The 113,860-nt window shown below is 53.7% G+C and carries 110 protein-coding genes, 1 tRNA gene and 1 riboswitch; of the genes, 50 read left to right on the plus strand and 61 right to left on the minus strand.

The window, feature by feature from the left end:
• The first annotated feature begins 2 nt into the window (after nt 1-2).
• The 4 genes from OGY07_RS22065 (at nt 3) to mntP (ending at nt 3,161) form a co-directional block, all read left to right on the plus strand.
• Nucleotides 3-803: a PTS mannose/fructose/sorbose transporter subunit IIC gene (locus OGY07_RS22065; protein WP_042287787.1), complete on the plus strand. Its 801-nt coding sequence runs from the start codon at nt 3-5 to the stop codon at nt 801-803.
• Between the two features lie 12 nt (nt 804-815).
• The gene (locus OGY07_RS22070; RefSeq protein WP_024132703.1) at nt 816-1,667 is read left to right on the plus strand and encodes a PTS mannose transporter subunit IID; all 852 of its coding nucleotides are present in this window, start codon (nt 816-818) and stop codon (nt 1,665-1,667) included.
• Nucleotides 1,668-1,724: 57 nt separating this feature from the next.
• A complete protein-coding gene (locus tag OGY07_RS22075; RefSeq protein WP_286603172.1) occupies nt 1,725-2,183 on the plus strand; it encodes a DUF986 family protein in 459 nt (152 codons plus the stop codon).
• A 195-nt stretch (nt 2,184-2,378) separates the two neighbouring features.
• Nucleotides 2,379-2,481: riboswitch (yybP-ykoY riboswitch) on the plus strand.
• Nucleotides 2,482-2,594: 113 nt separating this feature from the next.
• Nucleotides 2,595-3,161: a manganese efflux pump MntP gene (mntP, locus tag OGY07_RS22080; RefSeq protein ID WP_286603174.1), complete on the plus strand. Its 567-nt coding sequence runs from the start codon at nt 2,595-2,597 to the stop codon at nt 3,159-3,161.
• Here the strand turns inward: mntP and rlmA are convergent.
• From rlmA to mgrB, 6 genes are all read right to left on the minus strand, one after another.
• Nucleotides 3,158-3,967 (minus strand): 23S rRNA (guanine(745)-N(1))-methyltransferase, encoded by an 810-nt coding sequence (gene rlmA, locus OGY07_RS22085; protein ID WP_286603177.1) that lies wholly within the window; start codon nt 3,965-3,967, stop codon nt 3,158-3,160. The two genes, mntP and rlmA, sit on opposite strands and share 4 nt — an antisense overlap.
• A 63-nt stretch (nt 3,968-4,030) precedes the next feature.
• On the minus strand, nt 4,031-5,776 hold the full coding sequence (ftsI2, locus tag OGY07_RS22090; protein WP_286603179.1) for a peptidoglycan DD-transpeptidase FtsI2/PBP3(PARA): 1,746 nt from the start codon (nt 5,774-5,776) through the stop codon (nt 4,031-4,033).
• A gap of 219 nt (nt 5,777-5,995) precedes the next feature.
• Entirely contained in the window at nt 5,996-6,205 is a 210-nt protein-coding gene (cspE, locus tag OGY07_RS22095; RefSeq protein WP_001062678.1) for a transcription antiterminator/RNA stability regulator CspE, read from the minus strand.
• Nucleotides 6,206-6,244: 39 nt separating this feature from the next.
• Nucleotides 6,245-6,361: a DUF2627 domain-containing protein gene (locus OGY07_RS22100; RefSeq protein WP_042287799.1), complete on the minus strand. Its 117-nt coding sequence runs from the start codon at nt 6,359-6,361 to the stop codon at nt 6,245-6,247.
• A 655-nt stretch (nt 6,362-7,016) separates the two neighbouring features.
• A complete protein-coding gene (locus OGY07_RS22105) occupies nt 7,017-7,304 on the minus strand; it encodes a YebO family protein (protein WP_042287801.1) in 288 nt (95 codons plus the stop codon).
• Between the two features lie 74 nt (nt 7,305-7,378).
• Nucleotides 7,379-7,522 (minus strand): PhoP/PhoQ regulatory lipoprotein MgrB, encoded by a 144-nt coding sequence (gene mgrB, locus OGY07_RS22110; RefSeq protein WP_042287804.1) that lies wholly within the window; start codon nt 7,520-7,522, stop codon nt 7,379-7,381.
• A gap of 158 nt (nt 7,523-7,680) precedes the next feature.
• Between mgrB and OGY07_RS22115 the strand changes: the two genes are divergently transcribed.
• Nucleotides 7,681-7,920, plus strand: coding sequence for a YobH family protein (locus OGY07_RS22115; RefSeq protein ID WP_042287807.1), 240 nt, complete (start codon nt 7,681-7,683; stop codon nt 7,918-7,920).
• A 111-nt stretch (nt 7,921-8,031) separates the two neighbouring features.
• Here the strand turns inward: OGY07_RS22115 and kdgR are convergent, their stop codons facing one another.
• Entirely contained in the window at nt 8,032-8,823 is a 792-nt protein-coding gene (kdgR, locus tag OGY07_RS22120; RefSeq protein WP_042287810.1) for a DNA-binding transcriptional regulator KdgR, read from the minus strand.
• A 176-nt stretch (nt 8,824-8,999) separates the two neighbouring features.
• On the opposite strand from kdgR, the gene OGY07_RS22125 reads away from it, so the two are divergent.
• Nucleotides 9,000-10,373 (plus strand): MFS transporter, encoded by a 1,374-nt coding sequence (locus tag OGY07_RS22125; protein WP_042287812.1) that lies wholly within the window; start codon nt 9,000-9,002, stop codon nt 10,371-10,373.
• A 77-nt stretch (nt 10,374-10,450) separates the two neighbouring features.
• Here OGY07_RS22125 and htpX read toward each other — a convergent pair whose 3' ends face one another.
• The 4 genes from htpX to msrC all read right to left on the minus strand — a co-directional run bounded on the left by htpX (nt 10,451) and on the right by msrC (nt 14,874).
• On the minus strand, nt 10,451-11,332 hold the full coding sequence (gene htpX / locus OGY07_RS22130) for a protease HtpX (protein ID WP_042287815.1): 882 nt from the start codon (nt 11,330-11,332) through the stop codon (nt 10,451-10,453).
• A 192-nt stretch (nt 11,333-11,524) separates the two neighbouring features.
• Entirely contained in the window at nt 11,525-13,573 is a 2,049-nt protein-coding gene (prc, locus tag OGY07_RS22135) for a carboxy terminal-processing peptidase (protein WP_211934425.1), read from the minus strand.
• 19 nt (nt 13,574-13,592) lie between these two features.
• Nucleotides 13,593-14,279 carry an RNA chaperone ProQ gene (gene proQ / locus OGY07_RS22140; RefSeq protein WP_286603186.1) on the minus strand — a complete coding sequence of 229 codons (687 nt, stop codon included), beginning with the start codon at nt 14,277-14,279 and terminating at the stop codon, nt 13,593-13,595.
• A 97-nt stretch (nt 14,280-14,376) separates the two neighbouring features.
• The gene (gene msrC, locus OGY07_RS22145; RefSeq protein ID WP_042287822.1) at nt 14,377-14,874 is read right to left on the minus strand and encodes a free L-methionine (R)-S-oxide reductase MsrC; all 498 of its coding nucleotides are present in this window, start codon (nt 14,872-14,874) and stop codon (nt 14,377-14,379) included.
• 128 nt (nt 14,875-15,002) lie between these two features.
• On the opposite strand from msrC, the gene yebS reads away from it, so the two are divergent.
• From yebS to OGY07_RS22170, 5 genes are all read left to right on the plus strand, one after another.
• Nucleotides 15,003-16,286 carry a membrane integrity lipid transport subunit YebS gene (gene yebS, locus OGY07_RS22150; RefSeq protein WP_042287824.1) on the plus strand — a complete coding sequence of 428 codons (1,284 nt, stop codon included), beginning with the start codon at nt 15,003-15,005 and terminating at the stop codon, nt 16,284-16,286.
• Nucleotides 16,255-18,888, plus strand: coding sequence for a PqiB family protein (locus OGY07_RS22155; RefSeq protein ID WP_181821478.1), 2,634 nt, complete (start codon nt 16,255-16,257; stop codon nt 18,886-18,888). Before yebS ends, OGY07_RS22155 begins: the two co-directional genes overlap by 32 nt.
• Nucleotides 18,889-18,966: 78 nt before the next feature.
• Complete coding sequence (rsmF, locus tag OGY07_RS22160; protein WP_286603190.1) at nt 18,967-20,415, plus strand: 16S rRNA (cytosine(1407)-C(5))-methyltransferase RsmF; 1,449 nt, start codon at nt 18,967-18,969, stop codon at nt 20,413-20,415.
• Nucleotides 20,416-20,520: 105 nt separating this feature from the next.
• Entirely contained in the window at nt 20,521-20,757 is a 237-nt protein-coding gene (locus tag OGY07_RS22165; protein WP_167333858.1) for a YebV family protein, read from the plus strand.
• Between the two features lie 102 nt (nt 20,758-20,859).
• Nucleotides 20,860-21,051: a YdfD/YebW family protein gene (locus OGY07_RS22170; RefSeq protein ID WP_042287832.1), complete on the plus strand. Its 192-nt coding sequence runs from the start codon at nt 20,860-20,862 to the stop codon at nt 21,049-21,051.
• Between the two features lie 71 nt (nt 21,052-21,122).
• Here the strand turns inward: OGY07_RS22170 and OGY07_RS22175 are convergent, their stop codons facing one another.
• The 4 genes from OGY07_RS22175 to OGY07_RS22190 all read right to left on the minus strand — a co-directional run bounded on the left by OGY07_RS22175 (nt 21,123) and on the right by OGY07_RS22190 (nt 26,351).
• Nucleotides 21,123-22,391 carry a fimbrial protein gene (locus tag OGY07_RS22175; RefSeq protein ID WP_286603192.1) on the minus strand — a complete coding sequence of 423 codons (1,269 nt, stop codon included), beginning with the start codon at nt 22,389-22,391 and terminating at the stop codon, nt 21,123-21,125.
• A gap of 37 nt (nt 22,392-22,428) precedes the next feature.
• The gene (locus tag OGY07_RS22180; RefSeq protein WP_286603194.1) at nt 22,429-24,978 is read right to left on the minus strand and encodes a fimbria/pilus outer membrane usher protein; all 2,550 of its coding nucleotides are present in this window, start codon (nt 24,976-24,978) and stop codon (nt 22,429-22,431) included.
• A 42-nt stretch (nt 24,979-25,020) separates the two neighbouring features.
• Complete coding sequence (locus tag OGY07_RS22185; RefSeq protein ID WP_229264050.1) at nt 25,021-25,722, minus strand: fimbrial biogenesis chaperone; 702 nt, start codon at nt 25,720-25,722, stop codon at nt 25,021-25,023.
• Nucleotides 25,723-25,793: 71 nt separating this feature from the next.
• A complete protein-coding gene (locus tag OGY07_RS22190) occupies nt 25,794-26,351 on the minus strand; it encodes a fimbrial protein (protein WP_082636783.1) in 558 nt (185 codons plus the stop codon).
• 1,001 nt (nt 26,352-27,352) lie between these two features.
• On the opposite strand from OGY07_RS22190, the gene OGY07_RS22195 reads away from it, so the two are divergent.
• Nucleotides 27,353-28,006 carry a helix-turn-helix transcriptional regulator gene (locus OGY07_RS22195; protein ID WP_060569590.1) on the plus strand — a complete coding sequence of 218 codons (654 nt, stop codon included), beginning with the start codon at nt 27,353-27,355 and terminating at the stop codon, nt 28,004-28,006.
• A gap of 450 nt (nt 28,007-28,456) precedes the next feature.
• On the opposite strand, the gene OGY07_RS22200 is transcribed toward OGY07_RS22195, so the two are convergent.
• Genes OGY07_RS22200 through yobA form a run of 3 tightly spaced genes read right to left on the minus strand, consistent with a single transcriptional unit; the run spans nt 28,457 to nt 30,049 of the window.
• Entirely contained in the window at nt 28,457-28,795 is a 339-nt protein-coding gene (locus tag OGY07_RS22200; RefSeq protein ID WP_042287842.1) for a YebY family protein, read from the minus strand.
• A 16-nt stretch (nt 28,796-28,811) separates the two neighbouring features.
• Nucleotides 28,812-29,684 carry a copper homeostasis membrane protein CopD gene (copD, locus tag OGY07_RS22205; RefSeq protein WP_286603204.1) on the minus strand — a complete coding sequence of 291 codons (873 nt, stop codon included), beginning with the start codon at nt 29,682-29,684 and terminating at the stop codon, nt 28,812-28,814.
• 2 nt (nt 29,685-29,686) lie between these two features.
• The gene (gene yobA, locus OGY07_RS22210; protein WP_286603206.1) at nt 29,687-30,049 is read right to left on the minus strand and encodes a CopC domain-containing protein YobA; all 363 of its coding nucleotides are present in this window, start codon (nt 30,047-30,049) and stop codon (nt 29,687-29,689) included.
• 137 nt (nt 30,050-30,186) lie between these two features.
• Here yobA and OGY07_RS22215 point away from each other — a divergent pair, with 137 nt between their 5' ends.
• The 3 genes from OGY07_RS22215 to exoX all read left to right on the plus strand — a co-directional run bounded on the left by OGY07_RS22215 (nt 30,187) and on the right by exoX (nt 31,868).
• Entirely contained in the window at nt 30,187-30,417 is a 231-nt protein-coding gene (locus tag OGY07_RS22215) for a DNA polymerase III subunit theta (protein ID WP_042287849.1), read from the plus strand.
• A gap of 108 nt (nt 30,418-30,525) precedes the next feature.
• Nucleotides 30,526-31,182 (plus strand): carbon-nitrogen hydrolase family protein, encoded by a 657-nt coding sequence (locus OGY07_RS22220; RefSeq protein WP_042287851.1) that lies wholly within the window; start codon nt 30,526-30,528, stop codon nt 31,180-31,182.
• Nucleotides 31,183-31,205: 23 nt separating this feature from the next.
• Nucleotides 31,206-31,868 (plus strand): exodeoxyribonuclease X, encoded by a 663-nt coding sequence (gene exoX / locus OGY07_RS22225; protein WP_042287853.1) that lies wholly within the window; start codon nt 31,206-31,208, stop codon nt 31,866-31,868.
• Here exoX and ptrB read toward each other — a convergent pair.
• From ptrB to yebG, 4 genes are all read right to left on the minus strand, one after another.
• A complete protein-coding gene (gene ptrB / locus OGY07_RS22230; RefSeq protein WP_286603210.1) occupies nt 31,865-33,925 on the minus strand; it encodes an oligopeptidase B in 2,061 nt (686 codons plus the stop codon). The two genes, exoX and ptrB, sit on opposite strands and share 4 nt — an antisense overlap.
• An 83-nt stretch (nt 33,926-34,008) precedes the next feature.
• Nucleotides 34,009-34,674, minus strand: coding sequence for a tellurite resistance TerB family protein (locus OGY07_RS22235; RefSeq protein ID WP_042287858.1), 666 nt, complete (start codon nt 34,672-34,674; stop codon nt 34,009-34,011).
• Between the two features lie 95 nt (nt 34,675-34,769).
• On the minus strand, nt 34,770-35,120 hold the full coding sequence (yebF, locus tag OGY07_RS22240) for a protein YebF (RefSeq protein ID WP_181821529.1): 351 nt from the start codon (nt 35,118-35,120) through the stop codon (nt 34,770-34,772).
• 72 nt (nt 35,121-35,192) lie between these two features.
• Complete coding sequence (gene yebG / locus OGY07_RS22245) at nt 35,193-35,474, minus strand: DNA damage-inducible protein YebG (RefSeq protein ID WP_042287862.1); 282 nt, start codon at nt 35,472-35,474, stop codon at nt 35,193-35,195.
• Between the two features lie 131 nt (nt 35,475-35,605).
• Here yebG and purT point away from each other — a divergent pair, with 131 nt between their 5' ends.
• On the plus strand, nt 35,606-36,784 hold the full coding sequence (gene purT, locus OGY07_RS22250) for a formate-dependent phosphoribosylglycinamide formyltransferase (protein ID WP_286603217.1): 1,179 nt from the start codon (nt 35,606-35,608) through the stop codon (nt 36,782-36,784).
• 54 nt (nt 36,785-36,838) lie between these two features.
• Here the strand turns inward: purT and kdgA are convergent, their stop codons facing one another.
• The 3 genes from kdgA to zwf all read right to left on the minus strand — a co-directional run bounded on the left by kdgA (nt 36,839) and on the right by zwf (nt 41,037).
• Nucleotides 36,839-37,480, minus strand: a complete 642-nt coding sequence (kdgA, locus tag OGY07_RS22255) for a bifunctional 4-hydroxy-2-oxoglutarate aldolase/2-dehydro-3-deoxy-phosphogluconate aldolase (protein WP_042287867.1) — start codon at nt 37,478-37,480, stop codon at nt 36,839-36,841.
• A 35-nt stretch (nt 37,481-37,515) separates the two neighbouring features.
• Nucleotides 37,516-39,327, minus strand: coding sequence for a phosphogluconate dehydratase (gene edd / locus OGY07_RS22260; protein ID WP_042287869.1), 1,812 nt, complete (start codon nt 39,325-39,327; stop codon nt 37,516-37,518).
• Nucleotides 39,328-39,561: 234 nt separating this feature from the next.
• Entirely contained in the window at nt 39,562-41,037 is a 1,476-nt protein-coding gene (gene zwf / locus OGY07_RS22265; RefSeq protein ID WP_060569584.1) for a glucose-6-phosphate dehydrogenase, read from the minus strand.
• A 350-nt stretch (nt 41,038-41,387) separates the two neighbouring features.
• On the opposite strand from zwf, the gene OGY07_RS22270 reads away from it, so the two are divergent.
• Nucleotides 41,388-42,257: a MurR/RpiR family transcriptional regulator gene (locus tag OGY07_RS22270; RefSeq protein WP_042287873.1), complete on the plus strand. Its 870-nt coding sequence runs from the start codon at nt 41,388-41,390 to the stop codon at nt 42,255-42,257.
• A 124-nt stretch (nt 42,258-42,381) separates the two neighbouring features.
• On the plus strand, nt 42,382-43,824 hold the full coding sequence (gene pyk / locus OGY07_RS22275) for a pyruvate kinase (RefSeq protein WP_042287875.1): 1,443 nt from the start codon (nt 42,382-42,384) through the stop codon (nt 43,822-43,824).
• A 107-nt stretch (nt 43,825-43,931) separates the two neighbouring features.
• On the opposite strand, the gene lpxM is transcribed toward pyk, so the two are convergent.
• From lpxM to znuA, 3 genes are all read right to left on the minus strand, one after another.
• A complete protein-coding gene (gene lpxM / locus OGY07_RS22280) occupies nt 43,932-44,903 on the minus strand; it encodes a lauroyl-Kdo(2)-lipid IV(A) myristoyltransferase (protein WP_042287878.1) in 972 nt (323 codons plus the stop codon).
• Nucleotides 44,904-45,023: 120 nt separating this feature from the next.
• The gene (gene mepM, locus OGY07_RS22285) at nt 45,024-46,346 is read right to left on the minus strand and encodes a murein DD-endopeptidase MepM (protein ID WP_042287880.1); all 1,323 of its coding nucleotides are present in this window, start codon (nt 46,344-46,346) and stop codon (nt 45,024-45,026) included.
• Nucleotides 46,347-46,361: 15 nt separating this feature from the next.
• Nucleotides 46,362-47,306 carry a zinc ABC transporter substrate-binding protein ZnuA gene (gene znuA, locus OGY07_RS22290; protein WP_042288205.1) on the minus strand — a complete coding sequence of 315 codons (945 nt, stop codon included), beginning with the start codon at nt 47,304-47,306 and terminating at the stop codon, nt 46,362-46,364.
• Between the two features lie 78 nt (nt 47,307-47,384).
• Between znuA and znuC the strand changes: the two genes are divergently transcribed.
• Both znuC and znuB read left to right on the plus strand, forming a co-directional pair.
• Entirely contained in the window at nt 47,385-48,140 is a 756-nt protein-coding gene (gene znuC, locus OGY07_RS22295; RefSeq protein WP_042287883.1) for a zinc ABC transporter ATP-binding protein ZnuC, read from the plus strand.
• Entirely contained in the window at nt 48,137-48,922 is a 786-nt protein-coding gene (gene znuB, locus OGY07_RS22300) for a zinc ABC transporter permease subunit ZnuB (protein ID WP_042287886.1), read from the plus strand. The genes znuC and znuB overlap by 4 nt, the downstream gene beginning before the upstream one ends.
• 68 nt (nt 48,923-48,990) lie before the next feature.
• Here the strand turns inward: znuB and phoH are convergent, their stop codons facing one another.
• The 5 genes from phoH to putP all read right to left on the minus strand — a co-directional run bounded on the left by phoH (nt 48,991) and on the right by putP (nt 55,359).
• Nucleotides 48,991-49,779 (minus strand): phosphate starvation-inducible protein PhoH, encoded by a 789-nt coding sequence (gene phoH, locus OGY07_RS22305; RefSeq protein ID WP_042287889.1) that lies wholly within the window; start codon nt 49,777-49,779, stop codon nt 48,991-48,993.
• A 513-nt stretch (nt 49,780-50,292) separates the two neighbouring features.
• Nucleotides 50,293-51,576: an iron uptake transporter deferrochelatase/peroxidase subunit gene (gene efeB / locus OGY07_RS22310; RefSeq protein ID WP_286603223.1), complete on the minus strand. Its 1,284-nt coding sequence runs from the start codon at nt 51,574-51,576 to the stop codon at nt 50,293-50,295.
• Nucleotides 51,577-51,581: 5 nt separating this feature from the next.
• A complete protein-coding gene (gene efeO / locus OGY07_RS22315) occupies nt 51,582-52,709 on the minus strand; it encodes an iron uptake system protein EfeO (protein WP_286603225.1) in 1,128 nt (375 codons plus the stop codon).
• Nucleotides 52,710-52,762: 53 nt separating this feature from the next.
• A complete protein-coding gene (gene efeU / locus OGY07_RS22320) occupies nt 52,763-53,596 on the minus strand; it encodes an iron uptake transporter permease EfeU (protein WP_286603227.1) in 834 nt (277 codons plus the stop codon).
• A gap of 254 nt (nt 53,597-53,850) precedes the next feature.
• Nucleotides 53,851-55,359 (minus strand): sodium/proline symporter PutP, encoded by a 1,509-nt coding sequence (gene putP / locus OGY07_RS22325; protein WP_042287900.1) that lies wholly within the window; start codon nt 55,357-55,359, stop codon nt 53,851-53,853.
• A gap of 397 nt (nt 55,360-55,756) precedes the next feature.
• Between putP and putA the strand changes: the two genes are divergently transcribed.
• A complete protein-coding gene (gene putA / locus OGY07_RS22330; RefSeq protein ID WP_286603228.1) occupies nt 55,757-59,719 on the plus strand; it encodes a trifunctional transcriptional regulator/proline dehydrogenase/L-glutamate gamma-semialdehyde dehydrogenase in 3,963 nt (1,320 codons plus the stop codon).
• Nucleotides 59,720-59,820: 101 nt separating this feature from the next.
• Complete coding sequence (locus OGY07_RS22335; protein ID WP_286603230.1) at nt 59,821-60,216, plus strand: lysozyme inhibitor LprI family protein; 396 nt, start codon at nt 59,821-59,823, stop codon at nt 60,214-60,216.
• On the opposite strand, the gene rutR is transcribed toward OGY07_RS22335, so the two are convergent.
• Nucleotides 60,213-60,851 carry an HTH-type transcriptional regulator RutR gene (gene rutR, locus OGY07_RS22340; RefSeq protein ID WP_042287908.1) on the minus strand — a complete coding sequence of 213 codons (639 nt, stop codon included), beginning with the start codon at nt 60,849-60,851 and terminating at the stop codon, nt 60,213-60,215. The two genes, OGY07_RS22335 and rutR, sit on opposite strands and share 4 nt — an antisense overlap.
• Nucleotides 60,852-61,053: 202 nt before the next feature.
• Nucleotides 61,054-61,227, minus strand: a complete 174-nt coding sequence (locus tag OGY07_RS22345; RefSeq protein ID WP_042287910.1) for a con-10 family general stress protein — start codon at nt 61,225-61,227, stop codon at nt 61,054-61,056.
• 383 nt (nt 61,228-61,610) lie between these two features.
• Here OGY07_RS22345 and wrbA point away from each other — a divergent pair, with 383 nt between their 5' ends.
• Together wrbA and OGY07_RS22355 are read left to right on the plus strand one after the other, a co-directional pair.
• Nucleotides 61,611-62,207, plus strand: coding sequence for an NAD(P)H:quinone oxidoreductase (gene wrbA, locus OGY07_RS22350; RefSeq protein WP_042287913.1), 597 nt, complete (start codon nt 61,611-61,613; stop codon nt 62,205-62,207).
• 20 nt (nt 62,208-62,227) lie between these two features.
• Entirely contained in the window at nt 62,228-62,455 is a 228-nt protein-coding gene (locus OGY07_RS22355; protein ID WP_042287915.1) for a YccJ family protein, read from the plus strand.
• A 34-nt stretch (nt 62,456-62,489) separates the two neighbouring features.
• Here the strand turns inward: OGY07_RS22355 and agp are convergent, their stop codons facing one another.
• From agp to OGY07_RS22380, 5 genes are all read right to left on the minus strand, one after another.
• The gene (gene agp / locus OGY07_RS22360) at nt 62,490-63,731 is read right to left on the minus strand and encodes a bifunctional glucose-1-phosphatase/inositol phosphatase (RefSeq protein WP_286603237.1); all 1,242 of its coding nucleotides are present in this window, start codon (nt 63,729-63,731) and stop codon (nt 62,490-62,492) included.
• Nucleotides 63,732-64,057: 326 nt separating this feature from the next.
• Nucleotides 64,058-64,567, minus strand: coding sequence for a protein disulfide oxidoreductase (locus OGY07_RS22365; protein ID WP_286603239.1), 510 nt, complete (start codon nt 64,565-64,567; stop codon nt 64,058-64,060).
• Nucleotides 64,557-65,180 (minus strand): DsbA family protein, encoded by a 624-nt coding sequence (locus OGY07_RS22370; protein WP_286603241.1) that lies wholly within the window; start codon nt 65,178-65,180, stop codon nt 64,557-64,559. Before OGY07_RS22370 ends, OGY07_RS22365 begins: the two co-directional genes overlap by 11 nt.
• Entirely contained in the window at nt 65,177-67,057 is a 1,881-nt protein-coding gene (locus tag OGY07_RS22375) for a cytochrome c biogenesis protein CcdA (protein WP_286603243.1), read from the minus strand. The genes OGY07_RS22370 and OGY07_RS22375 overlap by 4 nt, the downstream gene beginning before the upstream one ends.
• 48 nt (nt 67,058-67,105) lie before the next feature.
• Nucleotides 67,106-67,471: a hypothetical protein gene (locus OGY07_RS22380; protein ID WP_042288212.1), complete on the minus strand. Its 366-nt coding sequence runs from the start codon at nt 67,469-67,471 to the stop codon at nt 67,106-67,108.
• 181 nt (nt 67,472-67,652) lie between these two features.
• Between OGY07_RS22380 and cbpA the strand changes: the two genes are divergently transcribed.
• The 3 genes from cbpA (at nt 67,653) to OGY07_RS22395 (ending at nt 70,075) form a co-directional block, all read left to right on the plus strand.
• The gene (cbpA, locus tag OGY07_RS22385; RefSeq protein ID WP_199956152.1) at nt 67,653-68,573 is read left to right on the plus strand and encodes a curved DNA-binding protein; all 921 of its coding nucleotides are present in this window, start codon (nt 67,653-67,655) and stop codon (nt 68,571-68,573) included.
• A complete protein-coding gene (gene cbpM, locus OGY07_RS22390) occupies nt 68,573-68,878 on the plus strand; it encodes a chaperone modulator CbpM (protein WP_042287937.1) in 306 nt (101 codons plus the stop codon). Before cbpA ends, cbpM begins: the two co-directional genes overlap by 1 nt.
• Before the next feature lie 117 nt (nt 68,879-68,995).
• On the plus strand, nt 68,996-70,075 hold the full coding sequence (locus OGY07_RS22395; protein ID WP_060569572.1) for a 4Fe-4S binding protein: 1,080 nt from the start codon (nt 68,996-68,998) through the stop codon (nt 70,073-70,075).
• Nucleotides 70,076-70,113: 38 nt separating this feature from the next.
• Here the strand turns inward: OGY07_RS22395 and OGY07_RS22400 are convergent, their stop codons facing one another.
• Nucleotides 70,114-71,229, minus strand: coding sequence for an AI-2E family transporter (locus OGY07_RS22400; protein WP_205611880.1), 1,116 nt, complete (start codon nt 71,227-71,229; stop codon nt 70,114-70,116).
• Between the two features lie 569 nt (nt 71,230-71,798).
• Here OGY07_RS22400 and iraM point away from each other — a divergent pair.
• Entirely contained in the window at nt 71,799-72,155 is a 357-nt protein-coding gene (gene iraM / locus OGY07_RS22405; RefSeq protein WP_042287946.1) for an anti-adapter protein IraM, read from the plus strand.
• Nucleotides 72,156-72,538: 383 nt separating this feature from the next.
• Here the strand turns inward: iraM and OGY07_RS22410 are convergent, their stop codons facing one another.
• The 3 genes from OGY07_RS22410 to OGY07_RS22420 all read right to left on the minus strand — a co-directional run bounded on the left by OGY07_RS22410 (nt 72,539) and on the right by OGY07_RS22420 (nt 74,674).
• Nucleotides 72,539-73,036, minus strand: a complete 498-nt coding sequence (locus OGY07_RS22410) for a GNAT family N-acetyltransferase (protein ID WP_199956157.1) — start codon at nt 73,034-73,036, stop codon at nt 72,539-72,541.
• 16 nt (nt 73,037-73,052) lie between these two features.
• Nucleotides 73,053-73,967, minus strand: coding sequence for a hypothetical protein (locus tag OGY07_RS22415; protein ID WP_286603251.1), 915 nt, complete (start codon nt 73,965-73,967; stop codon nt 73,053-73,055).
• A gap of 86 nt (nt 73,968-74,053) precedes the next feature.
• Entirely contained in the window at nt 74,054-74,674 is a 621-nt protein-coding gene (locus OGY07_RS22420) for a Crp/Fnr family transcriptional regulator (RefSeq protein WP_286603253.1), read from the minus strand.
• Between the two features lie 268 nt (nt 74,675-74,942).
• On the opposite strand from OGY07_RS22420, the gene OGY07_RS22425 reads away from it, so the two are divergent.
• Nucleotides 74,943-75,212, plus strand: a complete 270-nt coding sequence (locus OGY07_RS22425) for a site-specific integrase (protein WP_286603255.1) — start codon at nt 74,943-74,945, stop codon at nt 75,210-75,212.
• A gap of 105 nt (nt 75,213-75,317) precedes the next feature.
• Here the strand turns inward: OGY07_RS22425 and OGY07_RS22430 are convergent.
• A tRNA-Ser gene (locus OGY07_RS22430) sits at nt 75,318-75,405 on the minus strand.
• 13 nt (nt 75,406-75,418) lie between these two features.
• Nucleotides 75,419-75,649 carry a hypothetical protein gene (locus OGY07_RS22435; protein WP_205611876.1) on the minus strand — a complete coding sequence of 77 codons (231 nt, stop codon included), beginning with the start codon at nt 75,647-75,649 and terminating at the stop codon, nt 75,419-75,421.
• Nucleotides 75,650-75,681: 32 nt separating this feature from the next.
• Here OGY07_RS22435 and yccA point away from each other — a divergent pair, with 32 nt between their 5' ends.
• Nucleotides 75,682-76,341, plus strand: a complete 660-nt coding sequence (yccA, locus tag OGY07_RS22440) for an FtsH protease modulator YccA (protein WP_012905355.1) — start codon at nt 75,682-75,684, stop codon at nt 76,339-76,341.
• 49 nt (nt 76,342-76,390) lie between these two features.
• Here the strand turns inward: yccA and OGY07_RS22445 are convergent, their stop codons facing one another.
• A complete protein-coding gene (locus OGY07_RS22445) occupies nt 76,391-76,873 on the minus strand; it encodes a hypothetical protein (RefSeq protein ID WP_042287960.1) in 483 nt (160 codons plus the stop codon).
• 237 nt (nt 76,874-77,110) lie between these two features.
• Here OGY07_RS22445 and OGY07_RS22450 point away from each other — a divergent pair, with 237 nt between their 5' ends.
• Nucleotides 77,111-77,374, plus strand: a complete 264-nt coding sequence (locus tag OGY07_RS22450) for a helix-turn-helix domain-containing protein (protein WP_286603262.1) — start codon at nt 77,111-77,113, stop codon at nt 77,372-77,374.
• Between the two features lie 66 nt (nt 77,375-77,440).
• Nucleotides 77,441-77,770 carry a sulfurtransferase TusE gene (gene tusE, locus OGY07_RS22455; protein WP_042287980.1) on the plus strand — a complete coding sequence of 110 codons (330 nt, stop codon included), beginning with the start codon at nt 77,441-77,443 and terminating at the stop codon, nt 77,768-77,770.
• Here tusE and yccX read toward each other — a convergent pair.
• A complete protein-coding gene (yccX, locus tag OGY07_RS22460; RefSeq protein ID WP_181821551.1) occupies nt 77,767-78,048 on the minus strand; it encodes an acylphosphatase in 282 nt (93 codons plus the stop codon). The genes tusE and yccX overlap by 4 nt on opposite strands.
• A 94-nt stretch (nt 78,049-78,142) precedes the next feature.
• On the opposite strand from yccX, the gene rlmI reads away from it, so the two are divergent.
• Together rlmI and hspQ are read left to right on the plus strand one after the other, a co-directional pair.
• Nucleotides 78,143-79,333 carry a 23S rRNA (cytosine(1962)-C(5))-methyltransferase RlmI gene (gene rlmI, locus OGY07_RS22465; RefSeq protein WP_286603265.1) on the plus strand — a complete coding sequence of 397 codons (1,191 nt, stop codon included), beginning with the start codon at nt 78,143-78,145 and terminating at the stop codon, nt 79,331-79,333.
• Nucleotides 79,334-79,390: 57 nt separating this feature from the next.
• Nucleotides 79,391-79,708 (plus strand): heat shock protein HspQ, encoded by a 318-nt coding sequence (gene hspQ, locus OGY07_RS22470; RefSeq protein WP_042287987.1) that lies wholly within the window; start codon nt 79,391-79,393, stop codon nt 79,706-79,708.
• 40 nt (nt 79,709-79,748) lie between these two features.
• Here hspQ and OGY07_RS22475 read toward each other — a convergent pair whose 3' ends face one another.
• Nucleotides 79,749-80,168 carry a CoA-binding protein gene (locus OGY07_RS22475; protein ID WP_286603268.1) on the minus strand — a complete coding sequence of 140 codons (420 nt, stop codon included), beginning with the start codon at nt 80,166-80,168 and terminating at the stop codon, nt 79,749-79,751.
• A gap of 171 nt (nt 80,169-80,339) precedes the next feature.
• Between OGY07_RS22475 and csgI the strand changes: the two genes are divergently transcribed.
• Together csgI and mgsA are read left to right on the plus strand one after the other, a co-directional pair.
• Nucleotides 80,340-81,002: a curli synthesis inhibitor gene (gene csgI / locus OGY07_RS22480; RefSeq protein WP_286603270.1), complete on the plus strand. Its 663-nt coding sequence runs from the start codon at nt 80,340-80,342 to the stop codon at nt 81,000-81,002.
• Nucleotides 81,003-81,095: 93 nt separating this feature from the next.
• Nucleotides 81,096-81,554, plus strand: coding sequence for a methylglyoxal synthase (gene mgsA / locus OGY07_RS22485; protein ID WP_286603272.1), 459 nt, complete (start codon nt 81,096-81,098; stop codon nt 81,552-81,554).
• A gap of 30 nt (nt 81,555-81,584) precedes the next feature.
• On the opposite strand, the gene helD is transcribed toward mgsA, so the two are convergent.
• Nucleotides 81,585-83,639: a DNA helicase IV gene (gene helD, locus OGY07_RS22490; protein WP_286603275.1), complete on the minus strand. Its 2,055-nt coding sequence runs from the start codon at nt 83,637-83,639 to the stop codon at nt 81,585-81,587.
• A 123-nt stretch (nt 83,640-83,762) separates the two neighbouring features.
• Between helD and OGY07_RS22495 the strand changes: the two genes are divergently transcribed.
• Together OGY07_RS22495 and yccS are read left to right on the plus strand one after the other, a co-directional pair.
• A complete protein-coding gene (locus OGY07_RS22495; protein ID WP_042288001.1) occupies nt 83,763-84,209 on the plus strand; it encodes a YccF domain-containing protein in 447 nt (148 codons plus the stop codon).
• Between the two features lie 18 nt (nt 84,210-84,227).
• A complete protein-coding gene (gene yccS, locus OGY07_RS22500; protein ID WP_269677564.1) occupies nt 84,228-86,390 on the plus strand; it encodes a YccS family putative transporter in 2,163 nt (720 codons plus the stop codon).
• Here the strand turns inward: yccS and OGY07_RS22505 are convergent.
• Nucleotides 86,344-86,973, minus strand: coding sequence for a TfoX/Sxy family DNA transformation protein (locus OGY07_RS22505; RefSeq protein WP_042288007.1), 630 nt, complete (start codon nt 86,971-86,973; stop codon nt 86,344-86,346). The genes yccS and OGY07_RS22505 overlap by 47 nt on opposite strands.
• A gap of 217 nt (nt 86,974-87,190) precedes the next feature.
• On the opposite strand from OGY07_RS22505, the gene sulA reads away from it, so the two are divergent.
• Complete coding sequence (gene sulA, locus OGY07_RS22510) at nt 87,191-87,700, plus strand: SOS-induced cell division inhibitor SulA (RefSeq protein ID WP_042288011.1); 510 nt, start codon at nt 87,191-87,193, stop codon at nt 87,698-87,700.
• A 355-nt stretch (nt 87,701-88,055) separates the two neighbouring features.
• On the plus strand, nt 88,056-89,108 hold the full coding sequence (gene ompA / locus OGY07_RS22515; RefSeq protein ID WP_286603281.1) for a porin OmpA: 1,053 nt from the start codon (nt 88,056-88,058) through the stop codon (nt 89,106-89,108).
• 78 nt (nt 89,109-89,186) lie between these two features.
• On the opposite strand, the gene matP is transcribed toward ompA, so the two are convergent.
• Nucleotides 89,187-89,639, minus strand: a complete 453-nt coding sequence (matP, locus tag OGY07_RS22520) for a macrodomain Ter protein MatP (RefSeq protein ID WP_042288017.1) — start codon at nt 89,637-89,639, stop codon at nt 89,187-89,189.
• A gap of 186 nt (nt 89,640-89,825) precedes the next feature.
• Between matP and OGY07_RS22525 the strand changes: the two genes are divergently transcribed.
• Both OGY07_RS22525 and fabA read left to right on the plus strand, forming a co-directional pair.
• Nucleotides 89,826-91,586, plus strand: a complete 1,761-nt coding sequence (locus OGY07_RS22525) for an AAA family ATPase (protein ID WP_286603283.1) — start codon at nt 89,826-89,828, stop codon at nt 91,584-91,586.
• Nucleotides 91,587-91,654: 68 nt separating this feature from the next.
• Entirely contained in the window at nt 91,655-92,173 is a 519-nt protein-coding gene (fabA, locus tag OGY07_RS22530) for a bifunctional 3-hydroxydecanoyl-ACP dehydratase/trans-2-decenoyl-ACP isomerase (protein WP_000227926.1), read from the plus strand.
• A gap of 96 nt (nt 92,174-92,269) precedes the next feature.
• On the opposite strand, the gene rmf is transcribed toward fabA, so the two are convergent.
• The 6 genes from rmf to rlmKL all read right to left on the minus strand — a co-directional run bounded on the left by rmf (nt 92,270) and on the right by rlmKL (nt 100,189).
• A complete protein-coding gene (gene rmf, locus OGY07_RS22535) occupies nt 92,270-92,437 on the minus strand; it encodes a ribosome modulation factor (RefSeq protein WP_012905338.1) in 168 nt (55 codons plus the stop codon).
• Between the two features lie 256 nt (nt 92,438-92,693).
• On the minus strand, nt 92,694-93,257 hold the full coding sequence (pqiC, locus tag OGY07_RS22540) for a membrane integrity-associated transporter subunit PqiC (RefSeq protein ID WP_042288025.1): 564 nt from the start codon (nt 93,255-93,257) through the stop codon (nt 92,694-92,696).
• A complete protein-coding gene (gene pqiB, locus OGY07_RS22545) occupies nt 93,254-94,894 on the minus strand; it encodes an intermembrane transport protein PqiB (protein ID WP_060569555.1) in 1,641 nt (546 codons plus the stop codon). Before pqiB ends, pqiC begins: the two co-directional genes overlap by 4 nt.
• Nucleotides 94,884-96,146 carry a membrane integrity-associated transporter subunit PqiA gene (gene pqiA, locus OGY07_RS22550; protein ID WP_286603289.1) on the minus strand — a complete coding sequence of 421 codons (1,263 nt, stop codon included), beginning with the start codon at nt 96,144-96,146 and terminating at the stop codon, nt 94,884-94,886. Before pqiA ends, pqiB begins: the two co-directional genes overlap by 11 nt.
• Nucleotides 96,147-96,160: 14 nt before the next feature.
• Nucleotides 96,161-98,068 (minus strand): ABC transporter ATP-binding protein, encoded by a 1,908-nt coding sequence (locus OGY07_RS22555; RefSeq protein ID WP_286603291.1) that lies wholly within the window; start codon nt 98,066-98,068, stop codon nt 96,161-96,163.
• 12 nt (nt 98,069-98,080) lie between these two features.
• Nucleotides 98,081-100,189 carry a bifunctional 23S rRNA (guanine(2069)-N(7))-methyltransferase RlmK/23S rRNA (guanine(2445)-N(2))-methyltransferase RlmL gene (rlmKL, locus tag OGY07_RS22560; RefSeq protein WP_286603294.1) on the minus strand — a complete coding sequence of 703 codons (2,109 nt, stop codon included), beginning with the start codon at nt 100,187-100,189 and terminating at the stop codon, nt 98,081-98,083.
• 97 nt (nt 100,190-100,286) lie between these two features.
• On the opposite strand from rlmKL, the gene OGY07_RS22565 reads away from it, so the two are divergent.
• Nucleotides 100,287-101,396: a YcbX family protein gene (locus OGY07_RS22565; RefSeq protein WP_200035763.1), complete on the plus strand. Its 1,110-nt coding sequence runs from the start codon at nt 100,287-100,289 to the stop codon at nt 101,394-101,396.
• On the opposite strand, the gene zapC is transcribed toward OGY07_RS22565, so the two are convergent.
• Nucleotides 101,393-101,935: a cell division protein ZapC gene (zapC, locus tag OGY07_RS22570; protein WP_042288043.1), complete on the minus strand. Its 543-nt coding sequence runs from the start codon at nt 101,933-101,935 to the stop codon at nt 101,393-101,395. The genes OGY07_RS22565 and zapC overlap by 4 nt on opposite strands.
• A gap of 179 nt (nt 101,936-102,114) precedes the next feature.
• Nucleotides 102,115-103,125, minus strand: coding sequence for a quinone-dependent dihydroorotate dehydrogenase (gene pyrD, locus OGY07_RS22575; protein WP_060569551.1), 1,011 nt, complete (start codon nt 103,123-103,125; stop codon nt 102,115-102,117).
• 242 nt (nt 103,126-103,367) lie between these two features.
• Between pyrD and ssuE the strand changes: the two genes are divergently transcribed.
• From ssuE to ssuB, 5 genes are read left to right on the plus strand one after another with little or no spacing between them, the layout of a single operon-like run.
• Entirely contained in the window at nt 103,368-103,943 is a 576-nt protein-coding gene (gene ssuE / locus OGY07_RS22580; protein ID WP_042288049.1) for an NADPH-dependent FMN reductase, read from the plus strand.
• Nucleotides 103,936-104,904: a sulfonate ABC transporter substrate-binding protein gene (locus OGY07_RS22585; RefSeq protein ID WP_286603299.1), complete on the plus strand. Its 969-nt coding sequence runs from the start codon at nt 103,936-103,938 to the stop codon at nt 104,902-104,904. The genes ssuE and OGY07_RS22585 overlap by 8 nt, the downstream gene beginning before the upstream one ends.
• Nucleotides 104,901-106,046: an FMNH2-dependent alkanesulfonate monooxygenase gene (gene ssuD / locus OGY07_RS22590; RefSeq protein ID WP_200035761.1), complete on the plus strand. Its 1,146-nt coding sequence runs from the start codon at nt 104,901-104,903 to the stop codon at nt 106,044-106,046. The genes OGY07_RS22585 and ssuD overlap by 4 nt, the downstream gene beginning before the upstream one ends.
• An 11-nt stretch (nt 106,047-106,057) precedes the next feature.
• Nucleotides 106,058-106,849 carry an aliphatic sulfonate ABC transporter permease SsuC gene (gene ssuC, locus OGY07_RS22595; RefSeq protein WP_042288057.1) on the plus strand — a complete coding sequence of 264 codons (792 nt, stop codon included), beginning with the start codon at nt 106,058-106,060 and terminating at the stop codon, nt 106,847-106,849.
• Nucleotides 106,846-107,613 (plus strand): aliphatic sulfonates ABC transporter ATP-binding protein, encoded by a 768-nt coding sequence (ssuB, locus tag OGY07_RS22600; protein WP_286603303.1) that lies wholly within the window; start codon nt 106,846-106,848, stop codon nt 107,611-107,613. Before ssuC ends, ssuB begins: the two co-directional genes overlap by 4 nt.
• Before the next feature lie 98 nt (nt 107,614-107,711).
• On the opposite strand, the gene pepN is transcribed toward ssuB, so the two are convergent.
• Nucleotides 107,712-110,324 carry an aminopeptidase N gene (gene pepN, locus OGY07_RS22605; protein ID WP_286603305.1) on the minus strand — a complete coding sequence of 871 codons (2,613 nt, stop codon included), beginning with the start codon at nt 110,322-110,324 and terminating at the stop codon, nt 107,712-107,714.
• A 266-nt stretch (nt 110,325-110,590) separates the two neighbouring features.
• On the opposite strand from pepN, the gene pncB reads away from it, so the two are divergent.
• Together pncB and asnS are read left to right on the plus strand one after the other, a co-directional pair.
• Complete coding sequence (gene pncB, locus OGY07_RS22610) at nt 110,591-111,793, plus strand: nicotinate phosphoribosyltransferase (protein WP_042288068.1); 1,203 nt, start codon at nt 110,591-110,593, stop codon at nt 111,791-111,793.
• A 161-nt stretch (nt 111,794-111,954) separates the two neighbouring features.
• Complete coding sequence (gene asnS, locus OGY07_RS22615) at nt 111,955-113,355, plus strand: asparagine--tRNA ligase (protein ID WP_042288071.1); 1,401 nt, start codon at nt 111,955-111,957, stop codon at nt 113,353-113,355.
• Nucleotides 113,356-113,860 lie beyond the last annotated feature (505 nt).

A 113,860-nucleotide genomic window follows, 5' to 3' on the forward strand; every position in this document is an offset into this window, starting at 1 on the left:
CAATGGAGATTACCACTCTTCAGATTGTGCTGGTGTTCATCGTCGCATGTATCGCGGGTATGGAGTCGGTACTTGATGAATTTCAGTTCCACCGCCCACTGGTGGCCTGTACGCTCATTGGCGCCGTTCTCGGGGATATGAAAACCGGTATTATCATCGGTGGTACCCTGGAAATGATCGCGCTGGGCTGGATGAACATCGGTGCTGCGGTCGCACCGGATGCCGCACTGGCCTCTATTATTTCGACCGTTCTGGTTATCGCGGGTCATCAAAGCATTGGCGCCGGTATTGCGCTGGCGATCCCGCTGGCCGCGGCAGGCCAGGTGCTGACCATCATCGTTCGTACCATCACTGTCGCATTCCAGCACGCTGCGGATAAAGCCGCGGAAAGCGGCAACCTGACGGCGCTCTCCTGGCTACACGTTTCCTCCCTGTTCCTGCAGGCGATGCGTATCGCTATCCCGGCGGTGATCGTGGCGATCTCCGTAGGCACCAGCGAAGTTCAGGGCATGCTGAACGCGATTCCGGAAGTGGTGACAGGCGGTCTGAACATCGCCGGCGGCATGATTGTGGTCGTCGGTTACGCGATGGTCATCAATATGATGCGCGCAGGCTATTTGATGCCGTTCTTCTACCTCGGCTTCGTCACTGCGGCGTTTACTAACTTCAACCTGGTTGCTCTGGGTGTGATTGGCGCGGTCATGGCCATCCTCTACATTCAGTTGAGCCCGAAATATAACCGTGTCGCAGGTGCGCCAGTACAGGCCGCGGGTAACAACGATCTCGATAACGAACTGGACTAACAGGTGAACGAAATGGTTGATATGACTAAAACTACCACCGAGAAAAAACTCACTCAGAGTGACATTCGTGGCGTGTTCATCCGTTCTAACCTGTTTCAGGGTTCATGGAACTTCGAACGTATGCAGGCGCTGGGTTTCTGCTTCTCCATGGTACCGGCCATTCGCCGTCTGTATCCGGAGAACAACGATGCGCGTAAGCAGGCCATCAAACGTCACCTGGAATTCTTTAATACCCATCCGTACGTTGCCGCACCGGTTCTCGGCGTCACGCTGGCGATGGAAGAACAGCGCGCCAACGGCGCAGAGATTGACGATGGCGCGATCAACGGTATCAAAGTCGGTCTGATGGGACCGCTGGCGGGCGTCGGCGATCCGATTTTCTGGGGTACCGTACGTCCGGTATTCGCGGCATTAGGCGCCGGGATCGCGATGAGCGGTAGCCTGCTTGGTCCGCTGCTGTTCTTCATTCTGTTTAACCTGGTGCGCCTGGCGACCCGCTACTACGGCGTGGCCTACGGTTACCGTAAAGGCGTCGATATCGTTAAGGATATGGGCGGCGGCTTCCTGCAAAAACTGACTGAGGGGGCGTCAATCCTCGGCCTGTTTGTCATGGGGGCGTTGGTGAACAAGTGGACGCACGTCAATATTCCACTGGTGGTTTCCACGATCACCGGTCAGGACGGACAGACCCGCGTCACCACTGTTCAGACCATCCTCGACCAGTTGATGCCGGGCCTGGTGCCGCTGCTGCTGACCTTCGCCTGTATGTGGCTGCTGCGTAAGAAAGTTAACCCGCTGTGGATTATCGTTGGCTTCTTCGTCATCGGTATCGCAGGTTACGCCGTCGGCCTGCTGGGCCAGTAAGACTGTTGTACACTACCGGGGCCAAACGGCCCCGTTTTTATTTTCTCTGGAGGACAGATGTCGATCACGGACCTGGTGCTGGTTTTCTTTATCGCCGCGTTACTGGCATACGCGATTTACGATCAGTTCATCATGCCCCGCCGCAACGGCCCCACTCTGCTTGCTATCCCCCTGCTGCGTCGGGGACGCGTGGACAGCGTTATTTTCATCGGTTTACTCGCCATTCTGATCTACAACAACGTCACCAGCCATGGGGCAATTCTGACCACCTGGTTATTATGTGCGCTGGCGTTGATGGGCTTTTATATTTTCTGGATCCGTGCGCCCAGGATCATCTTCAAGCAGCAAGGCTTTTTCTTCGCCAATGTGTGGATAGAATATAACCGGATTAAAGAGATGAATTTATCGGAAGATGGCGTTCTGGTGATGCAATTAGAGCAACGGCGCTTACTCATTCGCGTTCGGAATATCGATGACCTCGAAAAAATATATAAACTTCTTGTTTATTCTCAGTGAGTTACAGTTATAGCCTGAGCAATGTTTTACTGTTTTTTCGGTAACCTAAACATAGCTCAGGCTATATATCCGCTTCGAAAATGTTATTTATTTTAACGTTTTTTCAATAATTAAAGCCAAATGAAAATCGTTTTCAATTAGAAGTCAAATAATATTTCCCCGCAGTTGTTTTATATTCTCAAAATATGTTAAGGTTGCGCCGTCATTGGGGAGTAGCCGATTTCCAGACTCCGGAAATGTACGTGTCAACATACTCGTTGCAAAACGTGGCGCGTACGGACTCATCATCAGTTGAGTCAGGCGAGACCATAGGCGCATCAACTGCTGTGCAGGCCACAGAACGTTGTTCCGGCATGCATGTTTACTGGGGGCAGTGGTGTGTTTTATGGAAACCCCGGTCAGGACGCTGTCATGAATATCACCGCCACAATTATTCTCGCTTTCGGTATGTCAATGGATGCATTTGCCGCATCCATTGGTAAAGGCGCCACGCTGCACAAACCTAAATTTTCTGAAGCCCTGCGCACGGGACTGATTTTCGGCGCGGTCGAAACCCTGACGCCGCTGATCGGCTGGGGGCTGGGGATGCTGGCAAGTAAGTTCGTGCTGGAGTGGAACCACTGGATCGCCTTTATCCTGCTGGTTTTTCTTGGCGGCAGGATGATGATTGAAGGCATTCGCGGCGGTAACGACGAGGATGAAGAACCCCTGCGCCGTCATGGTTTCTGGTTGCTGGTGACCACCGCCATCGCCACCAGCCTCGACGCGATGGCCGTTGGCGTAGGTCTGGCGTTCCTGCAGGTCAATATCATTGCCACCGCGCTGGCTATCGGCTGCGCAACCCTGATCATGTCAACGACGGGTATGATGGTCGGCCGTTTTATCGGTCCCCTGCTCGGTAAACGGACCGAAATACTTGGCGGGTTGGTCCTGATTGGCATTGGCGTCCAGATCCTCTGGACGCACTTTCACGGTTAAGCCGCGCGTTGCCAGATGTGCAGACTAAAGTCCGTCTGGCAATCAAAGGTCTCTCTGTCGGCCAGCGCCGTCCATACTTCCGCTTTCGCCCGCCAGGCGAATGGCGTCATCTGCAACAACGCCACCGCTGCCTGCCCACTCAGGGACATGGGGTAAGCGAGAGAAACCGACTCGACTAAAGTGAATCCTTCCAGCTGTTCCGCATGCGGCGCATGAAGGCGCACGTCATCATAGATCAGCCCTTTCAGCTCCATTAAATGACGCGGCCCTGGCGTGGCGGTGATCACCCATCCGCCAGGTTTAACCACCCGCGCCAGTTCGGCGGCCTTACACGGTGCGTAAATCCTGACAATGGCGTTCAGGCTGGCGTCGGCAAACGGCAGGCGATGGCTGGATGCCACACAAAACGTGACCTGCGGATAGCGTTTTGCGGCGGCTTTAATGGCCACCTTCGCGACGTCCAGTCCATAAAGGGTAGCCGCAGGGAGAGCGTCAGCAAAGGCATGGGTGTAGTACCCCTCCCCGCAGCCGATATCCAGAATCGATGGGGCCGGAACGTCCAGACGCCCACAGAGTTGCGCCACTACGGTGTCACGCAGCGGTTGATAATGCCCCGCGTCCAGAAAGGCGCGTCGCGCCTGCATCATTTCGGCACTGTCACCCGGATCGCGTGAACGTTTGTGTTGTACCGGCAGCAGATTCACATACCCCTCTTTCGCCACGTCAAACTGATGACGCTGTGGACAGAGATAGCTGTTCTTCACCTGTTTAAGCGGCAGGTGACATAGGGGGCAGGAAAACGACATAGTAACTCCGGCAGGCTGCTAAAGGGCGCAAGTGTAGCGCGATTTGCGCCCCGGGAGAATATGTCACCACGTGGTCTCAGGCGTCTGCGCGCCATGCATTACCAGCAGATGACTGGAATCGGCAGGCATGCCGTCCGGTTTTACATTTTCCAGACGCAGCACATCCCCCATTATCTGGCTGAAAACGGGCGCGGACACCGCACCGCCATAATACGAACCGTTTTGCGGATCGTTGATCACCACCACCAGCGCAAATTTCGGCGCGCTTGCTGGCGCGACACCGGCGGTATAGGCCACATATTTATCAACGTATTTCCCGTCAGCGCCAATCTTCTTGGCGGTACCGGTTTTCACCGCCACCCGGTAATCCCGCACGGCGGCCTTCGTCCCGCCGCCTCCCGGCAAGGCGACGCTTTCCATCATATGCTCTACCTGCTTAACCAGCGCTTGGGGCATTACCCGTTTTCCCATCACCGGCGGGTCTATGCGGGTAATAGAGAGTGGTCGGTAGATACCGAAACTGCCAATCGTGGCGTAAACGTGCGCCAGTTGTAACGGTGTGACCATCAGCCCGTAGCCAAAGGCAAACGTCGCCCGATCGAGATCGCTCCAGTAGCGGCGCTGCGGCATCAGCCCGCGACTTTCGCCGGTAAGTCCCAGCCCTGTCGGTTGACCGAAGCCAAAGTTTTTATAGGTATCGATCAGCCTCTGAACCGGCATCGCCAATGACAAATGCGACACGCCGGTATCACTCGACTTCTGTAAAATACCGGTCAGCGTAAGCTCCGGGTAAAATCCTACGTCGCGTATGCGATGTCCATCGAGGGTAAACGGATGGGTATCAATGACACTGTCCGGCTGCACTATGCCCTGCTGCAACGCCGTCATAATGACCAGCGGCTTCACCGTCGACCCCGGCTCAAAGGTGTCGCTGATGGCACGATTACGGAAATCATCCAGCACCGCGCCGTCACGATTGTTCGGGTTAAAGTCCGGGTAGTTCGCCATCGCCAGCACCTCGCCGGTGGCAATGCTCACTAAAATAGCGGCCCCCGACTCCGCTTTGTTCCAGGTGACGGCGTTATCCAGCGCGTCTTCCGTTACGGTTTGCAACCGCTCATCGATACTGAGCTGCAAATTGTGCGCAGGGACTGGACTGACTTCAGTAATGTTCTCAATCACATGACCAAACTTATCTTTTCGCACCAGGCGCGACCCCGGTTTGCCCATCAGCTGGGCGTTAAAACTTTTCTCCACGCCTTCGATGCCCTGGCCGTCGATATTGGTAAAGCCGATGAGATTCGCCGCGACGTGACCTGCGGGATAAAAACGACGGGATTCTTCGCGCAAATTGATCCCTGGCAGATTAAGCTTATCGATCCACTGCGCCTGCTGCGGCGAGACCTGACGGGCGAGATAAAGAAAGCGGCTGGACGGATCGCGATTAACCCGGGCCGCCAGCGTACTGAGCGAAAGATGCAGCGTTTTTGCCAGCGCCTGCCAGCGTTCGTTATATCCTACCCCACCCTTGCCGATCAGCATTTTCGGATCTGCCCAGACGGCGTTGACCGGAACGCTGACCGCCAGCGGACGACCTTCCCGGTCGGTTATCATCCCGCGCGGCGAAGCCGTGGTCACATGGCGTAACGAACGCATATCTTCTTGTTTTACCAGCGTGTCGGGCGTCACAATTTGTAGCCATGCCACCCGCCCCAGCAGCAGCCCAAGACTGAGCAATATGGCGAGACAGAGGAGCGCGAAGCGCGCTGGCGTGAAGTTTCTCGCCGCCCCTTCATTTTTCTTTTTCACCTGTACTCCGGCTTTCATTCTTTTCAGGTGATTGATTTAACGAGAAATCCGGCAGGAAAGCGGGGAGAACAATGCTAATAATGTCGCGGCTTTGCAACAAACCACTAACGGATGAGGGTTTTGAAATATTTTGAAGGATTATGAATTAAAAAGCCCCGCATTCGCGAGGCTTTAAATCTGAGTGTGATGCGCGTGAGCGCTTCAAATCAGTGGTGTCGATCAGATAGCGGTTACGTTAACAGCAGCCGGGCCTTTCTGGCCGTCCTGAATTTCGAACTCAACGTTCTGGCCTTCAGCCAGAGTTTTGAAGCCATTACCCTGGATAGCGGAGAAGTGTACAAACACATCTTTGCTGCCGTCTGCCGGAGTAATAAAGCCAAAACCTTTAGACTCGTTGAACCACTTAACTTGACCTTTAATCTTTGCCATTTGCAAAATTCCTTAGAGTGTTTTCTTTGCCCGCAGGCATTACCTAGATGAAACTGAGACATTACTGCATGAGGCACTAATATAAGGTTCGGCAGAGAAGCGGTATTCAACGACAACGTGTTTACTCAGGACTTCTTTACTGAAAATGCCACACATAAACAGAACTGTACCTCGTTTAACCCAAAACGTGTTATCACATACAACGTTAATTATGGCAAGCCATTTTTAAACGTGTCTCGATCCGTCGCACAAATCTCACGAGATGATAAGGTGTATCTGCACAGTTATGCGTCAACACGCGTATCGTTATATTCCCGCGGCGTTCCAGCACCTTCGCCGGATCGGTTGCGCTACAAGGACTTGTTAACCATAGACCAGGAGTTTCAGAACCGCCAGCTTATCCCCGATCATTTTGTTGGTTTACGGCGTTTTCACAAATTCTGCTTTGTTATGCATAAATTGTTTCAACGCAAAAATGTCGGGTTGCATAAATTCCAAAACATTTTACCCTGCCGGGTTTTCTTCTCTTCTTATGCACTAATTTAATGAAAGAATGATGACAATGCACAAAAAAAGGGAGAGAAACGTTTCGATAAAAATAAAAACGATCGTTATCACATAACGAAAACCAACGCGTTATTCCCGGTTAAGAAAATATAATACCGAGACAGCGCACGATAACAGTTTAATAGAACGAGGAAAAAGGGATATAACGAAGCGGTGGGGAATGCACAAATAAAGTGCGCCTGCAAAAGCGACATGCAGGAGTGACGCGATGGCAGGCAACGTCACTCCCGTTCTTACCGCTGGATTAACGCTCTGCAACAAGACGGATGATGCCATCATCCTCTTTTGCGTCGTTCACTGCTTTTGGCGCTTCCGTGGTTTTCTCCGGTTCGTTGGCTTCACAGAGGCGGCGCAGCAATGCATTTTGCCGCTTCTGTTGTTCCAGTAACGCTTCAAGCAGTTCTATCTGCTCGTTTGTTCGAGAACTGGCGCGGTTAACGAAGAACCACAGCACCAGACCGACAACCAGAACCCCCACCGATACAATCAATGACGCAAAATTGAGCACGCCAGAATTTACAACTTCGTTCATTTCACCACCTCACAATAGACGCGCTATTCTACCACCGCGCCAGAGGAAGGAAATCAACGGATGCGAAAATGGCATCACCAGGGGATAAATTTATTGATGGCGCAAATTCCATTGAAGAATTGAACATCCTGATCGCACATGAGGTTGAACACCTGAGCCCACAGCAGCAGGCACACGAGTACAACAACAACCAGAATGACCCATCGAAACTTTTTCACTCCACTCTCCGCTTCAACACCTTATGGCGCTAAATTACCATGCGCTACTTAAACCGGGGCTAACTGTAGCGACAATAGCATCTTTTAGGAATCATTCACTTGTTTCAATAGTTGTAGCCGTTAAGCTCAGTCTCACCAACAAAAGAAAAGAGGTCATAATGCGTTTGATTGTTCGCGCTATTGTTTTGCTTGCTCTGGTCTGGATTGGCCTGTTACTAAGTGGGTATGGTGTGCTGATCGGCAGCCAGGAGAACGCAGCCGGATTGGGCCTGCAGTGTAAATACTTAACGGCCCGCGGCACGGCGACTGCGCAGTATATTCATTCTGATAGCGGCATCATTGGTTTAACGAACTGCCCGCTGCTACGCAAAAGCGCAGTGGTGGTGGATAATAATTAATCTTCTGCCGAAGCGGAAGAGGAAGCAAATAAGAAATACAGGAACGATTTGCCCCTGTATTTCTTGTCACGCCTCGCGTTGCGTTAACGCGTCATCTCATTCCGTAGATTGTCAAAACGGATAGTCGTTATAGCCCATTTGTTCAGAGATTTTACGTGCGGCGGTATGCAGCATTTCAACATATTCGTGCAAGCGTTCTTCAGAGAAACGTAGGGTCGGGAAAGAAATGCTGAGACCGGCGATTACTACGCCAAAACGGTCGAATACCGGCACCCCGATGCAGCGCAATCCTTCTTCCTGTTCTTCATTGTCTTCGCCGTAGCCCTGCTCGCGCACCTTATCCAGCAGCGGCAGCAACGCTTCCGTGGTGGTGATGGTGCGTTCGGTGCTGCGTTTATACTCAACGCCGTCAAGAATTTGCTTCACTTCCTCACGGTCGCGCCAGGCCAGCAGGACTTTACCAATCGCGGTACTGTACAGCGGGTTACGGCGGCCAATTCGGGAGTACATGCGCAGGTTGTACATGGAGTCGATTTTATGGATGTAAACGATGCTGTCTTCATCCAGCGCCCCCAGGTGCACCGTCTCTTTGGTCAGACGGGAAAGTTCTCGCATCTGGATATCGGCGCTGCGGATAAGATCGACGTTTTGCAACGCACGCGCGCCCAGTTCAAACAGTTTGAGCGTCAGAGAATACTTCTCTGATTCGCCTTCCTGCGCCACATAGCCCAGGGTTTTCATGGTCTGCAAAAAGCGATAAACGGTGCTCTTTGACATCATGACGCGCTGAGACAGCTCGGTAATCCCTATTTCACGCTCTTCTCCCAGCGCCTGCAAAATGCCAAAAACCTTTAGCACGGAAGATACAGAATCGGGCTGTTTATCCAGATCTGCGTTAGCCATTTATCACCTCATTACGAGTGTTTTATAAAAATCAGAACGAGTTTTTATTATAATTTCAGCGCCAGGCGGCCGCAATCCATCTTTGCTTACTTCGTTACAAATCTGCGACATAAGGCCTGAATATCAGTGCTAAAATCGCTACCCTGATCATACTCCTCGCAAAAACTATCAACCATATGAATAAATCACAGGCCGACGGTCTGCCGCTTCCGCAGCGCTACGGTGCTATTTTCACCATCGTCATCGGGATCTCAATGGCCGTGCTTGATGGCGCGATCGCTAATGTGGCGTTGCCCACCATCGCCACCGATCTCCAGGCTTCTGCCGCCAGCTCTATCTGGGTGGTTAACGCTTACCAAATCGCGATTGTCGTTTCGTTACTGTCACTGTCTTTTCTTGGCGATATGTTTGGCTATCGCCGTATTTACAAATGCGGACTGGTGGTCTTTCTGCTGGCTTCGCTTTTCTGCGCGCTTTCCGACTCGTTACAGATGCTCACCGTGGCGCGTGTGGCGCAGGGTTTCGGTGGCGCGGCGTTAATGAGCGTCAATACGGCGCTCATCCGTCTGATCTACCCCCAGCGCCATCTGGGACGCGGAATGGGGATTAACTCGTTTATTGTCGCCGTCTCGTCTGCCGCTGGCCCCACCATTGCCGCCGCCATCCTCTCCATCTCATCATGGAAGTGGCTGTTTTTAATTAATGTCCCGCTGGGCATTATCGCCCTGCTGCTGGCAATCCGCTATCTGCCGCCCAACGCGCCGCGGGAGAATAAACCACGCTTCGATCTCCCGAGCGCGATCATGAATGCCTTGACGTTTGGTCTGTTAATCACGGCCCTCAGTGGTTTTGCGCAAGGACAATCGCTGACGTTAATTACCGCGGAGCTGGTGGCGCTGATGATAGTAGGTTACTTATTTATCCGCCGACAGTTGGCCCTTCCTGTGCCGCTGTTGCCGGTCGATCTGCTGCGTATTCCGCTTTTTTCCCTGTCGATTGGCACATCCATCTGCTCTTTCTGCGCTCAAATGCTGGCAATGGTCTCCCTGCCTTTTTATCTGCAAACGGTTCTGGGACGTAGTGAAGTGGAAACCGGCTTGCTGTTGACCCCCTGGCCGCTGGCCACAATGGTGATGGCCCCGCTGGCGGGGTATCTGATCGAGCGTGTTCACGCCGGATTACTTGGCGCGATGGGCATGGTGGTGATGGCATGCGGCCTGTTCGCGCTGGTGTTGCTGCCTTCTGCGCCGTCCGACTTTAATATCATCTGGCCGATGATTTTATGCGGGGCGGGTTTTGGACTGTTCCAGTCGCCAAACAATCACACCATTATCACGTCAGCCCCGCGCGAACGCAGCGGCGGCGCGAGCGGTATGCTGGGAACAGCACGTCTGCTGGGACAAAGTACGGGCGCGGCATTGGTTGCCCTTATGCTCAACCATTTCGGTGATAACGGCACGCACGTTTCCCTGCTGGCAGCCGGTATTCTGGCGTCGGTGGCGGCCGTGGTGAGTGGGTTACGCATCACTCAACCTCGTTCGCAGGCGTAAAAAATGCGCGTCAAAAGACGCGCATTCAGATCCAACCATGATGTCCGGGAAGCGTCAGCGCCACCGGACATCATGTCTTACTTCAGGTATGCGCCACTGCGCAGCGCTTCGATACGTTTATCCAGCGGCGGGTGCGTCATAAACAGTTCGCTCAGGGACTTGCCCTTACCGTTAATGCAAAACGCCATCATGCTGGATGCTTCCTGCGGTTCATAGCTGGTTTTCAGACGCTGTAATGCGGCAATCATTTTTTCACGCCCGACCAGCTTCGCAGAGCCCGCGTCGGCATGGAATTCACGGTGACGGGAGAACCACATGGTGATAATACTTGCCAGAATACCGAAGACCAGCTCCAGAACCATCGCCACCACGAAGTAGATCATCGGGTTGCCGTTGCTACCCTCACCCTCGTCGCGGTTGCCACCAAGAAAACCTGCGGCGATCTGCGCCAGAATACGCGAAATAAAGATAACAAAGGTGTTCACGACCCCCTGAATCAGGGTCATTGTCACCATGTCACCATTGGCGATATGGCTAATTTCGTGCGCAATGACCGCTTCGGCTTCGTCCGGACTCATGTTTTGCAGCAGGCCAGTACTGACCGCCACCAGCGACGCGTCACGGCGCGCACCGGTCGCAAAGGCGTTAATATCCGGCGCATGGTAAATAGCCACCTGCGGCATGGCGATACCCGCCTGACGCGCCTGCGTTTCGACGGTGTTTAACAGCCAGCGTTCTCTTTCATTGCGCGGTTGCTCAATCACTTCTCCGCCCACGGAACGCAACGCCATCCATTTGGACATCAGCAGAGAGATGAAGGAACCACCAAAACCGAACAGCAGCGCCATGATCATCAGGCCCTGTACGCTGCTCGACTGAATTCCTGTCAGACTTAACACCAGACCGAACACAACCATGACGGCCAGGTTCGTTAACAGGAAGAGCGCGATTCGCATCATAATTTTCTTTTAACCTCAACTTAACAAAACGCACTATGCGATTACCCACATCGTATGGGTCGTATGGTTATTTTCAAGCATCAGCGGGCGGTAAGTCACCAGAAAGACACAACTTTACATTTTGTTGCCGTTGGCTGACGTCCTGCTGCGAGTGTTAAAAAAACAGGCACAATTTCTTGTGCCTGTGTGGGGTTATTTGGCGGGAGCGGGCTGTTCTGCGGGCTTCTCTTTTTCGAGGCGCGCCAGATCCAGCGCGATTTTCACGGTTTCATCAAGATACGGATCCGGTTCCTGGTAATCTTTCGGCAGATCGTCCAGTTTCTTCAACACCGGTTTGCCTTCACGCGTAAACCGATCGTTGATCCGCGCCAGACGCAACGCATCATCTTCATTATTCTCTTTTTCACGCTGAGCATAATTGAGAGAAACGATATTGCGTTTATCCTTCATAGCATTGAAACGGGCAATGTCCTTCATGATGTACTGGAACTCAGGATCGCTGGCGATACGGGCATTGTGCGCTTTCAGCAACGCGGGTCCGAACGGTTTGAGATCGTCTGACTTTACATAAGTTGCCGCATCAATGCTATCCCACGGCAGTGCGTTATCTTCGAATTTCTCACCGGTTTCCGTCTCTTCATTACCTGTCGGCATGATGATATCCGGCGTTACCCCTTTGCGCTGGGTACTGCCGCCGTTCACGCGGTAGAATTTCTGGATCGTATACTGCACCGAGCCCAGCGCGGGCCATTCCGGACGCAGCATTTGATCGTAAATACGGTTCAGGGAACGATATTGCTGAACGGTACCTTTGCCGAAGGTCGGTTCGCCAACGATTAACGCACGACCGTAGTCCTGCATCGCCGCGGCGAAGATTTCCGACGCCGATGCGCTAAAGCGATCGACCATTACCACCAGCGGCCCTTTATAGTACACAACGCCATCGGTATCGCTGTCTTCACGGACTTTACCGTTATTGTCGCGCACCTGGACCACCGGACCTGAAGGGATAAACAGACCAGAGAGCGAAACCGCCTCGGTCAATGCCCCGCCGCCGTTGGTACGCAGATCGATAATGACGCTGCTGACGTTCTGTTTTTCCAGCTTCTGCAACTGGACTTTCACATCGTCAGTCAGACCGACGTAGAAGCCCGGAATGTCCAACACGCCGACCTTCTCTTTGCCGACGGTTTTAACGGTCATTTTAACCGCGCGATCTTCAAGACGAATACGTTCACGGGTCAGCGTCACAATGCGGGTTTTTGTCCCCTTACCGGCAGGCAAAATTTCCAGGCGAACCTTACTGCCCTTTGGACCTTTGATAAGCGCAACCACGTCATCAAGACGCCAGCCAATCACGTCCACCATGCTCTTGCCGGTCTGTCCTACGCCGACAATGCGATCGCCAACGCTAATCGCTTTACTTTTCGCCGCCGGACCGCCCGCGACCATGGAGTTAATAACCGTATAGTCGTCATCCATCTGCAACACCGCGCCAATGCCTTCCAGAGACAGGCTCATTTCAGTATTAAACTGCTCGGTGTTGCGCGGCGAGAGGTAGTTGGTATGGGGGTCGATTTCGCGGGCGAATGCCGTCATCGCCAGGGAAAAAACGTCTTCACTGTTGGTCTGAGTCAAACGGCGAATCGCTGATTTATAGCGGCGCGTCAGCGTTTCGCGAATTTCTTTGTCGGTTTTGCCGGTCAGCTTGAGGCTAAGCTCATCAAATTTCACTTTGCTGTCCCACAGCACATTCAGCTCAGCCTCATTTTTCGGCCAGGGCGCTTTGCTGCGGTCCAGGTTGAAATTATCGTTGCCGGTAAAATCCATCGGACGTTCCAGCACCGTTAACGCGTACTGATACCGTTCGAAGCGGCGCTTTTGCGCCAGATTGTAGAGATCGTAGAAAACGTCAAGCTTTCCCGAACGCAGCTCGTCACCTATTTGGCCTTTCTTCTTCGCGTACTGTTCTACGTCGCCAGCCAGCAATACGTTATGGCTATAGTCGAGAAGATTTAAATAACGGTCGAAAATTTTGGCGGAAAAAGCCTCGTCAAGATCGAACTGACGATAATGCGAACGCGTGAAGCGCGACGTAACGCGCTCACTGACGGTCGCATGTTGCGTTTCTTCCTTAAGGACGGGAATTTGATCGGCACGCGTAATGTCGTCTACAGCGAAGGTCTGGCCTGCTAGTGCAAGCAGGCCAGCTAACGCGGTAAGCCTAAAAAATCTGTTCATGCCAGGCCTGGCCTCCGTTTCAGAACACCAGGTGTTCTGCGCGTACAATCAAAGACATACCCGAATTCAGCTGTACACGGACACCATCTTTGGTGATTTCTAATACCGTGGCATCCATCGCATCGTTACCCGCTTTCACCTTCAGAGACTGGCCTACGCTCAGGACGGAAATATCCGAAACCGGAGTCAGTTTCTCTTCACGAGGGGCGCGCGGCGCTTTTGCAGCCGGTTTTTCTGCACGCGGTTTACGTTCGGTCGCGTCTTTACGGCGCGGAGCTGGACGCGGCTTGCGCTCGCGGCGTGGCGCGTCGGAGGTTTCCCCTGCGGCAGCGGCAGCTTCACGTTTTTTCGCTTGCTGTTCCGCACGCTGCGCCTGAACGCGTGCTTTCGCTTCTTCAAGCTGCTTACGCGCGTGTTCAACATGCTGCTCATCCAGCTCACCGCACGGGTTGCCGTCGAGATCAACACGCGTCGCACCCGGCTTCACGCCGTACAGGTAACGCCAGCTGGAAGTATAAAGACGTAAAGCGGAACGAAGTTGCGTTTTGCTGAGGTTCATTTCACCCTCAATACGCTCCACCAGATCCTGAAAAATACCAATTTTCAGCGGGCGCGCTTCGCCTTCCGCACTAAAGCACTGCGGAAAACGCTCGGCCAAAAACGCGATAACTTCTTTACTGCTATTCAACTTAGGTTGATTTTCCATGAAATTTCCTGATTACAACGGACGTAGCCAACAAGCCGCAGGCATGAACAGGCGTCATTATAATGACGCCATCAGTAATTGCTACGTTATCCGTTGATTATCCTGCGACGCTCGCAAAGAATTTTTTGTAATCCGACGTTGCAAGCACGGTCTGGAGCTGTTCTACCAGCTCACGAAGTCCGGCTTCGTCCTCTTCAGTGAAACGTCCGAACACCGTACTGTCGATATCCAGCACGCCGATTTGCTGCGCGTTTACCGTAACCGGCAGCACGATTTCCGCATTGCTCGCGGCATCGCAGGCTATGTGTCCATCAAACGCGTGAACGTCTTCAATACGCTGAACCTGATTTTGCGCGATGGCGGTACCGCATACGCCGCGCCCCACCGGGATCCGCACGCAGGCGATTTTGCCCTGAAACGGGCCCAGCACCAACGTGTCGTTTTCCAGCAGGTAAAAACCCGCCCAGTTCACGTCCGCCAGACGTTCGTACAGCAGCGCGCTGGTATTCGCCAGCGTTGCCAAAAAACTGGTCTCCCCTGCCATCAATGCCTGAAAATCGCGGTTCAGATCCGCATACAGCTCGGTCTTGTTCATTATTTAATCACTTGGTTGTCTTACGCTTACTGCCGGACTATTAAAATAAGCATTAAATGCGTTATTGCTCAAGATCATTCCCGTCATGAGTTAATATTACATTAATCTAACACTTTGAATCGCGATACATGGCTCTCAAGACTCAACACATTACGCCAACCAAAAAAATAGCGATCTGGTCCATCAGCGAAGCTCTTCCCCGTGCACACTATCAGCGCTGCCCTCAGTGCGACCTGCTGTTTAGTCTGCCGAAAATGCGTTCTCACCAGAGCGCCTATTGCCCCCGCTGTCAGGCGAAAATACGCGACGGTCGCGACTGGTCGTTAACCCGTCTCGCGGCGATGGCGGTTACCATGATGCTGCTGATGCCCTTTGCCTGGGGCGAGCCGCTGCTGCACATCTATCTGCTCGGTATCCGCATTGACGCCAACGTTATGCAGGGGATCTGGCAGATGACCAAACAGGGCGATCCTGTCACCGCCGCGATGGTGTTCTTTTGCGTCGCCGGCGCGCCGCTGATCCTTGTCACCGCAATAGCCTATCTGTGGTTTGGCAATATCCTCGGCATGAACCTGCGCCCAGTCCTGCTGATGCTGGAAAGACTGAAAGAGTGGGTGATGCTGGACATTTACCTGGTCGGCATTGGCGTCGCGTCAATTAAGGTTCAGGATTACGCCTTCCTACAGCCGGGCGTCGGCCTTTTCGCTTTCGTGGCGTTAGTCATCCTGAGCATCCTGACGCTCTCGCACCTCAACGTCGAGCAACTGTGGGAGCGTTTTTATCCGCAGCGGCCAGCAAATCGACCGGACGAAAAGCTCCGCGTCTGCCTCGGCTGCCATTTTACCGGCTACCCGGATCGCCGGGGACGCTGCCCGCGCTGTCACATTCCGCTGCGCGAACGTCGAAACCAGAGCATACAAAAATGTTGGGCGGCGCTGCTGGCGTCAATTGTCTTTCTGCTGCCCGCGAACCTGTTGCCTATCTCGGTGATCTACGTCAACGGCGGGCGTCAGGAAGACACCATCATGTCCGGTATTATGTCGCTCGCCAGCAGCAATATCGCCGTTGCCGCCGTGGTCTTTATCGCCAGTATTCTGGTGCCCTTTACCAAAGTGATCGTCATGTTTACCCTGCTGCTCAGCATTCATTTCAAATGTGAGCAGGGGCTGCGGACGCGCATCCAATTGCTGCGGATGGTGACCTGGATCGGCCGTTGGTCGATGCTGGATCTGTTTGTCATTTCGTTAACCATGTCGCTCATTAACCGCGACCAGATTCTTGCTTTTACTATGGGACCGGCTGCGTTTTATTTCGGCGCAGCGGTAATTTTGACTATTCTTGCTGTTGAATGGCTGGACAGCCGCTTACTTTGGGATGCACATGAGTCAGGAAACGCCCGCTTCGCAGACTGAAGCGCAAATTAAAACAAAACGCCGTATCTCGCCTTTCTGGCTATTGCCGCTCATTGCTTTAATGATTGCGGGCTGGCTGATATGGAACAGCTACGAGGATCGTGGAAACACCGTTACCATCGACTTTCAGTCGGCGGACGGTATTGTGCCGGGGCGAACGCCCGTCCGTTATCAGGGCGTCGAAGTCGGTACTGTCCAGGATATCAGCCTGAGTAAAGACCTGCGCAAAATTGAAGTGCGGGTCAGCATTAAATCAGACATGAAGGATGCCCTGCGCGAAGAAACCCAGTTCTGGCTGGTCACGCCTAAAGCCTCGCTTGCTGGCGTCTCCGGGCTTGACGCGCTGGTCGGCGGCAACTATATCGGCATGATGCCCGGCAAAGGCGCCGAGAAGGATCACTTTGTCGCTCTCGACACCCAGCCGAAATATCGTCTTGATAATGGCGATTTAATGATTCATCTGCATGCTCCGGATCTCGGTTCGCTGAACAGCGGCTCACTGGTCTATTTCCGTAAGATCCCGGTCGGCAAAGTGTATGACTACAGCATCAATCCTAATAAACAGGGCGTCACTATCGACGTGCTGATCGAACGCCGATTCACCAACCTGGTGAAAAAAGGCAGTCGCTTCTGGAACGTGTCGGGCATCGACGCAGACGTCAGCCTGAGCGGGGCGAAAGTGAAGCTCGAAAGCCTGGCCGCACTGGTTAACGGCGCTATCGCCTTTGACTCGCCGGAGTCGTCAAAACCGGCGGAGCAAGAAGATTCGTTCGGGCTGTATGAAGATCTGGCCCACAGCCAGCGTGGCGTTATTGTGAAGCTGCAACTGCCGAGCGGCGAAGGGCTGAAGGCGGACTCCACCCCGCTGATGTATCAGGGGCTTGAGGTTGGCGAACTCACCAAACTGGTATTACAACCGGGTGGTAAAGTCACCGGCGAAATGACCGTCGATCCCAGCGTGGTCACATTATTGCGTGAGAATACCCGCATTGAACTGCGCAGTCCTAAACTCTCGCTTAGCGACGCCAATATTAGCTCGCTGCTGACGGGCAAAACCTTTGAGCTGGTACCCGGCGACGGCGAACCGCGTAGCGAGTTTGTGGTCGTTCCCGGCGAAGAAGCGCTTTTGCACGAGCCTGACGTTCTGACCCTGACTCTCACCGCGCCGGAAAGCTACGGCATTGACGCGGGGCAGCCGCTGATCCTGCATGGCGTTCAGGTCGGCCAGGTTATCGACCGCAAACTGACCCCCAAAGGCGTGACTTTTACCGTCGCCATCGATCCGCAACATCGCGATCTGGTGAAAGGCGACAGCAAATTTGTCGTCAATAGCCGGGTCGACGTCAAAGTCGGACTGGACGGCGTGGAGTTTCTCGGCGCCAGCGCCAGCGAATGGATCAACGGCGGTATTCGCATTCTGCCCGGTAATAAAGGCGAAATGAAATCCAGCTATCCGCTGTATGCCAATCTGGAAAAAGCGGTGGAAAATAGCCTCAGCGATCTGCCTACGACCACCCTGACGCTCAGCGCGGAAACGCTGCCTGACGTGCAGGCGGGTTCGGTCGTGCTGTATCGCAAATTTGAGGTGGGTGAAGTGATCACGGTGCGTCCGCGCGCCAACGCGTTTGATATCGACCTGCATATCAAACCGGAATACCGTAACCTGCTGACCAGCAACAGCGTGTTCTGGGCGGAAGGCGGCGCGAAAGTACAGCTCAACGGCAGCGGGTTGACCGTTCAGGCCTCTCCCCTGTCGCGGGCGCTGAAAGGCGCGATCAGCTTCGATAACCTGAGCGGCGCGAGCGCCAGCCAGCGTAAAGGCGACAAACGCATTCTGTACGCCTCGGAAACCGCCGCCCGCGCCGTTGGCGGCCAGATTACGCTTCACGCATTTGATGCCGGGAAGCTGGCTGCCGGCATGCCGATCCGCTACCTCGGGATTGATATCGGGCAAATCCAGACCCTGGAACTGATCACCGCCCGCAACGAAGTTCAGGCGAAAGCGGTGTTATACCCGGAATACGTGCAGACCTTTGCCCGCGCGGGCACCCGTTTCTCGGTGATCACCCCGCAAATCTCGGCGGCAGGCGTGGAGCATCTGGACACCATCCTGCAACCTTATATCAACGTGGAGCCGGGGCGCGGGAATCCTCGTCGCAACTTTGAACTTCAGGAAGCCACCATCACCGACTCTCGCTATCTCGACGGTTTAAGTATTGTGGTGGAAGCGCCGGAGGCCGGTTCGCTGGCTATCGGTACGCCGGTCCTGTTCCGCGGGATAGAGGTCGGAACGGTGACCGGCATGACGCTGGGTTCGCTGTCGGACCGCGTGATGATTGCCCTGCGCATCAGCCAACGTTATCAGCATCTGGTGCGCAATAATTCGGTCTTCTGGCTGGCCTCCGGCTACAGTCTGGACTTCGGCCTGACGGGCGGCGTCGTGAAAACCGGCACCTTTAATCAGTTCATTCGCGGCGGCATTGCCTTTGCTACCCCGCCAGGCATACCGCTGGCGCCGAAAGCGCAGGCAGGCAAACACTTCCTGTTGCAGGAAAGCGAACCGAAAGAGTGGCGCGAATGGGGAACGGCTCTGCCGCGCTAATACCATTGCTCCGGCGTGCTCGCGCCGGAGCCTTTATGCTACACTGCGCGCCTGTTTTACTGCCGCTGGTGCCGCTCCGTGACTCAACACGCTGTTTATTTTCCTGAAGCCTTTCTCACGCAAATGCGCGAGGCGATGCCCGCCTCCCTCTCTTTCGACGATTTTCTCGCCGCCTGCCAGCGTCCGCTGCGTCGCAGCATTCGCGTCAACACCCTGAAAATCACGGTCGCCGACTTCCTTACCCTGACCGCGCCTTACGGCTGGTCGCTTACGCCGGTGCCGTGGTGCGAGGAAGGATTCTGGATCGCGCGGGATGATGAAGACTCACTGCCGCTGGGCAGTACCGCAGAGCATCTGAGCGGGCTGTTTTACATTCAGGAAGCCAGTTCGATGCTGCCGGTCGCCGCGCTGTTTGCCGACGGGAATATGCCGGAACGCGTTATGGACGTTGCCGCCGCGCCAGGTTCAAAGACGACGCAAATCGCTGCGCGGATGGGGAACCGGGGAGCGATTCTGGCGAACGAATACGCCGCCAGCCGGGTAAAAGTGCTTCACGCTAACATCAGCCGCTGCGGGATCGGTAACGTGGCGCTCACCCACTTTGATGGCCGCGTATTCGGCGCGGCGCTGCCGGAAATGTTCGACGCCATTCTGCTTGATGCGCCCTGCTCAGGCGAAGGCGTCGTGCGTAAAGATCCCGATGCGCTGAAAAACTGGTCCGTTGAGAGCAATCATGCGATCGCCGCAACACAACGTGAACTGATCGACAGCGCGTTCCATGCGCTGCGCCCTGGCGGCACGCTGGTCTATTCAACCTGTACGCTGAACCGTGAAGAAAATGAAGCCGTCGTACACTGGCTGAAAGGACAGTATGGCGATGCCGTCGAATTTCTGCCGCTCGCCGACCTCTTTCCACAAGCAAAACAAGCGCTCACGGCAGAGGGTTTCCTGCATGTTTTCCCGCAGATTTATGATTGCGAAGGCTTCTTTGTGGCGCGTCTGCGCAAAACGGCGTCGCTCCCGCCATTGCCGGCCCCAACATACAAGGTAGGCAATTTTCCTTTTGCACCGGTAAAAGACCGCGACGCGACAAAGATTGTCCAGGCCGCGAACGCCCTCGGTCTGAAATGGGACAACGGTATGCGTCTGTGGCAACGCGATAAAGAGCTATGGCTTTTCCCGGCGGAGATCGAACCCGTGATCGGAAAAATCCGTTTCTCACGTCTGGGCATTAAGCTCGCTGAGACCCATAACAAGGGTTTCCGCTGGCAGCACGAAGCGGTGATTGCGCTTGCCGATGTCACCCATCGTACGGCCTTTGAACTTACCCCAGAGGAAGCCGAAGCGTGGTATCGCGGGCGTGATGTCTACCCACAGCACACGCCTGATACGGATGACGTTCTGGTCACTTTTCAGCATCAGCCGATTGGTCTGGCGAAACGCATCGGTTCGCGTTTGAAAAACAGCTATCCGCGCGAGCTGGTTCGCGACGGCAAATTGTTTACCGGTAACGCGCAAAAGAACTAATTTTGCGCATTTTTTGACTGGCGCTTTTGCCTGCGTTGACTACGCTGAAAAATGGGCGGCTAAACTGGTCGTACCACAAACAGTGAACCAACGGAGAGCACGATGATGAAAACCAGTGTGCGCATTGGCGCCTTTGAAATCGACGATGCCGAATTACACGGCGAGTCGCCGGGAGACCGAACGTTAACCATTCCGTGTAAATCCGACCCGGATTTATGTATGCAACTGGATGCCTGGGACGACGAAACCAGCATCCCTGCCATCCTCAACGGGGAACATTCGGTGCTGTTCCGCAACCATTACGATCAACAGTCTGATGCCTGGATCATGCGCCTTGCCTGATTCAAAAAGAACCCGTCGGCCTGGCGGGTTATTTACTTCCCCTTTCCCGCTTCCGTAAATTCCTCCTACACTATTGATACGGCTGTACAAATAGAGGATGGAATGTTCGCACTGGTTCTGTTTGTGTGTTATCTGGATGGCGGTTGTGACGATATCGTGGTGGATGTATACGATACTGAGCAACAATGCCTGTATTCGATGGACGATCAGCGGATTCGCCACGGCGGCTGCTTTCCGGTCGAAGATTTTATTGATGGATTCTGGATGCCCGCGCAGCAGTACAGCGACTTTTAGCCATGACAGCACTCGCCTGGCGGGAAGAAAGCTACGCAGCCGCCAGGGGCTGCGTATTAATGAACGATTGTTTACTCGTAGAAGATGGTAAATTCCACGGCTGCATTTGCCGTGCCGGCTTTTACTGGAAGCACAGTGCCGCCGGTAGCTTCGCGAAGGCGGGAATAGCGCGCACGCAGCGGAATTGTATAACTTGTCGCGTTACTGCCCAGGTAATACTGATTCAAAAAAGCCTTACCTCGCCAATCGAAACTGCTGGATGCTAACGCGCTTGTATGATTTGGCAGTATCGGATCCTCGATCTCAATACAGAGCCCCTCTGAACCATTCGGCTCAGGATCGGTTTTAACACAGGGTTGACCAATGTAGGTTACCCCCACTTCGTTAATCGGATCGAGGCGATAGGCGATGACGCTGGGATACCAGGGGTCCTCAACAAAGGTATTGCTGCTGCCTTCACCGGCCCAACTGCTGCTGGGACTCAAATAATTAAAAGCATTCTCATAGCGTCCGGCCATCACCGGGCAATTGATCAATTGAATGTTGAAATCTTTCCACGGCGAATACCAGTTAGATCGGTTCATCGCATCAGTTATCTCATACTCCCCTAACTGCACATGCACATCCGGTGTCTGACAACTGCCAGCAACGACATTAAGGTTACCGCTAATACGAATACGTTGACCCTTTACCTGAAAGTCCGCCGCCATATTTTGGCCGGGAAAAGCGTAAGTAATAATCGGGGGAATAGTGACAGGCAGCGTCCATGTCCCTGCAGGAATATCCCCCGTTTTGACCAGCACAAACATGATATAACCGGCACCTGGCGCGACAACGTTGGCGAAGGGCATGTCTAACGAGTTCGGCGACGAGATTTTTTCGACAGGAAGAGAACGGTTGACGGTATTGTCGCGCCAGACCAGTGAAAAACCGACACCAGGTGTTCCCGTTTCATAAATGTCAAACCCCTGATACTGACCGACGGTCGCCGGTCCGCCATTTTCAAATTCTAGTCTACCGTTTACGTAAAAAGTTTCATTGCTACCCGTACTTGATGTGCAATCACTGTATCCTAAGCCCACAGCGCCCGTGTTTATTATCCGCTGCGAAAATAACTCAGAGCCAAAAGGGAGATCGCGAAGGGCACTTACCGTGACGCGATCGGAAAGAATAGGAACGTTGAGTTCGACGTAATCCTGAGGAATGATTTCACTGTCGACATTATTTATTCTTGTCCCTGAACAGGTCACCAGGGCGTTTGCCGGATGGCTATACAGCATGGCGCAGCACAGAAAACCAGTGGCGCCAACATAGCGCCAAAAGGCGGGTTTGATTTGCATGACGTTTTTCCTTAAATCACATGGCCGGTTCACGGGGTCACTGCGACACACAGCGACCATTGATGGTCAGCATGCCGCGGCTGTCCGTTTTATCGCGAGACGGTAATTGGTAGTTGAGCAGGCACTGTTGATGCGCCGACTCTCCCCAGCGCACGTTCAGTTGACCACTCTGCTCTGCCAGGCGAGCAAAAATACGTCTTCCCTGACCCACAACGCCGACAGAATTTTGACTGCTGTCATAGACATCCGCGCCGAACGGTACTTTGCTGTTTTCGTCCAGGACAATCAGCACCGGTGTTCCCACTGTGGTGCCATACTGAAGCTTAACGACCGCGCCGCTGTATGGCGCCACTTTCTGGCTGGTCAGATTTAACTCAATGTCGTCGGGTAAGCCTTTCGGATCGAGGCTGACTTCGTTCATTTGCCAGGCGTTCAGATAAGGCACGACGGCATAGCCAAAACGATCGATGCTGACTCCCGGATAGCTGCTGACAGCCGCCCCTTTCGCCCCCTTCGCTTCGACCAGCGCCACGGTATCGGCGGTGTATGGCGACAGGGTTAGACCGCCGCTGTGCAGGACAGCCGTACCGTTCACGCCCAGTGAATAGTTGTGGTAGTTTTTGCCTGCCCCTGCTGCGGTCTGTAGCGTGGTGTACGGGGTGCGCAACGAACTGTTAAAGGCCGCGCTGCGGGTTCCGCCTTTATTGGCGTTGGCGGCACTGACGCTGTAGCTGAAGGCATTGTTGTCCAGCGCCGTCCCGCTTACCCCAATCTGTTCGCGCATGCGCCCATCGTTGTCGCGGTTGAGGTTGACGGACATCTGGCTAAACGGACTACCGCTTGAGAAAGGAATACTCAGGCTAAGCATATAACGGGTCTCATAGTCACCCTCGCCATTGCGGTTACGGCTGGCGCTCAGGCTATAGTTAACCCGGCCGATGTGATTGTTATAGCCAAGCTGATACTGGCGATCCTGCCCATGCTGTTTCCAGTAATTCTGTTGGTAAATACTGGCATAAAAATTCCCCCAACCATCAGGAAGTCGCTGGTTAGCCGTGATCCCCAGACGGCTCTTGGGACGATAAACCTCGAGCCGGCTATCACAATGATTCAGCGCCTCTCGCAGTTGCATCGCCGTCATAAAGTTCATGTAGCCTTCGGTAGAAAACCGGTAGGCCGCCACGCTGATATTGCTGCCGGTTTGTACAATAGAATGGCTGTATTTCAGCTGATAGCTTTCCCCGGACATCGTTTTGCCAAAGCGGTCATACTCTTTCGGTAATGTGCTCCTGGCATGGGTCACATCGAATGAAAAGGCGCCAACATGGGTCCCCATGGCCAACCCCACTTGCCCGGCTTTGTAGTCCTCGTTTCCCTGAATACCGGTATACGCGGTGAATCGATTGGACAGCCCCCGACGCCAGGTGAACTCGGCGAGAAAAGGTTCATCCTCGACCCAGCCTTTACGCAACGTACCGAGGGTAGCGCTGTAGTGCGTGATGCCAGGGCGCAAGAGATTACTGGTGGAGGCAAACGGCACGAGCTGACGCTGTACTGAACCGTCGGCTTCTTCCACAATGACTTCAAGTTCACCACCGTAACCCGTGGAAAAGAGATCGTTAATTTCGAACGCGCCAGGCGCAACCGTCGTCTCGTACAACAAACGGTTCTGCTGCATCACTTTTACCCTGGCGTTGGTTCTGGCAATACCGGTAATTAACGGCGCATAGCCACGCTGGGAATTAGGCAGCATCTGCTCCGCGTTCGCGAGTTGAATACCGCGAAACGCCAGGGTATCAAACTGTTCGCCCGTGGTGTGGGCATCGCCCAGCGTTAATTTACTGCTTATCTCTGGAATATGACGCTGCACGTAGGTATCCAGGGCCTGGTAATGACGGCCAAAGTCTTCCTGCCAGCTCAGACTGCCGTTATGGCGAAAATGCCAGCCTAACAGGTTAAAACCGCTGTTAATCCCGGCATAAATCGCATCGCTTTCGTTATGCGAGGTTACGTTGCGGTAAAAGTTCGCATTGTAGTTCAGAATACCGGCGGTGATCCCCTGATCCCATAATGCCGGGTTAACGTAACCACGCGGGCGCTTAATTAAGTAGATATCGGCAATCGCGAGACTAAGCGTTTGTTCACCGGTATCCAGCTCGAACGATGCTTCGGGCAGGATCTGATTTATCGGCAAACAGTCATTATCCTCCGCGCGGTTGAGGAGCTTAAGCGATTCCCTTGAGAGTTTCTCGGTATTAAATTCAAGATTGATAAATGTTTTTTTCGACAGACATATGTCACCGTCGACATTCTGACCTGATCCATTTGATACCTGCAGGTCATACTGCCCCATGGCAACGTCGTTGATAATCACTTCAACGTTATATTTCCCGGGGATCGGGACACCTTTCTGAAAACGAGCGATATCAATACGGTTTTTGCTATCAGGACTAATAAAATTGGTATTGAATTCAACGAAAGAAGTATCAGCCGCACAGGCAACAGAAAAACAGGCGGTAGCAATGGCAATCGCAAGAGGACAAAGCGTCATTGTGCCGGTGATGGTTAAATTAAGGTTCCGTTCCATGATATCTTCCTGTAACTGCACTTTATAATTTTGTATTCGGCATTACTTTTTTTCAGTTTCAATAAGACGCATAGCGCCATAGTCGTTAATGATGAAGGGATAGTAATTACCCGCAGCACGGCTGAGCTGAAAGGTTTTTACCTCGCCAGGCGCCAGCATCCCGCCGTTGCCAATACTGACTTTCCCGTCACGATCCTCAGAAAAGTAAGCGACATTAATAAAATATGGGGTGGGATTATTGGCGGTTACCGTCGTGCCCTGACGCGTCCATTTCACCTGCTGCTGGGCATCACTGGCGGTCATCGCCAGCCCGGACGGTCGATAAAAAAGCTTCAGACGAGAACGAAAAGCCATTTGCAGCATGCTTTTATCCTCGGCGTTTTTCACCTTTGCCGGGATTTCCAGTACATTGAGATAGAAGATAGACTCTTTATCTTTTGGCAAGGTCTCGCCGGTATAACGTATCCGCAATGACTGCCCTTTTCCGGGATCGACGCGGTTAATAGGAGGCGTCAACGTAAAGGGAGCCCTGGCATTATCCGGACGGGAATGACGATCGCCGGAATCTATCCACGACTGGATTAATACCGGTGATTTGCCATTATTGGTCATCTTGATGGAAACTTCTTTATCCTTTTCTGGATACACGACGCGAGTGCCGGCAATAATAACCGCACTGTTTGCGGAAAAGACCACAAGCGTGGAAAACAAGGCAAAGATAAGGGGCAGTAATTTCATTTTCATCGCTCAAGTCCTTTTTTCAGGCGAGCATTACGCTCGCCTGCAGTCATAATGAAAATATCTTTCCGTTATGATTATTCGTAATCGATACTGAAGTTAACCTGGCTTTTCACTGTTCCAGGCGTTGTCGCGCCCATTGCGTAATAACGCACGGTGTAAGGCAGGCTGGCTGCGCCGCTGCTCATATCAATGCGTGAAGTAGTAGTTGTCTGGTTAGTGTGGCCCACCTGCAGCGGCAGGTCTGTCAGTTTGTCAACCAACTGCAGCTGAACATTGGTCGCGCCATCAGGCACACTTTCGTCAGTGTTCAGCAAGTTAAAGGTAGTCGTGTCAACCGTAGAACCGTTTTCGAAGAATGCCGCCGCCGTTGATGTGCTGGTGACGCCCGTGCAGTTAGCAAGCTGGATATTAAAACCGGTATCCGCCGTTGTCTGACCTTCAGTCTGCAGCAGAGAGGTGCTGACTTCCGGCAGAACGACTGTTGCAGGTGAAGCCTGGCCGTCAACGGTGATATCACAGGTAGTGCCGGTCAGTTTACCTTCAAAATAAATCGTACCATCAGCGGCCTGTGCCTGCGTGCCAAATCCTCCAGCAATTAAAGCGGCAGCCAGAAACGTTTTTTTGATGCTCATTGTACAAACTCCATGTATATTAAAATATTCACGCGGAATAAATTGCAGTAGCACGAGTATTAAACCACTTCTATTAATACCCTTTTCTTTGCGAAGGATGATATAAGCCCAGACCACATATCACAGCGGCTGAACGTAGATGTACCCTAAGTTTTATTAGGCCTTCGACAAATAAATACTAAAGCAGCGAATTATCTCAGTAAAGGTCGATTAAGACTTTAGCTTAAAAATAGGACAAAATTCTTTATTTTGAATTTAAATAAAAATGCAGATTAAGAAATTAGTCTGACAATCAATTTCGAACGCGTTGAACGATAAATCATTGAAAATGATTTATCTGCACACATTCTAATTGCCAGACAGAACACAACACCGCAAAAAAATTAAGAAAAAAATCCTAATATGCCTATTGATGACATGGTCCAGGTACTTTTCTACGTACGAGGAATTTGACCAGGCACGTTTCCGTTTACTGTCAATAAAAAAGAAACCTATCCCACCCGACAATGTTAACAAAATGATATCAAAAAGTAATGTGGTAGATAATTTTTCACAAATGATGCTTTCAAAAGAAAGTAAATCCACCGTATTGGTGTTTTTGCATACAATTTTAACCCGTTTATGGCACATACAGGCATGAAAAACGCGCATAAAATAAGAGTTTTCTTAATGCAGACACAGTCAGTAGATTCAGTGATAGTTAATAAAAGATAATTAATCTACGTAATAGTAATAGACTTGTTAAAAGACGAACATAAAATTCCCATTGAATTCATATAATTATACGTAATAGAAATTGGCAGTGTAAATATTTTTCTTTTCGCGTAAAAGTCGAAAAGCTAGTCGCCGCATTGCATTGAACTGTAAATACCCAGAAATCGTTATCTTTTTATGCCAGGATTTTTCCCGCAAAAACAAACATTGATTCTCTATACGTGGTGATTAATCATGCGAATGGAGAAAAGGTAATAAAAGGATATGGCCCCGTTATGGAGAGTAAAATGGGTAAGAAATTGAGCCCTGTCGCTGAACGCTTATGTCATGAGTCAACAATTACTGTTATTACGACTGACCGCTACTTCTTTATGGCGATAAAGCATATCATCCATTCAATGCTGCCAGAGATCCTGAGCGAAAAAGGAGTGCTTTATAACGTCGTACATTGTGAGAGTGTATTTCACATGAACTTTCAGGATATGATTCAAAATGAAGACAGACTGCTTATCGCAGATTACGATGTGCGGCTGATCGGCAATTCCCAGGTGCTTAACTTAATTCAGGGAATGAAAATTTTCGGTTCGATGATGCTTGTTATCCATAAGGAATTGCCTATTGCCGAGGTTGACTGTTGCTTAGCTAAAGGCGCGCCAGTGGCAGAGATCAAAAAAAATTTGCGAGACTTTATTTTGCAAAAACGCGCGCCCCAAAATATCAACATCACCAGCAATCAGCTATTGTCGCGTTTCACCCGACGCGAGCATCAGATCATTCGTATGATTCTGAAAGGTAAACGGGTTGAGAGCATCGCGAAAGCCCTTAACGTAAGCCCTAAAACCATATATGCGCATCGTTCGCGCATCTATCAGAAAGTCGGTGTACGTAACCTGCAGGGACTTTTTCACAATGGAGGCTTGCTCACTTCGCAACACAAGTGAGTTCGGCCGTTGACGCCCCACTCCACGACAACTCTGCTTCCAGCGTCGCCGACTGGACGTGATAGAAGCACTGATTTTTCGTAAAAGAAATGTTAAACCGTTTTTTGCTGTGGTATAACAAAACTGACCGTAACGCCAGCTTACTGGTGATGACGGGCCTGCCTTTCACGCGATATCGCCTAAAGGCAGATAAAAAGAGACCGAATACGATTCCTGTATTCGGTCCAGGGAAATGGCTCTTGGGAGAGAGCCGTGCGCTAAAAGTTGGCATTAATGCAGGCTAAGTCGCCTTGCCTTATAAGAATAGATGACGACGCCAGGTTTTCCAGTCCATGGCGAAAGTGGTTGGAAAAAACAGGCATCCGTCATGTGCTAAAAAGCAAAAACCGCAAGCGCGTTTCGACGATACTTGCGGTTTTTTATTGGAAATCAGAAAGATATTTTTGGTAATTAGCAGAGTTTTTCGGCGCGTTCGATAAAGGGCGTAAGACTCATTTTTTCCCCTGGCTTTGCCGGATCGTCTATTTGAATAACGTGAATAGGCTGAGCGTTGGTTTTTCCGCTGGCCACCTGCTGCTGCGCCACATCATTAAGCGGATACTGGACCAGCGTACTCGGATTGATCACATACAGCGCGTTTCCCGGTCGACATGTCAGCATCACTTCCTCCCGATTGAACGCCCACTTATCTTTGCCCACTTCAAAACGGCTAACAGTAATGACCTGCGGTGCCGCCAGCGCCGCGCCGGAGCTAACCAACAGCAGCAAAGAAAGAATCATTTTTTTCATGAATTTTGCCTGTCCTTCAGAACGGTTCCAGAGTCGCGAACAGACTGACAATCGCCAGAACCGCCGCTCCCATACCCCATTCAATTTTTGTCATCCAGATAAAATACTGATTGATACGGCAATGTCCCAGCCGCATCCGTGGTACGAGAACATACCGATTCAGCAACGCGATTGCCACCATTAGCACCACAAGTGCACATTTTAACAAAAGCAACTGGTCCCAGCCGCTTCGCCAGGGGAGGGAGAATCCCTGAATAAATACGACATTCGCGATCCCGGTGATCAACACGCCCGCCACGGCGAGATGACCATATTGCGAGAAACGCATCATGGCGGCGATGGCCTGCTGACGCCAACGGCCTTTTGCCAGGCGCATACAGTAGAGGACTGGCATCAGACCGCCAAACCAGGCCGCAGCACAGAGCAAATGCAGCGCGTGATTGCTCCGCTGTAGCGCGCCTGAAATGCCTGTATGCAGCGTGGCATGGCCGACGCCCGCCAGCAATGCAAACTGGGCAAACGCTAAAATCAGCAGCAGTCGCGGTAAATTTCGCGGAACGAGAAGCGCTGCCACCAGCGTCACAAGGGCGAGAATAATTTGCCATAGCCAGACGCCGCCGAACTGGGTTAGCAGAACCGCGCGCCAGATTGACACAGAGAATACATCCTGCCACCCGGAGCCCATCAAACCGCCCTGCACTGCCAGCATCAGCGCCGCAGTCAGAAAACTCGCGCCAGCAGCGTACTGTTGCAGACGTAAAAACCGGCAATTCATCAGACGACGAAGCGCCACCGGCGCCAGCCACGCACCGTAAAGCGCGCTGCCAAATATCAGCATCAGCGCGGTAAAATGAATGAAACGAAGCGTGACCCAGGTGAGCGACAGCATACTTATTTCACGCTAAACGTGTACTGCCCTTTGGTTTTATGGCCATCAACGGACACAACGTGCCAGTTAACCGTATACGTCCCCGGCGGCAGTGCGTCATCAAGGGGCACAATCAGTTGCGTTTTATCCTGTTCGTTGCGCCTGGCGGGCCGTGTTTTGATAGCCTCCTGCTTTGGACCGGTAATTGTCACACCGCTGAAACCTTGCTCAATCCCTTCAGAAAAGTTAAGGGTGAGCGCCTGCGGCGCGGCGGTTACATTGGCATCGGCAGCCGGATACTGATGCGTCAGATGCGCATGCGACCAGACTACGGGCGTCGTCAGCATGGCGGTCAGAAACAGGAGCGTACGTGCAGGAGTGACCATATCAACTATTCCTTTTTGTTATGTCTTATCTTCAGAGGATAACCCTCTATAATGTTTGAGTCGAGACGCATCAATTGCGACTTGCCATCGCGTCGGTCTCTTAGTAACTTTTGCGCGCAATACCTAAGGAGAAGACCATGCAAAAAAATCTCGCTCAGCTTGAACAAGCTGAAATGGATAAAGTGAATGTCGATCTGGCGGCCGCTGGCGTGGCGTTTAAAGAACGCTATAACATGCCCGTCGTCGCCGAGGTTGTGGAGCGCGAACAGCCAGAGCATCTGCGCGACTGGTTCCGCGAGCGTCTTATCGCCCACCGCCTGACGTCTGTGACGTTGTCACGTTTACCGTATGAGCCAAAAGTAAAATAACGTTTTGCTTTAAAGTTACATATCCTTACATATTGCCTGCTACAGTATAAGTCTATTCTTAATCTATCATTTAAGAACGATTGTAGACACTATGAAAAGGAAGTCATTATGTCGAACTGGAAAATCGCTGCCGCGCAGTATGAACCCCTAAAAACACCTGTCCGCGAGCGCGTTGCACAGCATCTCGCCTTTATCGAAGCGGCGGCCCAACAACACTGCAATTTGCTGGTCTTTCCATCCCTTTCATTGTCCGGCTGCGCTGACGACCGAAAGGCGTTACCTGCGCCGCCGGATGCCAGTCTGCTCCAACCGTTGTCCTGGGCTGCAGCGCATCATCGTATGACAATCATTGCCGGCCTTCCCGTGGAGCATAATGAGCGCTTTGTCAAAGGCATGGCCGTTTTTGCGCCGTGGATGACCGCGCCGCGTACCTATCATCACAGTCTTGGCGCTTGCCTTGGCAACGATCTTAAAACGATACGCGTGGTGGATGATCAACCGGAAGGCATGGATCTGGACCCGGCGTTTTCACTGTTCACCACCAGCCAGAGCGTCGGCGAGCCAGAATTACTCTCCTCAACGTCACGGTTGCAAAACTTTTCTCATAAATTTTCGATTGCCGTACTGATGGCCAATGCGCGTGGCAACAGCGCATTATGGGATGAAAGTGGTCGACTTATCGTTCGCGCTGACCGCGGTCCGCTGTTATTAACGGGACAGCGCACCCCACGGGGTTGGCAAGGTGATATCATTCCATTACGCTAGTCGTTTTCGGTCAGGAGTGTTACATGCTACGCATCATCGATACAGAAACCTGTGGCTTACAGGGCGGGATTGTCGAGATCGCCTCTGTCGACGTAATCGATGGTCAGATCGTCAACCCGATGAGCCACCTGGTGCGTCCTGACCGCCCTATTTCCCCTCAGGCGATGGCGATCCACCGTATTACCGAAGCGATGGTGGCCGATAAACCCTGGATTGAAGAGATTATTCCGCACTATTACGGAAGCGAGTGGTACGTTGCGCATAACGCCAGCTTCGACCGGCGCGTGCTCCCGGATATGCCGGGTGAGTGGATTTGCACCATGAAGCTGTCGCGTCGGCTGTGGCCCGGCATCAAATACAGCAATATGGCGCTGTATAAATCCCGTAAGCTGAACGTGCAAACACCGGCCGGCCTGCACCACCACCGCGCATTATACGATTGCTATATTACGGCGGCCTTGCTAATCGATATCATGAACAGTTCAGGCTGGACGCCAGAGCAGATGGTCGAGATTACCGGACGTCCGGCGCTGCTCACCACCTTCACCTTTGGCAAATACCGCGGTAAACCGGTGTCTGAGATCGCAGAGCGCGATCCGGGCTATCTGCGCTGGCTGTTTAATAATCTCGACAGCATGAGCCCGGAGCTGCGCTTAACATTAAAGCACTATCTGGAAAACGCTTAATGCTCGCCTTGCCCCGGTAACGTCCCCTGGGCCAGGCCAATCAGAAAAGCGAATTCCAGCGCTACGCCTTCATACGATTTAAAGCGACCTGACTTCCCGCCGTGTCCCGAATCCATGTCAGTGCAAAGCAGCAATAAGCGATCGTCGGTTTTCAACTCGCGCAGTTTTGCCACCCATTTCGCCGGCTCCCAGTATTGCACCTGCGAGTCATGTAACCCGGTCGTGACCAGCATGTGAGGGTAAGCCTGTGCGGTGACGTTATCGTAAGGGCTGTAGCTTTTCATATACGCGTAATACTGAGGATCTTTCGGGTTTCCCCACTCCTCAAATTCCCCGGTCGTCAGCGGGATCGACTCATCCAGCATCGTCGTGACCACATCAACAAAAGGCACCTGGGCAATCACACCATGAAAAAGCTCGGGACGTTCGTTAATGGCAACCCCCATCAGCATACCACCGGCGCTGCCGCCCATAGCGTAACAGAGCGAAGGCGAGCCAAAACCCAACGCGAGCAGCGCGTCGCACGCATCAAGATAATCATTGAACGTATTGCGCTTCTTAAGAAATTTACCGTCTTCGTACCACTGCTGTCCCAACTCACCGCCGCCTCGCACATGGACAATGGCATAGACGAAGCCGCGATCCAGCAGGCTTAAGCGGCTACTGCTGAAATCGGCATCCATACAGGAGCCATACGACCCGTAGCCGTAGACCAGCAGCGGATTTTGCCCCTTACGAAAATACTTTTGGTTGTAGACCAACGATACCGGCACTTCGACGCCGTCGCGCGCGGTTATCCACACGTGCTCGCTTCGGTAGTTTGCGGCGTCGAAACCGGGCACTTCCGTTTGCTTAATCACCCGACGCTCACCGGTGTCCATGTCCAGTTCAAACAGTGTGTCGGGCGTGGTCATGGAAGAGTAGCCGTAACGCAGCCGTGAGGTTTCCGGCTCCGGGTTATAAACAAGCCAGGTGACATAAGCCGGATCATCAAAGGCGATGCCTATGACTTCTCGCGTTTTACGGTTAATTTGCCGCAGGCTGGTCAGTCCGCGCTGCCGCTCTTCCACAACCAGCCAGTCAGTAAACAGGGTAAAGCCTTCCAGCATGATAGCGTCCCGCGGCGGGATCAGCGTTTCCCATTTTTTTTCGTCACGAACGCGAGTGCGATACAAACCGAAGTTTTTGCCGTCACGGTTCGAACGCAGGTAGAACTTGTGCTGGTAATGATCAAGGCTGTACTCGTGATCTTTACGACGCGGCAAAAAGACGAACGGTTCAGCGTCGGCCAACTCGGCATCCAGCAGCCGCACTTCGCTGGTCGTCGCGCTACCAAGATGGATCACAATGTAATGCTGCGAGGTTGTTTTATGCAGGCTGACGTAAAACGTATCGTCTTTTTCTTCGTAGATCAGTTCGTCGTGATTCGACGGCGTGCCAACGGTATGGCGCCAGACCTGGTAAGGCAACAGCGTTGTGGCATGCTTGCGCACATAATAGAAGGTCAGAGAATCATTCGCCCAGACAAACTCGGGGGCGACGTTATCGAGCATTTCCGGATACCAGTTGCCGCTGTCAAGATTACGGAAACGAATCCCGTACTGACGGCGGGACAGGTAATCTTCCGCTATCGCCATAATCGAGTTGTCAGGAGTAATAGCCAGCCCGCCAAGGGTGTAAAACTCGCTATGCGCCGCCCGTTTGTTGCCGTCAAGTAGCGTGACCCATTCATCCCATTCTTCACTGAGCGCCGACTGACGCTGATAAATGGCGTACTCGCAGCCCGGTTCGTAAATATGGCGATAGCGATAACCGTTCTTCACATAAGGCGCGGAGACTTCGCGCGGGGGAATGCGATCGATAATTTCTTTCAGTACGCGGTCCTGCAATGCCTGCTGGGTGGACATGACCTGATGCCCGTAGGCGTTTTCCTGGCGCAGGTAGTCAAGGACTTCCGGCTGCGAGCGGCTATCGTCCCGCAGCCAGTAATAATTATCGATGCGTGTATCGCCATGGACCGTCATGGCGTAGGGAATACGATTGGCTTTCGGCAGCATGTCACTGTTCTTTCGTGATTATACATCCTCTAAGGGTGGCAAAACTCACGAATGATGCAAGCGAAACATGCTGCATTCAGCGGTTAGCCGGGTAACGCCAGCTTTTGCTGTTTGAGATCCTGTTCAATACCTTCGCGGACATCCTGCGGGATTTTCAACGCATCGCCCAGCGCGTTAAGGTAGCTGCGCTCCATAAAGTGATCAATATCAATGGCCGCACAGCTCAGGAAGTAAACCTCAAGCGCTTCTTCTTCGTTGCGAACGCCCTCGGCCAGACGCTGCGGATCGAGCGGTTGCTCAATAGCCTTCTCGATGAACACGCGCCCCTGCTCTTCCACGCCCGCTTCACGCAACTGCTGCTCGATAGCGGCGCGCTCTTTCGCATCAATATGACCATCGCTTTTTGCAGCGAAAACCAGCGCCAGGATCAAACGCTCGGTGCGCACATCCAGCGGCGAACTCTGCGCGCCAAATTGCGGCTCGTCCTGATGGGCGGCACGCACTCTGTCTTTGTACTTGTTCCATAATACTGTGCCAGCAATCGCGCCACCGCCCGCGAGCAGCGCGCCAGTGCCATATTTGCTGAGTAATTTACGGGAAGATTTATTTGCGACCAGTAAACCTGCCAGGCCACCCAGCGCGCCGGGAACCAACAGTTTACTTAATCCTTGCTGACCGGAAGAGGAAGACGACGAAGACGCTCCGCTCTGTCCAAGCAAAGATTGTAATTGATTTAGCCAGTTAGCCATTTTTGCCCCTCAAGTACTGACAATGAATCTTCAAATCGTACCCGAGGGGATGTCAGGAAATGTATTTTCCTGCAAAAGATGCGCAAATTATGACGTTACTGCGGCTGATACTCCGCCTTGCCGGCTTTGCAATCGACGCTGACGTTATAGTGTATATCCGCGCTTTTGCCGCGTACGGTCAGCGGCACCTGCCATTTTCCATCCTGGCCGGTAATTTCTTTCGGGTTAACCCAGGCAACAGGATCGGCCTGACCAACATGCTTTTGATCGTCAGGCCAGCGCGCAATACGATTTTGTTGATAATCGCGCTTAACGCTCGCCGCAATGCCCGCGGCATCCAGCCCTTCACACTGAGGAAATTTGACCGTTTTGCTGTCTGTACTGGCTGCATACGCCGATGCGCTGGCAACCAGCAGCAGGCTCAGCAGCGCGCCCGTTTTGTTCATGTTTTTCTCCATAGCCCATTGCGTTGACTCAGAAAAAAGCATGGTACAAAACGGCAGGAGCGCAAGTCAGACTCAGGCGGCCTGGGTGTCGTCTTCCGCGGACTCAACCACCTGCGGCGATGGCAATTTGCCGGTTCTGAGAATAGTGCTCAGGACATCTTTCTGTTCTGCCAGCCACAGGGAAAGCGCTTCACGCTGTTCGTCTTCCAGCGCTAACGGCGACTGTTCAAGCCAGGTGTCAAGCAGATCCGCCGTGTCCAGCATCTTGTCATACGCATCGGCTTCCTTTTTGCTGGTAAATGACATTTTTTCCTCACCTTCACGAATGACTACGTATTTAACTTCAACCGCCATTTTGCAGCCTCTCAATATTACTGTATTTATATACAGTATATTCCATTTGCGGCCTGAAATCAACCTGGTAATAAAGACAGACGCAAACGTTTTCGTATATACTGCGGCCAATTTTATCGGGGGATATTTGTATGACGTTATTAGGTACAGCGCTGCGTCCGGCAGCCACTCGGGTGATGTTGTTAGGTTCCGGCGAGCTGGGTAAAGAAGTGGCGATAGAGTGCCAGCGCCTCGGCATTGAGGTTATCGCGGTCGATCGTTATGGCGACGCGCCAGCGATGCATGTCGCGCACCGTTCTCACGTCATCAATATGCTGGACGGGAACGCCCTGCGACGTGTGGTTGAACAGGAGAAACCGCATTTTATCGTACCGGAAATCGAAGCTATCGCCACTGACATGCTGGTACAACTGGAGCAGGAGGGTCTGAACGTTGTCCCCTGCGCCCGCGCGACACAACTGACGATGAACCGTGAAGGTATTCGCCGCCTGGCGGCGGAGGCGCTGGCGCTGCCCACGTCCCCTTTCCGTTTTGCCGACAGCGAAGCCAGCTTTCGTGAGGCCGTCAGCGAAATTGGCTATCCCTGCATTGTGAAACCGGTAATGAGCTCCTCCGGCAAAGGACAAAGTTTTATCCGTTCCGAAGAACAACTGGCCCAGGCCTGGGCGTATGCGCAGCAAGGCGGTCGCGCGGGGGCCGGGCGAGTGATAGTGGAAGGCGTGGTGAATTTCGACTTCGAAATTACCCTGTTGACCGTTAGCGCCGTCGACGGCGTGCATTTCTGCGCGCCGGTGGGCCATCGTCAGGAAGATGGCGACTACCGTGAATCCTGGCAGCCGCAGCAGATGAGCGCGCTGGCCCTCGAACGCGCCCAGGAGATTGCACGTAAAGTGGTGCTGGCATTAGGCGGCCACGGGCTGTTTGGCGTTGAGCTGTTTGTCTGCGGCGATGAGGTCATTTTTAGCGAAGTTTCCCCTCGTCCACACGACACCGGAATGGTGACACTGATTTCGCAGGATCTATCCGAGTTTGCCCTTCACGTACGCGCCTTTCTCGGTCTGCCGGTGGGCGCTATCCGCCAGTACGGGCCGTCAGCTTCAGCGGTGATTTTACCGTCATTGTCCAGCCAGAACGTCACGTTTGACCAGGTGCAGAATGCGGTTGGCGCAGGCTTGCAGATACGCTTATTCGGTAAGCCGGAAATCGATGGAACCCGTCGTCTGGGGGTCGTCCTGGCGACAGGAGAAAACGTTGACGCGGCAGTGATGAGCGCAAAAGACGCGGCCCGTCAGGTGATTGTCAAAGGTTGAATCGCCATCAGGCCTACAGCCGCGCGTAGGCCTGATAAACGACATAACCGCTAATTACTGCTTCGCGCCTTCTACTGCTTCGCGCGCCAGGCGGGTAATACGGTCGTAGTCACCCGCTTCCAGCGCATCGTTCGGCACCAGCCAGGAACCGCCGATACACAGCACGCTTTTCAGCGCCAGGTAATCACGGTAGTTGGCCGGAGAAATGCCGCCGGTCGGGCAGAAACGTACCTGTGAGAACGGACCCGCAATCGCCTGCAGCGCTTTGGTGCCGCCGTTGGCTTCCGCCGGGAAGAATTTAAACTCTTTCAGGCCGTAGTCCATTCCCAGCATCAGTTCAGAAACCGTGCTGATCCCCGGAATAAGCGGGATCGTACCTTCCGTTGCCGCTTTCAGTAACGGCTCGGTCAGACCCGGGCTGATGGCGAACTGCGCGCCGGCAGCAGTGACGTCCGCCAGTTGCTGCGGGTTGAGTACGGTACCCGCGCCGACAATGGCTTCCGGCACCTCTTTGGCGATAGCGCGGATAGCATCCATCGCACAGGCGGTACGTAACGTGACTTCCAGTACGCGCACACCACCGGCAACTAACGCTTTTGCCATCGGCACAGCGTGTTCCAGTTTATTCACCACGATCACCGGGACAACCGGGCCGGTGGTCAGGATTGCTTCTGCACTTGTTTTCCAGTTTTTCATCAGAGTTTTTCTCTCGCCTGATTACAAAATGAGTCTTAAAAAGTGATACAGGTTGCGCCCTGCTCCGCGCCGGAAAGTTTTTCACGCAGCGCGCTAAACATCTCACGACCGGTACCGATACGCGAAGCGCTCAGATCCGGAATGTGAGGCTGGCGGGCGGCAAGTTCCGCGTCATCAACCAGCAGCGTTAATTCCCCTGTCTGTCCGTTCACCCGAATAAGGTCGCCATCGCGCACTTTCGCCAGCAGGCCGCCGTCGTAGGCTTCCGGGGTAACATGGATGGCTGAAGGCACTTTACCTGAAGCACCCGAAAGCCGTCCATCGGTAACTAACGCAATTTTGAAACAGCGGTCCAATAATACACCAAGTGGCGGCATGAGTTTATGTAATTCTGGCATTCCGTTCGCCTTTGGTCCCTGATGACGGACAACCACGACGCAATCTTTGTCCAGCAGACCTGCTTCAAAGGCCGGTAAAACGTCATGTTGGCTTTCGAAGACCACGGCGGGGGCTTCGATAATCTGATTCTCAACCGGCACCGCAGACGTTTTCATGACTGCGCGACCCAGATTCCCGCTCAGTACCTTCGTTCCACCGTGATGGGAAAACGGTTGATCAAAAGCGGCAATGACATTGTTGTCCAGTGATTTCTGTGCGCCATCACGCCAGTCAAGCTCACCGTTATTCAGCCACGGTTCCAGGGTGTAGCGCTTCAGACCGAAACCCGCCACGGTATTGACGTCTTCATGCAGCAGGCCCGCATTTAGCAGTTCGCGCATCAGCACCGGTACGCCACCCGCCGCCTGGAAGTGGTTAATGTCTGCCGGACCGTTCGGGTACAGGCGCGCCATCAGCGGCACGACGTCCGACAGATCCGAGAAGTCATCCCAGTTAATCTGAATGCCTGCCGCACGCGCCATTGCCACCAGGTGCATTGTGTGGTTGGTGGAACCTCCGGTTGCCAGCAGCGCGACAATCCCGTTGACCACCACTTTTTCATCGATCATTTTACCGATCGGCATCCAGTCGTTGCCGTTACCGGTCAGACGCGTCACCTGACGCGCCGCCGCCACGGTCAGCGCTTCACGCAGCGGCGCATCCGGATGCACAAAAGAGGATCCCGGCAGCTGCATGCCCATAAATTCCACCACCATCTGGTTGGTGTTGGCCGTTCCGTAGAAGGTACAGGTGCCTGGCGCATGGTAAGAGGCCGCTTCCGACTCCAGCAGCGCCATCCGATCCACTTTCCCTTCAGCGTACAGCTGACGAATACGCACCTTTTCTTTATTCGCTAAACCACTGGCCATCGGGCCTGATGGGATAAAGATTGACGGCAGGTGACCAAACGACAGCGCAGCCATCACCAGGCCCGGCACAATTTTGTCGCACACGCCGAGGAACAGCGCACCGTCAAACATGTTGTGCGACAGTCCAACCGCCGCCGACATCGCGATCACTTCACGGCTCAGCAGGGAAAGTTCCATACCGTCCTGCCCCTGCGTTACGCCATCACACATTGCCGGAACGCCGCCCGCCACCTGTCCGACCGCATTCGCCGAGTGCAGCGCTTTACGAATAATATCCGGATAGTGTTCATAAGGCTGATGCGCCGAGAGCATGTCGTTGTATGAGGTGATGATCGCGATATTGTTACGCAACATGCTTTTCAGGGAGGCTTTATCTTCCGGCTGGCAGGCGGCAAAGCCATGCGCCAGGTTGCCGCACGCCAGCTGCGAGCGGTGAACGGTTGAAGATTTGGCCTGCTCAATACGAGCAAGGTAGGCAGAACGGGTCTCGCGAGAACGTTCAATAATGCGCTGTGTTACGCGTAACAAATTCGGATTCATAACGGCTCCTGAAATTTATTTGTCAGAGCGACCGGTTTAGCAACATTCATCAATGGGTCCCGGGACCCGGAAAACGCTGGCAAGCAGTAGCTCAGGGGCAAAATCGTTTCAGGCAGTGTAATAAAAAAAGCCCCGCGGGTGAATCCACGCGAGGCTTAAAAGTGCAAAAATTGTTCTACAATCTGTGTTAGATCATGTTACCGGTAAAATAACACCTTAGTAGCAGGGACGCTTTTACTCGAATTCATTCCAGGAACGCCCGTCGCGGGTGATCATCGCCACCGAGGCGACAGGTCCCCAGGTCCCGGCCTGATACGGTTTCGGCGCGTCATTGTCCATTGCCCATGCTTCGGTAATTGAGTCCACCCACTTCCATGCTTCTTCCACTTCGTCGCGACGCACGAACAGCGCCTGAATGCCGCGCATGGTTTCCAGCAGCAACCGCTCGTAAGCATCCGCCAGATGCGTCTGATTGAAGGTTTCGGAGTAGCTCAGATCGAGCTTGGTAATTTGCAGGTTGTGCTTGTGATCGAGGCCCGGCACCTTGTTCAATACCTGAATATCCACCCCTTCATCCGGCTGCAGACGGATGGTCAGTTTGTTCTGCGGCAGATCCTGCCATGACTCTTTGAACAGGTTGAGTTCAGGCGTCTTGAAGTACACCACCACCTCGGAGCATTTGGTCGGCAAACGCTTGCCGGTACGCAAGTAGAACGGCACGCCCGCCCAGCGCCAGTTGTCGATGTCCACGCGAATCGCCACAAACGTTTCAGTGTTACTGCTCTTGTTCGCGCCTTCTTCTTCCAGATAACCCGGTACTTTTTTACCCTGGGCAAAGCCGGTGGTGTACTGGCCGCGGACCGTTTTTTCACGCACGTTGGAACGATCAATGCGACGCAGCGACTTTAACACCTTCACTTTTTCGTCACGAATACTGTCTGCGGTGAGATCGGACGGCGGAGACATCGCAATCATGCACAGGATTTGCAACAGATGGTTCTGGATCATATCGCGCATCTGGCCTGCCTGGTCAAAGTAGCCCCAGCGGCCTTCGATCCCCACTTCCTCGGCAACGGTAATTTCCACATGATCAATCGTGCGGTTATCCCAGTTGTTGACGAACAGCGAGTTGGCAAAACGCAACGCCAGCAGGTTTAAAACCGTCTCTTTCCCCAGATAGTGGTCAATACGGTAAACCTGGCACTCTTCAAAATACTCGCCAACCTGATCGTTGATCTCGCGCGATGTCGCCAGCGATGTTCCCAGCGGTTTTTCCATCACCACGCGCGCCGGTTTGGCATTCAGTTTGGCTTCGCCCAGACCTTTGCAAATCGCGCCAAAGGTGCTTGGCGGCATAGCGAAGTAGTTAATGGTGGTACGGTTTTTCTGGTCCAGCATGTCGCCCAGACGGGTAAACGCCGCGGTGTCATTGACGTCCAGATTGCAAAAATCCAGACGACCGCTCAGGGTATCCCATAAACTTTCGTCGATCTTCTCTTTCATGAAGGTTTCAAGGGCTTCACGAACAACCCGGGTATAGGCCTCTTTATCCCAGTCCGCGCGCCCTACCCCGATAATGCGGGTCTCCGGGTTGATCTGACCGGCTTTTTCCAACTGATACAGGGAAGGCAGCAATTTACGACGCGCAAGGTCGCCTTTCGCGCCGAAAATGACCAGGTCACAGGCCTGGGCTGTTTGCGTTACCGCCATGTCATTCTCCTTAGTTAGCTATCCTGGTGCGTTGCCAGGCATTACTTGTAATTTTATTACAGTGCACTGTACTGCTTTTACGTGAATCCTGAAACCGTAAACGGTTAACCACCCGTGCGGTTGGCGATCGTCGCGCCGTTTTGTTGTTGAGTGGCGCGATCGTGTAAAAAGGGGTGTCGTTTTTGTAAGCATGACATCAGGACAAAATAAGATGCTGATCATGTTATGAAAAAAAACAACAACTATACTGACCATTTTCCCCCCTTCATGGGCCAGCAGGGGTACTATCTACCAAAATCGCCGCTCGATTTCCTGTATTACTGAAATCGTCATATCCTTGAGTTTACATCATGAATATGCTGGAAAAAATCCAGTCTCAACTGGAACATTTAAGCAAATCTGAACGCAAAGTCGCCGATGTTATTCTTGCCTCGCCAGAACGGGCGATTCACTGCAGTATCGCGACCCTTGCTCAGGAAGCCAACGTCAGCGAACCTACCGTCAACCGCTTCTGCCGCAGTATGGAGACCCGGGGGTTTCCGGATTTTAAACTGCATCTGGCGCAAAGTCTGGCAAATGGCACTCCGTATGTAAATCGCAATGTCGATGAAGATGACAGCGTAGAGTCATATACGGGAAAAATTTTTGAATCCGCGATGGCAAGCCTCGATCATGTTCGCCAGTCACTGGACAAGTCGGCGGTTAACCGCGCGGTAGATCTCCTCACTCAGGCGAAAAAAATCGCATTTTTCGGCCTCGGTTCCTCTGCCGCCGTCGCTCATGACGCGATGAATAAGTTTTTCCGCTTCAACGTCCCGGTGATCTATTCGGACGATATCGTGCTGCAACGGATGAGCTGTATGAATTGTAGCGACGATGATGTGGTCGTACTGATCTCTCACACCGGGCGAACCAAAAGTCTGGTTGAGCTGGCGCAACTGGCGCGCGAAAACGATGCGATGGTCATTGCTCTCACCTCCGCCGGTACGCCGCTGGCCCGAGAAGCCACGCTGGCGATTACCCTGGATGTACCGGAAGATACTGACATTTATATGCCCATGGTCTCTCGACTTGCGCAGTTGACCGTGATAGATGTGCTGGCAACAGGATTTACTTTGCGTCGTGGGGCAAAATTCAGAGATAACTTGAAGCGTGTCAAGGAAGCGCTTAAGGAATCGCGTTTTGATAAAGAATTACTCATCAAGAGTGATAACCGCTAACAGCAATAATAAGTACGACCTTTTTTCGTCATCCGGTTTTGTTCGCTATGCTATGTAAAGGTTTTCAGAACCGCCGGATCAATATTCACGCAACACCAAGTTGTTTTAGTTAACGGAGTATTACATGTCCAGAAGGCTTCGCAGAACCAAGATCGTCACCACCTTAGGCCCGGCTACTGACCGCGATAACAATCTTGAGAAGATTATCGCCGCGGGCGCCAACGTGGTGCGCATGAATTTCTCTCACGGCTCGCCAGAAGATCATAAAATGCGCGCGGATAAAGTTCGTGAGATTGCCGCCAAACTGGGACGCCACGTGGCGATTCTGGGAGACCTCCAGGGGCCAAAAATTCGTGTTTCAACCTTCAAAGAAGGCAAGGTTTTCCTCAACATCGGCGATAAATTCCTGTTAGACGCCAACCTCGGCAAAGGCGAAGGCGACAAAGAGAAAGTCGGCATCGATTATAAAGGACTGCCGGCGGACGTCGTGCCTGGCGACATTCTTCTGCTCGACGACGGACGCGTTCAGTTGAAAGTGCTGGAAGTTCAGGGCATGAAAGTGTTCACCGAGGTAACCGTCGGTGGACCGCTTTCCAATAATAAAGGCATTAACAAGCTGGGCGGCGGTCTGTCTGCGGAAGCGCTGACCGAAAAAGACAAAGCGGATATCGTCACTGCCGCGCTGATCGGCGTTGATTATCTCGCCGTCTCCTTCCCGCGCTGCGGCGAAGATCTGAACTACGCGCGTCGCCTGGCGCGTGACGCGGGCTGTGATGCGAAAATCGTTGCCAAAGTGGAACGTGCTGAAGCGGTGTGCGATCAGAACGCGATGGATGACATCATTCTGGCCTCCGATGTGGTGATGGTTGCCCGTGGCGACCTCGGCGTTGAGATTGGCGATCCGGAGCTGGTCGGTATTCAGAAAGCACTGATTCGTCGCGCGCGTCAGCTGAACCGCGCGGTGATTACCGCCACCCAGATGATGGAGTCGATGATCACCAACCCTATGCCTACCCGTGCGGAAGTTATGGACGTGGCTAACGCCGTGCTGGATGGGACCGATGCGGTCATGCTGTCAGCAGAAACAGCCGCGGGCCAGTACCCTGCGGAAACCGTCGCCGCAATGGCGCGCGTATGCCTCGGCGCGGAAAAAATCCCGAGCATCAACGTCTCTAAACACCGTCTGGACGTTCAGTTCGACAACGTGGAAGAGGCCATTGCAATGTCCGCCATGTACGCCGCGAACCATCTGAAGGGCGTGACTGCGATCATCACCATGACCGAGTCTGGTCGTACCGCGCTGATGACCTCTCGCATCAGTTCCGGTCTGCCGATCTTCGCCATGTCCCGCCATGAGCGCACGCTGAACCTGACGTCTCTGTATCGTGGCGTTACGCCGGTACATTTTGACAGCGCGGCTGACGGTGTGGTGGCTGCAAGCGAAGCGGTAAACCTGCTGCGCGACAAAGGCTATCTGGTCTCCGGCGATCTGGTGATCGTGACCCAGGGTGATGTGATGAGCACCATCGGATCTACCAATACCACACGCATTCTGACCGTAGAGTAACGTGATGTTTGCCCGGTTTCTCCGGCCCATGCCCGTACAGGCATGGGCAGATGAAGCCGCCGTCCTCTGCTGTGAGTAAAAAAACCTCTCTGACGAGAGGTTTTTTTTTATTTGATGGGATACAGCTCTTTGCGCTTGTATGGCTGGATTTCACCCGGCTTGCGTGTTTTCAGCAGCTTCAGGATCCAGGTATATTGCTCAGGGTGCGGGCCGACAAAGATTTCCACTTCCTCGTTCATCCGACGGGCAATAGTGTTGTCGTCAGCGGTCAACAGATCGTCCATCGGCGGGCGAACCTGAATAGTCAGGCGATGGGTTTTACCGTCATAGACCGGGAACAGGGGGATGACGCGCGCGCGGCACACTTTCATCAGGCGACCAATCGCTGGCAGCGTCGCTTTGTACGTTGCAAAGAAATCGACAAACTCGCTGTGTTCCGGACCGTGATCCTGATCGGGAAGGTAGTAGCCCCAGTAACCCTGGCGCACCGACTGTATAAACGGCTTGATGCCGTCGTTACGCGCATGGAGACGACCGCCGAAACGACGACGCACCGTGTTCCAGACATAATCAAACACCGGATTTCCCTGGTTATGGAACATCGCCGCCATTTTCTGCCCCTGCGAAGCCATCAGCATCGCCGGAATATCCACACCCCAGCCGTGCGGCACCAGAAATATCACCTTTTCGTCATTACGACGCATCTCGTCGATGATCTCCAGCCCTTCCCAGTCAACGCGTGACTGTATTTTTTCAGGGCCGCGTATCGCCAGCTCCGCCATCATTGCCATCGCCTGCGGCGCGGTGGCGAACATCTCATCAACAATGGCCTCGCGTTGCGCTTCGCTTCGTTCGGGAAAGCACAACGATAAATTGATCAGCGCACGACGACGCGAGCTTTTGCCCATGCGTCCGGCAAAACGCCCCAGCTTTGCGAGCAGCGGGTCGCGAAAAGAGGCTGGCGTTAAGGCGATGCCCGCCATTGCCGCGACGCCCAACCAGGCGCCCCAGTAACGGGGATGGCGAAAGGATTTTTCAAATTCAGGGATGTACTCAATATTATTTTTTTTTGTTTCCATGCTCGTCCAGTGCCTGATGACGCAAACAATAAATCTGATGATAGTGTAGCGGCGCACCCTGCCGCGCACAAAATAAAAAAGCCGGCACACCATTGCGTACCGGCTTTCTGCGCGTAAGGGTTAATCGAAACGTAACTGTGGCAGAACTTCTTTCACCTGCGCCAGGTAATCCGTACGATCTTTACCGGTCAGCCCTTCCGTACGCGGCAGTTTCGCCGTCAGAGGGTTCACCGCCTGCTGGTTAATCCACACTTCATAGTGCAGATGCGGCCCCGTAGAGCGTCCGGTATTACCGGAAAGCGCGATACGATCGCCACGTTTCACTTTCTGCCCAGGTTTAACCAGCAGTTTACGCAGGTGCATATAGCGAGTGGTATAGGTACGACCATGACGCACCGCCACGTAGTAACCCGCCGCGCCGCTGCGCTTCGCCACGACCACTTCGCCGTCACCGACGGAAAGTACTGGCGTACCCTGCGGCATAGCGAAATCAACGCCACGGTGCGGCGCAACGCGTCCCGTAACCGGGTTAGTACGACGCGGATTAAAGTTAGAGGAGACGCGGAACTGTTTGGCCGTCGGGAAACGCAGGAAGCCTTTCGCCAGGCCGGTACCGTTGCGGTCGTAGAACTTCCCGTCTTCAGCGCGGATCGCATAATAATCCTTGCCCGCAGAACGCAGACGCACGCCCAGCAGTTGGCTCTGTTCACGCTTGCCGTCAAGCATTTCACGCGACATCAGCACCGCAAACTCATCGCCTTTCTTCAGCTTGCGGAAGTCCATCTGCCACTGCATAGCTTTAATAACCGCGCTGATTTCTGAACTGGTCAAGCCGGCGTTTCTGGCGCTGGCGACAAAGCTGCCGCCGACGGTGCCTTTCAGCAGGCTGTTGACCCAGTCGCCCTGTTGCGTTTCCGCCGTCATTTTAAAACCGTTTGCCGCCGTCCGATCGTAGGTTCGGGTTTCACGACGCGACATTTCCCAGGTCAGGCGCTGTAAATCGCCATCGGCTGTCAGCGTCCACGAAAGCTGCTGACCGATTTTCAGGTTACGCAGTTCTTTATCCGACGCGGCAAGCTGAGTGATATCGCTCATATCAATGCCGTACTGATTCAGGATACTGCTCAGCGTATCGCCAGTGGAGACAACATATTCATGAACGCCCGCTTCGCTCGAAATTTTATCGTCCAGCTCATCCTGCGGAATAGCTTCATCTTCCTGCGCAGCCTGATCGATAGGCTCGCTGGCCTCTGGAAGCAGAGAACGAATTTCGCTTTTTTCCAGTTCGATGGTTTTAACGATGGGGGCGGAATCGGGGTGGTAAACATAGGGCCGCCATACAGCGACGGCCAACGTAAGAACGGTAAGGGACCCCAGCATAACGCGATGGGGTCTTGGCAGATTATTAAATGCCAGAGCGACAGAGCGGGCTATCTGTTGCACGTATTCACTTCCTCATTAATCTCCTTTCAGGCAGCTCGCATACTGGTTCGCTAATTGGCTTAAGAACGCGGAATAGCTCGTTTTACCCAGTTTGATATTCGTCCCGAGCGGATCCAGCGTTCCCATTCGAACGGATGTCCCTCTCGCAACGGCTTCGACGACCGCTGGCCTGAACTGCGGCTCAGCAAAAACGCAGGTTGCTTTTTGCTCAACCAACTGTGTTCGTATTTCATGTAAACGCTGCGCACCAGGTTGTATCTCAGGGTTTACGGTAAAGTGACCCAGCGGAGTCAGCCCGTAGTGTTTTTCGTAATAGCCATAGGCGTCATGAAAAACAAAATAACCTTTACCCTTGAGCGGTGCCAGCTCGTTACCGACCTGCTTATCGGTTGCGGCTAATTGTGCCTCAAAATCTTTCAGGTTGGCGTCAAGTTTGGCTCGACTTTGCGGCATAAGTTCCACTAATTTTTCATGGATTGCAACCGCTGTAGACCGCGCTATCTCTGGGGAAAGCCAAAGATGCATGTTGTACTCGCCATGATGGTGATGCGCATCACCTTTTTCACCGTGCGCAGCGTCATGATCGTGTTCATCCTCGTCGTCATCCGCGCCTTTCATGAGCAACGGTTTCACGTCATTCAGGTGCGCAATCGTTACCTGTTTCGCCTGCGGGATTTTACTCACCGGTTTTTCCATGAACGCTTCCATTTCCGGACCAATCCAGACGACTAAGTCCGCGCCCTGTAAGCGTTTTACATCCGATGGACGCAGTGAATAATCATGCTCGGATGCCCCGTCCGGAAGTAATACCTCCGTCTCCGTCACGCCGTCGGCAATCGCCGACGCGATAAAACCTACTGGCTTAAGCGAGGCAACAACGGCGGCGTTTGCAGCCTGGGTTGCACCACCCCAAAGAGCGGCGGATAATGCAGCGAAAAGAAGCGTATTTTTATGTAACATAATGCGACCAATCATCGTAACGTTTGTGTGAATTGTGATATTATAACATTCCACGACATCTGCAAGACTAAAATTGACATGACGACTTTGGTATCACTGGAAAATGTCTCGGTCTCTTTCGGGCAGCGCCGCGTACTCTCTGACGTGTCGCTCGAGCTCAGACCCGGCAAAATTTTAACGCTTCTTGGGCCTAACGGCGCCGGTAAATCGACCCTGGTCCGGGTTGTGCTCGGTCTGGTAGCGCCGGACGAAGGGGTGATCAAGCGCAACGGAAAATTGCGTATCGGTTACGTCCCACAAAAATTATATCTCGACACCACCTTGCCGCTCACGGTCAATCGTTTTTTACGCCTGCGTCCCGCGACCCGCAAAGAAGATATCCTGCCAGCGCTGAAGCGCGTGCAGGCAGGCCATCTTATCGACGCGCCGATGCAAAAGCTGTCCGGCGGTGAAACCCAGCGCGTTCTGCTGGCCCGCGCGTTGCTGAACCAGCCGCAGCTCTTGGTGCTGGACGAGCCGACACAAGGCGTGGACGTCAATGGTCAGGTCGCGCTGTACGATCTTATCGACCAATTGCGTCGTGAATTGGATTGCGCAGTGCTGATGGTCTCCCATGACCTGCATCTGGTGATGGCGAAAACCGACGAAGTGCTGTGCCTTAACCACCACATCTGCTGTTCAGGAACGCCTGAAATCGTTTCCATGCACCCGGAATTTATCTCGATGTTTGGCCCTCGTGGCGCTGAACAGTTAGGGATTTACCGCCATCACCATAATCATCGCCACGACTTACAGGGTCGTATTGTGCTGCGCCGGGGAAATGGTCACTCATGATTGAATTGTTATTGCCCGGCTGGCTGGCCGGGATCATGCTGGCTTGTGCGGCTGGCCCGTTAGGTTCGTTTGTTGTCTGGCGCCGGATGTCCTATTTCGGCGATACGCTGGCCCACGCGTCGCTGTTGGGCGTGGCCTTCGGGCTTCTGCTGAATGTTAATCCGTTCTACGCGGTTATTGTTGTAACCCTGATGCTGGCGGCAGGCCTGGTGTGGCTGGAAAAACGCCCTCACCTCGCCATCGACACACTGCTTGGCATTATGGCCCACAGCGCGTTGTCGCTTGGCCTGGTGGTGGTCAGTCTGATGTCAAATATTCGCGTTGACCTGATGGCTTATCTGTTTGGCGACCTGCTGGCCGTGACGCCGGAGGATTTGCTTTCCATCGCCATTGGCGTGGTGATTGTGTTGGGGATCCTCGGCTGGCAGTGGCGGAATTTATTGTCTATGACCATCAGTCCCGACCTGGCGTTCGTCGATGGCGTGAAGTTGCAGCGCGTGAAGCTGCTGCTGATGCTGGTCACCGCGCTAACCATCGGCGTGGCGATGAAGTTCGTGGGTGCGCTGATTATTACGTCCTTGTTGATTATTCCCGCCGCCACCGCGCGACGGTTTGCCCGCACGCCGGAACAAATGGCCGCGGTAGCAGTGGTAGCAGGCATGATCGCGGTGACAGGCGGCCTGACCTTCTCCGCGCTCTACGATACTCCCGCCGGTCCGTCAGTGGTGTTATGCGCCGCGCTGCTTTTTATCCTCAGCATGATGAAAAAGCAGGCGAACTGATATGCGCACGTCGCATGCGATGAAAAACAAAGCCCGGTTTCCCCGGGCTCTGAACACAACGTACTTTTTCAACTATAAGCATTGAGTGTTCGCTGGCACAGCGCCGAGCGCACACAATCCTCTTTGCCAAAGCGGACAATGCCGACCATTTCATCTTCACTGAAGCGCGCCAGCGCATCGCTTAATCCAGACTGAACGTGCGCGGGTAAATCGCATTGGGTGATATCCCCATTCACAATGACCGTCACGTTCTCCCCGAGGCGAGTTAAAAACATTTTCATTTGCGCAGCAGTGACATTCTGAGCCTCGTCGAGAATGACCACCGCATTTTCAAATGTACGTCCGCGCATATAGGCGAACGGCGCGATTTCTACCTTACCGATTTCAGGTCGCAGGCAATATTGCATAAAGGATGCCCCGAGCCGTTTAACCAGCACGTCGTAAACAGGCCGGAAATACGGGGCAAACTTCTCCGCTACATCCCCAGGTAAGAAGCCGAGATCTTCGTCGGCCTGCAGAACTGGACGGGTTACGATGATCCTGTCAACATCCTTATGTATCAGGGCCTCTGCTGCTTTTGCCGCGCTGATCCAGGTTTTACCGCACCCGGCTTCGCCCGTGGCGAAAATCAGTTGTTTACTCTCGATAGCATTCAGGTACTGCGACTGAGCGTCATTACGCGCCTTGATTGGCGTGGTGTCGCGACTGTCGCGCGCCATGCCGATCGCTTCTACGCCACTCATCTGCACAAGCGAGGTGACCGATTCTTCTTCACGCTGTTTATGACTGCGCGAGTCCCGTCTCAGCACACGTTTTGCCTCACGACGAGCTTTGATCACTGCTTTTTGTCTTCCCATGGATAGCACCTTGAGTTGTTGGTATTCATCACACGCGCCGTTGGCAGCGCGATTATGCGCACAAACATCTGAGGGTTGGCTTCCTTGTAAGCCATGACTTGCCTTTCGAAAAGACGCCACGCACGGCTACGCGCACCGACAATGGCGTCCGTATGACATCGTAAAAGGAGGGGTGAGAGAAATTTAGCGGTGACGAGGGGGCAACCGGAGGAAAGACGTCCGCGAAAGAGAGTGCATTGATGTTCAACAAGCTGTCCAGTACAGGACCTTACCATCCGCGATCTCCATAGTGAATGTTCATCACCGCCGGGAACTACCGCTCTTACTTTTAAGTACATCAGAATTTATTAATATTGCAACAATATATTTACACAATATTAACTGAATTCACTTTTGATGTTGGCAACAGTCTCTTACAAGCATATTACAAAATTATTTCAAAAATCGGATCATACAAAAAAACTATTTTTTTAAGCCGCGCCGTCAGCCCTGTCCGTGGACAGGGTGACAGTATCAGGCTTCAAGGAGCGACTGGCCAAGATAATGATCCGGATCCTTCACGCCTGGAAAAACAAAGAAGTAGCCTCCACCAATCGGCTTTATGTACTCCTCCAGCGCTTCCCCATTCAGACGCTTTTGCACTGCCAGAAAACCTTTTTCGAGATCGTGCTGATAGCAGACAAACAAGAGTCCCATATCAAGTTGACCGGAAGGCGTCACCCCGAGGGAATAGCTGTAGCCACGGCGCATCATCAGACTGGACTGGGTTTCCGGCGTGCGTGGATTGGCAAGACGTATATGGCTGTCCAGCGCAATCACATTCCCGTCCGGATCGCTGGCATAGTCGGGCACGTCATGCTCGTGCCGCATTCCCAGCGGCGCTCCCGTCTGCTTGTCGCGACCAAAAATTGTCTGCTGCTCTTTAAGCGGCGTCCGGTCCCAGAACTCTACGCGGAACTGAATCAGACGCACCGCCTGATAAGTGCCGCCAAACGCCCACGCAGGTTCATTTTGATCTGAGGTAATCCATACCACCGCCTGCATAAGTTTGTCATCGCGGCTGTCCGGGTTTGCCGTACCGTCCTTGAAACCCAGTAAATTGACAGGCGTCTCTTTCCCTTTGCTCCGCGCCGCGTGGTCGGATATAAACCCTTCCCGCTTCCAGCGAATGCTCAGCAGATCCGGCGTGTGCTTAATGATATCGCGCAGGGCATGTATCACCGTATCCTGAGTATTGGCGCAAATCTGCAACAGCAAATCGCCATGACACAGCGCGGCGTCCAGCGAGTCATTGGGGAAACGGGTCATCTTTTGTAGCGATGTCGGCATGTGTGACTGCAAGCCGAAACGCGCATCAAACAGCGAATAACCCGCCGACAAGGTCATGGTGAGGTTATCCGGAGCAATGTAGGCCCCAAGAATGCCCGAGTCCATTGGCGGCAGACGGGGGTTAGGCGTATCCGGCGCAGGACCGCCGTGAGTCAGAAAGGCAATGCGCTTTGTCAGCAGACGGAACAAACGTTCGAGATCGGCCCTTTCACTCGCCAGGACGTCAAAAGCCACCAGCATCATCGACGCCTGCTGTGGCGTCAGGATCCCGGCCTGATGCGCACCATAAAACGGCTGCCTCTCGTTGCGGGCATCCGGCGCTAACGTCCCCGGGGCGCTGCGCGTTTTTTGCGCATGAGCGACCGGACATCCGCCGGCCAGCGCCAGTGTGCCGCCAAGAGCGCCCATCCCTTTCAGTAAACGTCGGCGTGACGGCTCGCTCACGCCGGTTTTGTCATCGTCCTGCATCGCGGTTAATCCAGTCCCAGTACGCCGCGTAGCTGCGCGAGATCTTCCGCGAGCGCGGTAATTGGTCCCTTCAGGGCGTTACGGTCAACCCCGGTCAGCTTGTCGTAGGTTTCAAAGCCGTCCGGGGTGCGGTATTTCGCGAGGATGGTATCGACTTTTTTAAAGTTAGCATCCACCTTCGCCAGCAGTTCGGCGTTTGCATCCTGCAACTGCGGACGCAACAGGTTGACAATTTTCTGCGCGCCATCAACGTTGGCCTGGAAATCCCACAGATCGGTGCGGCTGTAGCGTTCTTCTTCGCCACTGATTTTGGTGGCGGCCACTTCTTCAATCAGCGCCGCAGCCCCACCCACCACTTTGGACGGCGGGAACGCAAGTTCACTGATGCGTTTTTGCAGATCCTGCACGTCCGTATACAGCCCGTCGGCGTACTGCGCCATACCTTTATTGCTATTGTCGCTGAACAGTGCCTTTTCCAGACGGTGAAAACCGGTGAATTTCGGGTCAGCGGCTTTCTGTTCGTAGTCGTCTTCGCGGGCATCAATGCTGCCGTCGAGATCGGAGAACAGTTCGGCAATCGGTTCAATACGTTCATAATGTTGCCGCGTCGGCGCATACAGCGACTTCGCTTTATTCATGTCGTCTGCCTTCACCGCATCGGTAAAGGCTTTTGTCCCGGACACCAGTTGCGCGGTTTCGGCGGTGACATAGGCTTTGTATTCGCTAATGGCGTCGCTCAGACGTAACAGCGCGTCGCTTTGCGCTCCTTCAACGCTAGCGGCGCCTTTAACAACCAGCTTCCCTTTGGGATTGGTCAGCAGGCCGCAGGTCATTTCATATTCGCCCGGCTGCAGATTGGCGGTCATTTTCTGGCTGAAACCGGGCGCGATATTTTCGCGCTCTTCAACCACCATCACCCCTTTAAGGATTTCCCATTCCAGCGCTTTCTGACTGTGGTTTCGAATGATAAATTGTGTCTTACCGGCGTTCACCGTAAGCGTCATCGGCTCGCACCGTTTATCGGTTACCGTCACATTCACTTGCGGCACATCGGCGGCATGCGCCGACAAGGCGGAAGCGAAAAGCGCGGCCATGCCAGGCAGCAGCGCACTCATGCGGAAGTTTTTCGTCATGACCATCCCTTTAAAGTATGTTGTAACTAATTAAAAATTTGCGTCGCACTGCCTTAGGACGTGATGCCTGACGCGGTTGCGCCTGTACGCGGCGGCAATACAAACAGCACCAGCGCCGGTATCAGGTAGATAAACCAGACCGCCACCTCGCTAACGCTTGGCGCTTCCTGGTAACCAAAAATGCCTTCCATCAGGGTGCCAAACAATGAATGTGTCGACAGAACGGCGCTCATATCAAACGCAACGTCCTGGAAGTGATTCCACAGCCCCGCCTCGTGGAAGGCGCGGATCGCGCCCGCCGCCAGACCTGCCGCCACCAGTAAAATGAACAGTCTGGTCCATTTAAAGAAGGCTGCCAGATTCAGACGAATACCGCCCCAATAAAGTAAGAAGCCCAGGATCACGGCAGTGGCCAGCCCCAGCAGCGCCCCTACCGGCGGCCAGATACCCACGTCCTGTTGAAACGCGGCCAGCAGAAAAAAGACCGACTCCAGCCCTTCCCTCGCTACTGCAAAAAAGACCATCAGGATCAGCGCCCAGCCCTGGTGATTGCCGCGTTGCAGCGCATTGTCCACCGCCTGTTCAAGCGCCACCTTGACGTTGCGCGATACTCTCCGCATCCAGAACACCATCCAGGTGAGGATCGCGACCGCAATCACCGCCACTATCCCCTCGAACAGTTCCTGCTCTTTTTGTGGAAACTCGCCGGTTGTCTCGTTAATCACAACCCCAAGCCCAAGACAAAGCGCGGCGGCGAGAATAACGCCAACCCACATTGCACGGATCCAACGCCCCCGCTGGGTTCGCTTCAGGTAACTGGCTATCAGGCTGACAATCAGCGCGGCTTCCAGCCCTTCACGCAACATAATCAGAAACGGAACAAACATGCCGGGCACCCTTAACGTTATTGTCAGTCAATTAATGCAAAGAAAAGTAAATTAGAGTGATAGTGATTATCATTACGCAAAATAAAAATTCAAGCGGAATGTCATGAGAATGATGTCTGAATGTAAACACTTAGCGAGGTAAGAATACGTGCCGTTGGGTAAATGGGCGGTGATAAAAAGGCCCGCTTTGAGCGGGCCTGGAAAGTCGTTGGGCGGAACCTGCAGAAGGTCTCGCGGCAAAGAATGTCTAACGATTAATTTTCCTGCAAACGCGACGGCGGCGCAGAGTGATAGTGCGCATCCGCCTCAGCGAAGCGTTGTAGCATGGCAGACGACGGCGCTTTCCCCAGCAGACTGAAGATAACAATCCCGATACTGCCAAAGATAAAGCCAGGAATGATTTCGTACAGATCCAGCCAGCCAAAGTGTTTCCAGACGATAACGGTGGCTGCGCCGATAATCATCCCCGCCAGCGCGCCGTTGCGGGTCATTCGCGGCCACAAGACGGAGAACAGCACGACCGGACCAAACGCGGCGCCAAAACCGGCCCAGGCGTAGCTCACCAGACCCAACACGCGGTTGTCCGGATTGGCAGCCAGGGCGATCGCCACCAGCGCCACCACCAACACCATCACGCGCCCGACCCACACCAGTTCCTGCTGACTTGCCCCTTTGCGTAGAAACGCCTTGTACAAATCTTCCGTAATCGCGCTGGAACAGACCAACAGTTGGCAGCTGAGCGTGGACATCACCGCCGCCAGAATCGCGGACAGCAGAATACCGGCAATCCACGGATTAAACAGGATTTGCGCCAGCTCAATGAACACTCGCTCAGCGTTTTGATCCACCGCGCCCGCCAGCGCCGGATTGTTAGTAAAGTATGCGATGCCAAAGAAGCCGACCGCTACCGCTCCCGCCAGGCAGAGGATCATCCAGGCCATACTGATGCGCCGTGCGTGAACGATACTGTGGTGGGAATCCGCCGCCATAAAACGCGCCAGAATATGCGGCTGACCGAAGTAGCCCAGCCCCCAGCCCATCAGGGAAATAATGGCCACAACATTCAGTCCTTTAAGCATGTCGACATTTTCAATGCTCTTTTGCTTGATCACTTCCAGCGACTCGCCAAAGCCGCCAACGCCGATAATCACCATTACCGGGGTCAGGATCAGTGCGAAAATCATCAGGCTGGCCTGTACAGTGTCGGTCCAGCTTACTGCCAGGAATCCGCCAATAAAGGTGTACAAGATGGTCGCCGCCGCGCCTGCCCACAGAGCGGTTTCATAGCTCATGCCAAATGTGCTTTCAAACAGACGCGCGCCGGCCACAATCCCGGACGCGCAGTAAATCGTAAAGAACAGCAGGATCACCAGCGCGGAGATAATGCGCAGGATCCGGCTTTTATCTTCAAAGCGACCGGTGAAATAATCCGGCAGCGTCAGGGCGTTATTGTTGTATTCCGTGTGCACGCGCAGGCGTCCGGCAACCAGCTTCCAGTTAATCCATGCGCCTAATGTCAAACCGATAGCAATCCAGCTTTCCGAAATACCGGAAAGAAAAATCGCGCCAGGTAAGCCCATCAGCAGCCAGCCGCTCATATCCGAAGCGCCTGCGGATAACGCCGTGACGAAGGGGCCGAGGCTGCGACCACCCAAAATATAATCATCAAAGTTCTTGGTTGAACGCCAGGCGATAAAGCCAATCAATATCATGCCAAAAATATATACGCAGAATGTCACCAGCATCGGTGTGCTAATTGCCATAAATTCTCCAAACTTTACTGTTTTATTGCTCTGCCGGAACGTGACAGAGCATGTTGTATTTGCCAGGCGACCGTATCCTGCCGGAAGCGCGGGTTATTCACAATCGATTTAACACACCATTTACATCAATTTTTATTGCAGATGAATACTATTTTCTTGCAGGTTGCACTCTCTCACATTTTTTACGGTTGCACCTTTTAAAAGTGTTAAGTGCCGCAGAGAAAAAGATACCGTTATTCTTTTCGCTGCGGTCATAGCGCTTTCTTTTATTAACAATTCATTCATTTTTATGCTTGTTATGCAGGTCACATTTAACGTGGTTGCACAAAGTTGCAACATAGTGGATATTTCTCGATAACTAATCGCAGGACATTACCGAATAACAGGAGCAGACGGCATGGGAACCACCACGATGGGGGTTAAACTGGACGACGCCACGCGTGAACGAATTAAGCTGGCGGCCACACGCATTGATCGCACCCCGCACTGGCTGATCAAGCAGGCCATTTTTAATTATCTGGAAAAGCTGGAAAATGAAGACGCGTTACCGGAGCTTCCGGCGTTGCTGGCAGGCGCGGCAAACGAAGGCGATGAACCGTCTGCCGCGCAGGAAGACGTCCATCAGCCGTTCCTCGAATTTGCCGAGCAGATCCTGCCGCAGTCGGTTTCGCGCGCCGCCATTACCGCAGCGTACCGTCGTTCAGAAACCGACGCCGTTTCCATGCTGATGGAACAAGCGCGTTTGCCGCAGCCGGTCGCCGAACAAGCGCACAAGCTGGCATATCAGTTGGCGGATAAACTGCGCAACCAGAAAACCGCCAGCGGTCGCGCCGGGATGGTTCAGGGACTGTTGCAGGAATTTTCCCTCTCTTCGCAGGAAGGCGTAGCCCTGATGTGTCTGGCGGAAGCGCTACTGCGTATTCCGGACAAAGCAACGCGTGACGCCCTGATCCGTGACAAGATCAGCAACGGAAACTGGCATTCACACATTGGTCGTAGCCCGTCGCTGTTTGTCAACGCCGCCACCTGGGGGTTGCTGTTCACGGGCAAACTGGTTTCCACCCATAACGAAGCCAATCTTTCTCGCTCGCTGAACCGCATAATCGGCAAAAGCGGCGAACCGTTGATCCGCAAAGGCGTGGATATGGCGATGCGTCTGATGGGCGAGCAGTTCGTGACCGGTGAAACCATCGCCGAAGCCCTGGCGAACGCCCGCAAGCTGGAGGAGAAAGGTTTCCGCTACTCTTACGATATGCTCGGCGAAGCCGCGCTGACCGCTGCCGATGCGCAGGCTTATATGGTTTCTTACCAGCAGGCGATCCACGCGATTGGTAAAGCGTCCAATGGTCGCGGCATCTATGAAGGACCGGGGATCTCCATCAAGCTCTCCGCCCTGCACCCGCGCTACAGCCGCGCGCAATACGATCGGGTGATGGAAGAACTCTATCCGCGGCTGAAGTCCCTGACGCTGCTGGCGCGTCAGTACGATATTGGGATCAATATTGACGCAGAAGAAGCCGACCGTCTGGAAATCTCCTTAGACCTGCTGGAAAAACTGTGTTTTGAACCAGAGCTGGCGGGCTGGAACGGGATTGGCTTTGTGATTCAGGCTTACCAGAAGCGCTGTCCGTTTGTGATTGATTACCTGATCGATTTGGCCACCCGCAGCCGCCGTCGCCTGATGATCCGCCTGGTGAAAGGCGCTTACTGGGACAGCGAGATCAAACGCGCGCAGATGGAAGGTCTGGAAGGCTATCCGGTCTATACCCGTAAGGTGTACACCGATGTTTCTTACCTGGCCTGCGCGAAAAAGCTGCTGGCGGTGCCTAATCTTATCTACCCGCAGTTTGCGACGCATAACGCCCACACGCTGGCGGCCATCTATCAGCTTGCGGGACAGAACTATTATCCGGGCCAGTATGAATTCCAGTGCCTGCATGGCATGGGCGAACCCCTGTATGAACAGGTCACCGGAAAAGTGGCCGACGGCAAACTGAATCGTCCTTGCCGCATTTACGCCCCGGTGGGCACCCATGAAACACTGCTGGCGTATCTGGTGCGTCGTCTGCTGGAAAACGGCGCGAATACGTCGTTTGTTAATCGCATTGCCGACACCACCTTGCCGCTGGATGAGCTGGTGGCCGATCCGGTAGAAGCCGTGGAGAAGCTGGCGCAGCAGGAAGGCCAAACCGGGTTGCCGCATCCGAAAATTCCGCTGCCGCGCGATCTCTACGGCAAAGGCCGCGACAACTCCGCCGGTCTGGATCTCGCCAATGAACACCGTCTGGCGTCCCTCTCCTCTGCCCTGCTCAACAGCGCGTTGCAGAAATGGCAGGCGAAGCCGATGCTCGAAGATGCGGTTGCTGAAGGGGAAATGCGCCCGGTAATTAACCCTGCCGAACCGAAGGACATCGTCGGCTATGTGCGTGAAGCGAATGAGGCGGAAGTGGAGCTGGCGTTGCAAAGCGCGGTTAACAACGCGCCCATTTGGTTCGCGACCCCGCCGGAAGAACGCGCGGCGATCCTGCATCGTGCCGCGGTGCTGATGGAAGGCCAGATGCAGCACTTAATTGGCATTCTGGTGCGCGAAGCCGGGAAAACGTTCAGCAACGCGATCGCTGAGGTCCGCGAAGCGGTGGACTTCCTGCATTACTATGCCGGTCAGGTACGCGATGATTTCGACAACGAAACGCACCGTCCGCTGGGTCCGGTGGTCTGTATTAGCCCGTGGAACTTCCCGTTGGCGATCTTCACCGGACAAATCGCCGCCGCGCTGGCCGCGGGCAACAGCGTGCTGGCGAAACCCGCCGAGCAGACCCCGCTAATTGCCGCTCAGGGCGTCGCAATTCTGTTGGAAGCGGGCGTACCGCCGGGCGTGGTACAACTGCTGCCAGGACGCGGGGAAACCGTGGGGGCGTCGTTGACCGCTGACAGCCGCGTGCGCGGCGTGATGTTTACCGGCTCAACGGAAGTGGCGACACTGCTGCAACGCACTCTCGCCACCCGACTGGACGCGCAGGGACGCCCGATTCCGCTGATCGCCGAAACCGGCGGCATGAACGCGATGATCGTGGACTCCTCGGCGCTCACCGAACAGGTGGTTGTCGACGTGCTGGCCTCGGCGTTTGACAGCGCCGGTCAGCGCTGTTCTGCACTGCGTGTACTATGCCTGCAGGATGACATTGCTGACCATACGTTGAAAATGCTGCGCGGCGCGATGGCCGAATGCCGGATGGGCAACCCTGGTCGTCTGACCACGGACATCGGTCCGGTGATTGACGAAGAAGCAAAAAACAACATTGAACGTCACATCCAGACAATGCGTGCAAAAGGCCGTCCGGTGTTCCAGGCGGTGCGTGAAAACAGCGATGACGCCCGCGAGTGGCAGAGCGGTACTTTTGTGATGCCCACGCTTATCGAGCTTGAAAGTTTTGACGAACTGGAAAAAGAGGTCTTCGGCCCGGTACTGCACGTGGTGCGTTACAACCGCAATAACCTGGAGACCTTGATTAAGCAGATTAACGCTTCCGGCTATGGCCTGACTCTGGGCGTCCATACTCGCATTGATGAAACTATCGCCCAGGTTACCGGCTCAGCGCATGTGGGCAACCTGTATGTCAACCGTAACATGGTGGGCGCGGTGGTCGGGGTTCAGCCGTTCGGCGGCGAAGGCTTGTCCGGCACCGGCCCCAAAGCGGGTGGACCGTTGTACCTGTATCGCCTGCTGGCCCACCGTCCGGAAAACGCGCTGTCGATCACCCTGGCGCGTCAGGATGCGGAGTACCCGGTTGACGCTCAGCTTAAGGCCGTGCTAACGGAGCCGCTGACGGCGCTACGCGACTGGGCGCGCGATCGCCCCGAGCTGCATCAGCTTTGCCAGCAATTTGGCGAACTGGCGCAGGCGGGAACACAGCGTCTGCTGCCGGGTCCCACCGGCGAGCGCAATACCTGGACGCTGCTGCCGCGCGAACAGGTATTATGTATTGCCGATGAGGAACAGGACGCACTGGCGCAACTGGCGGCGGTCACCTCGGTTGGCAGTCTGATCCTGTGGCCAGACGATGCGTTCCACCGCGAGCTGGCAAAACGGCTTCCCGCAGCGGTTACCGCCCGTATTCAGTTTGCGAAAGCCGACAGCCTGACTTCGCAGCCATTTGACGCGGTGATCTTCCATGGCGATTCCGATCAGCTTCGCGCACTGTGTGAAGCGGTCGCCGCCCGCGAAGGCGCGATTATCTCCGTGCAGGGCTTTGCCCGTGGCGAAAGCAATATCCTGCTGGAACGGCTGTATATCGAACGGTCGCTAAGCGTGAATACCGCCGCCGCAGGCGGTAACGCCAGCCTGATGACAATCGGTTAATCGTGTAGAATCCCCCCGGTGGCGCTACGCTTACCGGGGCTATGTCTCAACCGTAGGCCGGATATGCACAGCGCATCCGGCTTTTTAATACGGAGGAAAGGATGAAAAGAATCGTTATCGCAGGCGCGACGCTGCTGCTGTGCGCAAACGCGCTGGCCGATGAGTGTGCGAACGCCACAACCCAGGCCGACATGAACGCCTGTGCTATTACGCAATATCAGACGGCGGATAAAAAGCTCAACGATACTTACCAGCACGCGCTTAAACGCGCGGCGCCCGCGCAACAAGCGCTGCTGAAAAAGGCGCAAACCGCGTGGATTGCGGTGCGGGACGCCGACTGCGCGCTGATCAGTTCCGGTACCGAAGGCGGAAGCGCCCAGGTGATGATCGCTAATCAGTGTCTGGCGGATAAAACCATCGAGCGCGAAGCGTTTCTCGCCTCGCTGCTGCAATGTGAAGAAGGTGACATGAGCTGCCCGTTGCCGCCAGCAGGCTAACGAACGCGGATCCCTTCGATGATCATGCGCTGGACGTTCGCCACCGTCCGATCAAAAAAGGCCTCATCACGCAGCGTTGCGCCCGTTACTGCTTCAACCTGCGGCGCGAAGTCGGCGTAATGCTGGGTCGAGGCCCAAATCATAAAGATCAGATGATGCGGATCGATCGGCGCCAGTTTGCCGCTGTTGACCCATCCGGCAATCAGCGCGGATTTGTCATCAATTAACGCTTTCAGATCCCCGGTCAGTTCGGCCATCAATAGCGGCGCGCCCGCCAGCATCTCCATACAGAATAACCGCGACGCCTGTGGGTAATCGCGGGAAACCTCCAGCTTCAGGCGAATGTATTCGCTTATGGCCTCCAGCGGTGCGAAATCCTCGCGAAACGCTTTGAGCGGCGCCAGCCAGATGTCGAGGATCTGCCGCAGCACGGCGACATAAAGCGCCTCTTTAGACGGGTAGTAATAAAGCAAATTGGTTTTCGATACCCGGGCCTGCTCGGCGATCTGCTCAAGGCGCGTGCCATGAAAACCATACTGGGAAAAGGTGTTTAACGCCGCCGTTAAAATAGCCTGACGTTTCGCGCTAACCGCCCGCGAGCGTTTACCACTTTTGTTTACAGCCCCCTGCGCCATGCCCCTCTCCTGTCCGTTCGTTCAGGGTGTTATTCACCTGCCGAATAAAAATAATGGCGCTTAGTCTGCGGGGGGTTAAGAGACAGTTCAACCGTACCGGCAAAAAAAACCGCCGGAAAATTCCGGCGGCGGTGGTTTCATCACCTCGGCGTTAGTCATGTTCATTAACGCGTTGCATGATGGTCTTCAGGGTGGGGTCACGCTAGCTTTTGCGGTTACCGCCGCTGCTCTTGCCCCCTTTCTTACCTGCTTCAGATGCACGCTGCGGGTCATTTTTAAAATTCCCCCCGCTGTGCTGACCACCTTTACGACCTGCTTCTGATGCTCTTTCACGGTCTTCGGCAAAATTACCGGAACCGCCTCGATGGTTTGCCATTACTGACCTCCGTCATTGATTAGACATCATATTGCATAGGTTTTGAGGAGTGATTCCTCACGCAACGTATGACCGGTGACATCATTTTCGCTACGTGATACTAAGCTTAGGCAATACGGGCATTTCAGCCAGCGTATCGTAATATCCTGCAACAGCTATCCGCCGTTATCGGCAATAATCGCCGCGAACAATCAATAAGCCATTCTTATGATTAAAAAAAACTCACCGGCAGAAAATGTATCATTTTGCTACAAAAGCCATTTCAGTGAAAATTGTTATAAATCAAAGAAATGGTGGCGATATTTGCACTCTGGGCGTGACGGCATATCTTTATAAAGGGTAGCGAATCGCTACAGACACGGTTAACGCGAGGAGTAGGACAAATGGCTAAAGTTCTGGTGCTTTATTATTCCATGTACGGACACATCGAAACAATGGCGCACGCGGTTGCAGAAGGCGCAAACAAAGTCGACGGCGCTGAAGTGGTGGTTAAGCGTGTGCCAGAAACCATGCAACCTGAAATTTTCGCCAAAGCAGGCGGCAAAGCCCAAAACGCCCCCGTCGCCACGCCGCAGGAGCTGGCTGATTATGATGCCATTATTTTTGGTACCCCAACGCGCTTTGGCAATATGTCGGGACAAATGCGCACCTTCCTCGATCAGACGGGCGGCCTTTGGGCTTCTGGCGCGCTGTACGGCAAACTCGCCAGCGTGTTCAGCTCCACCGGTACCGGCGGTGGCCAGGAACAGACCATTACCTCCACATGGACTACACTTGCCCATCATGGGATGGTCATTGTGCCTATCGGCTATGCCGCCCAGGAACTGTTTGATGTTTCGCAGGTTCGTGGCGGAACGCCGTACGGCGCGACGACTATCGCCGGCGGTGACGGCTCTCGCCAGCCAAGCCAGGAAGAACTTTCAATCGCTCGCTATCAGGGTGAATACGTTGCCGGTCTGGCCGTTAAGCTCAACGGCTAGTCTTCAACAGGAGGATAAGCATGCCAACTCAAGAAGCAAAAGCGCACCGCGTCGGTGAATGGGCAAGTCTGCGCAATACGTCGCCGGAAATAGCCGAGGCCATCTTTGAAGTGGCCGGATACGATGAGAAACTGGCCGAGAAAATTTGGGAAGAAGGCAGTGATGAAGTCCTGATCAAAGCCTTTGATAAAACGGATAAAGATTCGCTCTTCTGGGGCGAGCAAACCATCGAACGCAAAAACGTCTGACCCCACTTCCCCCGCATTCGCGGGGGAACCTCTCTTATTTTGCTGCCGCATTCATAACCGCGTCGAATTTATCGATCGGGCAAAACCCGTTGGCGTCCACCGGACAGCCTTTCAGTTCCAGCGTCACACGCTGCGGTGGGGATTTCAGCGTCAGGACATCCGCGTTACGCAGTTGCTCACTGCTTTGATAGACGTATTCGATTTTCATCAGATCGCGTCTGGCGCGGCTGTCATGCCAGCGCTGGAAGACAATTTTGCCGCCAATCGGCGTACGCTCGTACTGGTTATGCAACTGGTATGGCTTGAAGTCGAGCGCCGTCAATAGCGAAGCGATATTCGAGTCATGCCCTACCAACACGGTAATTTTCGGCGCGTTAACGCGATCGGTCACCAGCGTCTTGTCGATATAGTTCACCAGGGGCGCTGCCACGTTGCGCGCCACGCCCGCAGAGGTAAACAGGCTGTCCTGATAGCCATTTTTCAGTTTCGACAGCACCTTCCACTGCTGATCGGTTTTGATTTCGCCCCATGCGACCTGATCCATCGGAAAGCCTTCGTAGTACTGCAGGGTGAACGCGTCCACCAGCGAGTTACCGACCTTCAACGGCCCGGAAACGCCCGGCTCCTTCTGGTACGTCGCGCTGAACGTATCTTTTTCGTCCGTCAGTGAACAACGTTGTCTTTCTTTACATGACGGAGACGTATTGTAACGGGTGATCTGCTCAAGCAGTTTATAACTCTCGTCGAGATGCATGCCTGCGCGCTCTTTTTGCATCGCCTGGATGGCTTTCTCGCTGAACGCGGCGGCGTCGTCGGTGATCACCGGGTTGAAGGTCGGGTCCATCGTGCCCATTTTTTCCTGATGATGTACCGGCACATCGCAGCCGGGGAATGCGCCGGTTATAAAGAATTGGGCAGTGGCGACGGTGCGTTGCAGACTGTTAGCATAGGCATAAACCGCGTCAGACGCCGGACATTCGCCGGACTTTACCATCCCCTGCGCGGCCAGCCATTCGCGCATATAGTGCCCCATATACACCTCGAGCACGCCGCCTTTCGTGGTGAGCTGTCCGCCCGGTACGTCCCATTCAGGCCACTTATTCGGCGTCGACTGTTCCAGTACGCTGCCGTTATTCGCCAGCGGCGCGCGCAGGTTGTGTCGGCTCATCATCAGCACTTGCTGTAGCTGATAACCTTCCGGTGTGGTTTGCGCCTGCGCGCCAACAGACACCAACATGCCCCCAGCCACTGCGGCGGCAATTAACGTTTTTTTCATCCCTATGCCTCTTGTTGTTATTTACGCGCCATCAGTGTGACAGAGTGTTGATAAATTTCCGGGAAGGTATCCGCAAAAACGGCGGAAAAAGATTGACTTCGACGCTGCCGCTTATTCTGGCAGAAACGCGTGAAGGCCGTATAAGGGCCTTCGCAGAAGGCTTCCGTTCGCCTCATGTTCTGTGCTTCTCCGTACGCCCGGATAGCAAGGGAGGCGGCGACCCTCCCTTGCGCGTTCACGGGTGCTGAACGTTCAGAGACGCACTGTCCGTAAGGTAAACGCAACCTGTTGTCGGTGTGACATATTTGCCCCTTCCCCGGGTACGTCTACGAATCCATTCCCGCCCACCACAGGCGTAATTTCATTCCCCAGTAGCTGGTCCAGCCGCTGGTGGTCGAGACAACCTGCCCTTTCGACAGCACCACCAGCGTCGGCGTCACGCTAACCGCCCAGCGGGTGGAAAGCGTGCCGTTAGCATCGTTGACGACCGGAAATGAGACCCCTTTGCGCGCCAGCCACCGGGCGACCAGCGGGTCGTCGCCAGAGCGGAGTGCCACCGTGAGCACATTCTTTCCTTCAGCCTGAAGCCGCGCGACATAGGGGGTTGTAAAACGACAAACGCCGCACCAGCTTGCCCAGAAATACACCAGCAGCGGCTGCTCCTCGCTCAGTGCGGCCAGGGTGACGCTTTCGCCATCCAGCGTCCTCAGCGGCATACTGTCAAAAGACGGCGGGGCCTGCGGAGCGCGCCAGGCGTCAAGCAGTAACGTGCCGCCAGCCAGCAGCACCAGCAGGATAATCCCCTCCCGCAACCAGCGTCGCAGTTTACTGACCATGCGCCACCGCCAGTTTCTCTTTGACCACCTCGTTCAGCACCTCCCAGGAGACCGCCCCCGGGATCAGCTCATCGCCAATGATTGTCGCTGGCGTCCCTTGTACGCCAATCAACCGCGCCAGTTGCAGGTTAGTGCTCAGCGTCTCCTGACTTTTTACCTCCAGCGTGACCGGACTCGCCCCCGACTTCGCTTGCGCCTGACGGATGCTGGCGTCGGTATGATACCCCCGCTTCTGCATCAACTTTTCATGCAACGCCGGAAACTGTTCCGGATGCTCACGCCACGTCGTCAGCGCAGTACGCGCCGCCAGCACCGAGCTTTCACCTTTAAACGGCAGCGGTTTCACGATCACCGCCACGTCGGGATAGGTCTTTACGATTATTTCCAGCAACGGGTCAAGCTGTTTGCAGTAGGGACAGTTGTAGTCGGTAAAATTCACCAGCGTCAGCTTCGCCTGTTTTGCGCCAATGCGCGGACTGCCCGGATCGTTAAACAGCGCCTCATCAATCAACGCTTCAATTTGCCTTTCCTGTTCAGGCGTAAACGGCGCCGCTTCTTTCGCCACACTGACAGCGCTGAATAGCGACAAAAAAAGTATTAACAGATAGTTCATGGCGTCTCTCCTTTCGCTTCTGCCAGCGTTTTCAGCAGGTTGTCGCGGGTTAAAAGGGTTGGCAGCGTCTGCCCTTGAGGCAGGCCGGGGCCATAGATTTGGTTATATGGCACGGCGACCTGACCGCGTGCGTTGAGAAAGGCGGTGATCTCATCAGACGGCAACGTCCAGTCTCCCTGCAGCGCAACCACATCCGGTTGCCCCAGCGCCTCCTGCACGGACGGCGTTGTGAGAACATTGTATTTATTGACCTTGCAGGTAATGCACCACTCGGCGGTGACGTCGATAAACACGCGCTTATGCTGCGCGAGCGCATCGGTAATGGCCTGCTCGCTCAGCGGTTGCCAGTTAACGCGCTCTTTTTCTGCGGGAGACGATGAGAAGCCCAGATGCGGCAGCAGCAGCGTTGCCAGCCAGATTGCCGACCCCAGCATCATCAGACCGAGCAGTCGACGCAGCCCATTCATCCAGCGCCCCGGACGCGGCAGACGCTGCGCCAGACCGGGCCGCATCGCCACCAGCAGCCACGGCAGGCTCATCCCCACGCCAAGCGCGAGGAAAAGCCCCCACAGCGTCGGTAACGAGGCGGTCAGCGCCACTGCCACTGCGGTGCCGAGGAACGGCGCGCTGCAAGGTGTCGCCAACAGCGTGGCGAAAGCGCCTTGCCAGAAATGCCCGGCCAGGCCGTTGCCGCCCTGGGTCGCCAGTTTTGTCGTCAGGGAGGCAGGCAAGCGAAAGGTGAACAGGCCAAACAGGCTGGCGCTGAAGGCTAACATGACCAGCATCATCACGCCGATAAACAACGGGTTCTGGAACTGTATTCCCCATCCCAGTGCCTGGTTGCTCAGGCGCAGAATGGTCATTAACAGCGACAGCGCCATGAACGACGCCAGTATGCCGACCACCGAAGCAAGGAACTGGCGACGGACCTGCCGGCGACTTTTATCTTCCACCAGCAATACCGAACCCAGCTTCATAGCCAGTACCGGCAGCACGCAGGGCATAAGATTCAGGATCAAACCGCCCGCCAGCGCCATCAGCACGACCTGCCAGAGCGGTAACCCGCCGCCGACCGCGGCGGGCGCATCGCCAGGCGTAAGTTCACTCTCCTGCGCAACCTCGTTATCCGCCAGCACCAGCGTCAACGGTTGGCCGCGCAGATCGGGCGCGCCTTCTCCCCAACTGTCGTGAACCGGAACCGTCGCCCGCATCGTGTCACCGTCAACACGAATATGCGGTTTGCCAAAATCCACCTCCCCGACGCTATCGAGAAACAACGCGGGATCCGTCCAGCCTGCGCTCCGCTGCGCCGTCACGATCAGTTCGCCGGGACGCGCGTCGGCCTGAAGCGTATCCGTCAGCCCTTGCGCCAACGGAATGCGCCCCATCGCCTGAGCGTAATCGTGGGCAAAGCCAGCATCCCGGGAAGATGGCGTGACGGAAAAGGGATAATCGGTGAGCAGACACACGTTGCTACAGGTAGAAAGCGTCAGCACGCCAGCAAGCGTGGCGGGCGCTTTCCCCTGAACGCGCAACGGAAACGTGACGCGCTGGTGATAGCCCTGGGTGGTGATACCGGCAACGTCAAAACGCGCGGGCGTCGGCCAGAACCAGTTGACGGCTGGCGAGTTCTCTTTCCACGCGATGGACGGCGCAATGCCGCCTTCGCCGGGCGAACGCCAGTAGGTTTTCCAGCCGTTTTCCAGCTTGACGTCTATGAGCAGGCGCGTTTCACCCTGCGCAGTGGTGTCCGCACGAACCCGTACGCTGGCATGATCGTTCTGCGGGGAACGCAACCAGCCGCTCTCTGCCGCCCAGGATACGGGCAGCCAGAGGAATAACAGACAGAACAACGCCTGCCTGAATGCAAGAATCATAATTTTTCTCCATGAATGATTAACTAACTGTGCAGCACAGCCGGTCTGTCATTCACGGAAGACGCAGAATCGGAGATGGACCCGTAGTCCGGGCGGAGAAATAACGCGTTGCGGAAAGAACGGTAAACGCACCGTCCGTCGCGGGGTTAGCAGGGCAAGGAGTAGACAAAACGCCAGTATCGCGCCTTCGAAAACCACCGGCGGCGCGGCAAGCAACGATTTTGCACTGAGCTCACACGGCGTGACGGGCGTTGCGTCATCCGGTGCCGACGAGGGCGCAGAAACGACCGTCGTCGCCGTGGCCGTGTCCATCTGCAACGCATGCAGGCCCGCCATGCGCTGCGCGGTACAAACTATCACCACAACACATGCCAGGCAGAGAAACCACCATCCCATCCGTTGACGTTTCGCCATTACACCCTCACTCATTGACGCGAGTTATCTTAGCCACTGTCGGGGAATAAGCAACTGTTGGGCTGTAAAGTTATGTGGGTCATAAGGTTGGCATACGGCGACGGGAGGATTACCCTACACTTAACGGTGACACCTTTTCAGGGCTCCCTTCAGCCTGTATTGATTAACCCGAGAGAACGCTATGGAATTAAAGGATTATTACGCCATCATGGGCGTGAAGCCGACGGACGATCTCAAGACGATCAAGACCGCTTACCGCCGACTGGCCCGCAAGTACCATCCTGATGTCAGCAAAGAAACCGACGCCGAAGCCCGCTTTAAAGAAATTGCCGAGGCGTGGGAAGTGTTGAGCGACGAGCAGCGCCGCGCTGAATACGATCAGCTGTGGCAGCACCGTAACGACCCGCAGTTTAACCGTCAGTTTCAGCAGGGCGAAAACCCGCGCTACAACGCCGAAGATTTTGACGATATTTTTTCCTCCATTTTTGGTCAGCAAGCGCGGCATACGCGTCAGCGTCACGCCAGCCGCGGCCATGATATCGAAATCGACGTTGCGGTCTTTCTTGAAGAAACGCTGGCGGAACATAACCGTACCATCAGCTATAACCTGCCGGTATATAACGCGTTTGGCATGGTAGAGCGCGAAATGCCTAAAACGCTGAACGTAAAAATCCCGGCGGGTGTGGGCAACGGTCAGCGGATCCGCTTAAAAGGCCAGGGAACCCCGGGCGAAAACGGCGGGCCGAACGGCGACCTGTGGCTGGTGATTCATATCGCGCCCCATCCGCTGTTTGACATAGTGAATCAGGATCTGGAGATCGTGGTGCCACTGGCGCCATGGGAAGCCGCGCTGGGTGCGAAAATTGCGGTGCCTACGCTGAAAGAGAGCATTCTGGTGACCGTTCCCCCCGGCAGCCAGTCCGGGCAGCGCTTGCGCATTAAAGGCAAAGGCCTGGTGAGCAAAAAACAGACCGGTGATTTATACGTGGTCATCAAAATTGTGATGCCGCCGAAACCTGACGAACGCGCACGCGCGCTGTGGCAGCAGTTGGCGGAGGCGCAGTCGGGGTTTGATCCGCGCAAAGACTGGGGGAAAGCATAATGGCTAATGTCACCATCACCTTCACGGTTACTGAATTTTGTCTGCATACCGGCGTCACGGAAGAGGAACTGAATGAGCTGGTCGGGTTGGGTGTGATTGAACCGTATGACGATACCGCTCCCGGCTGGCAGTTTGACGATCGCGCCGCAGCGGTGGTGCAGCGCGCGCTCCGGCTGCGTCAGGAACTGGCGCTGGACTGGCCGGGTATCGCCGTTGCCCTTACTCTACTGGAAGACAATACGCGTTTGCGCCAGGAAAATCGCCTGCTCCGCCAGCGGCTTTCGCGCTTTATTGCCCATCCATAAATTCCGGGCGGCGAAAGCTGCCCTTTTATCCAGCAATGATATAAATCAACGCTGACGCTGTCGGATCACCGTAGAATAGTAGCATCTAGAATACCACTTTATGGGAAGCCGTGGGCCATGAGCGATAAGAAACGAACGCGCTGGCAGCGCCGTCCGGGAACGACAGGCGGTAAACTCCCCTGGCATGACTGGCGCAACGCCACCAGTTGGCGTAAAGCGACGCAGTTTCTGATGTTGGCGATCAATGGGTATATTGGCGTGACCTTTTATTACTGGGTGCGCTATTACGAAACCGGCGGAGCCAGCCTGTATCTGCCCCGCCCTGGCGGAATTGAAGGCTGGCTACCTATCGCCGGTCTGATGAATCTGCGCTACACGCTGGAAACCGGATTTCTGCCGCCAATTCATGCTGCCGCCATGCTGTTACTGGTGGCCTTTATGTTAACCAGCCTGCTGCTGAAAAAATCTTTCTGTTCGTGGCTGTGTCCTGTCGGTACGCTGTCGGAACTTATCGCCAATCTTGGGAAGCGGCTCTTTGGCCGTCATTTCAGCCTTCCCCGGTTTCTGGATATTCCCTTGCGGGGACTAAAGTATCTTTTGCTGGTCTTTTTTCTCTCTATTTCGTTGTCGATGCCTGCGCAGGGTATACAGTATTTTCTGATGTCCGCCTACGGCATTATTATCGATGTCAAAATGCTCGATTTCTTTCGCCATATCGGCACGATAACGCTCCTCAGCGTCGCACTGCTGGTGGTCCTGAGCTTATTTATTCGTCACGCCTGGTGTCGCTATCTGTGTCCTTACGGCGCATTGTTGGGGCTGTTATCTCTGCTTTCACCGTTCAAAATCCGCCGTAATGCCCGTCGCTGTATTGACTGTGGTAAATGCGCGAAAAACTGCCCGTCGCGTATTCCGGTAGATAAGCTGATCCAGGTGCGCACCGTGGAATGTACGGGCTGTATGACCTGCGTGGAGTCCTGCCCGGTCGCCCAGACCCTGAGTTTTTCTCTGCGCACGCCTGGCGGAGAGACAGGGAAACGGCACGGCGCGCTGTCCGGGGTGACGATGACGCTGCTGGTATTAGGGATTATGTTCGCCAGCGTGGCGTTCGCGATGCTGGCAGGCGTATGGGAAAGCCCGGTGCCAGAACATCTCTATTTTCGCCTGATTCCGCAGGCAGGCGCCATTGGGCATTAAATCCGAGCCGGATGAGGACGTCATCCGGCACGAAAGATTTATTCCGGCTTCTGGTCGTCGGCGATACCATCCTCGATAAAATCTTTATCCAGTTCTTCCGCGTTGCCTTCATGATCGCGCCCGGAAAGAATGTTCCAGCAGGCGATAAACAACGCGGCGACCAACGGACCAATCACAAAGCCGTTAATGCCGTAGATTTCCATGCCGCCCAGCGTGGTGATCAGGATCAGGTAGTCCGGCATCTTCGTGTCTTTGCCGACCAGAATCGGTCGCAGAATGTTATCCACCAGACCGACAATCACCATAAAGAAACCGACGATAAAAAAGCCCTGCCACAGCTGCTGCGTCGCAAACAGATAAATGGCCGCAGGCACCCAGACAATGGCAGAGCCTACCGCCGGGATAAGCGACAGGAACGCCATCAGCGCGCCCCATAAAATACTGCCTTCGATTCCGGCAATATAAAACGCAATCCCGCCCAGCGTCCCCTGCACAATCGCCACCACAACCGTACCTTTTACCGTCGCGCGGGAAACGCCGGCAAATTTCGCAAACAGATGCTGCTTCACAAAGTCTGACAGGGGAAGCGAATCGAGGATCTGACGCACCAGAAAAGGCCCGTCTTTTAGCAGGAAGAACAGCAGATACAGCATTACGCCGAAACTGATGGCAAAGCCAAAGGTTCCTTTGCCAATCAGAAACGCGCTACCTGCCAGATACTGGCCCCCTTTCAGGGCCACCTCAGAGAGTTTTTGTTGGATTTCCGCAGCGCTGTCGAGATTGTGATCGGCAAGAAACGTTCGCGCCCAGTCAGGCATATGGGCAAATAAACTCGCGATCACCTCCGGAAACTGGGCGTTATTATTCTGTAGCTTGACGTAAACGACGTTCAGTTCGAAGGCTAGCGAGGAGAGGATGAGTGTCAGCGGAATGAAGACGATCAGACAGATAATCCCCAGCGTCAGCAGTGACGCCAGACCATTGCGTTCTCCCAGCGCGACGCGCAATTTGTTCTTTATGGGATAAAAAATAACCGTAAGGATCGCAGCCCAAAGGATAGCGGAGAAGTACGGTGACAAAACATCGAAGAACGCCCATGTCACCATAACCAGCAGGAAAAGGAAAAATCCTTTTGTCAGTCCGTTAAAACGCATTAGTCAGTCCTGTAAACAAAACAACTCTTTGGACTATAGGTCTGATTGGGAATTTTACAATCCCGGAGAGCAGGAAAAATGCGGCAACAAAGGCGCCCCCTTTCCATCGTGCGTTGTGGAAATGGCCACTCAAGAGCCAGAGCAGGCATAATTATTACTCTCCCTCTGGCAAAACCACCCAATCTGTCATAATTTTAAGTGTTAATATTTTATAGCCAATAGTTCTCGCCGATATTTTTCTTGCCAGAATCATCTGAGGCGAGGTAAATCAGAACCAACAAAATATTACTGTCGGCGTTTCTATTTTGCAGCTTACCGCTTCGCTTTATTTGATCAAAAAATGATCGCATTTTAATTAGTAACGTAAAGTTATGTATAGCTTTCAATAAGATTTTTACCGCTTACCTGCTGAATTAAAAAGAAAAATAAAAAGAGATAACAAAAACGATCGTTTTTCAATGACTTACATCACCTTGAAACATAGTGAAACGTTGTTTACTTTTAGAAACAAGCCTACACCAGCCTATTTCAAATGATATCAAGAAGTGCGTAACTTAAAGGAGTTAAGTGTGAAGTGGACAGTAATTGACACAATTGCATGCCCTAATACTGGTATTGCGTTTTCCAGCATCGTCAGCCTAAAAATGCTCAAACTGGTAATTTGGTATGAAGGAGATGTCATTATTCCAGCCGGATCAACAATTGAACCTTTTGCGGAAGGCATAAAAATTGATGGAGAATATCATCCACTAAAAGTCTACAATATCACGACGCTTAAACTTTCTGTCTGGCGCGAAATGAAAGAGAAAATTAAATGTCCGGAAAGCAGTCGCGACGACGATGATCTCTGCCTTACCCCCTTCAAATGCGCACTCAAAGTTTGCCCTTACGGTAAAAAACGCCCACAACATTCATTGGTGTCCTGAAGGACTCTTTCAACAAGGATGTGCTTACGCGCGCGTCTGTTAGGTATAACGAGCAAGCATCGCTTCCGGGATGGGGCACAGCGCGGAGTCCGCTCGATAGACGGGTTGCGATGCCTATTCGCCCGCGACGCAAAAGGTGACGCGTTTTTTATCGCCGACCAGCTTACCCTGTACTTCCATTCTGACGACTGGAGGTTTCCTGTGTGTGGACGCTTGCACAAGCTCAAACCTGTGAAGAGCATCTTGCCTACCAGGCAGACGAAGCCTGTCGTGACATAACATACGACCCGGTATAGCCGGAGAGTAACTCCGGCTGAATTTATCCGAAGTATCCAAAAAGACGAAGATCTCTGATTTAGCATTGCACTGATTTTGGACCAGGGTCACCGCAACAAAGCATATAGTTTGCTGTCATAGAGGTTACCGTTCTTATATGCTGCCTTTTTTAACACGCCCTCTAATTCAAAACCGTTTTTTTCAAGAATCCTGCATGATCCCAAATTATGAGAAAAGACGGTCGCATATAATCGGATGATATTGTGATTCTGGAATGAAAGCTGCACCATCTGTTTTACAGCTTTTGTCATGATCCCTTTTCCCCAGTGATCTTCTCCAAGCCAGTATCCAAGTTCTGCGCTTTTCTCATACATATCACATCCTACTGTAATACCGATACCGCCCACCGCTTGACCGTCAATGACGATTGCAAGGTTGCGAGTTTTCTTTAAATCTTGCGTTTGGCAAAATTTAATAAAGCGCACAGCATCTTCTTCCGTATAGGGGTAGGGAAAGATATTTCTCAAATTTCGGGCAATGTTCCGGTTATTTGCATGATGTACCAGGTCGTGAACATAGTCTAAAGACCATTCTTTTAATTCCATAAATTTTCTCCTAAAGCTATAACAACCTTTCCAAACCAAGACCACTTATTAAACACCGATTCTTTTTACTCCCGGTCATTTTGCTAATCCAATCAACAAAACCACCATCGCCGATCTCAATTTGCTCGTTATCTTTTTGTACATAAATCTTAAAGTTGATTCCTTTGTAGTAGTTGTTGTTCTCACTTTTTAGATCAACAGAAACAGGAGTATCAGGAAACATCTCTTTTACAGCAGAGTACATTTCTTCAAAAAAGTCCTCATAGGCTGTATACCCAGTTCGCCGTCTTAGCACAATCGTCATTTTACGATGGTATCTTGTCTGTACTAAATGATCATAGAATTGAAGATGGTGCTTTAACAGCTCCTTTTCACACAGATAAGAGCCCTTATCCTTTGCGGCGGATACAATGCAAAAAATCCCAAAATGTGCATATAAATTTTCGCCTTCCCACTTCTGACCTCTGACTACGCGTGACGTCGTCGCATAATGTGTACAGCGGGTATGGTCAATTTGGTTGTTCAATATATCATTGGAAAGCATGATTGCCAGAATATTAGACGGGTCGGAAAGCACCTCAACATTCCGTACCGCACTTAATACATTGTTTTGGTTTACACAGCCAAACACACTACAACTGCCAATCGGTGCAACCGGGGACAACAGTTTGTTTGTAATTCCGGCTTTTGATGTCATTGATAATAGTTCAAGCTCCAACTGGTGCAGTTTAATCGGATCAAAGCTGCCGGGAGCAACAAAGCGATTTTCCCTGAAAGCATGCAGGACTTTTTGTGGTGAGGATTTCGCTGTTCTTAGTAAAAAGAGTTTCAATAAAAGAGAATTGAAGTCTGCTGTATTCAAAGAACATATTCTGTCGAAAAAGCCCTGCACTTCTATCTTTTCTAATATTCTCTTGCAAATCTTGTCCATAAAAATCTCTCTTTTTTACAGCATAGTAAAAGTGTTTTTCAGCATAGTAAAAGTGAGAAATCCTATCAAGGTCAATTGACCCGACATTATAAATATGGCACACTTTTTTGGAGTTGTGTCATATCCTTAATCAAAAACGTGTTGTTACTATATGAAATTACCCCCTCGTTCTCACAAGTGCTGATAGCCCTATTCAAACTCCGAATGGGGGTGTTAATTTCCTTTGATAAATTTGCTTTTGTGAGATTTTGCAAAGTGTCTCGTCGATAATGCATCAGAATACTTCTCAAAAGTCTTTCTTTCACGGTAAGGCTTAGTATATGCTCTACCAATTCAGCGTTTATTATCAATTTATTTGCTAATTCTTTAATTAAAAATTTAGTAGCTTCAAAATCAGATTGTAACCATGACAGAAAGTCTGTTTTATAAAGACGTTTGGCAATACATGATGTAATGGCTGTAATTTCAACGGGTTTCCTTCCATCGTAGAATGGTTCTATTTCACCGAAAAAACTTCCTTTTTCATACAAATGCAGAGTAGCAAATGTTCCGTGAGGGCTTTGAATATACGCCTCAGCTGTGCCCTCCATCAAGAAATAAATGTAGTTATTCTCCCGCTCTGCAAATAATATTGTTTCATTGGGATTATATATTTTAGTTTCCAGCTTCTCTTTCATACCGTTAGGTATAATATCATAAAAGAACATTGCCCTCTCCTCTTGTTATTCAAAACTATTACCATAAATATGGTTGTAAAGAAAACGCCTAAATTAACTTCAGGCAACCAATATTTTATTCGTACTTTAACTTTTTTCTTCTTCCAACACTAAGCTTTTCCAGAGTGTGCGGTTTGTCGCTTTCGCCCACCTCACGTACCCAGACATATTCAGCCCGGCCAAAAATCTGTTGGCTGGCGCAAAATTGATTTGAATAACGGCACAGAAAGAATGCCCGAGACTGTCACCTGACGCGCTGGTGCTTTACAACAACGATCGTGGTCAGTTCATCCGCAAGACATTTAATAACCGCTGGCTTAAGGCTGTACGTGCAGTACAAAGCGAACTGGGCCATGAACTGGATTACACGTTTCATGTTATTAAGGCAAAAGCTATTTCAGATTTTGAGGGTAGCAACAGGGATAAGCAGCTTTTCAGCGGTCACAAAACAGAAAGCCAGGTGCTCATCTACGACAGGAAGGTACAAATCAACCCGACACTTGATCGTCCGGTTATTAGGGAAAAGTGATTTTTTATGCAAATGAAGGGGTGGGATATTCTTCGAGAATATTCTTTTTTTATTCTTCGCCCCTAAAAACAAAGGGGCTGCCTTTCGGTAACCCCTTGTTTAATCTGGCGGAAGCGCAGAGATTCGAACTCTGGAACCCTTTCGGGTCGCCGGTTTTCAAGACCGGTGCCTTCAACCGCTCGGCCACACTTCCGGAATGAGGCGCACTATAAACATCCCGGTGCGCCGTGTAAAGCCCGAATGTGTTTGTTTGCCTGAAAAACAGTCAAAATGCTGTTAATCGACTGAAATAACAACACATTGACCATTTTAACAGCACAATCTTCAGCCTTTGAGCGTGCAGGCGCTTTATGACCGTGAAACCTGATGAAGATCAAATGAGTAAAGATGGGTAAAACCGCTATGTCATCGCCTGGGATTTCATTATCTTCTGTCATTAATTACATCTGTCATCATAAGAGAGTGACTCATGGATCGTATTGTTAGTTCTTCACATGACCGTACATCGCTACTCAGCACCCATAAAGTGCTGCGCAATACCTATTTTCTGCTGAGCCTGACGCTGGCGTTTTCTGCGATCACGGCGACAGCCAGTACCGTATTGATGCTACCTTCTCCGGGTCTGATTCTGACGCTGGTCGGTATGTATGGTCTGATGTTCCTGACGTATAAAACCGCGAACAAGCCAAGTGGTATTATCTCCGCGTTTGCCTTTACCGGCTTCCTTGGCTATATCCTTGGCCCGATTCTGAACGCTTACCTTTCCGCGGGGATGGGTGATGTGATTGGCATGGCGCTGGGCGGCACCGCACTGGTGTTCTTCTGCTGTTCAGCCTACGTACTGACTACGCGCAAAGATATGTCCTTCCTCGGCGGTATGCTGATGGCAGGTATTGTGGTGGTGCTGATCGGCATGGTTGCAAATATCTTCCTGCAACTGCCAGCGCTGCATCTGGCGATTAGCGCGGTATTTATCCTGATTTCTTCAGGCGCCATTCTGTTCGAAACCAGTAATATCATCCGTGGTGGTGAGACCAACTATATTCGTGCAACGGTTAGCCTCTACGTTTCGCTGTACAATATCTTTGTCAGCCTGCTCAGTATTCTGGGTTTCGCCAGCCGCGACTAAGCTGAGGGTATAAACACGAACGGAGAATGCTTGCGCATTCTCCGTTTTTTTATGCCTGATTCCCGCGACAGAGGTATGTCGGATAGAGGCGATCCTGGATTAACCAGACTGAAGGCGCCACTTCCGCAATGGTCAGATAATAACGCGCGTCGGCGTGCGCGAAACTTCCCCACTGTGTGTCCGGCGTGTCATCATTGTGCCGCCGCCAGGTCTTCGTATAGGTCAGTACAATGACGTTATTATCCTCTCTCGGCGTCCAGGTAAAATTCATATCGCGATCGATAATCATGTCACGTCCCCCAGCCTTCGCCGCACCTTTATAGGTGGTAAGCCCCGTACCGTCACGATGAAAATAAAACTGTGCAACCGCGTTCACCCTGACTTCACTCTCTTTGCCCTGGTTGCGGGTGAAATTAAACTCCGTTGTGCAGGCAATGACGTCATGACTTCTCGACCACGACGGGTAAAAATATGTCGCCAGCGCGCCGCCAATCAACGTACCGCAAACGCCATACAAAAGTTTGTTTTTCATTTTCCTGCCCCACTCTTATAACGGATCGTTTTACAGAAACGGCTCTTACTTTCCGGACAGGCGCCGATAAAAACCTCATCGGCCTTCGCAATGGAAAATCTGGCGCTGAAATAATAAATGTCGTAATTCTCTCTCTGACACTCCACTTTGTTTTCTGCCAATAACGCCGCCAGTTTCGCGATGACCAACGGGCGCCCGTGATCGTTAATTAACCAGATACGTCAACGCTTCACGACGTTGCAGATCCATATCCTTAACGATCGTCTGGCGATGCGCGACATTGTCTGCCTGCTTACGAAAGCACCGCGTCGTTCAGCCTGTTGGCGGACTGAATTTGGCCTAACCGTCAGAGAACTCACGGTACTGTGTCTGCTCATTAAAGGCCTGCCTGTCCAACGCGTCGCCCGCGCGACGCAGATGTCCGAGAAGCAGGTTTCAACGCACAAATGCAATGCGCTAAAGAAGCTCAATGCCAGCAATCTGCTGCAATTACTCATCTGAGCAGTCTTATCGGCTGCGCGGATATTTGCTACACTGCGACCTGTTTTATGATAACGACAGACTGCTATGTTGATTTTTGAAGGCAACGAAATAGAAACCGATAGCGAAGGCTATTTGAAAGACACCACCCAGTGGAGCGAACCGCTGGCGATAGTCATTGCTGAAAACGAAGGCATTACCCTCTCGCCTGAACACTGGGAAGTGGTGCGTTTCGTCCGCGACTTTTACCTGGAGTTTAATACCTCACCGGCCATTCGCATGCTGGTCAAAGCGATGGCGAATAAATTCGGCGAAGAAAAAGGCAACAGTCGCTACTTGTATCGCCTGTTTCCGAAAGGGCCGGCGAAGCAGGCCACCAAAATCGCCGGCCTGCCCAAACCGGTAAAATGCATTTAATAGCGAATACTGAATCCGGTGAGTTCTTCGCGCGAACGGTGCGGTTCACTTAGCACTCTGTCAACCCGGGCAGAGCGTGGACCGCCGTCTTTCAGCCACTTCATTAGTTTTTCAACCTGTTCGGCTTCGCCGCAAGCCACCACTTCTACACTGCCATCGTCCATGTTTTTCGCATAGCCGGTCACCCCCAGCCGCCGCGCTTCCTGCTGGGTGGTATAGCGAAACCCCACGCCCTGCACCCGGCCATGTACCCACGCGATTATGCAGACTCTCGACATTGCTCTTCTCCTTCTCTTGCCCGGGCGCGTTGCAAATCCACGAAAAACTCAGGACAATGGCGCCCATTTCTTTGAATCGACAGAATTGTAAATTATGAGTGTACGTTTAGTGTTAGCCAAAGGGCGCGAAAAATCTTTGCTTCGTCGCCATCCGTGGGTCTTTTCCGGTGCCGTTGCCCGAATGGAAGGTAAAGCCAGCCTCGGCGAAACCATCGATATTGTTGACCATCAGGGTAAATGGTTAGCCCGCGGCGCGTATTCTCCGGCGTCGCAGATCCGCGCGCGCGTCTGGACGTTCGACCCGTCTGAATCTGTCGATATCGCCTTCTTTACCCGTCGACTGCAACAGGCGCAGCAGTGGCGCGACTGGTTGGCCGAAAAAGATGGCCTTGACAGCTATCGTTTGATCGCCGGTGAATCCGATGGCTTGCCAGGCGTGACCATCGACCGCTTTGGCTCATTTCTGGTACTGCAATTACTGAGCGCTGGCGCTGAATATCAGCGTGCCGCATTGATTAGCGCGCTGCAAGCGCTGTACCCGGAATGTGCGATTTATGACCGTAGCGATGTCGCGGTACGTAAAAAAGAGGGAATGGAACTGACGCACGGCCCGGTGACCGGCGAGCTTCCGCCTGCCCTGTTGCCGATTGAAGAACACGGTATGAAACTGCTGGTGGATATTCAGGGCGGCCATAAAACCGGGTATTACCTGGACCAGCGCGACAGCCGACTGGCGACGCGGCGCTATGTGGAGGATCAGCGTGTTCTGAACTGTTTCTCTTATACCGGCGGTTTTGCCGTTTCTGCACTGATGGGCGGTTGCCGTCAGGTGATCAGCGTCGATACGTCACAGGAAGCGCTGGACATTGCAAAGCAAAACGTGGAACTGAACAAACAGGATCTGAGCAAAGCTGAATTTGTCCGCGACGACGTTTTCAAACTGTTGCGAACCTATCGCGATCGCGGCGAGAAGTTTGATGTGATCGTGATGGATCCACCGAAGTTTGTCGAAAATAAAAGCCAACTGATGGGGGCCTGCCGGGGTTACAAAGACATCAATATGCTGGCGATTCAGTTACTGAATCCGGGTGGCGTACTGCTGACCTTCTCCTGTTCTGGCCTGATGACCACGGATTTATTTCAGAAAATCATCGCAGATGCGGCAATAGATGCTGGTCGTGATGTACAATTTATAGAGCAGTTCCGTCAGGCCGCCGATCATCCCGTGATCGCCACCTACCCGGAAGGGCTGTATCTGAAAGGGTTTGCCTGTCGCGTCATGTAACTTGAAAAGTGGAATGTTACCCTCATATAAAAGGTAATGATTTCCCGGGAGGTGACTATGATTGCCAGCAAATTCGGTATCGGCCAGCAGGTCCGCCATTCCCTGTTAGGTTATCTCGGAGTGGTCGTGGATATCGACCCGGTCTATTCGCTCGAAGAGCCGTCGCCTGATGAGCTGGCGGTTAACGACGAGCTTCGTGCCGCTCCGTGGTATCACGTGGTAATGGAAGATGATGACGGTCAGCCGGTGCATACCTATCTGGCCGAAGCGCAGTTAAGCAGCGAGACGCAGGATGAACATCCTGAGCAGCCATCCATGGATGAGCTTGCTCAAACCATCCGCAAGCAGCTGCAGGCGCCTCGTCTGCGTAACTAAGATTGTAAGGCCCGACAGCGTTTCGCTATCGGGCCTTCTGCTATACGTGCTTTGCCAGTCCCAGACGCGGGATCTCAATGGCCGGGCAACGATCCATCACGACCTTCATCCCGGCCTTTTGCGCCAGCACCGCTGCCTGCTCGTTAATCACGCCCAGTTGCATCCACAACGTTTTCGCGCCAATCGCGATGGCTTCCTGCGCAACGCCCCAGGCCGCTTCAGAGTTGCGAAACACATCGACCATATCCACCTTTTCCGGAACCTCCGCCAGCGTCGCGTAGCCCTGTTGACCGAGCAACGTTCTCCCTGCCACCTTTGGTGAAACAGGAATGACGTGATACCCCTGGTCGAGGAGATACTTCATTACCCGGTAGCTGGGACGGTCGGGTTTGTCGCTTGCCCCCACCAGCGCAATTGTGCGGGTAGAGTTCAAAATATCAGCAATATCACTCTCTTTCATCGTCTTTCTCCAGGCTGTTTAGCCAAGTGTACGACAATCCTGCCAACCCAACCACGTGTGCCATACGCAAGTATGAGAGCAAAAGTCGAAAATATGTCTATATGTTAGTGAACATGATTTTCGAAAAATCTTGATACATTCTTACCGGCGGTTTGTGGACAGGAGGATCTTATGAAAACCGGCACCGTGACTGTAATACTCGCCTTATGTTTGCCGGTAACCGTCCTCGCCACGACGCTTCGTCTGTCAAATGATATCGATCTGCTGGTACTGGACGGCAAAAAGGTCTCCAGTTCTCTGCTGCGCGGCGCAGACAGTATTCAACTGGACAATGGTCCTCATCAGATTGTTTTCCGGGTTGAGAAAACCCTGCGGTTTAACAACCAGGAAGAGCGGCTGTATATTTCCCCACCGCTGGTGATGAGCTTTGATACGCAACAGGTCGGTCAGGTTAATTTTCACCTGCCACGTCTGGAAAACGAACGCGACGCGGGCCATTTTGACGCCGCGCCGCGTCTGGAACTTCTGGACGGCGACGCCATGCCTATCCCGGTAAAACTCGATATTCTTTCCCTGACCACACGCACAAAAATCATTGATTTTGAAGCCGAAACTGAGCGCTATAACAAAGCAGCGAAACCCGCGTCGCTGCGCCAGTTTGCCACGATGATGGCGGACGACAGCACGTTGCTTTCGGACGTTTCGGAGCTGGACACCGCTGTGCCGCAGTCGCAAACGCTCACCGAGCAACGGCTGAAATACTGGTTTCGTCAGGCCGATCCCCAAACCCGAAGCCGTTTTTTACACTGGGCAGAAAAACAACCCTCTTCATGAGGTTGTTGTGCCGTGCGGCATTTTTTTTCTCTTTCTCTTGCAGCGTCAGTCACTTCCAGTACTCTGTAGCAAAGCCAACAACGGAATAAAAATATGGAACTGACAACCCGTACATTACCGGCGCGCAAACATATTGCGCTGGTCGCTCACGATCACTGCAAACAAATGCTGATGAACTGGGTGGAACGGCACCAGCCGCTGCTGGAAAAGCACGTTCTCTATGCCACCGGCACGACCGGGAACCTGATCCAGCGCGCAACAAGCCTGGACGTCAACGCGATGCTGAGCGGCCCAATGGGGGGCGATCAGCAGGTTGGCGCGCTGATCTCGGAAGGAAAAATTGATGTCCTGATCTTTTTCTGGGATCCGCTGAACGCGGTACCGCACGATCCGGACGTGAAAGCGCTGCTGCGTCTGGCGACTGTCTGGAATATTCCGGTCGCCACGAACGTCGCTACGGCGGATTTCATCATCCAGTCGCCTCACTTTAATGACGATATAGACGTCCTGATCCCGGACTACCCGCGCTATCTGGCGGAGCGTCTGAAGTAAACGGATTGAGGCGGCAACTGCCGCCTGATGTCAGGGCTTTCTGGCGACCGGCACATCAAGCGCTTTCAGGTCCGCAACAAAGCGTGACGGATTCTCTTTGTTATAAAGTAACCAGACGCGATGCCGAGCGCGCGTTAACGCAACGTAAAACAGGCGTCGCTCCTCGGCATCCGGGAAATCTTCCATCTGCGGCAGCAGCGCTTCTTCCATGATCGATTCCCGCGCCGGAGCCGGAAATCCATCGCTGCCCTCCTGCAAACCCACGACGATAACGTAATCTGCCTGCTGACCTTTACTGGCGTGGACAGTCATAAAATCAAGCTGCAGCTTCGGCCAGCGGGTCGCCGCTTTCTCCAGACTTTCCGGCCTGAGATGATGATAACGCGCCAGCACGAGGATCCGTTCATCCGCTTTTGCATAGCCGGAAAGCTTATCCAGCAGCGCGTCAAGCTGGGTTTCATCCAGCAGCGTCACCGCCTTTTTATCCCCTGTTGTCAGACTGTTCAACGGTTTGTTTAGCTGATGGGGATTCTGCTGGATAAAACGGTTCGCGACTTCGCCTATCCGGTTGTTGAAGCGATACGTAGTGTCTAGATCGCAGCGGTCTCCTTCGCCGAAGGTTTGATGGAAAGCGGTGGTTAATGAAAGCTGAGCGCCGCTGAATCGGTAAATAGCCTGCCAGTCATCGCCGACGGCAAACAGGGTGGTATGGCTGTTTTGCTTACGCAAGGCTGCCAGCAGCGCCGCACGCTGTGGAGAGATATCCTGAAACTCATCCACCAGTATGTGCTTCCACGGGCTGATGAAGCGTCCTTTCTCCAGAATCACTATCGCCTGATGGATGAGACCGGAAAAATCAACCGCGTTTTCAGCTTTCAGCGCGCTCTTCCAGGCCTTCAGCAACGGCGCCATCAATTTGATACGCTTGCTGAACAGATCGCGGATGTCCTCGGGCGCACTGGCGATCATTTCCGCCTGAGCGCCGCCGTGCATGCGCATCAGGCTGACCCAGCGATCCAGACGTGGCGCCAGACGGCGCTGTAACGTCTTATCATCCCAGAAGTTTCCTTCGGCCACCGTCCACTGCATTTCCTCTTCCAGCCACTGTCGCCAGCCCTTCGCCTGCGCCTTTTTCTCGCTGCACTGCTGACGCCACGTATTGATAAACAGCGTATTTCGCGCCGCGGCGTCATTTTCCAGTTTGCTGATGGTTGGCACTTTTTTACTGCCCTGCTGAATAATATGCAGCGCAAGGGCATGAAATGTGCGTGCGGTAATCTCATCGGTATGCAGACGCTCGCGGATACGCTCATCCATCTCCTGCGCCGCTTTACGCCCAAACGCCAAGAGCAGAATTTGTTCAGCGGCCGCGTCACCTCGCGCGAGCAGCCAGCCCGCCCGCGCCACCAGCACGGAGGTTTTACCGCTTCCCGCACCGGCCAGCACCAGCAGAGACTGTTCGCCATTTACCACCGCCCGCGCCTGAGCCGGATTTAAGGGCGAGGATTCCACCTGCTGAAAGAACGCCGCATGTTCGCTCAGCATCGTTTCGGTATAAGCCTGGTTATGCCGCAGGCGACAACCTTCGATATCGTTAAGCCATGCCTGGCACTGCTGCAGCGCCTCGCGACAGTTATCGAACGCGTCAAGCCGGCTGACGGGCAACGGCAAGGCGGCAAACGCGCGCAGGATCTGCTGTCGTAAACCGGCGGTCTGCTCACGCGTTAGCCAGGCGTTTTGCCCCGTACGCGCGGCGATAGAGGCAAGCTGTTCCTGAAGTACGCCTGCGGCAACTTCACTCATCTCCTGGCTCCACTGCTGCCAGTGGGCATTGAGGTGATGGTGAAAACGCTGGGTTTCCGCCCATTCGGTTCCGTGTAGACGCACCACTTTTTCATCCGGGAGAACAAATTCCAGTTCACCCCACACCAGACCGCGCTTACAGTGAATAGCCATTAACTGATTGAACGGAATAAGGTATTCGTGGCGATCGCCCGACACTTTTATCCCGGCATTAAGAATCACCGCCCGATCGTAGGGGTGTTGCGCCAGACGTTTTCCCAAAGAAGTTGCTTTCAGTTCCATGACTCAGTCGATCCAGACAAAGAGGATTTCTTCTCAGTGTAACCGCCAGAGAATACGTGCTCCAGCCCAAAAAAACGTTACAATTGCCGACAATAACCAAAAACCAGAAGCAACCGAGGGTTTATGCGTACCGTTCTGAATATTTTGAATTTTGTGTTGGGTGGTTTTGCGACAACGCTGGCCTGGTTACTGGCGACGCTGGTCAGTATCGTTCTGATCTTCACTCTGCCCCTGACTCGTTCATGCTGGGAAATTACGAAACTGTCGCTGCTGCCTTATGGCAACGAAGCGATTCATGTTGATGAACTGAATCCGGCGGGCAAAAGCGCGCTGATGAATACCGGCGGGACGCTGTTGAATATTTTCTGGCTGGTTTGCTTTGGCTGGTGGCTGTGTCTGATGCACATCGCTTCCGGTATCGCCCAGTGCATCACCCTCATCGGTATTCCGGTTGGGATCGCAAACTTTAAAATTGCCGCTATTGCTCTGTGGCCGGTAGGACGGCGCGTTGTCTCGGTGGAAACCGCGCAGGCTGCGCGTGAAGCCAACGCGCGTCGCCGTTTTGAGTAATCAGGACTGAAAGCCGTTATGTTGAGTCCCCTGCTTCGCCGTTATACCTGGAACAGCACCTGGCTGTATTACGTGCGGATTTTTATCGCCCTGTGCGGCACGACCGCCCTTCCCTGGTGGCTGGGCGATGTTAAGCTGACTATCCCGTTGACTCTGGGGATGGTTGCCGCCGCGCTGACCGATCTCGACGATCGGCTTGCCGGGCGGTTGCGCAATCTGATCATCACGTTAATTTGTTTTTTCATTGCTTCCGCTTCAGTAGAACTGCTGTTTCCTTATCCCTGGCTGTTTGCCATTGGCCTGACGCTGTCGACCAGCGGGTTTATTCTGCTCGGCGGGCTTGGCCAGCGCTACGCCACAATTGCCTTTGGCGCGCTACTGATCGCCATTTACACCATGCTGGGAACGTCGTTGTATGCCGACTGGTATCAGCAGCCCGTTCTGCTGCTGGCGGGCGCTATCTGGTACAACGGGCTGACGCTCATTGGCCATCTTCTGTTTCCCATTCGCCCCCTGCAGGACAACCTGGCGCGCAGCTACGAGCAGTTAGCACACTATCTGGAACTGAAATCGCGACTGTTTGACCCGGACATAGAAGATGAAAGCCAGGCGCCGTTATACGACCTTGCGCTGGCTAACGGCCAACTGATGGCGACGCTGAACCAGACTAAAGTCTCTCTGCTGAGTCGACTGCGCGGCGATCGCGGCCAGCGGGGAACGCGCCGTACTTTGCATTATTACTTCGTGGCTCAGGATATCCACGAACGCGCGAGTTCATCGCACATTCAGTATCAGACGCTGCGTGAGCATTTTCGCCACAGTGACGTCATGTTCCGCTTCCAGCGTCTGATGTCGATGCAGGGCCAGGCCTGCCTGCAGTTGTCACGCTCAATTTTGCTGCGTACGCCGTATCAGCACGACCCGCATTTTGAACGCGCCTTCACCCACCTGGATGCCGCGCTTGAGCGGATGCGCTCCAGCGGCGCGTCGGCTGATTTGCTGAAAACGCTGGGCTTTTTGCTGGCGAACCTGCGAGCTATTGATGCGCAACTGGCGACCATAGAATCAGAGCAGGCGCAGGCCATGCCGCGCGCGGAAACAGAAAATCAGCTCGCCGATGACAGTCCGAACGGTCTCAGCGATGTCTGGTTGCGCCTGAGCCGCAACTTCACGCCGGAATCCGCCCTGTTCCGCCATGCGGTGAGGATGTCGTTAGTGCTCTGCGTCGGTTACGCCATTATTCAGGTCACCGGTATGCATCATGGCTACTGGATCCTGTTGACCAGCCTGTTCGTTTGTCAGCCCAACTATAATGCGACCCGACACCGTCTGGCCTTGAGGATTATCGGTACGCTGGTCGGGGTGGCTATTGGCATTCCTGTCCTGTGGTTTGTGCCTTCGCTGGAAGGGCAACTTATCTTACTGGTCATCACCGGCGTCCTGTTTTTTGCCTTCCGTAACGTACAGTACGCCCACGCCACGATGTTTATTACCCTGCTGGTGCTGTTGTGCTTTAATCTGCTTGGCGAAGGTTTCGAGGTCGCGCTGCCGAGGGTCATAGACACGCTGATCGGTTGCGCCATCGCCTGGGCGGCGGTCAGCTTTATCTGGCCGGACTGGCGTTTTCGCAACCTGCCGCGGGTATTACAACGCGCAACCGATGCCAACTGCCGCTATCTTGACGCGATTCTTGAGCAATATCATCAGGGGCGCGACAATCGCCTGGCCTATCGCATTGCGCGACGAGATGCGCATAATCGCGATGCCGAACTGGCTTCCGTGGTGTCGAATATGTCGAGCGAACCGGACGTAACCGCCCAAACGCGTGAGGCAGCGTTCCGTTTACTCTGCCTCAACCATACGTTCACCAGCTACATTTCCGCGCTGGGGGCGCATCGTGAGCAACTGACCAACCCCGAGGTGCTGGCATTACTGGATGACGCCGTGTGCTACGTTGATGATGCCTTGCATCATCTCCCGGCTGATGAACAGCGCGTACAGCTGGCGTTGGCCGAACTCAAACACCGTATCCAGCAGCTTGAACCGCGTCCGGACAGCAAAGAGCCTCTGGTGGTTCAGCAGGTAGGATTGCTGGTGACGCTGCTGCCGGAAATTGGCCGACTGCAGCGCCAGATCACTCAATCTTCACCGGAAACAGCGGCTCCTTTGTCAGCGTCTTAACCCACGCCGCAAGCTCCTGGCGACGCGTCGCCGGGAGCGCCGCTTCATGAATGCCATAAATTGCCCCTTCCAGAATGTAGAGGATTTTGTCGGTAATCGACTTGTTAATTTGTCTCAACCGAAGCCAGCACATTTTGGCGCCCAAAACACGGAGCGTACTGACATCATAAACGCCCGCTTCGTTAAGCAGACTCTCAAGATGAAAGGTCATATTTGGCAGATCTTTGAGCCGTTGCGTTGCCCCCCGCAGGTGTTTTTCTTTCAACGCCGCATCCAGGGAATATTTCGACAAGCGGATGAGTTTTTGCTGATCGCGCCAGAGACTTTCATCAACCTGATAGTAATTGAGCATAACGGGGCGTCCGCGCTTCATAAAGGTCAACCAGACAGGTGAGTGCTTTACGCAGTACTGTACGCTTTGTTCACAGGCACGGAGATAAAGCTCGCCATCGGCGACCATGGCAAACACCGTGTCGTTGATGGTCAGGCTGTAGCTGCCAAACAGCGATCGATAACGGACAGTCCCCAGAGAAGATAAATATTCCTGTGATTTATTGATCCTGTCATAGGAGTGTACTTTCATAAAATTCCCTTTTAAATCATAAACTAAATAAATGATTTGCCGTCACGGATCCGTTAACGACGAAAATAGGCAACTTATTCTCAGGGGGCAAGTTGTATTTCGTTTTTACCGCAACGATGAATAAAAATTGCGAGTTTGTTTCCGAAAATAAAGTTGATCTTTCACGGCATCAGGGTTACTGTACATCCATACAGTAACTCACAGGGCTGGATTGATTATGTACACTTCAGGCTACGCAAATCGTTCTTCGTCATTCTCCTCAACAGCGAACAAAATGGCGCGCGTTTCAACCGAGAAAGCTACTGCCGGGCTTATCAGTGAAGTGGTCTATCGTGAAGACCAGCCCATGATGACGCAGTTACTGCTGTTACCGCTTCTCCAGCAGTTAGGGCAGCAGTCTCGCTGGCAGCTGTGGCTGACGCCGCAGCAAAAATTGAGCCGCGAATGGGTTCAGTCGGCCGGGTTGCCGCTCTCTAAGGTCATGCAGATTCGTCAGCTCTCTCCCTGCCACACGCTGGAATCGATGGTTCGCGCATTGCGCACAGGCAACTACAGCGTGGTCATTGGCTGGCTGGCCGACGAGTTAACGGAAGAGGAGCATGCCGAATTGGTTAAAGCCGCTGATGAAGGAAATGCGATGGGGTTTATCATGCGCCCGGTTAGCGCGCATACCCATCCGACGAGACACCAAACTGGGCTAAAAATTCATTCTAATTTGTATCACTGAGTAAAATCAGGATTTATCCTGGAATTTTTTTTCGCCTTGTCCACTTTTTTTAAGGCGTATTGAATTTTTTGCGCGAACGCTTGTCGGAAGCGGTTTCCGCGTATTTTTCCTCGTAATTTCGACATCCAAAATGTTAAATATTTTGTATACAAGCGTTTTTTTTTCATATGCCTGACGGAGTTCACACTTGTAAGTTTCCAACTACGTTGTAGACTTTACATCGCCAGGGGTGCTCGGCATAAGCCGCAGATATCGGTAGAGTAACTATTGAGCAAGGCCCCCGGTGAAGGATTTAACCGTGTTATCTCGTTGGAGATATTCATGGCGTATTTTGGATGATAACGAGGCGCAAAAAATGAAAAAGACAGCTATCGCGATTGCAGTGGCACTGGCTGGTTTCGCTACCGTAGCGCAGGCCGCTCCGAAAGATAACACCTGGTACACTGGTGCTAAACTGGGCTGGTCTCAGTACCATGACACTGGTTTCATCAACAACAATGGCCCGACCCACGAAAACCAACTGGGCGCAGGTGCTTTTGGTGGTTATCAGGTTAACCCGTATGTTGGCTTTGAAATGGGTTACGACTGGTTAGGTCGTATGCCGTACAAAGGCGACAACATCAACGGCGCTTACAAAGCTCAGGGCGTTCAGCTGACCGCTAAACTGGGTTACCCAATCACTGACGATCTGGACATCTACACTCGTCTGGGTGGTATGGTATGGCGTGCAGACACCAAGGCTAACGAACCTGGTGGCGCATCTCGCAAAGATCACGACACGGGTGTTTCCCCAGTATTCGCAGGTGGTATCGAGTGGGCTATGACTCGCGACATCGCTACCCGTCTGGAATACCAGTGGACCAACAACATCGGTGACGCTAACACCATCGGTACTCGTCCAGACAACGGTCTGCTGAGCGTGGGTGTTTCTTACCGTTTCGGTCAGCAGGAAGAAGCTGCGCCGATCGCTCCGGCACCGGCTCCGGCTCCAGAAGTACAGACCAAGCACTTCACTCTGAAGTCTGACGTTCTGTTCAACTTCAACAAAGCTACCCTGAAACCAGAAGGCCAGCAGGCTCTGGATCAGATGTACAGCCAGCTGAGCAACCTGGATCCGAAAGACGGTTCCGTAGTGGTTCTGGGCTTCACTGACCGTATCGGTTCTGACGCTTACAACCAGGGTCTGTCCGAGAAACGTGCTCAGTCTGTTGTTGATTACCTGATCTCTAAAGGTATCCCGGCTGACAAAATCTCCGCACGTGGTATGGGCGAATCCAACCCGGTTACTGGCAACACCTGTGACAACGTGAAAGCTCGCGCTGCCCTGATCGACTGCCTGGCCCCGGATCGTCGCGTTGAGATCGAAGTTAAAGGCGTTAAAGACGTTGTAACTCAGCCTCAGGCTTAAGTTTCCGTCTACAAAAAACCCCGCTTTGCGGGGTTTTTTTATACCATTTTTCAGCCGACATGCTATCAGTATAAACAGCTATTCCTTGCCCAACAGCGCCTGCAAATCCTGCTTTAGCGAGGACATTTTGCTGGCATACTTTTCTTTATTCTCGGCGTCTTCAATCAGTTGCACGATCGTCTCTGACAGAGTTTTACCACGCCGTTGCGCCAACCCCGCCAGTCTCTGCCAGACCATAAACTCCAGATCGATTGATTTTTTGCGCGTGTGCTGATGTTCAGCATTAAAGTGCCGTTTACGTCTTGCGCGTATTGTCTGCTTCATTCGGTTAAACAGCGCCGGATTCATATGCTCCTCAATCCAGACGTTCACCCGCACAGGTTCATTTTCGAGGGTAAGCAACATCTCCACGGCGTCCTGGGCAGCACTGGCTTCCACATAGCGGGTGATCAATTCTCCCTCGCGATGCTTCTTCACCAGATACTTCCACTTCCAACCGCTTTCAAGATTCTCAAGTTGTTGATATTTCATAGCGATCTCAATGTTACCGTGTCACTCTTATCAGAATATCAGCTTTTTCGCCTTTCGAAGAAAAGAATCTTCACGCTGTGAGCGACGCGACACCTGCCACGACGTTTTGCTCTCGCTTTCCCTGTGTGAAGCGGTGAGGTTTGCGGTATAATCGCGTCTTTTACAACAGACTAAAAAACATCAACTTTGACCATTACGAAACTTGCATGGCGTGATCTGGTTCCTGATACAGAAAGTTATCAGGAAATATTTGCACAGCCACACGTCATTGACGAAACCGACACGTTACTCAGTGATACTCAACCACGCTTACAGTTTGCCCTGGAGCAGTTATTACAGCCCAGAGCCTCTTCTCCTTTTATGTTGGCGAAAGCCCCCGAGGAGCTTGAGTATCTCAATCTTCTTGCAGAGGCTGCGCGCACGCTGCAACACGATGCCGGTCGCCTGACGGGCGGCCACTACGAGGTTTCCGGGCATACCATCCGTTATCGTGCGGCAGAACGCGCGGAAGATAATTTTGCGACCACTTCACAGGTGGTGATTGCCGACTGGGTAGAAGCGGAGCAGCTATTTGGCTGCCTGCGTCAGTTTAACGGCGACATCACTCTGCAGCCGGGTCTGGTGCATCAGGCCAACGGCGGCGTGCTGGTGATCTCGCTGCGTACCCTGCTCGCCCAGCCGCTGCTGTGGATGCGTCTGAAAGCCATTGTCAGCCGCGAGCGCTTCGATTGGGTCGCCTTTGATGAATCTCGCCCACTGCCGGTTTCTGTGCCTTCAATGCCGTTGAAGCTCAGCGTGTTGCTGGTGGGCGAGCGCGAATCGCTGGCCGATTTCCAGGAGATGGAGCCGGAGCTTGCGGAACAGGCTATCTACAGCGAATTTGAAGATAACCTGCAAATTGTGGATGCAGAGTCCATGATTCAGTGGTGCCAGTGGGTGACCTGGATCGCAAAGCGTAACCAGTTGCCGACGCCCGCCCCTGACGCCTGGGAAGTGCTGGTGCGTGAAGCCGTGCGCTATACCGGCGAGCAGGATACGCTGCCGCTGAATCCGCTGTGGATCATCAGGCAGTTCACTGAAGTGGCTCCGCTCTGCCAGAATGATCTTTGCAGCGGTGAGCAACTAAGCCTGATGCTGGCGCAGCGCGAATGGCGCGAAGGTTTTCTCGCGGAGCGCATGCAGGATGAAATCCTCCAGGAACAAATCCTGATTGAAACGGAAGGGGAACGCATCGGACAAATCAATGCCCTGTCGGTGATTGAATTTCCGGGCCATCCGCGCGCTTTTGGCGAGCCTTCGCGCATCAGTTGCGTGGTACATATCGGCGACGGCGAATTCACCGATATTGAGCGTAAAGCCGAGCTGGGCGGTAATATCCATGCGAAAGGCATGATGATCATGCAGGCGTTCCTGATGTCGGAACTTCAGCTTGAACAACAGCTTCCCTTCTCAGCTTCGCTGACATTCGAGCAGTCCTACAGTGAAGTGGACGGCGACAGCGCCTCGATGGCTGAACTTTGCGCCCTCATCAGCGCGCTGGCGGACGTGCCGGTTAATCAGAATATTGCGATTACCGGTTCCGTGGACCAGTTTGGCCGCGCTCAGCCGGTCGGCGGGTTAAACGAGAAAATCGAAGGTTTCTTCACCATCTGCCTGCAGCGTGAGCTGACCGGCAAGCAGGGCGTCATTATTCCGGCGGCCAACGTCAGGCATCTCAGTCTGCCACCCGCGCTACTGAAGGCTGTAGAAGAAGAAAAATTCACTATCTGGGCGGTGGATGACGTGACCGACGCGCTACCGCTGCTGTTAAATCTGGTGTGGGATGGCGAAGGCCAGACGACGCTGATGCAAACGATCCAGGAGCGTATCGCCCAGGCGACGCAACAGGAAGGACGTCATCGTTTTCCCTGGCCGCTGCGCTGGCTGAACTGGTTTGTTCCGAACTGATCGGACTTGTTCAGCGTACACGTGTTAGCTATCCTGCGTGCTTCACTAAAATAAGGCTTACAGAGAACATGGTAGATAAACGCGAATCCTATACAAAAGAAGACCTTCTTGCCTCTGGTCGCGGTGAACTGTTTGGCGCAAAAGGCCCACAATTGCCAGCGCCGAACATGCTGATGATGGACCGTGTCGTCAAAATGACCGAAACCGGCGGCAACTTCGACAAAGGTTATGTTGAAGCAGAACTGGATATCAATCCGGATCTTTGGTTCTTCGGATGCCACTTCATCGGCGATCCGGTTATGCCAGGCTGTCTGGGTCTGGACGCTATGTGGCAGTTGGTTGGATTCTATCTCGGCTGGCTCGGTGGCGAAGGTAAGGGCCGCGCGCTCGGCGTAGGCGAAGTGAAGTTTACCGGGCAGGTTCTGCCTACGGCGAAAAAAGTCACCTACCGTATCCACTTCAAGCGTATCGTTAACCGTCGCTTGATCATGGGTCTGGCTGATGGCGAAGTGCTGGTAGACGGTCGTCTGATCTACACCGCGAACGATCTGAAAGTCGGCCTGTTCCAGGACACATCCGCATTCTGATTTAGCCGCTGCAGCACTGTCAATGCACAGTAAATTGCGCGCTTAATAAGGCGAAACCTCCGCAATGCGGAGGTTTCTTTTTCTAAAGAGACAGAATCAGGCCATTACCACCCTGTCAGCCATGGCTTCTCGCCAACCTCCCAGCCAGTGCGACCTCTGATTCAGCGTCTGATAGGGACACATTTCTTTTGAGCGTCCGGCAATGCCGGCCTGATAACCACGTTGATGTGCCCGTTCCAGGCGATCTCGTTTTTGTCTCTTCATGCCTCGTTTCCCTCATACTTGTATCTGGTGGAAAAGAAAACAGTGATTACGAAATGTGCAATCACACTAAACGAATACCGCGAAACCCTTCTTGCGTCAATGCACAAAATTCACACCAATGTCATATTTGTGAGCTACTGAATAACTCAGTTGTACAAAAAATGTGAGACGGAACAACTTCCTGTTTCCCGCGTCGGGCATAAAAAAACCGCCGTAAACGAGGGGTTCACGGCGGTAAGATTTACAAAAGTTTAAACTAGCGAAGCTGCTTCAGTTCCTGTGCGATAGCGGCGGCCTCCTCACTCCACGCAGTTGCCAGCACTTTCACCATTTCATCGTAACCGTCTTTGGTCTGCACGGCTTCAATGTGGAAAGGACGCTTAATCAGCTGTCCCTGATGGTTCAGCAGCCATTCGCCGCTCACAATCACCTTGCCATCGTAGCGACCGTGAAAACCTGTGACCGTCACATTAAGCGTGTCCTGCATCGTTCCCAGCGGCTGAGAGGCGACTACCCATCCGGGCAACTGCGTACTCAGGTTGGCGACCAGCGTATTGCGTAGCTGTTGATCCAGCGGGCTGGCCCACAGGTTATTGTTGGCAATGACGTACTGGACGTCGCTGGTCTGATAAACCACTCCGTTTCCGGCGAGATAATCCGGCACCGCAACCTGCTCCACCCACAGCAGACGGTTGCTCTGACTCACCGTACTTTGCGCGCCGCTATGGGCAACCGGAAGCTGGTAATAGCTCTTATTTTCTCCACCTGAGCTGCATGACGTCAGCCAGAACGCCATCATCGCCACTAGCCACTTTTTCATTGTTTCGCCCTCTTAGGCTCTGGATCTTTCTTGTCCTTCGCTTCAAACACCAGCGCGTTGCTCTTTTCATTCAGGGTTTTCAGCACCGGTTGCAGCTCACGAAGCACCTGATCGAGACGCTGCATATCCGCAACCATCTTGTTGTAGGCGGCGGACCCCGGCTGGAAGCCCTGCATACTGCGGTTCAGTTCACGTAAGGTGTTCTGCATATCCGCTGGCAGCTGTTGCATCGACTGGCTGGAGGTAATCTTGTTCATATTGTCCAGCGTCGTTTGCAGATGCTTCATTGTGCGCTGGCTTTCCGACAGCGTATTGGTCGCCTGCTGGATCATCGGATTCAGCGGCAGGTTGTTGATCTTATCCAGCGCTTCCATCAGTCGCTGCTGGATCTGCGCCAGTCCCCCGCTTACCGTCGGGATGATTTGATAACCGTTAAATTCGCGAATACCGGTTAACGGCGGCTCTTTCGGATAGAAGTCGAGATCGACATACAACGCGCCGGTCACCAGATTGCCGGTTTTCAGCGAGCCACGCAGACCCCGTTTGAGCAGATCGGCCAGATGCGCACCGACGTCTGTCTCTTCACCCAGCTGCGCTTTCAGGCGTTCAGGTTCAATGCGCACCAGCACCGGAATGCGGTAATCGTTATTAAACACCTGACGCATGTTCGGCATAAAGAATGGCACCTTGCTCACGGTCCCCAGACGAATACCGCGGAACTCGAGCGGTGCGCCCGGCTGCAAACCGCGAATCGAATCTTTAAAGAACATCAGATAGTCGATATGGTCGGTATACAGCGAATCCTGAATGCTTCGTTGATCGTCATAAAGCCTGAAGGCGCTCTTTTCGGCTACCGGTTGGCCCTGTTCAAGCCCTTCCGGCACGTCAAAGCTAACACCGCCGCCAAACAGCGTACTGAGGGAGCCCATCTCAACGCGCATCCCCGCGGAGGTCAAATCCACCGCTATCCCACTGTCCTTCCAGAAACGCACATTGCTGGTGACCAGGCGATCGTTTGGCGCATTGATGAACAACTGGTAGCTAATGGTGCGCCGCTGCGCATCGAAAGTGCTGGTTTCAACGGAACCGACGCGATACCCGCGAAACAGTACCGGATCGCCGGGACTCAGCTGTCCGGCTTTTTTGCTGTCCAGCACAACACGGATACCTTTCGCATCGGGCGGCGCCAGCGGTGGGGAATCCAGCAACTGATAATTTTCCGGCTGGCTGCCTTTACGACCCGGCTGCAACTCAATATAAGCGCCGGAAAGCAGCGTACCCAGACCGCTGATCCCTTCGCGGCCCACCTGCGGCTTCACCACCCAGAAGACCGAGTCCTCATGCAGCAACTTTTCCATTCCGGAATTGAGGCGCGCTTTAATTTCTACATGTGTAAGATCGTCAGTCAGCGTCGCGCTTTCCACCACCCCGACGTCCACGCTTCGGCTCTTGATGGTGGTTTTCCCCCCTTCAATCCCCTCAGCGTTGGTGGTGATCAGGGTCACTTCCGGCCCCTGATGACTGTAGTGATAAAACAGGACCCATGCCCCAATGAGTGCGGTGACGATGGGGAAAATCCACACGGGAGACCAGTTTTTCACCTTCTGAACTTTGGCTTCCCCATTTTTAGATTCCATGCTGTCCGGACTCCTCATGGTCTGGTTCACGATCCCACGTCAGACGCGGATCAAATGTCATCGCAGAAAACATTGTCATTATGACGACTAAAGCAAACATCAATGCACCCATCGCAGGATAAATATTCATTAGCCCTCCCATACGCACCAGCGCGGAGAGTACGGCAATCACAAACACGTCGATCATCGACCAGCGTCCGACAAATTCCACTACCTCATAAATCAGGTGCATGCGCTCACTGTCGCGTCGGCCATGGCCTTTGGCATCCCAGCACAGCCAGGCTATCGCGATCATTTTCAGCGTCGGCACCATAATACTGGCGATAAAAATCACCGCCGCGACCGGGTAAGAGCCTTCGCTCCACAGCAACACCACCCCGGCCAGAATGGTCGAGGGCATTTTGGAGCCTAACAAATCAGTGATCATGATCGGCAGGATATTGGCCGGAAGATAGAGCATGATTGAAGTAAACAGTAACGCCAGCGTCCATTGCAGACTGTTTCTGCGGCGCACGTAGCCCGTCGTCTGACAGCGCGGACAAACATGCTGCTCAGCTGGCAGGATTGCCGTACAACACGGACAGGAGCGCAGCCCCTGACGGATACCCGGCAAGCCAGGTTTCAGGGGTTGCCGGATAGCGGGCATCGGGGCAATATCGTCCCACAGCCAGCGGCGGTCGACGCACTGGAACGCGCGCAACTGCAGCACGCAAAACAGGCACCACGGAACAAAACTGCTGCCCACGCCAATATCGCCATACGCCATCAGCTTAACAAAGCTCACCAGCACGCCCGCGAGAAAGATCTCCGCCATCCCCCAGCTTTTCAACTGAAACAGGATACGCGCAAGCCATGCCTTAATCCGTCCAGGCATCTCTACCCTGTTCACCAGCAGCAAAATGGTCAATAAACAAAATGCCGGAACGAGTTGAACAAATAAGATAAAGAAGGTGCCGAGGCTGGCGTAATTTTCAGAAAAGAGCACGCCGGGAATTTCCAGCAGTTTAACTTCACTGTTCACCCCGGCGACATTCATGTTCACAAATGGGAACAAGTTTGACAAAAGCAGCATAAACAGCGCCGCTAATACGTAGGCAGTGGGACGCTGCCTCGGCGCGTCCCATTCTGTCGTCAACGTTGTGCCACATCGCGGGCATGCCGCTTTCTGCCCATGCTCAAGGTGGGGCAATGCCACCAGCATGTCACACTGCGGGCACAATATGTGCTTTGCGGCATGGTGATGTTCGCACATATGCGCTCCTTTCATTACGCGCCGTTTTTCAACGCTTCAAGGTATTCCCAGCGCTCGAAGGCCTGTTCAAGTTCCTGCTCCGCTTGCGCTAAGTCGCCGAGAACCTGCTGCGTTTGTTCATGTGGCTGGTTAAAAAAGGACGCATCCACAACCTGCGCCTGTAACGCCTCCAGTTTCGCCTCCAGTTCTTCCAGCAACTGAGGCAACTGTTCCAGCTCGCGCTGCAGTTTATAGCTTAGTTTGCTACTGCCGCGTTTTACAATTTCTGCTTTTGGGGCAACCACTTCTTGCGATTTCTTCACCGCTGACTGCGTAAACGCCAGATGCTGTTCCTGCTGCCCGCGCGCGTCGTGGTAACCGCCGACATAGCGGCCAATTTTGCCATTGCCTTCAAAGATCCAGCATTCGGTCACGGTATTGTCGACAAACTGACGGTCGTGACTAACCAGCAAAACGGTGCCCTGGTAACCGTCGATCAGTTCCTCCAGTAGCTCCAGCGTTTCGACGTCCAGATCGTTGGTAGGTTCATCGAGGATCAATAAATTGCTGGGCTTAAGGAACAGCCGCGCCAGCAACAGTCGGTTGCGTTCACCGCCGGAAAGCGCGCGCACCGGCGTCATCGCCCGCTTAGGATGGAACAGGAAGTCCTGCAGATAGCCCAGTACATGGCGTGGCTTGCCATTCACCATCACTTCCTGCTTACCTTCCGCCAGGTTATCCATGACCGTTTTATCCGGATCCAGCTCGGCGCGGTGCTGATCGAAATAGGCCACTTCCAGCTTTGTGCCGACGTGGATACGCCCGCTGTCCGCCTTAAGCTGGCCCAGCATCAGTTTAAGCAACGTGGTTTTACCGCAGCCGTTGGGGCCAATTAGCGCAATTTTGTCGCCGCGCTGCACCTGGGCGGAAAAATCGTTAACCAGCTGTTTGCCGTCGATCTGATAATTGACGTTTTCCATTTCAAAAACGATCTTGCCTGAGCGGGTTGCTTCTTCAACCTGCATCTTCGCGGTGCCCATCACTTCGCGGCGTTCGCTGCGTTCGCGTCGCATCGCTTTGAGCGCGCGCACGCGACCTTCATTACGGGTACGGCGGGCCTTGATCCCCTGGCGGATCCACACCTCTTCCTGCGCCAGTTTGCGGTCGAACTCGGCGTTCTGTAACTCTTCCACGCGCAACGCTTCTTCTTTTTCCAGCAGATAGTGATCGTAATTACCCGGATAGGTCACCAGCTTGCCGCGATCAAGATCGACAATCCGGGTCGCCATGTTGCGAATAAAAGAGCGGTCGTGGGAGATGAAAATAATCGTCCCGTTGAACGACTTCAGGAAGCCCTCCAGCCAGTCGATGGTTTCAATGTCGAGATGGTTAGTCGGTTCGTCCAGCAGCAGTACGCGCGGATTACTGACGAGCGCCCGGCCCAGCGCCGCCTTACGCAGCCAGCCACCAGAAAGCGCAGACAGCGCGGCGTTAGGATCGAGCCCCAACTGCGCCAATACTTCGTTGATCCGGTTTTCCAGTTGCCAAAGATTGTGGTGGTCGAGTTGCTCCTGCACCTTCGCCAGCTCGTTAAGGTTTCGCTCGCTCGGATCGGTCATCACCAGACGGGAAACGTCATGGTAACGCTTGAGGTATTCCGCCTGCTCCTCAATGCCTTCCGCGACAAAGTCGTACACGGTGCCTTCAACGTTACGCGGCGGATCCTGCTGCAACCGCGCGACTATCAGATCCTGTTCATAAATAATGCGACCGTCGTCCAGGCCCTGCTCACGGTTAAGGATCTTCATCAGCGTTGATTTTCCGGCGCCGTTGCGGCCCACCAGACAGACGCGTTCGTTATCTTCGATATGCAGTTCTGCGTTATCAAGAAGCGGCGCGTCGCTGAACGACAGCCATGCGCCATGCATACTGATTAATGACATTTACTTATCCTTTCAGGCTGCGGTAATCAGCCAGCAGTTGTGGATCTGGCGGTTGCGGGCAAAGTCCTGGGAAAGCGTTTTTTGGGTGATTTCTTGTGCTTTCAGCCCCAGCGCCGCCAGACCGTCGAGATCCATACGGAATCCGCGTTTATTGTTGGAGAACATGATCGTGCCGCCTTTACGCAGCAGACGCTTTAAATCTTTCATCAGCGCCAGGTGATCGCGCTGAACGTCAAACGCGTCCTCCATCCGCTTCGAGTTGGAGAACGTGGGCGGGTCGATAAAAATCAGGTCAAACTGTTCCGTCGCTTCGCGCAGCCAGGCAAGACAGTCGGCCTGAATCAGACGATGCGCGCGGCCACTTAAGCCATTCAGACGCAGGTTACGTTCCGCCCACTCCAGATAGGTTCGCGACATATCGACTGTCGTCGTACTACGCGCCCCGCCCAGGCCCGCATGGACGCTGGCGCTGCCGGTGTAAGAGAACAGGTTAAGGAAGTCTTTCCCCTTGCTCATCTGCCCCAGCATTCGACGAGCAATACGGTGATCAAGGAACAGGCCGGTATCAAGGTAGTCGGTGAGATTTACCCACAGGCGGGCGTTGTACTCACCGACTTCAATGAATTCGCCCTTCTCGTTCATCTTCTGATACTGGTTTTTCCCCTTTTGCCGTTCACGGGTTTTCAGCACCAGCTTGTTTGGCGCAATGTCGAGTACCGACAGCGTTGCCGCAATAATGTCAAACAGCCGCTGACGCGCCTTTTGCGCATCCACGGTTTTCGGCGGCGCGTATTCCTGGATAACAACCCAGTCAGCGTAACGATCCACCGCGACGTTATATTCCGGCAGGTCGGCATCGTACAGGCGAAAGCACTCAATGCCTTCCTGACGGGCCCATTTATCCAGCTTTTTGATGTTTTTACGCAGACGGTTAGCGTAATCTTCCGCCACCGTGGCCGGTTTGCTGTCCGGCGTGGTTTCGGCGATATGATAATTTTTCTGCACACAGTCCAACGGGCCGTTTTTCGCTTTGAACTGCTTGTCAGCGCGCAGTTGCAGGCTGCTGAGCAGATCCGGTGAAGCGCTGAACAGCGACAGATTCCAGCCGCCAAACTGGTTCTTCATCGTGCGCCCAAGCAGGCTGTGCAGCGCAATCAGCGCCGGCTCGCTGTCCAGACGCTCACCGTACGGCGGGTTGCTGATCACCGTCCCGTACGGTCCTGTCGGCAGCGGGTTGCTCAGTTGCGCTACGTCTTTCACCTCAAACGAGATCAGCTCGCCGATCCCCGCGCGACGGGCGTTGCTGCGCGCGCGTTCGATCACCCGCGCGTCGCTATCGGAGCCGTAAAAACGCGAACCATAATCCGCCAGACCTTTGCGCGCTCGGGTTTGCGCGTCGGCTTTCACTTCCTGCCAGATGGCTTCGTCGTGTTGCGCCCAGCCACTAAAGCCCCAGCGCCCACGGTGCAGACCCGGCGCGCGATCGGTGGCCCACATTGCCGCTTCAATCAGCAACGTGCCGGAACCACACATCGGATCAAGCAGCGGCGTCCCCGGTTGCCAGCCGGAACGCATCACAATCGCCGCCGCCAGCGTCTCTTTGATGGGCGCAAGACCGGTTCGGTCGCGATAGCCGCGCAGATGCAGACCGTCACCGCTTAAGTCCAGCGCGATACTGGCGGTGTCTTTATTCAGCCAGACGTTAACGCGGATATCCGGCGATTCACGGTCCACATTCGGACGCGGTAAATTCTTACGGGTAAAGGAATCCACAATCGCGTCTTTTACCTTCAGCGCGCCGTACTGGCTGTTGCGGATGGTGTCGTTCAGGCCGCTAAAGTGAACAGCAAAGGTGGCGTCCGGGGAAAACATCGCCGTCCAGTCGATCGCCATAACTCCCAGATAGAGATCTAAGTCACTGTAAACTTTGCACTCACTCAACGGTAAAATAATGCGCGAGGCCAGGCGACTCCACATCAGGCTCTGGTAAACAAGCCGGGTGTCGCCCTTGAAATGGACACCACCCTGAACAACCTGACACTCTACGGCGCCGAGGCTTTCCAGTTCAGTTTTTAACAGCTCTTCCAGCCCACGGGCCGTACTGGCAAACAAAGAATTCATATCGTCACTTATACTCGAAGAAAATTGCTGCGCATTATAGCTAAACTGACGCCTATGTCATAAAGTTGAAGGCTTATTTCTTTCGAGGGACTGTACCGTGTTGACGTTAACCCGCCTATTTATTCACCCCGTCAAATCCATGCGCGGCATTGGACTGACCCATGCACTGGCAGACGTCAGCGGACTGGCTTTCGATCGGATTTTTATGATAACCGAAGCGGACGGCACCTTCATTACCGCCCGTCAGTTTCCGCAGATGGTACGTTTTACCCCCTCTCCTCTGCATGATGGCCTGCATCTGACCGCGCCGGATGGCAGTTCCGCCATCGTCCGGTTTAACGATTTCGCCGCACAGGACGCGCCAACAGAAGTATGGGGGAATCATTTTACCGCCCGCATCGCACCGGAGGCCATCAACCAGTGGCTGAGCGGCTTCTTTTCCCGCGCCGTGCAGTTGCGCTGGGTCGGGCCTCAACTCACCCGCCGGGTTAAGCGCCATGCGAGCGTCCCACTCTCCTTTGCCGATGGCTATCCTTATCTGCTGGTGAATGACGCCTCGCTGCGCGATCTTCAGCAGCGTTGCCCGGCAGGGGTTCAGGTTGAGCAGTTCCGCCCGAATCTGGTGGTTTCTGGTGCCAGCGCGTGGGAAGAGGATACCTGGAAAGTGATTCGCATCGGCGACGTTATCTTTGATGTGGCGAAACCCTGCAGTCGCTGCATTTTTACCACCGTCAGTCCGGAAAAAGGGCAGAAACACCCGTCGGGTGAGCCGCTGGCGACGCTTCAGACCTTCCGCACCGCGTCGGATAATGGCGATGTGGATTTCGGTCAGAATCTGATCGCCCGAAACAGCGGCGTCGTCCGGGTCGGCGATGAGGTGGAGATTTTGTCAACCGGCCCCGCGCGCGTCTATGGCGCGGCCGATACGGATGACATCCCCGACGCCGCGCCGCAGGCAGACGCCTCGGTCAGCATTGACTGGCAGGGGCAGGCATTTCGGGGTAATAATCAGCAGGTGCTGCTTGAACAACTGGAAAACCAGGGAATTCGCATACCCTATTCTTGTCGGGCGGGGATTTGCGGCTGCTGTCGTATCACATTGCTGGAAGGCGAAGTGACTCCGCTGAAAAAGTCCGCGCTGGGCCCGGACGGCACAATTCTGAGCTGTAGCTGTGTGCCAAAAAGCGCGCTGAAGCTGGCGCGTTAAACCGCCTGTTCCAGACTGTAGCTGCTGGCGGTCAACTGCGGCTTCAGTCTGTCGTTCATGATCTTTATCGCATCGCCAAGCTGCATCGTTCGTCCCGCCACCACGACGCCGGGCTGAGCAAGTAAGCACAGCGCGGCGTTGTCGCCAGGTTCCACCACCAGCAAATTGACCTGTTCCTGGGTATCGCTTAACCAGACGCAGGCGGTATCGCCTGTCGTCGGCGACCAGTTATCATTATGCGCCACAAAGTGCCAGCTTTTCGGCATTTGCGGCTTCAGATAACGAATCGCCACCAGCGCATTGAGCACCAGTTCCGCTTTTTGTTCCCGGGAAAGCTCCAGGTCACGGCATTTTTCTTCAAAGGAGAAGTAAAGCGCTGCGTCATCGACGCAGAAACCAGACGGCGAAAATGCATCCGGGGTGAGCATTTTGCGGGCAAAACGCGAGCGAAATAACATGCCATTGGCTAAGTCGAGCATCATACGGTCATGCTCTTCGTCATAATACCAGCGCCAGTTATCGTCAGGTTTAATTCGCATTTTTCTCTCCCCTCTCCATTGACCTGTTGCAAAATTGTCCCTTTTTGCCGCTTCGCTTATTGCTTTTATAAGCAAAGCTTAAAATGTCTAAATAAGCAACAGTGAAAGAATATAAAACAACCAGGCGCGGAAATAAACCCCTGGTTGTCTGATATTCTGATATAGCGCGGGAAAAAAAATCAAATATGGGTAACGATTTCTTTAATCAGCGGCGGACCTTTAAAAATAAAACCGGAATAAATCTGTACCAGTGTTGCCCCGGCGGCCATCTTCTCGCGGGCGGCGATGACCGAGTCGATCCCACCTACGCCAATAATGGGCAGTTGGCCTTTTAATTCCTGGGAAAGTCGACGGATAATTTCTGTGCTTTTTAATTGCAGCGGACGACCACTTAAACCGCCCGTTTGATCGCAATTTTTCATTCCCTGGACCAGAGAACGATCGAGTGTTGTATTGGTCGCAATAACACCATCAATATTATGGCGAACTAAACTGTCGGCAACCTGGATCAGTTCTTCTTCTGAAAGATCCGGCGCGATCTTTACGGCGATCGGAACATATTTTTGATGGATCGTTTGCAGATCGTTTTGTTTATTTTTAATTGCGCTTAGCAGATCGTCCAACGCGTCGCCATATTGTAAGGTACGTAATCCCGGTGTATTTGGCGAGGAGATATTAATCGCGATGTAACCGGCATAAGCGTAGATTTTTTCCATACAAATCAGATAGTCATCTTTACCCTGCTCGACCGGTGTGTCTTTATTTTTACCGATATTAATGCCGAGCACGCCGTCATAATGGGCCTTTTTAACATTCTCAACCAGGTTATCCACCCCGTGATTATTAAAGCCCATGCGGTTGATCAACCCTTCAGCATCAACCAGGCGAAAGAGCCGCGGCTTGTCGTTGCCCGGCTGCGGACGTGGAGTAACGGTGCCGATCTCGATCGAACCAAACCCCATCGCGCCCAGGGCGTCGATACATTCGCCGTCTTTATCCAGACCGGCAGCCAGTCCAAGGGGATTCTTAAAGGTTAACCCCATGCAAGTGACCGGCCTGGCTGGTACTTTCTGGCGGACTAACGCTTCAAAAGGCGTTCCCTTAATGCGGCGTAATTGCTGAAACGTAAATTCATGAGCGCGCTCTGGATCGAGCTGAAAAAGGGCTTTACGAACGAAGGGGTAGTACATGAACTCTCCTGGATTCCCGGTGTGCAGACCGGGGGCGTATTATGGGTGATATCGCACAAAAAGGGAATTGACCTGCGGCAATAAAAAGCAATCGTTTCCCCCGCTGTACCCTTTTTATGCTTTTTTCACATTTTCTATCCCGCATAAATCATTTCGGTTCCCGCCCCTCCTCTGACAGACTGCAAAAAATGTTATCAATGTTACTTAAAAGCAAACATAAAGTTATAAGAGAGAAGGCAACTATGCGCGTCATCACTCTGGCGGGAAGCCCACGCTTCCCCTCTCGCTCCAGTGCATTACTGGAATACGCCCGTGAAAAGCTCAACGCACTGGACGTGGAGGTTTGGCACTGGAATCTGCACAACTTCGAACCGGCAGATCTGTTATATGCGCGCTTCGACAGCCCGGCGTTGCACATCCTGACGGAACAGCTTAAGCAAGCGGATGGCCTGATCGTCGCCACACCGGTCTATAAAGCAGCCTATTCCGGCGCCCTGAAAACACTGCTTGATATGCTTCCGGAGCGGGCGCTGGAAGGCAAAGTGGTGTTACCTGTGGCCACGGGGGGTACCGTTGCGCATCTGCTTGCCGTTGACTATGCGCTAAAGCCGGTGCTTAGCGCCCTCAAGGCGCAAGAAATCCTGCACGGGGTCTTTGCCGACGATACCCAGATCATTGAGTATCAACATGCCCCCCGCTTCACCCCTAATTTACAGTTGCGGCTCGACGACGCGCTGGAAACCTTCTGGCAAGCACTGCATCGCCGCGAGGTTCCCGCCCCAGCTTTCACGGTTCAGCGAGGCGCGGCTCATGCTTAACTTGCTAAAACAACCTTTACTGGCATTCGGCGGCCTGCTGGCGCTTTCAGCCGCAACCTTCGCTGCGCCTTCGTCACCAGACGCGCTACGCATTGGTTATCAGAAAGGCAGCATCAGTATGGTTCTTGCCAAAAGCCATCAACTTCTGGAAAAGCGCTATCCGCAGACCCGTATTTCCTGGGTTGAATTCCCGGCCGGACCGCAGATGCTTGAAGCACTTAACGTGGGCAGTATCGATCTGGGCAGCACCGGCGATATTCCGCCGATTTTCGCTCAGGCCGCCGGCGCGGATCTGGTCTATGTCGGCGTTGAACCGGCGAAACCGAAAGCGGAAGTGATACTGGTGCCGGAATCCAGCCCCATCCGGACGGTGGCGGAGCTGAAAGGGCATAAAGTGGCGCTTCAGAAAGGTTCCAGCTCGCACAACCTGCTGTTACGCGCACTCCAGCAAGCTGGATTGAAATTTACCGATATCCAGCCAACGTGGCTAACGCCTGCCGACGCCCGCGCCGCTTTTCAGCAGGGTAACGTAGATGCCTGGGCGATTTGGGATCCTTACTATTCTGCGGCGCTGTTGCAGGGTGGCGTGCGCGTGCTTAAGGACGGTAGCGACCTGAAACAAACCGGTTCGTTCTATCTCACCTCACGTCCCTACGCAGAGAAGAACGGCGTGTTTATTCAGGGCGTGCTGGACACCTTTAGCCAGGCCGACGCGCTGACGGTTTCGCAACGCCCGGAAAGCATTACCTTGCTGGCGAAAACCATGGGATTACCGGAACCGGTGATCGCCGCCTATCTCGATCATCGCCCGCCGACCACCATTTCCCCGGTCAGCGCTGCCGTTGCGGCGCTGCAACAACAAACGGCAGACCTGTTTTACGACAACCGTCTGGTGCCGAAAAAGATTGATATTCGCCAGCGCATCTGGCAACCCACTCAACAGGAAGGAAAACAGCTATGAGCCTGAATATGTTCTGGTTTTTACCGACTCACGGTGACGGTCACTTTCTGGGAACGGATCAGGGTTCTCGTCCGGTGGATCACGGTTATCTCCAGCAGATCGCGCAGACGGCCGATCGTCTGGGATTCACTGGCGTACTGATCCCGACCGGGCGTTCCTGTGAAGATGCCTGGCTGGTCGCCGCCTCGATGATCCCGGTCACCCAGCGTCTTAAGTTCCTGGTGGCATTACGGCCAAGCGTCACGTCGCCCACGGTGGCGGCACGCCAGGCGGCGACGCTTGACCGGCTCTCTAACGGTCGGGCGCTGTTCAACCTGGTGACCGGTAGCGATCCACAGGAACTGGCGGGCGATGGGGTCTTTCTCGATCACACCGAGCGCTATGAAGCCTCCGCCGAGTTCACCCAGGTCTGGCGACGGTTATTGCAGGGTGAAACGGTTGATTTTAACGGCAAGCATATTCATGTAAACGGCGCGAAACTGTTTTTCCCGCCGGTTCAGCAGCCGTATCCACCGCTCTATTTTGGCGGTTCCTCCGAGATTGCGCAGGAACTTGCTGCGGAGCAGGTCGATCTGTATCTGACCTGGGGTGAACCGCCCGATCAGGTAAGAGAGAAAATCGCCCAGGTGCGCGCTAAAGCAGCGGCTCGCGGTCGCACCTTGCGCTTTGGTATTCGTTTGCATGTGATTGTGCGCGAAACCAACGAAGAGGCCTGGCGCGCGGCGGACCGGCTGATCGCGCATCTCGATGACGAAACCATCGCGAAAGCGCAGGCCGCTTTCGCCAGGACGGACTCCGTGGGGCAGCAACGGATGGCGTCACTGCATAACGGCAAACGCGATAATCTGGAAATCAGCCCTAACCTGTGGGCAGGCGTGGGGCTGGTGCGTGGCGGCGCAGGCACAGCGCTGGTGGGAGACGGCCCAACGGTGGCGGCGCGTATTCAGGAATATGCCGCGCTGGGTATCGACAGTTTTGTGTTATCTGGCTATCCGCATCTGGAAGAGGCCTGGAAGGTCGGCGAACTACTCTTCCCGCACCTTGACGTTGCTATACCGGACGTTCCGCAGCCGCAGCATCTGCATTTGCAGGGAGAAGCCGTGGCGAATGACTTCATTCCGCGTAAAGCCGCCCAAAGCTAAGGAGAATGAACATGGCTACGCCCCTTGAAAAAAGATTGTTGCACGCTGCCCCCTGGTTTTTGCCGGTGGGTATTGTGGCGGTCTGGCAACTTGCTTCCTCCCTGGGCTGGCTTTCCGGTCGCATTTTTCCGTCGCCGGAAGGGGTGATCGCCGCGTTCTGGACGCTTTCCGCCAGTGGTGAGCTTTGGCAGCATCTGGCAATCAGCGCCTGGCGCGCGCTGATCGGCTTTTCGATCGGCGGTTCGCTCGGCCTGGCGCTGGGCCTGGTCAGCGGCCTGTCGCACTGGGGAGAACGCCTGCTGGATACGTCCATTCAGATGTTGCGCAACGTACCGCATCTGGCGCTAATTCCACTTGTCATCCTGTGGTTTGGCATTGACGAAACCGCGAAGATCTTTCTGGTGGCGCTGGGTACGCTGTTTCCGATTTACATCAACACCTGGCATGGGATCCGCAATATCGATCGCGGACTGGTGGAGATGGCGCGCAGTTATGGGCTTTCCGGTTTGTCGCTGTTTTTGCATGTGATTTTACCCGGCGCCCTGCCCTCGATCATGGTTGGGGTTCGTTTTTCACTTGGACTAATGTGGCTGACGCTCATCGTGGCAGAGACTATCTCGGCCAATTCCGGTATCGGCTACCTGGCAATGAACGCCCGGGAATTTCTGCAAACGGATATCGTCGTCGTCGCCATTATTCTTTACGCCCTGCTCGGCAAGCTCGCCGATGTCAGCGCGCAACTGCTGGAGCGCCTCTGGCTGCGCTGGCATCCCGCTTATCAATTGAAAAAGGCCGCTGTATGAATACCGCCCGACTGAACCAGGGTACGCCGCTCCTGCTGAATGCGGTGACAAAGCGATATGCGCAAAACACGGTGCTGAACGGGTTGGATCTGCATATTCCGGCCGGTCAGTTTGTCGCGGTGGTCGGACGTAGCGGTGGCGGTAAAAGCACGCTGCTGCGCTTGCTCGCCGGGCTGGAGGCGCCCACCGACGGCGCGTTACTGGCAGGTACTACGCCGCTGACGGAGATGCAGGGGGACATCCGCATGATGTTTCAGGATGCGCGCCTGTTGCCGTGGAAGTCGGTGATGGATAATGTCGGTCTGGGACTGAAAAGCGACTGGCGGAACGCCGCACGTCAGGCGCTGTCTGCAGTAGGGCTGGAAAACCGGGCGGAGGAATGGCCCGCAGCGCTTTCCGGTGGACAAAAGCAGCGAGTGGCGCTGGCACGCGCGCTTATCCATCGTCCCGGGTTGCTGTTACTTGACGAGCCGCTCGGGGCGCTGGATGCGCTGACCCGACTGGAGATGCAGGATCTTATCGTATCACTGTGGCAGGAACATGGCTTCACGGTGCTGCTGGTGACCCACGACGTCAGCGAGGCTGTGGCAATGGCCGATCGCGTACTGCTGATCGAAGCGGGCAAGATCGGGTTGGATCTTACGGTGGATATTGCGCGACCACATCGTCGGGGGTCCGTGCGTTTAGCGGAGCTGGAAACGGAGGTGCTGCAACGGGTGATGCAGCGAGGCGAAACGACGCAACCGGTGCGTCGGCATGGCTGATTAACCGCATGCTGTCGCCTGGTCAAATCAGCGCCACCCGGTAAATTACCCGGTGGCGCTGATTATTTATCGCCCCTAAGAAACGGCAGGTCGACGCATCAGGCAAGCGCTTTCGCGATCTTCTCGAACAGATCGCCGGACAGATTCTCCAGCCCTTTTAACTGTTCAAGCGCGGCGCGCATTTTTTCCTGGCGCGGCAGGTCATAACGCTTCAGACGAATCAGCGGTTCTATCAGCCGCGACGCCACCTGCGGGTTACGGCTGTTCAGCTCGGTTAACATGTCAACCAGGAACTGGTAGCCACTGCCGTCCTCGGCGTGGAAAGCCGCCGGATTACTGCCTGCGAAGGCGCCAATCAGCGAACGCACGCGGTTCGGGTTGCTCATACTGAACGAACGGTGCTTCAGCAAGCCGCGCACCGTTTCCAGCACATTTTCCGCAGGGCTGGTGGATTGCAGGATAAACCATTTATCCATCACCAGACCATCCTGATGCCACTTATCATCATACTCCTGCATCAGCGCGTCGCGGCACGGTAGCTGTGCGGCCACCGCCGCAGAGAGCGCGGCCAGCGCATCGGTCATATTGTTGGCTGTATGGTATTGCTTGCTCACCAGCGTATCGGCAAGCTGCGTTTCGCCAAAGGCGAGGAAACGCAGGCAGGTATTGCGCAAGGTGCGCTTACCGATATCCCCGTGCTCCACACGATACGTGTCCAGATGATTCGCGTTATAGATCGCGAGGAATTCATCCGCCAGTTCTGTCGCCAGCGTCCGGGTCAGGGCTTCGCGTACCTGGGCAATCGCCAGCGGGTCGATGATCTCAAACAGTTCAGCCATTTCATTTGCGGAAGGCAGAGTCAAAATTTCCGCCGCCAGCGCCGGATCAATCGTCTCATCCAGCAGCACCGCGCGGAAGGCGTCGGCAACATGCACCGGCAGCGAGAGCGGTTGCCCCTGCTGAACGCGCGCGACGTTCAGCTTGATCCAGATCGCCAGCAGACTCTGCGCCGCATCCCAGCGCGAAAAGTCGTTACGCGCGTGACGCATCAGGAAGGTCAGTTGCTGATCGCTCCATTTATATTCCAGTTTCACCGGCGCGGAAAACTCGCACAACAGCGCCGGAACGGGCTGGAAATAGACGTTATCAAAAACAAACGTTTGTTCCGCCTGCGTGACGTTGAGCACCGGATTCACCGGATGGTCCCCCTTGCGCAGCGGGATCACTTTGCCTTCGTTGTCATACAATTCAATGGCAAACGGGATGTGCAGCGGCAGTTTTTCCGCCTGATCCGGCGTGGGTGGCGTGCGCTGGCTGATGGTCAGCGTGTACTGTTCGGTTTCCGGATTGTAGTCATCTTTAACCGTCACAATCGGGGTGCCGGACTGGCTGTACCAGCGACGGAAATGGGAGAGATCGATATTGGACGCGTCCTCCATCGCCTGGACAAAGTCGTCGCAGGTAGCGGCGCTGCCATCATGACGCTCAAAATAGAGCTGCATTCCCTTCTGGAAGTTTTCTTCTCCCAGCAGCGTGTGGATCATACGGATCACTTCCGCCCCCTTTTCGTAAACCGTCAGGGTATAGAAGTTATTCATCTCGATGACTTTGTCCGGGCGGATGGGGTGCGCCATCGGACTGGCGTCCTCCGCAAACTGTAACCCACGCATCGTACGCACGTTACTAATGCGATTCACCGCGCGGGAACCGAGATCGGAGCTGAACTCCTGGTCGCGGAACACGGTTAAGCCTTCTTTCAGGCTCAACTGGAACCAGTCGCGGCAGGTGACGCGGTTACCGGTCCAGTTGTGGAAATATTCATGACCGATCACCCGTTCAATATCGAGGTAGTCTTTGTCGGTGGCGGTGTCGGTTCGCGCCAGCACGTATTTGGAGTTAAAGATGTTGAGGCCTTTGTTCTCCATCGCGCCCATATTAAAGAAGTCGACGGCGACAATCATATAAATGTCGAGATCGTATTCCAGACCAAAGCGCTCTTCGTCCCACTTCATGGAGTTTTGCAGCGAAGTCATCGCCCATGGCGCGCGGTCCAGATTGCCGCGGTCAACGTACAATTCCAGCGCCACTTCCCGGCCTGAACGGGTGGTAAACGTATCGCGCAGCACGTCGAAATCGCCAGCCACCAGCGCAAACAGGTAGCACGGTTTCGGGAACGGATCCTGCCACTGAACCCAGTGGCGACCGTTATCCAGGTCGCCCTCTGCAACGCGGTTGCCGTTAGACAGCAGGAACGGATATTTGGCTTTATCGGCGATAATTTTGGTAGTAAAGCGCGCCAGCACGTCTGGTCTGTCGAGATACCAGGTGATATGGCGAAAGCCTTCCGCTTCGCACTGGGTACACAGCGCGTCGCCGGACTGGTACAGCCCTTCCAGCGCGGTATTTGCCGCGGGGCTGATCGCATTAACAATGCGCAGGGTAAAACGCTCGGGCAAATTGCTGAGGACCAGTTGGCCCTCGTCTTCTTTATAGTCCGTCCACGGTTCATCGTTAACATGGACGGAGATCAGCGTCAGCGCTTCGCCATCGAGTTTAAGCGGGGCATCGGATGCGCCATGACGAACAGCCTGGCTCACTGCCGTGACCAGGGTTTTTTCAGCATCCAGGTCAAGGGTCAAGTCAATATCAGTAATCTGGTAATCCGGCGCACGGTAGTCGTGGCGGTATTTGGCTTGTGGCTGTTGTGTCATAAAAAAACCTTTCGCATCTTTTATAGAGTCTCGACTCCAGTCTATTCCTGTTGCGCAAATCGCGCTACGCAGAATGTTCATCTTTTCAGGCACAAAGCCTCTTGTTGCTACATTTTTATAACACGAGGCACGAAATGCACTCGACCCGAAAGTCAGCTTATGGTGTGATCGGGGTTCAATAAATCGCTAAACAAGGTATACTCCAGCGGTTTTCTTAGTTGTTTATTGTACTAAACGCTCCCGTGAGAGGATGCTACTGCGCACCTATGACACAATTCGCTTCTTCTGTTCTGCACTCGTTGCTGGATACAGACGCTTATAAGTTGCATATGCAGCAAGCCGTATATCACCACTACTATGATGTGCAGGTAGCGGCGGAATTTCGTTGCCGTGGCGACGATCTGCTGGGTATTTATGCTGACGCCATTCGCGAGCAGGTCAACGCCATGCAGCATCTTCGCCTTCAGGAAGATGAGCATCAGTGGCTCTCTGGACTGCCTTTCTTCAAAGCGGATTACCTGAACTGGTTGCGCGATTTTCGCTATAACCCGGAGCAGGTCTCGGTCAGCAATGATAACGGTAAGCTCAATATCCGCTTAACCGGCCCGTGGCGTGAAGTCATCATGTGGGAAGTTCCCCTGCTGGCGGTGATAAGCGAGCTGGTGCATCGTTATCGTTCTCCGGAAGCGGGCGTCTCTCAGGCGCTTGATACGCTCGAAAGTAAACTTGTCGATTTCTCTGCGTTAACCGCCGATCTCGATATGTCTCACTTCCACCTGATGGATTTCGGCACCCGCCGCCGTTTTTCCCGCGAAGTGCAGCAGGCCATTGTCCAGCGCCTGCAGCAGGAGCCGTGGTTTGTCGGCACCAGCAACTACGATCTCGCTCGTCGTCTCTCCCTGACGCCGATGGGAACCCAGGCCCACGAATGGTTTCAGGCGCATCAGCAAATCAGCCCGGAACTGGCGACCAGTCAGCGTGCGGCGCTTGCAGCGTGGTTGCATGAATACCCTGACCAGTTGGGGATCGCCCTGACCGACTGTATTACCATGGATGCGTTCTTGCGCGACTTCGGCGTCGAGTTCGCCAGTCGTTATCAGGGGTTGCGGCATGACTCCGGCGATCCGGTGGAATGGGGTGAGAAAGCTATCGCCCACTATGAAAAACTGGGCATCGACCCGCAGAGTAAAACCCTGGTCTTTTCCGATAATCTCGATCTGCGCAAAGCGGTCGATCTGTATCGCCACTTCTCTTCACGGGTGCGGCTGAGCTTCGGCATCGGTACGCGCCTGACCTGCGATATTCCGCAGGTGAAGCCGTTGAACATTGTTATCAAGCTGGTGGAGTGTAACGGCAAGCCCGTTGCCAAGCTGTCCGACAGCCCAGGCAAAACCATTTGTCACGACAAAGCGTTTGTTCGCGCATTGCGCAAAGCCTTCGATTTACCGCATATCAAAAAAGCCAGTTAACAGCTTAAGGGAGCCGCTACGGCTCCCTTTTCACGTTTATTTCCGAAATCTTCTTCTTTGCTAACGAATTCTGCTTGTCTGATGGCAGATGCCAGGTAACATAGGTATTCCCCCGTTTCGGGGACGTGTTTTTATATTGGACTACTAACAGAGAGAATATTATGAGCGTTGTGCCTGTAGCCGACGTACTCCAGGGCCGCGTAGACGTTGACAGCGAAGTCACCGTGCGCGGATGGGTACGTACCCGCCGAGATTCAAAAGCTGGCATCTCCTTCCTCGCCGTTTATGACGGTTCCTGCTTTGATCCTGTACAGGCCGTCATTAATCATTCTCTGCCCAATTACAATGAAGAAGTGCTGCGTCTGACCACCGGTTGCTCGGTTATCGTTACGGGTAAGGTAGTGGCCTCACCGGGACAAGGGCAAAGTTTCGAGATTCAGGCGACGAACGTGGAAGTCACCGGTTGGGTGGAAGATCCGGACACCTACCCGATGGCGGCGAAACGCCACAGCATTGAATACCTGCGTGAAGTGGCGCATCTGCGTCCGCGCACCAACATGATTGGCGCGGTCGCCCGCGTTCGCCATACCCTGGCGCAGGCGCTGCATCGTTTCTTCGACGAACAGGGCTTCTTCTGGGTGTCCACTCCCCTTATTACCGCGTCCGATACCGAAGGCGCGGGCGAAATGTTCCGTGTGTCGACGCTGGATCTGGAAAACCTGCCGCGTAACGAGCAGGGTAAAGTCGATTTCGATAAAGACTTCTTTGGTAAAGAGTCATTCCTGACCGTATCCGGCCAGTTGAACGGCGAAACTTACGCCTGCGCACTGTCGAAGATCTACACCTTCGGCCCGACCTTCCGTGCCGAAAATTCCAACACCAGCCGTCACCTGGCTGAGTTCTGGATGCTGGAGCCGGAAGTCGCGTTTGCTAACCTGAACGACGTCGCCGGACTGGCGGAAGCCATGCTGAAATATGCCTTCAATGCAGTGCTGACTGAACGTGCGGACGACATGAAGTTCTTCGCGGAGCGCGTAGACAAAGAAGCGATTTCACGTCTGGAACGCTTCATTGAAGCTGACTTCGCCCAGGTGGACTACACCGATGCGGTCACGATCCTGGAAAACTGCGGTAAGAAATTTGAGAACCCGGTGTACTGGGGCGTCGATCTCTCCTCGGAGCATGAGCGTTATCTGGCGGAAGAGCACTTTAAAGCGCCGGTCGTGGTGAAAAACTATCCGAAGGACATTAAAGCGTTCTATATGCGCCTTAACGACGACGGGAAAACCGTTGCCGCAATGGATGTTCTGGCGCCGGGCATTGGCGAGATTATCGGTGGCTCCCAGCGTGAAGAACGTCTGGATGTACTGGATGCCCGAATGCTGGAAATGGGCCTGAATAAAGAAGATTACTGGTGGTATCGCGATCTGCGTCGCTACGGTACGGTTCCGCATTCTGGCTTTGGCCTCGGCTTCGAACGTCTGATCGCCTACGTCACCGGCGTGCAGAACGTACGTGACGTGATCCCGTTCCCGCGCACACCGCGCAACGCGAGTTTCTAATCTCGACGTCAAAAGGCCAGCGCTGCTGGCCTTTTTATGATATCAACTGTCAATTTCTGTGAATAATTTGGCAGCAATGTAAAGATCAACCGCCTTCCCCTTCCGTCCTGTTACGTCATATTTCAGCGTCATATTTCGTACAAACCAAAATCCCTGATATCACTACGGATTAGTTTATTCTCATCCATTAGTACTTTTTTTAAACAATTGCATAGCATTCCAGACGGCTACAACACGGCATACGCGAAAACAAAGGTGCCGATTTTCTGTTCAATTTTTTACACTTATCTGAATTAAAGATAAGAAAATCATATATATAGATATGACTGCCGATATTTGAAGCGGAAACAGGTTCGAAACTTGATATCGTTCACAAAGTTCCAAAAATGAAACATATGGTTACATATTTTTTCTTTTTGAAACCAAATCTTTATCTTTGTAGCACTTTGACGGTAGCGGAACGCTGGTTTGAATGGAAAGATGCCTGTCAGACACATAAAGACAC

Origin of the sequence: Citrobacter sp. Cs237 (assembly GCF_030332325.1) — a bacterium.
Taxonomy (GTDB): domain Bacteria; phylum Pseudomonadota; class Gammaproteobacteria; order Enterobacterales; family Enterobacteriaceae; genus Citrobacter_A; species Citrobacter_A sedlakii.

Excerpts from the sequence above, each read along its gene's own strand:
- OGY07_RS22065 (WP_042287787.1), top strand. The coding sequence starts at position 3 with ATGGAGATTACCACTCTTCAGATTGTGCTGGTGTTCATCGTCGCATGT.
- OGY07_RS22070 (WP_024132703.1), top strand. The coding sequence starts at position 816 with ATGGTTGATATGACTAAAACTACCACCGAGAAAAAACTCACTCAGAGT.
- OGY07_RS22075 (WP_286603172.1), top strand. The coding sequence starts at position 1,725 with ATGTCGATCACGGACCTGGTGCTGGTTTTCTTTATCGCCGCGTTACTG.
- mntP (WP_286603174.1), top strand. The coding sequence starts at position 2,595 with ATGAATATCACCGCCACAATTATTCTCGCTTTCGGTATGTCAATGGAT.
- rlmA (WP_286603177.1), bottom strand. The coding sequence starts at position 3,967 with ATGTCGTTTTCCTGCCCCCTATGTCACCTGCCGCTTAAACAGGTGAAG.
- cspE (WP_001062678.1), bottom strand. The coding sequence starts at position 6,205 with ATGGCAAAGATTAAAGGTCAAGTTAAGTGGTTCAACGAGTCTAAAGGT.
- OGY07_RS22100 (WP_042287799.1), bottom strand. The coding sequence starts at position 6,361 with ATGTGTGGCATTTTCAGTAAAGAAGTCCTGAGTAAACACGTTGTCGTT.
- OGY07_RS22105 (WP_042287801.1), bottom strand. The coding sequence starts at position 7,304 with ATGAACGAAGTTGTAAATTCTGGCGTGCTCAATTTTGCGTCATTGATT.
- OGY07_RS22115 (WP_042287807.1), top strand. The coding sequence starts at position 7,681 with ATGCGTTTGATTGTTCGCGCTATTGTTTTGCTTGCTCTGGTCTGGATT.
- kdgR (WP_042287810.1), bottom strand. The coding sequence starts at position 8,823 with ATGGCTAACGCAGATCTGGATAAACAGCCCGATTCTGTATCTTCCGTG.
- OGY07_RS22125 (WP_042287812.1), top strand. The coding sequence starts at position 9,000 with ATGAATAAATCACAGGCCGACGGTCTGCCGCTTCCGCAGCGCTACGGT.
- htpX (WP_042287815.1), bottom strand. The coding sequence starts at position 11,332 with ATGATGCGAATCGCGCTCTTCCTGTTAACGAACCTGGCCGTCATGGTT.
- prc (WP_211934425.1), bottom strand. The coding sequence starts at position 13,573 with ATGAACAGATTTTTTAGGCTTACCGCGTTAGCTGGCCTGCTTGCACTA.
- proQ (WP_286603186.1), bottom strand. The coding sequence starts at position 14,279 with ATGGAAAATCAACCTAAGTTGAATAGCAGTAAAGAAGTTATCGCGTTT.
- msrC (WP_042287822.1), bottom strand. The coding sequence starts at position 14,874 with ATGAACAAGACCGAGCTGTATGCGGATCTGAACCGCGATTTTCAGGCA.
- yebS (WP_042287824.1), top strand. The coding sequence starts at position 15,003 with ATGGCTCTCAAGACTCAACACATTACGCCAACCAAAAAAATAGCGATC.
- OGY07_RS22155 (WP_181821478.1), top strand. The coding sequence starts at position 16,255 with ATGAGTCAGGAAACGCCCGCTTCGCAGACTGAAGCGCAAATTAAAACA.
- OGY07_RS22165 (WP_167333858.1), top strand. The coding sequence starts at position 20,521 with ATGAAAACCAGTGTGCGCATTGGCGCCTTTGAAATCGACGATGCCGAA.
- OGY07_RS22170 (WP_042287832.1), top strand. The coding sequence starts at position 20,860 with ATGTTCGCACTGGTTCTGTTTGTGTGTTATCTGGATGGCGGTTGTGAC.
- OGY07_RS22175 (WP_286603192.1), bottom strand. The coding sequence starts at position 22,391 with ATGCAAATCAAACCCGCCTTTTGGCGCTATGTTGGCGCCACTGGTTTT.
- OGY07_RS22180 (WP_286603194.1), bottom strand. The coding sequence starts at position 24,978 with ATGGAACGGAACCTTAATTTAACCATCACCGGCACAATGACGCTTTGT.
- OGY07_RS22185 (WP_229264050.1), bottom strand. The coding sequence starts at position 25,722 with ATGAAAATGAAATTACTGCCCCTTATCTTTGCCTTGTTTTCCACGCTT.
- OGY07_RS22190 (WP_082636783.1), bottom strand. The coding sequence starts at position 26,351 with ATGAGCATCAAAAAAACGTTTCTGGCTGCCGCTTTAATTGCTGGAGGA.
- OGY07_RS22195 (WP_060569590.1), top strand. The coding sequence starts at position 27,353 with ATGGGTAAGAAATTGAGCCCTGTCGCTGAACGCTTATGTCATGAGTCA.
- OGY07_RS22200 (WP_042287842.1), bottom strand. The coding sequence starts at position 28,795 with ATGAAAAAAATGATTCTTTCTTTGCTGCTGTTGGTTAGCTCCGGCGCG.
- copD (WP_286603204.1), bottom strand. The coding sequence starts at position 29,684 with ATGCTGTCGCTCACCTGGGTCACGCTTCGTTTCATTCATTTTACCGCG.
- yobA (WP_286603206.1), bottom strand. The coding sequence starts at position 30,049 with ATGGTCACTCCTGCACGTACGCTCCTGTTTCTGACCGCCATGCTGACG.
- OGY07_RS22215 (WP_042287849.1), top strand. The coding sequence starts at position 30,187 with ATGCAAAAAAATCTCGCTCAGCTTGAACAAGCTGAAATGGATAAAGTG.
- OGY07_RS22220 (WP_042287851.1), top strand. The coding sequence starts at position 30,526 with ATGTCGAACTGGAAAATCGCTGCCGCGCAGTATGAACCCCTAAAAACA.
- exoX (WP_042287853.1), top strand. The coding sequence starts at position 31,206 with ATGCTACGCATCATCGATACAGAAACCTGTGGCTTACAGGGCGGGATT.
- ptrB (WP_286603210.1), bottom strand. The coding sequence starts at position 33,925 with ATGCTGCCGAAAGCCAATCGTATTCCCTACGCCATGACGGTCCATGGC.
- OGY07_RS22235 (WP_042287858.1), bottom strand. The coding sequence starts at position 34,674 with ATGGCTAACTGGCTAAATCAATTACAATCTTTGCTTGGACAGAGCGGA.
- yebF (WP_181821529.1), bottom strand. The coding sequence starts at position 35,120 with ATGAACAAAACGGGCGCGCTGCTGAGCCTGCTGCTGGTTGCCAGCGCA.
- yebG (WP_042287862.1), bottom strand. The coding sequence starts at position 35,474 with ATGGCGGTTGAAGTTAAATACGTAGTCATTCGTGAAGGTGAGGAAAAA.
- purT (WP_286603217.1), top strand. The coding sequence starts at position 35,606 with ATGACGTTATTAGGTACAGCGCTGCGTCCGGCAGCCACTCGGGTGATG.
- kdgA (WP_042287867.1), bottom strand. The coding sequence starts at position 37,480 with ATGAAAAACTGGAAAACAAGTGCAGAAGCAATCCTGACCACCGGCCCG.
- edd (WP_042287869.1), bottom strand. The coding sequence starts at position 39,327 with ATGAATCCGAATTTGTTACGCGTAACACAGCGCATTATTGAACGTTCT.
- zwf (WP_060569584.1), bottom strand. The coding sequence starts at position 41,037 with ATGGCGGTAACGCAAACAGCCCAGGCCTGTGACCTGGTCATTTTCGGC.
- OGY07_RS22270 (WP_042287873.1), top strand. The coding sequence starts at position 41,388 with ATGAATATGCTGGAAAAAATCCAGTCTCAACTGGAACATTTAAGCAAA.
- pyk (WP_042287875.1), top strand. The coding sequence starts at position 42,382 with ATGTCCAGAAGGCTTCGCAGAACCAAGATCGTCACCACCTTAGGCCCG.
- lpxM (WP_042287878.1), bottom strand. The coding sequence starts at position 44,903 with ATGGAAACAAAAAAAAATAATATTGAGTACATCCCTGAATTTGAAAAA.
- znuA (WP_042288205.1), bottom strand. The coding sequence starts at position 47,306 with ATGTTACATAAAAATACGCTTCTTTTCGCTGCATTATCCGCCGCTCTT.
- znuC (WP_042287883.1), top strand. The coding sequence starts at position 47,385 with ATGACGACTTTGGTATCACTGGAAAATGTCTCGGTCTCTTTCGGGCAG.
- znuB (WP_042287886.1), top strand. The coding sequence starts at position 48,137 with ATGATTGAATTGTTATTGCCCGGCTGGCTGGCCGGGATCATGCTGGCT.
- phoH (WP_042287889.1), bottom strand. The coding sequence starts at position 49,779 with ATGGGAAGACAAAAAGCAGTGATCAAAGCTCGTCGTGAGGCAAAACGT.
- efeB (WP_286603223.1), bottom strand. The coding sequence starts at position 51,576 with ATGCAGGACGATGACAAAACCGGCGTGAGCGAGCCGTCACGCCGACGT.
- efeO (WP_286603225.1), bottom strand. The coding sequence starts at position 52,709 with ATGACGAAAAACTTCCGCATGAGTGCGCTGCTGCCTGGCATGGCCGCG.
- efeU (WP_286603227.1), bottom strand. The coding sequence starts at position 53,596 with ATGTTTGTTCCGTTTCTGATTATGTTGCGTGAAGGGCTGGAAGCCGCG.
- putP (WP_042287900.1), bottom strand. The coding sequence starts at position 55,359 with ATGGCAATTAGCACACCGATGCTGGTGACATTCTGCGTATATATTTTT.
- putA (WP_286603228.1), top strand. The coding sequence starts at position 55,757 with ATGGGAACCACCACGATGGGGGTTAAACTGGACGACGCCACGCGTGAA.
- OGY07_RS22335 (WP_286603230.1), top strand. The coding sequence starts at position 59,821 with ATGAAAAGAATCGTTATCGCAGGCGCGACGCTGCTGCTGTGCGCAAAC.
- rutR (WP_042287908.1), bottom strand. The coding sequence starts at position 60,851 with ATGGCGCAGGGGGCTGTAAACAAAAGTGGTAAACGCTCGCGGGCGGTT.
- OGY07_RS22345 (WP_042287910.1), bottom strand. The coding sequence starts at position 61,227 with ATGGCAAACCATCGAGGCGGTTCCGGTAATTTTGCCGAAGACCGTGAA.
- wrbA (WP_042287913.1), top strand. The coding sequence starts at position 61,611 with ATGGCTAAAGTTCTGGTGCTTTATTATTCCATGTACGGACACATCGAA.
- OGY07_RS22355 (WP_042287915.1), top strand. The coding sequence starts at position 62,228 with ATGCCAACTCAAGAAGCAAAAGCGCACCGCGTCGGTGAATGGGCAAGT.
- agp (WP_286603237.1), bottom strand. The coding sequence starts at position 63,731 with ATGAAAAAAACGTTAATTGCCGCCGCAGTGGCTGGGGGCATGTTGGTG.
- OGY07_RS22365 (WP_286603239.1), bottom strand. The coding sequence starts at position 64,567 with ATGGTCAGTAAACTGCGACGCTGGTTGCGGGAGGGGATTATCCTGCTG.
- OGY07_RS22370 (WP_286603241.1), bottom strand. The coding sequence starts at position 65,180 with ATGAACTATCTGTTAATACTTTTTTTGTCGCTATTCAGCGCTGTCAGT.
- OGY07_RS22375 (WP_286603243.1), bottom strand. The coding sequence starts at position 67,057 with ATGATTCTTGCATTCAGGCAGGCGTTGTTCTGTCTGTTATTCCTCTGG.
- OGY07_RS22380 (WP_042288212.1), bottom strand. The coding sequence starts at position 67,471 with ATGGCGAAACGTCAACGGATGGGATGGTGGTTTCTCTGCCTGGCATGT.
- cbpA (WP_199956152.1), top strand. The coding sequence starts at position 67,653 with ATGGAATTAAAGGATTATTACGCCATCATGGGCGTGAAGCCGACGGAC.
- cbpM (WP_042287937.1), top strand. The coding sequence starts at position 68,573 with ATGGCTAATGTCACCATCACCTTCACGGTTACTGAATTTTGTCTGCAT.
- OGY07_RS22395 (WP_060569572.1), top strand. The coding sequence starts at position 68,996 with ATGAGCGATAAGAAACGAACGCGCTGGCAGCGCCGTCCGGGAACGACA.
- OGY07_RS22400 (WP_205611880.1), bottom strand. The coding sequence starts at position 71,229 with ATGCGTTTTAACGGACTGACAAAAGGATTTTTCCTTTTCCTGCTGGTT.
- OGY07_RS22410 (WP_199956157.1), bottom strand. The coding sequence starts at position 73,036 with ATGGAATTAAAAGAATGGTCTTTAGACTATGTTCACGACCTGGTACAT.
- OGY07_RS22415 (WP_286603251.1), bottom strand. The coding sequence starts at position 73,967 with ATGGACAAGATTTGCAAGAGAATATTAGAAAAGATAGAAGTGCAGGGC.
- OGY07_RS22420 (WP_286603253.1), bottom strand. The coding sequence starts at position 74,674 with ATGTTCTTTTATGATATTATACCTAACGGTATGAAAGAGAAGCTGGAA.
- OGY07_RS22435 (WP_205611876.1), bottom strand. The coding sequence starts at position 75,649 with ATGACAGAAGATAATGAAATCCCAGGCGATGACATAGCGGTTTTACCC.
- yccA (WP_012905355.1), top strand. The coding sequence starts at position 75,682 with ATGGATCGTATTGTTAGTTCTTCACATGACCGTACATCGCTACTCAGC.
- OGY07_RS22445 (WP_042287960.1), bottom strand. The coding sequence starts at position 76,873 with ATGAAAAACAAACTTTTGTATGGCGTTTGCGGTACGTTGATTGGCGGC.
- tusE (WP_042287980.1), top strand. The coding sequence starts at position 77,441 with ATGTTGATTTTTGAAGGCAACGAAATAGAAACCGATAGCGAAGGCTAT.
- yccX (WP_181821551.1), bottom strand. The coding sequence starts at position 78,048 with ATGTCGAGAGTCTGCATAATCGCGTGGGTACATGGCCGGGTGCAGGGC.
- rlmI (WP_286603265.1), top strand. The coding sequence starts at position 78,143 with ATGAGTGTACGTTTAGTGTTAGCCAAAGGGCGCGAAAAATCTTTGCTT.
- hspQ (WP_042287987.1), top strand. The coding sequence starts at position 79,391 with ATGATTGCCAGCAAATTCGGTATCGGCCAGCAGGTCCGCCATTCCCTG.
- OGY07_RS22475 (WP_286603268.1), bottom strand. The coding sequence starts at position 80,168 with ATGAAAGAGAGTGATATTGCTGATATTTTGAACTCTACCCGCACAATT.
- csgI (WP_286603270.1), top strand. The coding sequence starts at position 80,340 with ATGAAAACCGGCACCGTGACTGTAATACTCGCCTTATGTTTGCCGGTA.
- mgsA (WP_286603272.1), top strand. The coding sequence starts at position 81,096 with ATGGAACTGACAACCCGTACATTACCGGCGCGCAAACATATTGCGCTG.
- helD (WP_286603275.1), bottom strand. The coding sequence starts at position 83,639 with ATGGAACTGAAAGCAACTTCTTTGGGAAAACGTCTGGCGCAACACCCC.
- OGY07_RS22495 (WP_042288001.1), top strand. The coding sequence starts at position 83,763 with ATGCGTACCGTTCTGAATATTTTGAATTTTGTGTTGGGTGGTTTTGCG.
- yccS (WP_269677564.1), top strand. The coding sequence starts at position 84,228 with ATGTTGAGTCCCCTGCTTCGCCGTTATACCTGGAACAGCACCTGGCTG.
- OGY07_RS22505 (WP_042288007.1), bottom strand. The coding sequence starts at position 86,973 with ATGAAAGTACACTCCTATGACAGGATCAATAAATCACAGGAATATTTA.
- sulA (WP_042288011.1), top strand. The coding sequence starts at position 87,191 with ATGTACACTTCAGGCTACGCAAATCGTTCTTCGTCATTCTCCTCAACA.
- ompA (WP_286603281.1), top strand. The coding sequence starts at position 88,056 with ATGAAAAAGACAGCTATCGCGATTGCAGTGGCACTGGCTGGTTTCGCT.
- matP (WP_042288017.1), bottom strand. The coding sequence starts at position 89,639 with ATGAAATATCAACAACTTGAGAATCTTGAAAGCGGTTGGAAGTGGAAG.
- fabA (WP_000227926.1), top strand. The coding sequence starts at position 91,655 with ATGGTAGATAAACGCGAATCCTATACAAAAGAAGACCTTCTTGCCTCT.
- rmf (WP_012905338.1), bottom strand. The coding sequence starts at position 92,437 with ATGAAGAGACAAAAACGAGATCGCCTGGAACGGGCACATCAACGTGGT.
- pqiC (WP_042288025.1), bottom strand. The coding sequence starts at position 93,257 with ATGAAAAAGTGGCTAGTGGCGATGATGGCGTTCTGGCTGACGTCATGC.
- pqiB (WP_060569555.1), bottom strand. The coding sequence starts at position 94,894 with ATGGAATCTAAAAATGGGGAAGCCAAAGTTCAGAAGGTGAAAAACTGG.
- pqiA (WP_286603289.1), bottom strand. The coding sequence starts at position 96,146 with ATGTGCGAACATCACCATGCCGCAAAGCACATATTGTGCCCGCAGTGT.
- OGY07_RS22555 (WP_286603291.1), bottom strand. The coding sequence starts at position 98,068 with ATGTCATTAATCAGTATGCATGGCGCATGGCTGTCGTTCAGCGACGCG.
- rlmKL (WP_286603294.1), bottom strand. The coding sequence starts at position 100,189 with ATGAATTCTTTGTTTGCCAGTACGGCCCGTGGGCTGGAAGAGCTGTTA.
- zapC (WP_042288043.1), bottom strand. The coding sequence starts at position 101,935 with ATGCGAATTAAACCTGACGATAACTGGCGCTGGTATTATGACGAAGAG.
- pyrD (WP_060569551.1), bottom strand. The coding sequence starts at position 103,125 with ATGTACTACCCCTTCGTTCGTAAAGCCCTTTTTCAGCTCGATCCAGAG.
- ssuE (WP_042288049.1), top strand. The coding sequence starts at position 103,368 with ATGCGCGTCATCACTCTGGCGGGAAGCCCACGCTTCCCCTCTCGCTCC.
- OGY07_RS22585 (WP_286603299.1), top strand. The coding sequence starts at position 103,936 with ATGCTTAACTTGCTAAAACAACCTTTACTGGCATTCGGCGGCCTGCTG.
- ssuD (WP_200035761.1), top strand. The coding sequence starts at position 104,901 with ATGAGCCTGAATATGTTCTGGTTTTTACCGACTCACGGTGACGGTCAC.
- ssuC (WP_042288057.1), top strand. The coding sequence starts at position 106,058 with ATGGCTACGCCCCTTGAAAAAAGATTGTTGCACGCTGCCCCCTGGTTT.
- ssuB (WP_286603303.1), top strand. The coding sequence starts at position 106,846 with ATGAATACCGCCCGACTGAACCAGGGTACGCCGCTCCTGCTGAATGCG.
- pepN (WP_286603305.1), bottom strand. The coding sequence starts at position 110,324 with ATGACACAACAGCCACAAGCCAAATACCGCCACGACTACCGTGCGCCG.
- pncB (WP_042288068.1), top strand. The coding sequence starts at position 110,591 with ATGACACAATTCGCTTCTTCTGTTCTGCACTCGTTGCTGGATACAGAC.
- asnS (WP_042288071.1), top strand. The coding sequence starts at position 111,955 with ATGAGCGTTGTGCCTGTAGCCGACGTACTCCAGGGCCGCGTAGACGTT.